The sequence below is a fragment of the Pseudomonas paraglycinae genome (assembly GCF_021601625.1).
Lineage (GTDB): Bacteria > Pseudomonadota > Gammaproteobacteria > Pseudomonadales > Pseudomonadaceae > Aquipseudomonas > Aquipseudomonas paraglycinae.
Genome location: NZ_BQHR01000012.1, coordinates 1 through 115,343 on the forward strand (window position 1 = coordinate 1; position 115,343 = coordinate 115,343).

At 60.5% G+C, this 115,343-nt stretch carries 102 protein-coding genes, 9 tRNA genes and 1 pseudogene; 27 read left to right on the top strand and 85 right to left on the bottom strand.

Annotation, left to right across the window (positions count from 1 at the left end; translation table 11 throughout):
* A pseudogene (locus tag L6D82_RS18440) lies at positions 1-388 on the top strand (hypothetical protein); the annotation flags it as partial.
* A gap of 148 nt (positions 389-536) precedes the next feature.
* Here the strand turns inward: L6D82_RS18440 and L6D82_RS18445 are convergent.
* Entirely contained in the window at positions 537-1,436 is a 900-nt protein-coding gene (locus L6D82_RS18445) for a LysR family transcriptional regulator (RefSeq protein WP_102688417.1), read from the bottom strand.
* Between the two features lie 162 nt (positions 1,437-1,598).
* Between L6D82_RS18445 and L6D82_RS18450 the strand changes: the two genes are divergently transcribed.
* Both L6D82_RS18450 and L6D82_RS18455 read left to right on the top strand, forming a co-directional pair.
* Positions 1,599-2,615: an alpha/beta hydrolase gene (locus L6D82_RS18450; RefSeq protein ID WP_236190857.1), complete on the top strand. Its 1,017-nt coding sequence runs from the start codon at positions 1,599-1,601 to the stop codon at positions 2,613-2,615.
* A 63-nt stretch (positions 2,616-2,678) separates the two neighbouring features.
* On the top strand, positions 2,679-4,106 hold the full coding sequence (locus tag L6D82_RS18455; RefSeq protein ID WP_102688416.1) for a mechanosensitive ion channel family protein: 1,428 nt from the start codon (positions 2,679-2,681) through the stop codon (positions 4,104-4,106).
* 281 nt (positions 4,107-4,387) lie between these two features.
* Here L6D82_RS18455 and ycaC read toward each other — a convergent pair whose 3' ends face one another.
* The 7 genes from ycaC to L6D82_RS18490 all read right to left on the bottom strand — a co-directional run bounded on the left by ycaC (position 4,388) and on the right by L6D82_RS18490 (position 11,897).
* Positions 4,388-5,014 (bottom strand): isochorismate family cysteine hydrolase YcaC, encoded by a 627-nt coding sequence (ycaC, locus tag L6D82_RS18460; protein WP_039771508.1) that lies wholly within the window; start codon positions 5,012-5,014, stop codon positions 4,388-4,390.
* 68 nt (positions 5,015-5,082) lie between these two features.
* Positions 5,083-6,921, bottom strand: coding sequence for an amidohydrolase (locus tag L6D82_RS18465; protein WP_085747770.1), 1,839 nt, complete (start codon positions 6,919-6,921; stop codon positions 5,083-5,085).
* Between the two features lie 45 nt (positions 6,922-6,966).
* A complete protein-coding gene (locus tag L6D82_RS18470) occupies positions 6,967-7,593 on the bottom strand; it encodes an antibiotic biosynthesis monooxygenase (RefSeq protein ID WP_102688414.1) in 627 nt (208 codons plus the stop codon).
* Positions 7,586-8,002, bottom strand: a complete 417-nt coding sequence (locus L6D82_RS18475) for a DoxX family protein (protein ID WP_085698570.1) — start codon at positions 8,000-8,002, stop codon at positions 7,586-7,588. The genes L6D82_RS18470 and L6D82_RS18475 overlap by 8 nt, the downstream gene beginning before the upstream one ends.
* Before the next feature lie 96 nt (positions 8,003-8,098).
* Complete coding sequence (locus tag L6D82_RS18480) at positions 8,099-9,829, bottom strand: hypothetical protein (RefSeq protein ID WP_236190866.1); 1,731 nt, start codon at positions 9,827-9,829, stop codon at positions 8,099-8,101.
* 115 nt (positions 9,830-9,944) lie between these two features.
* Positions 9,945-10,868: a LysR family transcriptional regulator gene (locus tag L6D82_RS18485; RefSeq protein WP_007956084.1), complete on the bottom strand. Its 924-nt coding sequence runs from the start codon at positions 10,866-10,868 to the stop codon at positions 9,945-9,947.
* A gap of 45 nt (positions 10,869-10,913) precedes the next feature.
* On the bottom strand, positions 10,914-11,897 hold the full coding sequence (locus L6D82_RS18490) for an MBL fold metallo-hydrolase (RefSeq protein WP_236190868.1): 984 nt from the start codon (positions 11,895-11,897) through the stop codon (positions 10,914-10,916).
* Between the two features lie 248 nt (positions 11,898-12,145).
* On the opposite strand from L6D82_RS18490, the gene L6D82_RS18495 reads away from it, so the two are divergent.
* A complete protein-coding gene (locus tag L6D82_RS18495; protein WP_085747774.1) occupies positions 12,146-12,547 on the top strand; it encodes a helix-turn-helix domain-containing protein in 402 nt (133 codons plus the stop codon).
* A gap of 7 nt (positions 12,548-12,554) precedes the next feature.
* Here L6D82_RS18495 and L6D82_RS18500 read toward each other — a convergent pair whose 3' ends face one another.
* Positions 12,555-13,124 carry a flavodoxin family protein gene (locus tag L6D82_RS18500; RefSeq protein ID WP_236190877.1) on the bottom strand — a complete coding sequence of 190 codons (570 nt, stop codon included), beginning with the start codon at positions 13,122-13,124 and terminating at the stop codon, positions 12,555-12,557.
* Positions 13,125-13,457: 333 nt separating this feature from the next.
* On the opposite strand from L6D82_RS18500, the gene L6D82_RS18505 reads away from it, so the two are divergent.
* Positions 13,458-16,244, top strand: a complete 2,787-nt coding sequence (locus tag L6D82_RS18505; protein ID WP_236190880.1) for an ATP-binding protein — start codon at positions 13,458-13,460, stop codon at positions 16,242-16,244.
* Here the strand turns inward: L6D82_RS18505 and L6D82_RS18510 are convergent.
* Together L6D82_RS18510 and L6D82_RS18515 are read right to left on the bottom strand one after the other, a co-directional pair.
* The gene (locus tag L6D82_RS18510) at positions 16,206-17,678 is read right to left on the bottom strand and encodes an ATP-binding protein (protein ID WP_236190882.1); all 1,473 of its coding nucleotides are present in this window, start codon (positions 17,676-17,678) and stop codon (positions 16,206-16,208) included. The genes L6D82_RS18505 and L6D82_RS18510 overlap by 39 nt on opposite strands.
* A 90-nt stretch (positions 17,679-17,768) precedes the next feature.
* Entirely contained in the window at positions 17,769-18,719 is a 951-nt protein-coding gene (locus L6D82_RS18515; RefSeq protein WP_236190884.1) for a GlxA family transcriptional regulator, read from the bottom strand.
* A 211-nt stretch (positions 18,720-18,930) separates the two neighbouring features.
* Here L6D82_RS18515 and L6D82_RS18520 point away from each other — a divergent pair, with 211 nt between their 5' ends.
* On the top strand, positions 18,931-19,653 hold the full coding sequence (locus L6D82_RS18520; protein WP_085689135.1) for a pirin family protein: 723 nt from the start codon (positions 18,931-18,933) through the stop codon (positions 19,651-19,653).
* Positions 19,654-19,704: 51 nt separating this feature from the next.
* On the opposite strand, the gene L6D82_RS18525 is transcribed toward L6D82_RS18520, so the two are convergent.
* Positions 19,705-20,466, bottom strand: a complete 762-nt coding sequence (locus L6D82_RS18525; protein ID WP_139832929.1) for a hypothetical protein — start codon at positions 20,464-20,466, stop codon at positions 19,705-19,707.
* Between the two features lie 327 nt (positions 20,467-20,793).
* Positions 20,794-21,669, bottom strand: coding sequence for a LysR family transcriptional regulator (locus tag L6D82_RS18530; RefSeq protein WP_102688406.1), 876 nt, complete (start codon positions 21,667-21,669; stop codon positions 20,794-20,796).
* A 111-nt stretch (positions 21,670-21,780) separates the two neighbouring features.
* Here L6D82_RS18530 and L6D82_RS18535 point away from each other — a divergent pair, with 111 nt between their 5' ends.
* The 4 genes from L6D82_RS18535 (at position 21,781) to L6D82_RS18550 (ending at position 25,694) form a co-directional block, all read left to right on the top strand.
* A complete protein-coding gene (locus L6D82_RS18535; protein ID WP_236190892.1) occupies positions 21,781-23,001 on the top strand; it encodes a YbfB/YjiJ family MFS transporter in 1,221 nt (406 codons plus the stop codon).
* 63 nt (positions 23,002-23,064) lie between these two features.
* On the top strand, positions 23,065-24,063 hold the full coding sequence (locus L6D82_RS18540) for an NAD(P)H-quinone oxidoreductase (RefSeq protein ID WP_236190894.1): 999 nt from the start codon (positions 23,065-23,067) through the stop codon (positions 24,061-24,063).
* Positions 24,064-24,175: 112 nt separating this feature from the next.
* The gene (locus tag L6D82_RS18545) at positions 24,176-25,120 is read left to right on the top strand and encodes an alpha/beta hydrolase (RefSeq protein ID WP_236190896.1); all 945 of its coding nucleotides are present in this window, start codon (positions 24,176-24,178) and stop codon (positions 25,118-25,120) included.
* 160 nt (positions 25,121-25,280) lie between these two features.
* Positions 25,281-25,694: a VOC family protein gene (locus tag L6D82_RS18550; RefSeq protein ID WP_085747784.1), complete on the top strand. Its 414-nt coding sequence runs from the start codon at positions 25,281-25,283 to the stop codon at positions 25,692-25,694.
* Positions 25,695-25,751: 57 nt separating this feature from the next.
* Here the strand turns inward: L6D82_RS18550 and L6D82_RS18555 are convergent, their stop codons facing one another.
* Positions 25,752-26,081: a hypothetical protein gene (locus L6D82_RS18555; protein ID WP_085747785.1), complete on the bottom strand. Its 330-nt coding sequence runs from the start codon at positions 26,079-26,081 to the stop codon at positions 25,752-25,754.
* Between the two features lie 225 nt (positions 26,082-26,306).
* Between L6D82_RS18555 and L6D82_RS18560 the strand changes: the two genes are divergently transcribed.
* The gene (locus tag L6D82_RS18560; protein WP_236190898.1) at positions 26,307-26,564 is read left to right on the top strand and encodes a hypothetical protein; all 258 of its coding nucleotides are present in this window, start codon (positions 26,307-26,309) and stop codon (positions 26,562-26,564) included.
* Positions 26,565-26,663: 99 nt separating this feature from the next.
* Here L6D82_RS18560 and L6D82_RS18565 read toward each other — a convergent pair whose 3' ends face one another.
* From L6D82_RS18565 to L6D82_RS18615, 11 genes are all read right to left on the bottom strand, one after another.
* Positions 26,664-27,686, bottom strand: a complete 1,023-nt coding sequence (locus L6D82_RS18565; RefSeq protein WP_007956055.1) for an ABC transporter permease — start codon at positions 27,684-27,686, stop codon at positions 26,664-26,666.
* Positions 27,687-27,743: 57 nt separating this feature from the next.
* Positions 27,744-29,309, bottom strand: a complete 1,566-nt coding sequence (locus L6D82_RS18570) for a sugar ABC transporter ATP-binding protein (protein ID WP_102688418.1) — start codon at positions 29,307-29,309, stop codon at positions 27,744-27,746.
* A 70-nt stretch (positions 29,310-29,379) separates the two neighbouring features.
* On the bottom strand, positions 29,380-30,306 hold the full coding sequence (locus L6D82_RS18575; RefSeq protein WP_007956051.1) for a sugar ABC transporter substrate-binding protein: 927 nt from the start codon (positions 30,304-30,306) through the stop codon (positions 29,380-29,382).
* Between the two features lie 160 nt (positions 30,307-30,466).
* Positions 30,467-31,516 carry a Gfo/Idh/MocA family protein gene (locus L6D82_RS18580; RefSeq protein WP_102688402.1) on the bottom strand — a complete coding sequence of 350 codons (1,050 nt, stop codon included), beginning with the start codon at positions 31,514-31,516 and terminating at the stop codon, positions 30,467-30,469.
* 131 nt (positions 31,517-31,647) lie between these two features.
* Complete coding sequence (iolG, locus tag L6D82_RS18585; protein ID WP_085747788.1) at positions 31,648-32,673, bottom strand: bifunctional inositol 2-dehydrogenase/D-chiro-inositol 1-dehydrogenase; 1,026 nt, start codon at positions 32,671-32,673, stop codon at positions 31,648-31,650.
* A 35-nt stretch (positions 32,674-32,708) separates the two neighbouring features.
* Positions 32,709-34,640 (bottom strand): 3D-(3,5/4)-trihydroxycyclohexane-1,2-dione acylhydrolase (decyclizing), encoded by a 1,932-nt coding sequence (gene iolD / locus L6D82_RS18590; RefSeq protein ID WP_236190913.1) that lies wholly within the window; start codon positions 34,638-34,640, stop codon positions 32,709-32,711.
* Between the two features lie 45 nt (positions 34,641-34,685).
* The gene (locus L6D82_RS18595; protein WP_236190915.1) at positions 34,686-35,507 is read right to left on the bottom strand and encodes a TIM barrel protein; all 822 of its coding nucleotides are present in this window, start codon (positions 35,505-35,507) and stop codon (positions 34,686-34,688) included.
* 25 nt (positions 35,508-35,532) lie between these two features.
* Positions 35,533-37,035 carry a CoA-acylating methylmalonate-semialdehyde dehydrogenase gene (locus L6D82_RS18600; protein WP_236190918.1) on the bottom strand — a complete coding sequence of 501 codons (1,503 nt, stop codon included), beginning with the start codon at positions 37,033-37,035 and terminating at the stop codon, positions 35,533-35,535.
* A gap of 30 nt (positions 37,036-37,065) precedes the next feature.
* A complete protein-coding gene (iolB, locus tag L6D82_RS18605) occupies positions 37,066-37,875 on the bottom strand; it encodes a 5-deoxy-glucuronate isomerase (protein WP_085747792.1) in 810 nt (269 codons plus the stop codon).
* Entirely contained in the window at positions 37,872-38,765 is an 894-nt protein-coding gene (iolE, locus tag L6D82_RS18610; protein WP_134020751.1) for a myo-inosose-2 dehydratase, read from the bottom strand. The genes iolB and iolE overlap by 4 nt, the downstream gene beginning before the upstream one ends.
* A gap of 43 nt (positions 38,766-38,808) precedes the next feature.
* Positions 38,809-40,746 (bottom strand): bifunctional 5-dehydro-2-deoxygluconokinase/5-dehydro-2-deoxyphosphogluconate aldolase, encoded by a 1,938-nt coding sequence (locus tag L6D82_RS18615; protein ID WP_236190928.1) that lies wholly within the window; start codon positions 40,744-40,746, stop codon positions 38,809-38,811.
* A gap of 308 nt (positions 40,747-41,054) precedes the next feature.
* Between L6D82_RS18615 and L6D82_RS18620 the strand changes: the two genes are divergently transcribed.
* Together L6D82_RS18620 and L6D82_RS18625 are read left to right on the top strand one after the other, a co-directional pair.
* Complete coding sequence (locus tag L6D82_RS18620; RefSeq protein WP_085747795.1) at positions 41,055-41,975, top strand: MurR/RpiR family transcriptional regulator; 921 nt, start codon at positions 41,055-41,057, stop codon at positions 41,973-41,975.
* Between the two features lie 120 nt (positions 41,976-42,095).
* Positions 42,096-43,217, top strand: coding sequence for a Gfo/Idh/MocA family protein (locus tag L6D82_RS18625; RefSeq protein ID WP_236190930.1), 1,122 nt, complete (start codon positions 42,096-42,098; stop codon positions 43,215-43,217).
* Between the two features lie 142 nt (positions 43,218-43,359).
* Here L6D82_RS18625 and L6D82_RS18630 read toward each other — a convergent pair.
* The 9 genes from L6D82_RS18630 to thrS all read right to left on the bottom strand — a co-directional run bounded on the left by L6D82_RS18630 (position 43,360) and on the right by thrS (position 50,815).
* Positions 43,360-43,436 (bottom strand) — tRNA-Pro (locus L6D82_RS18630).
* Between the two features lie 89 nt (positions 43,437-43,525).
* Complete coding sequence (locus tag L6D82_RS18635; RefSeq protein WP_003179985.1) at positions 43,526-43,882, bottom strand: MerR family transcriptional regulator; 357 nt, start codon at positions 43,880-43,882, stop codon at positions 43,526-43,528.
* On the bottom strand, positions 43,863-44,165 hold the full coding sequence (gene ihfA, locus L6D82_RS18640; RefSeq protein ID WP_002553164.1) for an integration host factor subunit alpha: 303 nt from the start codon (positions 44,163-44,165) through the stop codon (positions 43,863-43,865). Before ihfA ends, L6D82_RS18635 begins: the two co-directional genes overlap by 20 nt.
* A 3-nt stretch (positions 44,166-44,168) precedes the next feature.
* Positions 44,169-46,547, bottom strand: a complete 2,379-nt coding sequence (pheT, locus tag L6D82_RS18645; protein ID WP_085607825.1) for a phenylalanine--tRNA ligase subunit beta — start codon at positions 46,545-46,547, stop codon at positions 44,169-44,171.
* 26 nt (positions 46,548-46,573) lie between these two features.
* On the bottom strand, positions 46,574-47,590 hold the full coding sequence (pheS, locus tag L6D82_RS18650) for a phenylalanine--tRNA ligase subunit alpha (protein WP_011333387.1): 1,017 nt from the start codon (positions 47,588-47,590) through the stop codon (positions 46,574-46,576).
* A 109-nt stretch (positions 47,591-47,699) separates the two neighbouring features.
* Positions 47,700-48,056, bottom strand: a complete 357-nt coding sequence (gene rplT, locus L6D82_RS18655) for a 50S ribosomal protein L20 (RefSeq protein ID WP_002553161.1) — start codon at positions 48,054-48,056, stop codon at positions 47,700-47,702.
* A gap of 30 nt (positions 48,057-48,086) precedes the next feature.
* Positions 48,087-48,281, bottom strand: coding sequence for a 50S ribosomal protein L35 (rpmI, locus tag L6D82_RS18660; RefSeq protein WP_002553160.1), 195 nt, complete (start codon positions 48,279-48,281; stop codon positions 48,087-48,089).
* Between the two features lie 60 nt (positions 48,282-48,341).
* Complete coding sequence (infC, locus tag L6D82_RS18665; RefSeq protein ID WP_169432615.1) at positions 48,342-48,893, bottom strand: translation initiation factor IF-3; 552 nt, start codon at positions 48,891-48,893, stop codon at positions 48,342-48,344.
* On the bottom strand, positions 48,893-50,815 hold the full coding sequence (thrS, locus tag L6D82_RS18670; protein WP_085747798.1) for a threonine--tRNA ligase: 1,923 nt from the start codon (positions 50,813-50,815) through the stop codon (positions 48,893-48,895). The genes infC and thrS overlap by 1 nt, the downstream gene beginning before the upstream one ends.
* Before the next feature lie 371 nt (positions 50,816-51,186).
* Between thrS and L6D82_RS18675 the strand changes: the two genes are divergently transcribed.
* Positions 51,187-51,489, top strand: a complete 303-nt coding sequence (locus tag L6D82_RS18675; protein WP_085747799.1) for a hypothetical protein — start codon at positions 51,187-51,189, stop codon at positions 51,487-51,489.
* A 290-nt stretch (positions 51,490-51,779) separates the two neighbouring features.
* On the top strand, positions 51,780-51,992 hold the full coding sequence (locus L6D82_RS18680) for a cold-shock protein (RefSeq protein WP_003179963.1): 213 nt from the start codon (positions 51,780-51,782) through the stop codon (positions 51,990-51,992).
* Positions 51,993-52,064: 72 nt separating this feature from the next.
* Here L6D82_RS18680 and L6D82_RS18685 read toward each other — a convergent pair whose 3' ends face one another.
* Both L6D82_RS18685 and L6D82_RS18690 read right to left on the bottom strand, forming a co-directional pair.
* Complete coding sequence (locus tag L6D82_RS18685) at positions 52,065-52,382, bottom strand: I78 family peptidase inhibitor (RefSeq protein ID WP_085747800.1); 318 nt, start codon at positions 52,380-52,382, stop codon at positions 52,065-52,067.
* A 167-nt stretch (positions 52,383-52,549) separates the two neighbouring features.
* Positions 52,550-52,855 carry a hypothetical protein gene (locus tag L6D82_RS18690; protein ID WP_102688394.1) on the bottom strand — a complete coding sequence of 102 codons (306 nt, stop codon included), beginning with the start codon at positions 52,853-52,855 and terminating at the stop codon, positions 52,550-52,552.
* A 129-nt stretch (positions 52,856-52,984) separates the two neighbouring features.
* On the opposite strand from L6D82_RS18690, the gene L6D82_RS18695 reads away from it, so the two are divergent.
* Entirely contained in the window at positions 52,985-53,194 is a 210-nt protein-coding gene (locus tag L6D82_RS18695) for a hypothetical protein (RefSeq protein ID WP_236190932.1), read from the top strand.
* A gap of 33 nt (positions 53,195-53,227) precedes the next feature.
* Here L6D82_RS18695 and L6D82_RS18700 read toward each other — a convergent pair whose 3' ends face one another.
* The 8 genes from L6D82_RS18700 to L6D82_RS18735 form a co-directional block, all read right to left on the bottom strand.
* Positions 53,228-54,256 carry a nucleoside hydrolase gene (locus L6D82_RS18700; protein ID WP_102688392.1) on the bottom strand — a complete coding sequence of 343 codons (1,029 nt, stop codon included), beginning with the start codon at positions 54,254-54,256 and terminating at the stop codon, positions 53,228-53,230.
* A gap of 44 nt (positions 54,257-54,300) precedes the next feature.
* Positions 54,301-54,705: a D-ribose pyranase gene (gene rbsD / locus L6D82_RS18705; RefSeq protein WP_007956017.1), complete on the bottom strand. Its 405-nt coding sequence runs from the start codon at positions 54,703-54,705 to the stop codon at positions 54,301-54,303.
* Positions 54,702-55,619: a ribokinase gene (gene rbsK / locus L6D82_RS18710; RefSeq protein WP_236190934.1), complete on the bottom strand. Its 918-nt coding sequence runs from the start codon at positions 55,617-55,619 to the stop codon at positions 54,702-54,704. The genes rbsD and rbsK overlap by 4 nt, the downstream gene beginning before the upstream one ends.
* A gap of 24 nt (positions 55,620-55,643) precedes the next feature.
* Complete coding sequence (locus L6D82_RS18715; RefSeq protein ID WP_102688390.1) at positions 55,644-56,663, bottom strand: LacI family DNA-binding transcriptional regulator; 1,020 nt, start codon at positions 56,661-56,663, stop codon at positions 55,644-55,646.
* Between the two features lie 3 nt (positions 56,664-56,666).
* Positions 56,667-57,644: an ABC transporter permease gene (locus L6D82_RS18720; RefSeq protein ID WP_064594871.1), complete on the bottom strand. Its 978-nt coding sequence runs from the start codon at positions 57,642-57,644 to the stop codon at positions 56,667-56,669.
* A complete protein-coding gene (locus L6D82_RS18725) occupies positions 57,641-59,194 on the bottom strand; it encodes a sugar ABC transporter ATP-binding protein (protein ID WP_236190936.1) in 1,554 nt (517 codons plus the stop codon). The genes L6D82_RS18720 and L6D82_RS18725 overlap by 4 nt, the downstream gene beginning before the upstream one ends.
* Positions 59,195-59,249: 55 nt before the next feature.
* Positions 59,250-60,206 (bottom strand): sugar ABC transporter substrate-binding protein, encoded by a 957-nt coding sequence (locus tag L6D82_RS18730; protein WP_007956008.1) that lies wholly within the window; start codon positions 60,204-60,206, stop codon positions 59,250-59,252.
* Between the two features lie 200 nt (positions 60,207-60,406).
* Positions 60,407-60,859 carry a hypothetical protein gene (locus L6D82_RS18735; protein WP_085747807.1) on the bottom strand — a complete coding sequence of 151 codons (453 nt, stop codon included), beginning with the start codon at positions 60,857-60,859 and terminating at the stop codon, positions 60,407-60,409.
* A 349-nt stretch (positions 60,860-61,208) separates the two neighbouring features.
* Between L6D82_RS18735 and L6D82_RS18740 the strand changes: the two genes are divergently transcribed.
* The 3 genes from L6D82_RS18740 (at position 61,209) to L6D82_RS18750 (ending at position 63,447) form a co-directional block, all read left to right on the top strand.
* Positions 61,209-62,297: an asparaginase gene (locus L6D82_RS18740; RefSeq protein ID WP_007956004.1), complete on the top strand. Its 1,089-nt coding sequence runs from the start codon at positions 61,209-61,211 to the stop codon at positions 62,295-62,297.
* A gap of 186 nt (positions 62,298-62,483) precedes the next feature.
* A complete protein-coding gene (locus tag L6D82_RS18745; RefSeq protein WP_371857356.1) occupies positions 62,484-62,753 on the top strand; it encodes a DUF1654 domain-containing protein in 270 nt (89 codons plus the stop codon).
* Positions 62,754-62,757: 4 nt separating this feature from the next.
* Positions 62,758-63,447 (top strand): endonuclease, encoded by a 690-nt coding sequence (locus L6D82_RS18750; RefSeq protein ID WP_085612799.1) that lies wholly within the window; start codon positions 62,758-62,760, stop codon positions 63,445-63,447.
* A gap of 54 nt (positions 63,448-63,501) precedes the next feature.
* Here L6D82_RS18750 and L6D82_RS18755 read toward each other — a convergent pair whose 3' ends face one another.
* Together L6D82_RS18755 and L6D82_RS18760 are read right to left on the bottom strand one after the other, a co-directional pair.
* Complete coding sequence (locus L6D82_RS18755) at positions 63,502-64,404, bottom strand: siderophore-interacting protein (RefSeq protein WP_085747808.1); 903 nt, start codon at positions 64,402-64,404, stop codon at positions 63,502-63,504.
* 86 nt (positions 64,405-64,490) lie between these two features.
* Positions 64,491-64,856: an SPOR domain-containing protein gene (locus L6D82_RS18760; protein ID WP_102688387.1), complete on the bottom strand. Its 366-nt coding sequence runs from the start codon at positions 64,854-64,856 to the stop codon at positions 64,491-64,493.
* Between the two features lie 251 nt (positions 64,857-65,107).
* Here L6D82_RS18760 and csrA point away from each other — a divergent pair, with 251 nt between their 5' ends.
* The gene (gene csrA / locus L6D82_RS18765; protein WP_003179932.1) at positions 65,108-65,302 is read left to right on the top strand and encodes a carbon storage regulator CsrA; all 195 of its coding nucleotides are present in this window, start codon (positions 65,108-65,110) and stop codon (positions 65,300-65,302) included.
* A 205-nt stretch (positions 65,303-65,507) separates the two neighbouring features.
* Here csrA and L6D82_RS18770 read toward each other — a convergent pair whose 3' ends face one another.
* From L6D82_RS18770 to L6D82_RS18780, 3 genes are all read right to left on the bottom strand, one after another.
* Positions 65,508-65,963: a DUF2214 family protein gene (locus L6D82_RS18770; RefSeq protein ID WP_102688386.1), complete on the bottom strand. Its 456-nt coding sequence runs from the start codon at positions 65,961-65,963 to the stop codon at positions 65,508-65,510.
* 347 nt (positions 65,964-66,310) lie between these two features.
* Positions 66,311-66,766 (bottom strand): GNAT family N-acetyltransferase, encoded by a 456-nt coding sequence (locus L6D82_RS18775; RefSeq protein ID WP_236190937.1) that lies wholly within the window; start codon positions 66,764-66,766, stop codon positions 66,311-66,313.
* Positions 66,767-66,908: 142 nt separating this feature from the next.
* A tRNA-Val gene (locus tag L6D82_RS18780) sits at positions 66,909-66,985 on the bottom strand.
* Between the two features lie 184 nt (positions 66,986-67,169).
* On the opposite strand from L6D82_RS18780, the gene L6D82_RS18785 reads away from it, so the two are divergent.
* Positions 67,170-68,453: an NAD(P)/FAD-dependent oxidoreductase gene (locus L6D82_RS18785; RefSeq protein ID WP_236190940.1), complete on the top strand. Its 1,284-nt coding sequence runs from the start codon at positions 67,170-67,172 to the stop codon at positions 68,451-68,453.
* A gap of 52 nt (positions 68,454-68,505) precedes the next feature.
* Here L6D82_RS18785 and L6D82_RS18790 read toward each other — a convergent pair whose 3' ends face one another.
* From L6D82_RS18790 to leuC, 23 genes are all read right to left on the bottom strand, one after another.
* A complete protein-coding gene (locus L6D82_RS18790) occupies positions 68,506-69,477 on the bottom strand; it encodes an XdhC family protein (RefSeq protein ID WP_102717967.1) in 972 nt (323 codons plus the stop codon).
* 2 nt (positions 69,478-69,479) lie between these two features.
* Positions 69,480-70,715, bottom strand: coding sequence for a c-type cytochrome (locus L6D82_RS18795; RefSeq protein ID WP_102717966.1), 1,236 nt, complete (start codon positions 70,713-70,715; stop codon positions 69,480-69,482).
* A 2-nt stretch (positions 70,716-70,717) separates the two neighbouring features.
* A complete protein-coding gene (locus tag L6D82_RS18800; protein WP_007956473.1) occupies positions 70,718-71,257 on the bottom strand; it encodes a (2Fe-2S)-binding protein in 540 nt (179 codons plus the stop codon).
* Entirely contained in the window at positions 71,250-74,081 is a 2,832-nt protein-coding gene (locus tag L6D82_RS18805; RefSeq protein WP_236190943.1) for a xanthine dehydrogenase family protein molybdopterin-binding subunit, read from the bottom strand. Before L6D82_RS18805 ends, L6D82_RS18800 begins: the two co-directional genes overlap by 8 nt.
* Before the next feature lie 421 nt (positions 74,082-74,502).
* Positions 74,503-74,579: transfer RNA gene (locus L6D82_RS18810), tRNA-Asp, on the bottom strand.
* Positions 74,580-74,672: 93 nt separating this feature from the next.
* Positions 74,673-74,749, bottom strand: a tRNA-Asp gene (locus L6D82_RS18815).
* A 55-nt stretch (positions 74,750-74,804) separates the two neighbouring features.
* Positions 74,805-74,880, bottom strand: a tRNA-Val gene (locus tag L6D82_RS18820).
* Between the two features lie 90 nt (positions 74,881-74,970).
* Positions 74,971-75,747, bottom strand: coding sequence for an SDR family oxidoreductase (locus tag L6D82_RS18825; protein WP_115077215.1), 777 nt, complete (start codon positions 75,745-75,747; stop codon positions 74,971-74,973).
* Positions 75,744-76,955: an O-succinylhomoserine sulfhydrylase gene (locus L6D82_RS18830; RefSeq protein WP_085747827.1), complete on the bottom strand. Its 1,212-nt coding sequence runs from the start codon at positions 76,953-76,955 to the stop codon at positions 75,744-75,746. Before L6D82_RS18830 ends, L6D82_RS18825 begins: the two co-directional genes overlap by 4 nt.
* Positions 76,956-77,035: 80 nt before the next feature.
* Positions 77,036-78,541: an amidophosphoribosyltransferase gene (purF, locus tag L6D82_RS18835; RefSeq protein WP_007956466.1), complete on the bottom strand. Its 1,506-nt coding sequence runs from the start codon at positions 78,539-78,541 to the stop codon at positions 77,036-77,038.
* Between the two features lie 41 nt (positions 78,542-78,582).
* Positions 78,583-79,143: a CvpA family protein gene (locus tag L6D82_RS18840; RefSeq protein WP_007956464.1), complete on the bottom strand. Its 561-nt coding sequence runs from the start codon at positions 79,141-79,143 to the stop codon at positions 78,583-78,585.
* Between the two features lie 98 nt (positions 79,144-79,241).
* A complete protein-coding gene (locus L6D82_RS18845) occupies positions 79,242-79,910 on the bottom strand; it encodes an SPOR domain-containing protein (RefSeq protein ID WP_102687011.1) in 669 nt (222 codons plus the stop codon).
* A complete protein-coding gene (gene folC / locus L6D82_RS18850; RefSeq protein ID WP_236190945.1) occupies positions 79,894-81,201 on the bottom strand; it encodes a bifunctional tetrahydrofolate synthase/dihydrofolate synthase in 1,308 nt (435 codons plus the stop codon). Before folC ends, L6D82_RS18845 begins: the two co-directional genes overlap by 17 nt.
* Positions 81,198-82,118: an acetyl-CoA carboxylase, carboxyltransferase subunit beta gene (accD, locus tag L6D82_RS18855; RefSeq protein WP_064378840.1), complete on the bottom strand. Its 921-nt coding sequence runs from the start codon at positions 82,116-82,118 to the stop codon at positions 81,198-81,200. Before accD ends, folC begins: the two co-directional genes overlap by 4 nt.
* A gap of 192 nt (positions 82,119-82,310) precedes the next feature.
* Positions 82,311-82,925, bottom strand: coding sequence for a phosphoribosylanthranilate isomerase (locus L6D82_RS18860; RefSeq protein WP_085712003.1), 615 nt, complete (start codon positions 82,923-82,925; stop codon positions 82,311-82,313).
* A gap of 64 nt (positions 82,926-82,989) precedes the next feature.
* Positions 82,990-83,814: a tRNA pseudouridine(38-40) synthase TruA gene (gene truA, locus L6D82_RS18865; RefSeq protein ID WP_085607862.1), complete on the bottom strand. Its 825-nt coding sequence runs from the start codon at positions 83,812-83,814 to the stop codon at positions 82,990-82,992.
* A 150-nt stretch (positions 83,815-83,964) separates the two neighbouring features.
* Complete coding sequence (locus L6D82_RS18870) at positions 83,965-86,601, bottom strand: motility hub landmark protein FimV (RefSeq protein ID WP_236190948.1); 2,637 nt, start codon at positions 86,599-86,601, stop codon at positions 83,965-83,967.
* A 209-nt stretch (positions 86,602-86,810) separates the two neighbouring features.
* Positions 86,811-87,821, bottom strand: coding sequence for an aspartate-semialdehyde dehydrogenase (locus L6D82_RS18875; RefSeq protein WP_102687006.1), 1,011 nt, complete (start codon positions 87,819-87,821; stop codon positions 86,811-86,813).
* A 193-nt stretch (positions 87,822-88,014) separates the two neighbouring features.
* Entirely contained in the window at positions 88,015-89,127 is a 1,113-nt protein-coding gene (gene asd, locus L6D82_RS18880; RefSeq protein WP_003226428.1) for an aspartate-semialdehyde dehydrogenase, read from the bottom strand.
* Positions 89,128-89,193: 66 nt separating this feature from the next.
* Positions 89,194-90,276: a 3-isopropylmalate dehydrogenase gene (gene leuB, locus L6D82_RS18885; protein ID WP_085655206.1), complete on the bottom strand. Its 1,083-nt coding sequence runs from the start codon at positions 90,274-90,276 to the stop codon at positions 89,194-89,196.
* A gap of 69 nt (positions 90,277-90,345) precedes the next feature.
* Positions 90,346-91,110, bottom strand: coding sequence for a class I SAM-dependent methyltransferase (locus tag L6D82_RS18890; RefSeq protein ID WP_085747833.1), 765 nt, complete (start codon positions 91,108-91,110; stop codon positions 90,346-90,348).
* A gap of 35 nt (positions 91,111-91,145) precedes the next feature.
* The gene (gene leuD / locus L6D82_RS18895; RefSeq protein ID WP_007956446.1) at positions 91,146-91,790 is read right to left on the bottom strand and encodes a 3-isopropylmalate dehydratase small subunit; all 645 of its coding nucleotides are present in this window, start codon (positions 91,788-91,790) and stop codon (positions 91,146-91,148) included.
* Between the two features lie 11 nt (positions 91,791-91,801).
* Positions 91,802-93,220 (bottom strand): 3-isopropylmalate dehydratase large subunit, encoded by a 1,419-nt coding sequence (leuC, locus tag L6D82_RS18900; RefSeq protein ID WP_011333350.1) that lies wholly within the window; start codon positions 93,218-93,220, stop codon positions 91,802-91,804.
* Between the two features lie 140 nt (positions 93,221-93,360).
* Here leuC and L6D82_RS18905 point away from each other — a divergent pair, with 140 nt between their 5' ends.
* From L6D82_RS18905 to L6D82_RS18915, 3 genes are all read left to right on the top strand, one after another.
* Positions 93,361-94,251: a LysR family transcriptional regulator gene (locus L6D82_RS18905; RefSeq protein ID WP_007956444.1), complete on the top strand. Its 891-nt coding sequence runs from the start codon at positions 93,361-93,363 to the stop codon at positions 94,249-94,251.
* Positions 94,252-94,319: 68 nt separating this feature from the next.
* The gene (locus tag L6D82_RS18910) at positions 94,320-97,598 is read left to right on the top strand and encodes a bifunctional diguanylate cyclase/phosphodiesterase (RefSeq protein WP_085747835.1); all 3,279 of its coding nucleotides are present in this window, start codon (positions 94,320-94,322) and stop codon (positions 97,596-97,598) included.
* 107 nt (positions 97,599-97,705) lie between these two features.
* Positions 97,706-99,397: a molecular chaperone HscC gene (locus tag L6D82_RS18915; protein ID WP_236190950.1), complete on the top strand. Its 1,692-nt coding sequence runs from the start codon at positions 97,706-97,708 to the stop codon at positions 99,395-99,397.
* On the opposite strand, the gene L6D82_RS18920 is transcribed toward L6D82_RS18915, so the two are convergent.
* From L6D82_RS18920 to gltX, 12 genes are all read right to left on the bottom strand, one after another.
* Positions 99,394-102,072, bottom strand: a complete 2,679-nt coding sequence (locus L6D82_RS18920; RefSeq protein ID WP_236190952.1) for a DUF805 domain-containing protein — start codon at positions 102,070-102,072, stop codon at positions 99,394-99,396. The two genes, L6D82_RS18915 and L6D82_RS18920, sit on opposite strands and share 4 nt — an antisense overlap.
* Complete coding sequence (locus tag L6D82_RS18925) at positions 102,069-102,764, bottom strand: DUF1266 domain-containing protein (protein WP_236190954.1); 696 nt, start codon at positions 102,762-102,764, stop codon at positions 102,069-102,071. The genes L6D82_RS18920 and L6D82_RS18925 overlap by 4 nt, the downstream gene beginning before the upstream one ends.
* 186 nt (positions 102,765-102,950) lie before the next feature.
* Positions 102,951-103,394 carry an Hsp20 family protein gene (locus L6D82_RS18930; protein WP_011333344.1) on the bottom strand — a complete coding sequence of 148 codons (444 nt, stop codon included), beginning with the start codon at positions 103,392-103,394 and terminating at the stop codon, positions 102,951-102,953.
* 121 nt (positions 103,395-103,515) lie between these two features.
* Complete coding sequence (locus tag L6D82_RS18935) at positions 103,516-104,475, bottom strand: tRNA dihydrouridine synthase (RefSeq protein WP_236190961.1); 960 nt, start codon at positions 104,473-104,475, stop codon at positions 103,516-103,518.
* A gap of 35 nt (positions 104,476-104,510) precedes the next feature.
* Complete coding sequence (locus L6D82_RS18940; protein WP_011333342.1) at positions 104,511-104,972, bottom strand: acyl-CoA thioesterase; 462 nt, start codon at positions 104,970-104,972, stop codon at positions 104,511-104,513.
* A gap of 47 nt (positions 104,973-105,019) precedes the next feature.
* On the bottom strand, positions 105,020-105,853 hold the full coding sequence (locus L6D82_RS18945) for an alpha/beta fold hydrolase (RefSeq protein ID WP_115077202.1): 834 nt from the start codon (positions 105,851-105,853) through the stop codon (positions 105,020-105,022).
* Positions 105,854-105,883: 30 nt separating this feature from the next.
* Positions 105,884-106,423, bottom strand: a complete 540-nt coding sequence (locus L6D82_RS18950) for a TetR/AcrR family transcriptional regulator (protein WP_007956432.1) — start codon at positions 106,421-106,423, stop codon at positions 105,884-105,886.
* A 183-nt stretch (positions 106,424-106,606) separates the two neighbouring features.
* Positions 106,607-106,682 (bottom strand) — tRNA-Glu (locus tag L6D82_RS18955).
* A gap of 78 nt (positions 106,683-106,760) precedes the next feature.
* Positions 106,761-106,836 (bottom strand) — tRNA-Ala (locus L6D82_RS18960).
* 53 nt (positions 106,837-106,889) lie between these two features.
* Positions 106,890-106,965 (bottom strand) — tRNA-Glu (locus tag L6D82_RS18965).
* Between the two features lie 79 nt (positions 106,966-107,044).
* Positions 107,045-107,120 (bottom strand) — tRNA-Ala (locus tag L6D82_RS18970).
* A 202-nt stretch (positions 107,121-107,322) separates the two neighbouring features.
* Positions 107,323-108,804, bottom strand: coding sequence for a glutamate--tRNA ligase (gene gltX, locus L6D82_RS18975; RefSeq protein WP_007956429.1), 1,482 nt, complete (start codon positions 108,802-108,804; stop codon positions 107,323-107,325).
* A 230-nt stretch (positions 108,805-109,034) separates the two neighbouring features.
* Here gltX and L6D82_RS18980 point away from each other — a divergent pair, with 230 nt between their 5' ends.
* Positions 109,035-110,084, top strand: a complete 1,050-nt coding sequence (locus L6D82_RS18980) for an HlyD family secretion protein (RefSeq protein ID WP_236190964.1) — start codon at positions 109,035-109,037, stop codon at positions 110,082-110,084.
* Entirely contained in the window at positions 110,074-111,624 is a 1,551-nt protein-coding gene (locus L6D82_RS18985; protein WP_479685116.1) for an MDR family MFS transporter, read from the top strand. The genes L6D82_RS18980 and L6D82_RS18985 overlap by 11 nt, the downstream gene beginning before the upstream one ends.
* A 60-nt stretch (positions 111,625-111,684) precedes the next feature.
* Here the strand turns inward: L6D82_RS18985 and uvrB are convergent, their stop codons facing one another.
* A complete protein-coding gene (gene uvrB, locus L6D82_RS18990) occupies positions 111,685-113,700 on the bottom strand; it encodes an excinuclease ABC subunit UvrB (protein ID WP_129973129.1) in 2,016 nt (671 codons plus the stop codon).
* A gap of 335 nt (positions 113,701-114,035) precedes the next feature.
* Between uvrB and L6D82_RS18995 the strand changes: the two genes are divergently transcribed.
* Positions 114,036-115,232, top strand: a complete 1,197-nt coding sequence (locus L6D82_RS18995; protein ID WP_129973128.1) for an amino acid aminotransferase — start codon at positions 114,036-114,038, stop codon at positions 115,230-115,232.
* The last annotated feature ends 111 nt before the right edge of the window (positions 115,233-115,343 follow it).

Genomic DNA, 115,343 nt, shown 5'->3' on the forward strand with positions numbered 1-115,343 from the left:
TGGCGGCGGTAATGGAGGTGGCGGCGGCAGCGGTGGCAATGGTGGTGGTCACGGCGGCAGCGGCAGTGGCGGCAACAGTGGCAGTGGCGGCGGTGGCAACAGTGGCCACAGCGGCAGTGACCACGGCTCGGGCCACTCCGGCAACACGGCGTCATCCGGTCGCAGCGGCACGCATTCTGAACCCGGCGACGACCATGGTGTGCATCGGTCCGGAGAGGTCGGCGATGACCACGGTGTACATCGCGCTGGTGAAATCGGTGACGACCATGGCGTACATCGTGCCGGCGAAATCGGTGATGACCGAGGCCTGCATGCCGCGGGCGAACCCGGTGATGATCGCGGTGTTCACGTCGGCGGCGAGCCTGGCGATGACAAGCGCGCCAACTGACCCGAACTGAAAACACCGCAATCCCTGTGGGAGCTGGCTTGCCAGCGATGAGGCCTGGTCAGTTAAAGCATTACTAACTGACCCACCGCTATCGCGGCAAGCCCGACTCCCACAGGGCTCATCGGCGCCCACCAGCTCACCGCAAAACCTAGAGAGCGACATGATTCTGATCCAGCCGCTCCCGCAAAAACTCGATCAACGCCTGCACCGGCCGCGACGCCTGGCGATGCTGCGGATACACCGCCGACAACGTCAGCGGTTCCGGCCGAAACTCATCCAGCACCGGCACCAGCCGCCCATCCTTCAGCGCCGCGCCGACAATGAACGTCGGCAGATAGGTAATCCCCATCCCCGCCACCGCCGCATCCCGCAGCAACTCACCGTTGTTGACGCGCATCCGCCCGGTGACATTCACCAGCAGCGGCTTGCCCTGCCCCGCGTTGAACCGCCACTGCACCGAACGCCCGTGGCCGTAAGGCAGACAGTCGTGGCCCAGCAGATCTTCCGGTCTGACCGGCGTACCGCGTTCGGCCAGATACGCCGGACTGGCGCAATACACTCGCTCGATTGACGCGATGCGTCGGGCGATCAGGGTCGAGTCCTCCAGTACGCCAATGCGCAGCGCCAGGTCGTAACCCTCGCCCAGCAGATCCACCGGCCGGTCGCTCAAGTCCACCTCCACCGTGACCTCGCGATAACGCTGCAGAAACGGCGGCAGCAAGCAGCCCAGATGCGCCAGCGCGAACGACAGCGGCGCACTCACGCGAATCGCCCCGCGCGGCTCAGCAGTCTGCCCGGCGATGCCCTGCTCCACCGACTCCACTTCACCGAGCAAACGCAGCGCCGACTCGTAATAGCTCTGGCCCAGCGGCGTCACGTCCAGGCGCCGGGTCGAACGGTTGAGCAATCGCACGCCCAGGCGTTCCTCCAACTGCATCAGGCGACGGCTGACGAACTGCTTGGACAAGCCCAATTGATCGGCCGCCGCCGTGAAGCTGCCGGAGTCCATCACCTGGCAAAAAATACGCATGTCTTCGAACGGGTTCATTGTCACTCTCTGGTTGACAGTTAAACGCTTTATAGCCGCTTTTTCACTTTCCGGCACCTCATTAATCTGTGCTCACGGTGTTGCTGAGGCCTGAAGCCCAGCGCCACAGCAGCCCGATCCCAAGGCATACAAAAACTCAAACGACTTAAAAAGGAATTGCACATGAACATCAAGAAAACCCTCGCCGCTTCCCTCCTCGCCCTGTCCATCGGCAACGCCTTCGCCGCCGAAAGCACTGGCGTCGAACACTACACCCAGGCCTTCCTCGACGCCCTCGCCGCCGGCGGTGGAAAACCGCTCGAGCAACTGAGCCCGAAAGACGCCCGTGCGGTGCTGACCGGCGCCCAGGCTTCGGTGAAGGTTGACCTGTCCGGCGTTGAAGTCAGCGACAAGGCGATCAAGGTCGACGGCCAGACGATCAACCTGAAAGTGGTGCGTCCGGCCAAGGTCAAGGGCGAGTTGCCGGTGTTCATGTTCTTCCACGGTGGCGGCTGGGTGCTGGGCGACTTCCCGACGCACCAACGCTTGATCCGTGATCTGGTGGTGGGTTCCGGCGCGGTCGCGGTGTACGTCGACTACACGCCGTCGCCGGAAGCGCAGTACCCGACCGCGATCAATCAGGCTTACGCGGCAACCAAATGGGTGGCCGAGCACGGCAAGGACATCGGAGTCGACGGCAAGCGTCTGGCGGTGGCCGGCAACAGCGTCGGCGGCAACATGGCGGCAGTCGTGGCGCTGATGGCCAAGGAACAGAAAACCCCGGCCCTGCGCTTCCAGTTGCTGATGTGGCCGGTGACCAACGCCGGGTTTGATAACGGCTCGTACCAGCAATTCGCCGAGGGCCATTTCCTGACCAAGGGCATGATGCAGTGGTTCTGGGACAACTACACCACCAACCCGGCCGAGCGTGCGCAGATCCATGCCTCGCCGCTCAACGCCAGCGCCGAACAGCTCAAGGGCCTACCCGCCGCGCTGGTGCAGACCGCCGAGTTCGACGTGCTGCGTGACGAAGGCGAAGGCTACGCCCGCCACCTCGACGCGGCCGGTGTAGCGGTGACCTCGGTGCGTTACAACGGGATGATTCACGACTTCGGCCTGCTCAACCCGCTGAACGGGATTCCTGAAGTGAAAGCCGCCGTGCGCCAGGCCGCAGCGGAACTCAAGACCCATCTGAACTGAGTGCAACTCCTCGCCACACCTTCGGGTGTGGCGTTTTCTTTTGTGCCCGCCGGAGTTCACCTCATGAGCCTTTTTTCTGCCCACCTGCTGTCCTGGAGCGCCCTGCTGCTGGTGCTCGACACCTTGCTCTGGCATCTCGTGCCGTTCAAGCATCGTGCGCAACGGGTCGCTGTGCGACTGGTGCTGTTTCTGGGCTTCAACGCACTGGCCATCAACGCCGGTGTCAGCCCGTTGCAGGCGCCGTTGTTCGCCGATGACCCGGTGGCGCAACTCGGGGCGACAGCGCTGGGGATTCTCTGGTGGCTGTACGCGGCGCGGGTGCTGACCGAAGTCATCGGCTTGATCCTGATGCGCCGCATCGGCCACAGCGGCCGGCTGTTGCAGGACGTGATCGGAGCGCTGGTGTTTCTGGCGGCCATCGTCGCGGCGGCCGGTTATGTGCTGGATCTGCCAGTCAAAGGCCTGCTCGCGACTTCCGGCGTGGTGGCGATCGTCATCGGTCTCGCGCTGCAAAGCACCTTGGCCGACGTGTTTTCCGGCATCGTGCTTAACACCACCAAGCCGTATCAGGTGGATGATCTGGTGGTCATCGACGGCGTCGAAGGCAAGGTGCTCGACATCAACTGGCGCGCCACGCATCTGCTGACCAGCACCGGCACCCTGGCCGTGGTGCCGAACTCGGTGGCGGCCAAGGCCAAGATCGTCAACCTCAGCCGCCCGAACAACCTGCACGGCGTGTCGATCAGCATCAAGGTGCCGAACCACATCCGCCCGCGCCGGGTGCTCGATGCCCTCGACCGCACGCTGCAAGGCAGCAGCAGCCTGTTGCTGTCGCCTGCACCGAAAGCCGTGTTGAAAGAGGCCGGCGACGAAATGTCGGAATACGTGGCCAGCGGTTTCATCGCCGAACTGGGCAAGAAAAGCGACGTGCGCAATCAACTGTTCGACCTCGCCCACCGCCATCTTGAAGCCGCCGGCATCTCGCGGCATCCGGACGGCGTGATCGAACCGTCGACCCGCGCCCGCGCCCTGCTCGATGAAGTGAAGATCTTCCGCTCGCTGAGCCACGAGGAACGCGATCGCCTCGCCGAATCGATGGTCGCGCAGCAGTACAGCGCCGGGCAGGTGGTGCTCAATCTGGAGGAGGTCCCGGACAGCCTGTTCGTCATCGCCACCGGCGTGGTCAGCGCCAGCGTACCGGACGGCAACGGCTTCACCGAGGCCGGGCGCATGGGGCCGAGTGAGGTCATGGGTGAGCAAAGCATCCTCGCGGACACGCCTTCGCAAGCGACGTTTACCGCGCTGACGTCTTCGATCATTTATCGCCTCGACAAGAACCTGACTCGCCAGTGCATGGAACAGCGCAGTGAAGTGGGTCGGGCGTTGAACAAGTTGCAGGCAGTGCGGCAGCAGAACAGTCGGCTGGCGTTGATGGCCAAGCCTGTGCCGGTTCGCAAGGGTGGATTTTTGGGATGGTTGCAGAAGCGATAATTCACCGGGCTTTCAATCTTCTTTAACTTCGAAATCCAACCCCCTCACCCCAGCCCTCTCCCCCAGGGGGGCGAGGGGGAAAGGGAGCCGATCTCGGTGCTTTTCAAAACCTGAGTTCGACTCGATTTTTCAGGTCGATGTACCTCGAAAGAACAACTCGGTCAGCTCCCTCTCCCTCCGGGAGAGGGCTGGGGTGAGGGCTCGTTTTCGAAGTGAAAATACACACTCACCAACACCGCAAAAAAAATGCCCGCTCTTCAGCGGGCATTTTGTTCAGCCAATTACTGGGCCGTGAACTTGGTATAGCTGTTGATCAGGTTGCGATAGTTAGGCAGACGCTGCGACAGCAGATTCGCCAGGCCTTCCATATCGTTGCGCCAGTCGACTTGCAGCTCGCAGGCCACAGCAAACCAGTTCAACAGGTGCGCGCCGGCAGCCGACATCCGCGCCCAGGCAGCCTGCTGCACGGTGGTGTTGAAAGTGCCGGAAGCGTCAGTCACCACGAACACTTCAAAACCTTCAGCGATGGCCGACAGGGTCGGGAACGCTACGCACACGTCAGTCACCACACCGGCGATGATCAGTTGCTTGCGGCCGGTGGCCTTGATGGCCTTGACGAAATCTTCGTTGTCCCAGGCGTTGATCTGGCCAGGGCGGGCAATGAACGGTGCGTCCGGGAATTGCTCTTTCAGCTCAGGCACGATCGGGCCGTTCGGGCCGGAATCGAAGCTGGTGGTGAGGATGGTCGGCAGGTTGAAGAACTTGGCGATGTCGCCCAGCGCCAGCACGTTGTTCTTGAACTCGTTCGGCGAGAAATCCTGTACCAGCGAGATCAGACCGGTCTGGTGGTCGACCAACAGTACAACGGCATCGTCTTTGTTCAGGCGGCTGTAAGGAACGTTGCTCATGTGAAACTCCTCGATGGATGGTTGTTGCGGGGAGCGCCGCTCACACAGAGCGGCGCTTTTCAAAAGGATCAGAACGCGAAGCAGGAGCAACCGAACGCGCCCCAGAAACCGGCGAAGTCGCTGACCGGCGCATTCGACATCCGCGCTTTTTCATGGCTGTGGGTATGCACTGCGCACGGGCCGCTGCACTGATGAACCTGGGCCTGCAAGGGCGAATTCGGACGCCAGTGGCCAGGGACTTTCACGACCGGCGACCAGTCCGGCAGCACCGGCAATGCACGTGGGCCGAGGTCTTCGAAGTCTCCGGCGGAATAAACGATTTTGCCGCCGACCACGGTCAGCACCGACTCGATCCACTTGATCGCTTCTTCCTCGACATGGAAGAAGTCCGCGCTCAGCGCTGCCAGGTCCGCCAGTTGCCCGACCTTGATCTGGCCCTTCTTGCCCTGCTCGGACGAGAACCAGGCGCTGCCATGGGTGAACAGCTCCAGCGCGGTGGTGCGTGGCAAACCTTCTTCGTACAGCGCCAGACCGCCGACGGTGCGACCGCTGACCATCCAGTACAGCGAAGTCCACGGGTTGTAGCTCGATACTCGCGTGGCATCGGTGCCCGCGCCGACCGGCACGCCTTCGGCGAGCATGCGCTTGATCGGTGGCGTGGCTTCGGCGGCTTGCTTGCCGTAGCGGTCGACGAAGTATTCACCCTGGAACGCCATGCGATCCTGAATCGCGATGCCGCCGCCCAGCGCTTTCACCCGCTCGATGTTCTGCGGAGTGATGGTTTCGGCGTGGTCGAAGAACCACGGCAAACCGTTGAACGGAATGTCGCGGTTGACCTTCTCGAACACATCCAGCATGCGGCTGATCGATTCGTTGTAGGTGGCGTGCAGACGGAACGGCCAGCGCTGTTCGACCAGGTGACGCACCACCGGCTCCAGTTCCTGTTCCATGGTCTGCGGCAGGTCCGGGCGCGGTTCGAGGAAGTCTTCGAAATCCGCTGCCGAGAACACCAGCATCTCGCCGGCGCCGTTGTGACGCAGGAAGTCATCGCCCTGATGCAACTTGACGCTGCCGGTCCAGTTCTGGAAATCGGTCAGCTCTTCTTTCGGCTTCTGGGTGAACAGGTTGTAGGCGATGCGCACGGTCAACTGGTCGTCTTTGGCCAGTTGTTCGATCACCTGATAATCGTCCGGATAGTTCTGGAAACCGCCGCCGGCATCGATGGCGCTGGTCAGGCCGAGGCGATTGAGTTCGCGCATGAATTGGCGGGTCGAGTTGACCTGATATTCCAGCGGCAGCTTCGGCCCCTTGGCCAGCGTCGAGTACAGGATCATCGCGTTCGGCCGCGCCACCAGCATGCCGGTCGGGTTGCCGTTGGCATCGCGCACGATCTCGCCGCCCGGCGGGTTCGGCGTGTCGCGGGTGTAGCCGGCGACGCGCAACGCGGCGCGGTTGAGCAACGCACGATCATACAGGTGCAGGATGAACACCGGGGTGTCCGGCGCTGCCTGGTTGATTTCCTCGAGGGTCGGCATGCGTTTTTCGGCGAACTGGAATTCGTTCCAGCCACCGACCACGCGCACCCATTGCGGGGTCGGCGTGCGGTCGGCCTGATCTTTGAGCATGCGCAGCGCATCGGCCAGCGACGGCACACCTTCCCAGCGCAGTTCGAGGTTGTAGTTCAAGCCGCCACGGATCAGGTGCAAGTGCGAGTCGTTGAGGCCGGGAATCACGCAGCGGCCCTTGAGGTCGACCACTTGCGTACCGGCGCCGCGCAGGGCCATGGCTTGCGTATCGTTACCGACGACGACAAAGCGGCCGTCCTTGATCGCCACGGCACTGGCGAGGGGTTTTTCGCGGTCTACCGTATGAAATTGGCCATTGAACAGAATCAGATCGGCGTTCATCGCAGTTCCTTCGAGATAAGTGAAACGGAGCCCGGACCCGCCGCTTCAGCGCAGCGGATTGGCATTGGATTCGGTTTTTTTGCGTGACTGACCGGCTTCCAGCCACGGCGCGAACAGACGGGTCACCGGCGGCATGAACACGTAAACCACCGACACCACGATGGTCAGGGTGATCAGGAACGTGGCGACCACGTAGTTGGAGAGAAAGGCATTGAGTTGCAGCAACGGCCCCCAGATCAGCGGCACCAGCAAGGTGTGCGGCAGAATCACCAGCAGCGTGACCACGGCCTGCTTCCAGCGCGGTGGCGGTGAGCCGGCCTCGGCCGTCGGCGTGAACCAGAATTCGTTGGCTGCGTTGACTTCGGTCTGGTCGCCGTCGGCTAGCATCGGCGCCGCTTCATCGATCAGCTTCTGACGCTGCGGCGAATCGAGCCAGCGCTGCATCGCCTCGGTCGAGCAATAACGCAGCACGCAGGTGAACAGTGCGAGCCCGCCCTGCTGGCTGCGCATCACGTCCACGCCCAGATGCCCTTCTTCGCGCCCCGCCACGCTGACGATATTGCGCAGCCAGGCTTCGTAAGGCGCTTCAAAACCGGCCTTGACCCGGTGCTTGACGATCAGCGTCACGGTTTCTTCGGGTCCCGGTTTTTTCAGGGTCTGGGCATCAGGCATAACGGAGCACTCCGGGCAAACGAACATTGAGCGCCAGCCGTCCCGGCCCGGCGATCAGAACAGTGGTGAAGAGGATCAACAGCAACCAGCCGAATTGCCCTTCGGCCACACTCCATTGCGGATGCACGAGCAGCAACGCCACCAGCAGCACAAAGAGAATAGGCAAGCACGCCAGACGCGCCAGCACCCCGGCGACGATCAGCAGCGGGCAGAGGACTTCGGCGAAGATCGCCAGAATCAAAGTGAGGTGGGCACCGAGGTGGAACGGGTCTTCGATCAGTTGCAGCTGCGCGGTGAAGTCCAGCAGCTTGGGCAAGCCGTGGACGAACAGCAGAAACAACCCGCCGGTCACCCGCAGGAACAGCAGGCCGAGGTTTTGCGCCTGGTCATTGCGTTGTACAGCGTTCATGGGCCCACCCCCGATCAATCATTGCAGGGAATAGTGCAATGATTGATCGGGGGGGAAATTGGATGGGTGTGCTCTCTTTGCTCTTGATCGCCCGCTCTATCGAATCGTGTACTGACGCAGGACAAAAGCCTGAGCCGTTGACGAATTCGCGACGGTGTCCAGATTGACCCTGAAACGCAGGGTCAACGTGCTGCCGGGGCGCAGATCCTTCAAGTAACTGAACAAAACAATGACGCTGTAACCGTTATTGAAGACCCAGCTCTGGTTGACGGTGACGTTGCCCGTCCACATCGCGAGATTATGGGGGGCACCGTTGATGTCTTCGCCCTCCAGATCCAGCCAGAGTGACTGCAATCTCGCAATATGCGGCCATACACCAAAGCGCAAGGTTGCGCCGCCCTGCACGCTGGCCAAGAACAGGTCCGACGTACCATTGGCCTCGAGAAAAACGGGAGGAATGAACCGGTCCGCCGGGATCATCCCCACATTCAGATGAATAGGCCCCAAAGGCACGGGCTGAGCCGTGCCGCGATCATATTCGGCGCTGACCGTGACCCGCTTGCCCAGGCTGAACGCCACGAGCGTTAGCGGCAAAGGGATTCTCCTGGGACGCGTGGGGCCGGCTGTGAGGGTATTGGTGGTGTGTGAGCCCGCCGCCGGAGTCCCCGGCGCAGCAGTCCAGCGGACTCTGATCCGGTCGTTGGGCTGCATGTCGTAATTCACGACAGCCGTCAGATTCATCTCTACCGCCAACGGATCAACATTGCCATTATCGGGCGCCTCGGCAATCGTCACCTCGAGGTTCTGAATGACGACCTTGATTCGCCTCGGACTGGACGTTCCCCCGCTGCCATCTGCCAAACGAACCGTGAACGAATGCAGGCCTCCGGTCAGTGCCTTTGCCAAATAGGTCCAGATACCGCCCACTGCGTTTACGGTGTCCAGAAAAGTTTGACCATCAAAGACGTCTATCGCGCCAAAACCACTACCGCTCAGGGTAACGCTGGTGTAGCGGGTGTCTGCGCCATCGGGGATTTCACCCTCGGCATCGGTGACCGACGATATGCCGGGCGTATTGGTTGCAACTGTTTTGACGATGTAGTTCCGATGGGCAAATGCCTGGGACTCGGAAAGATCCGGACTGTTTTGCAGCCCGGCCCAGAATCTCATCGTCAGCACGCTGCCATTTTGCAGACCTTGCAGCGGTGCAGCAGGGACTCTTTCCTCTTTATATCCCAGACTGAATCCATTACCGACGACATTCTCCGGTGCTTTCCAATACCAGGCCTCCCAGACACTGCCGTCGGGCTTCACACCTGTAAGCCGGAGCCAGAAGAACTGCTCGCGCCTGCTCAGCAGCCATGACCTGATACGCAATGTAACCTCAGCCAGTTCGCTCACATCCAGGTGAGTGCCCTCACCTTCGTCGCTTGCCTCCTTGATCACCGGCAGGGGCAGATCAAGTTGGTCGATGAGCGGTATGTAAAGCGGCAAAGTTTGTGATTCCACAGACGGTTCAGTGCCACGGTGAAGCGTGTAAAAGGCTCTGACAGTTAGCCCGAGATTAAATGCTACCAATGTGGTGTCAATGTGGGTCGTAAAAGGGCGTTTGAATCCGCCGATCGGGATTCGCGGCGACGTATAGGAACCGGGACCTGGAGTTCCTGCCACCTTGATCGTAATAAAGTCCCCTGGCAACCAAGGGAAGTCGATTGTTACCGTCAGGTTGTACCGGGCGGCCGCTGGCACCAGGAAACCCTTCGAACTTTCTTCAATTGCCAGTGGTGGCAGATCGTCACGGGTGAGCGCAGGAATCGGCGTGTCCATATTCACTTCCCTTGATAGCTGGCCGCTTCGGCATTGGCCCATCAAACACGGGAAGACGAGCACGCACCACTGTCAGAACTAACAGGTTGCGGGTTGATTCAGACGAACGGCACGCTTAAACCACCGGAATATCCAGCGTCACCGACATGAACTGACTGATCCGCGACCGCAGCCATTTCTCCGCCGGGTCGTTGTCATGCACCCCGCTCCACGCCATCGACAGTTGCGCCGCATCGATGGGAAACGGCGGATCTTCAGCCCGCAACGCACAGCCTTCGACCAACGCACACGCCGCGTAATCCGGCACGGTCGCGATCATCTCGGTGCCCGCCAACAGCGCGCGCAAGCCACTGAATTGCGGAACGCCAAGCACCACCCGGCGGCTGCGACCGACCTTGGCCAGGTCCACGTCGATGTTGCCGCTCAGATCGCCGGAGAACGACACCATCGCATGGGGTCGCTCGCAGTATTCGTCGAGGGTCAGCGGGCCTGGCCGGTTGTCGCCGCGCAAGACCTTGCAGGGAATGTCGCGCAGTTTCTTGCGCTTGGCGTTGGCCGGCAGATCGGTGGTGTAACTCACGCCGACGGAGATTTCCCCGGAGGCCAGCAACGTCGGCATCAGCAGGTAGTTGGCGCGGCGCACCACGACCACGATCCCCGGCGCCTCTTCCTGCAACTGGCGCAATAGCGGCGGGAACAGGCCGAACTCCGCGTCATCCGACAGACCGATGCGGAACACGTCGCAACTGGTCGCCGGATCGAATTCCTTGGCCCGGCTGACCGCGCCGGAAATCACGTCCATCGCCGGTTGCAGTTCCCGAAGAATCGCCAGCGCCCGCGCCGTCGGTTCCATGCCCCGGCCATTGCGCAGCAACAACGGATCGTCGAACAGATCGCGCAAGCGGCCCAGCGCCGCGCTCACCGCCGGTTGGCCCATGAACAGTTTTTCGGCGACGCGGGTCAGGTTCTTTTCGAACATCAGTGCCTCGAAAATCACCAGCAGGTTCATGTCGACGCGGCGCAGATCGTTTCGGTTCATGGAGCACGTTTTCCTTGTTTGAGCCTGACGTGAAAGATGGGCACTTTACTCGATGAGCGGTACTTTGGCCGCGCGTTTGTAGGGACCGTATTCGACCGGCACCCACTGGAAGTGTTTGTCGACCGCGGTGATATGGCCGATGCCCGGGAACGGCAAGTGCGCAGCCGTTACCCAGGTCTTGCTGGCCGCCGCTGCACTGAACACAGCGTTACGACTCTTGATCGCCTGCTGACCGTTGACGTCGAAGCGGATCGACACCTCCGGATGATCGAACTGCACAGCCAGGTTGTGCACCAGGTCGCCCATGAACACGATGCTCTGGTTCTGCGAAGTGAAACGGTAGGTGGTGCTGCCCGGCGTGTGCCCGGCTTCCAGTGTCGCTTCGACCACACCCGGCAAAGGCGACTGGCCCTCTGCGAATGTCTTGAAGCGCCCGGCCGCCACGTAAGGCGCAGTGGAATCCTGGGCGATCTTGAAAAACTCCCGGGCACCGGCTGGCGCCTTCGCCTCGGCCTGCGGATCGAGCCAGTAATCGGCTTCGGCCTTGGCGGCGTAAACCGTCGCATTGGCGAAGATCGGTTGTTGCTGGCCGTCGACCAGTCCACAGACGTGATCCAGGTGCAGGTGAGTCAGCAGAATCGCGTCGACCTGTTCCGGCTTGTAGCCCGCTGCCTGCATATTCGCCGAGAGCTGGCCGGCAGTGGCGCCGATGCACTGGCCCGCGCCGGTATCCACCAGAATCAGTTGTTTGCCGGTGTTGACCAGGAACGCATTGAACGCGGTCTGCACGCCCGGCGTTTCAATCGAGCGGCGGGCCAGCAAGGCGCGAATCTGGCTCTGGCTCATGCCCTGCAGCAGCTTCGGCGACAAATCGTTGTAGCCGTCGAACAGCGCTGTCACTTCGTAATCGCCCAGCGCCAGCCGGAAATAACCCGGCGCCTGTGTGCCGACCTGCGGTGCCTGCGCCATGGCGGTCGACATCACACCGACCAACGCCACGCCGATTACGCCGTTGAACAAACCTTTCATATGCATCCTCTCGCCCGAGCCCGATTCTGCGGCCCCTTATGGCCCGCCCCCAATCGTCGCCATCCTGCCCGGTTCCCGTCATGGGGACTTGCAGCGGTGTGCTGAGTTGCAGCCGACGGTGGAATTAACAACGTTTAACTCGTCAGCCTTCGCCCCTCGCCAAACAATGAATCCCTCTGCGCAGCGTTGTTTTATTGACCTGAGGGAAAGCGCTGACCGTGCGTTCCCCACCGACACGGACCTTGGCCATGGCTCACTTACAGCAAACCGTCGCCCGCGCCCCTGCCAGCGAACCCCGCAAGACCAGCACCGGCGGCCTCAGCCCGCAGCGCGAGCGGCTGGTGAAACAACTGATCCTCGAACGCCTCGGCGACAGCCTTGAAGTCACCGAGCTGGCCAACGCCTGCTCACTGTCACGCAGCCATTTTTCCCGGGCGTTCAAGTGCAGCACCGGGTACTCGCCGCAAGACTGGATCCGCACCCAGCGCATTGCCCGGGCCAAGCTGTTGATCCAGCAGACCAACCACAGCCTCACGCAAATCAGCCTGGAATGCGGCTTCTGCGATCAGGCGCACTTCTGCCACATCTTCACCCGCAGCGAAGGCATCAATCCGTTTGCGTGGCGTTGTCAGGTCATGAAAAACCGCTGAGGCGGTTTCACTCCCCAGCCATCCGCTGAGCCAGTCGCGCCACCCGCTCGCCCAGATGCGCGGCGGTTTGTTGGTCTTCCAGAGGAGGTGCCTGTTCGGGCGGTTGCTCGACGCAGGATTGAGACATCGCGCCGAGGGAGCTGCCGAGGCGATTCAACTGGCCATCGAACACACCTCCGCACGCACGCGCCGGCAGCAGATCGAGCCCGACCCAGATCATCGAATGCTGAGCGGCGAACACCGCCATTTGCAGCAAGGTATTGAGTTTGTCGCCACACAGGCTGCCGGAATTGGTGAAGCCCGCCGCGAGTTTGTCGCGCCACGGCCGGGCGAGGTAGAACGGGGCCGTGGCCTCCATGAACTGCTTGAACGCCGCCGAGGCGCTGCCCATGTAGGTCGGTGCACCGAAGATGATGGCGTCGGCGCGGTGCAGGTCATCCCAGTGGGCTTCCACGTCTTCCACCGCCAGCAACAGGCAAGTGCTGCCCACGTGGCGCTCCACACCTTGGGCCACTGCCTGCGCAATGACGCGGGTGTGCCCGTAGCCACTGTGATAGACCACCACTACCTTGCTCATCGCAGCGTCCTCCGGACGTATGCATTCCATTGCCCCGGAGTTTTGGCTTTGAAGCGGGCGCGGACGAGTTAATCGTTGTTAATTTTTCCCGGCTGTCGGGTGAGCCGGCACAGGTTCCGGCCTTTAAATACAGTGGTGACGGCACTGGATGCCGAGCGATGCCGGGGCGCGTGCGTTGCGCGCACGTTGCACTGGCGACAAATCCTGAGGAATATGCCCGGATACTGCGGATTAGACGGCTTGCGTGACCCTCGAGTCGATCTCCGCCCTGCCCGTCACGGACTCTTCACCGAGGCGGACCAGGATCATAAAAAACGTCGAAGGAGTGAGCGGTTGAGTCTTTCCCCGAATCAGGCCATCGGTTTCGGCCCCTATCGGATCCACCCCGGCCAGCGGCTGGTGCTTGAAGGCGACCAGCCTTTGCGCCTGGGCCGTCGCGCCATGGACATTCTGCTGATCCTGCTGGCCAACGCCGGTGAGGTGGTGAGCAAGCAGCAGCTGATCGCCGGGGTCTGGCCGGACAGCGTGGTGGAAGACATCAATCTGCGGGTACACATGGCCGCTCTGCGCAAGGCCCTCGGCGACGGTCAGGCCGGGCAGCGCTACATCGTCACGGTGGCGCAGCGCGGTTACAGTTTCGTCGCGCCGGTCGTGCTGCAATCCATCGAACAACGCCCCGCCGCCGCCAACCTTGGCCGGCATAACCTGCCATTGCGGCGCACGCGGATGATCGGTCGCCAGTCGGTGGTCGACAGCCTGATGACACAACTGCCGCGCCAGCGCTGCATCACCCTGGTCGGCCCCGGCGGCATCGGCAAGACCACCGTTGCCCTGCGCGTCGCCGAGCAACTGATCGGCCGTTATCGCGACGGTATTCGGCTGCTGGATCTGGCACCGCTCAACGATCCCGGCTCAATCTTCTCGCACCTCGCCGCCCTGCTGGACCTTTCGCTGCATGCCAGTGAACCGATGGCTTGCCTGATCAACAGCCTGCGCGAGCGGCAGATGCTGCTGGTGATCGATAACTGCGAGCACTTGATCGACGCCGTGGCATTGCTGAGTGAAAGCATTCTGCGTGGCGCGCCGCAGGTGCATATTCTGGCCACCAGCCGCGAAAGCCTGCGCGCCGAGGGCGAGTACGTTCAGCGTCTGGAATCCCTCGATTGCCCGCCGCCGATTGCAGTACTCGACCGCGATCAGGCGATGGGATTTTCTGCGCTGCAACTGTTCGTCGAACGGGCAATGGCGGCCCACGAACACTTTGAGCCGGGTAACGCTGATCTGCCCTTGATCATCGACATCTGTCGACGGCTCGATGGCATCCCACTGGCGCTTGAACTGGCCGCCGCGCAGGTGGCGGGCCTCGGGCTGGACGGTTTGCTGAGTCAGCTTCAGGGGCGTTTGCCGGCAGGCAATCAGACGCGCCTCGGTCGGCACGAAACCCTGCGCGCTACGCTGGACTGGAGTTTCAATCTGCTCAACAGCTGCGAACAGACCGGCCTGCGCCGACTGGGTGTGTTTCGTGGCGCGTTCACGCTGGAATCGGCGGCGGCGGTTATCGTCGGTCAGCACATCGAGTCGAACGAAGTGTTTGCGTCGATCACGCAACTGGTCGCCAAGTCGCTGCTCAACGTCGAGGTCGGCGATGAAGAAGTGTTCTATCGCCTGCTCGACACCACCCGCCGCTATGCATTGGAAAAACTCGATCAGGCTGACGAACTCGGCGAAACCCGCGAGCGTCATGCCGAACGCAGCCTGGCGCTGATGCATCAGGCCCAGGCCGATTGGGAAAACACGGCGACCGAAGTCTGGATCGAGCGCTACGCCCGTGGCCTCGAAGACCTGCGGGCGGCGCTTGAGTGGACGCTGAACGATGAAGGCTCGCGCGCGCTCGGCGTTCGACTGACGGCGACGTCGGCGCCGTTGTGGCAGGAGTTGTCCCTGCTCAAGGAGTACGGCGTGCATGTGCGTCGGGCACTCGCATTGCTGGCGTCATCCGACGAGCCCTGCCCGCGACTGGAAATCGCCTTGAAACTGGCCTTGGGCAGCGCCTGTTACCACACCTGGGGTGGCACACCGGAAACCATCGAAGCCTTCGTCAGCGCTCGCCAATTGGCGCAACGGCACGACGACATGGCCGGCCAGTTGCGCGCAGTGTCGGGACACATGGCGGTCAACCTCAGTTGCGGGCATTACCAGATGGCGCTGGAGCAGAGCGAGCAATTCGAAAGCCTCGGTGTGCACGGCGATGCGCAGTTGTCCCTGAGTACCCATCGCTTGCGGGTACTCGCGCTGCATTACGCCGGCGATCAGCATCAGGCGCGAATCCACGCCGAACAGGTCATTCAGCGCATGGCCCACAGCGGCCACCTCAACCGTTTCACTCACGGTTTCGGCGTGCAATACGACCAGAGCGTCGCTTCGCTGACCGTCCTCGCCCGGGTGTTGTGGTTGCAAGGTTTTCCCGAGCAGGCCTGGCGCACGGCGCGGCAGGCGCTGGACATCGCGGTGCAGATCAACCACGGCACTTCGATCTGCTACACCCTGGCACTCGCCTCGTGCCTGATCGCCCATTACAACGGCGACGTACAGAACGCCCGCGCACTGCTGCAACTGTTGCTCGAACAGGCGCAGAAGCATTCGGTGCTGCTGTTCTACACGTGGGCGCGGCACTACGCGCAAGTAATCGACGCCGACAAGGCCCCCGCCATCCCGCCCGCCGACAGCGGTCTGGTCAGGGAAATCATGGTCACGCTGGATCCGGGTTTCGTTGATGATGCGTTGCTCGAACGAGCACAAAGTGGCGCAGCCGGCTGGAGCACGGCAGAGATCTTGCGGGCCCGGGCCGAGCGATTGCTGGCGGCTGATTCGCCCTGCCATCACACGGTCGAAAGCGCCTTGCAGCAATCGCTCGAGATTGCACGGACGCAAGGCGCGCTGGCCTGGGAACTGCGCAGCGCGACGTCGCTGGCGCAGTTGTGGCAGCGTCAGTCGCGCTACCGTGAGGCACTCGAATTGCTGACACCGATCTACCAGCGCTTCACCGAAGGCTATGCCACCCCGGATTTGCGCAAAGTGCGTTTACTGCTCGACGAACTGCGCGGTCAGTCGGCCGCTTGAAGCTGGCCGGGTGCGACCCAGGTAGCGCGCGTGCCGACGCTCGACATCACTCAGTTCGCCGCCCTGCTCCAGCTGTTCGCGGGCGTAGCGGCGCGTGGTGTTGAACATTCGATAGCGCAGCGTCCCGCTGGACCGATCTGTGGTCAGCAACGACTTGGCCGCCAGCTGCTCGACCACTGCCACCAGTGTCGAGGGTGGCAATTGCGCGCAACTGATCACGCCGATGGCGGCATCCAGGGTGAATGCCATCTTGAACACCGACAAGCGTTGCAGCACGCGTTGTTCCTGCTCGCTCAAGCGCTGATAGCTCCAGTCCAGCGCAGCCTTCATCGACTGGTGGCGTGGCACGGCGGTGCGGCGACCGTGACTCAGAACTTGCAGGCCTTGATCCAGTTGGGTCTGAAGGCCGACCAGCGCCAGCGCATCGATCTGCGCCGCCGCGAGTTCGATCGCCAATGGCAGACCGTCGAGCCGCCGACAGATATCGCGCACCGTTTCCAGATCCTGCTCACGCAGACTGAAGCCGTGTTGACGCGCACGGGCACGACTGACAAACAGCTGCACCGCCGAATAGCCCATGACCTCGGCGACACTGTTGAGGGCCGAGGCTTTGGGAAGGGTCAGGGGCGGCAGCGGCTGGAGGACTTCCAGACCGAGACGCAACGGTTCGCGGCTGGTGGCCAGGATCGACAGACGAGGCGCGGCGTCGAGCAGTTTTTGCAGCAGGTGCCGACAGGCTTCGTGCAGATGCTCGCAGTTGTCCAGCACCAACAAGGCGTGGCGCGCGGCCAGGGTGGGGAAGTCGATATCGAGGGTTTTCAGCAGGTGATCGAGGAGCGAAGTGTCTTCGTCGGTCTGCGACAGATCCACCTGCCACACGCCGTCACGAAAATGCTGCAGCAGCAGTTCCGCTGCACGCAATGCCACGGTGCTCTTACCGACACCGGCAGGTCCCGTCACCGTCAGGAGCCGGGTCAACGGCAGTTGCCGGACCAGACCACCGACCAGTGAATCACGACCGGTGACCGGCGTCAGCCGTGCGGGCAAGTTGTGTTGGGGTGCTTGCAGGCTTTCGAACACCACTTGGGCGACGCTGTCGCCCTGCACCGGTGCCACGAAGCTGTACCCGCATTGCGGCACATTGACGATGTAGCGCTGACCGTTTTCACCATCACCGAGAGCCCGGCGCAACGCGGCGATGTGCACTCGCAGGTTGATCTCCTCGACCACCGACGTCGGCCACACCAGCGAAATCAGTTGCTCTTTACTGACCACCCGTCCGGCGCGCTCGACCAGCACTTGCAGAATGTCCAGCGCACGACCGCCCATGCGCAATTGCCGATCCCCTTCGAGGATCAGCCGTTGGCGCAAATGGAACGCGTACGGCCCGAAACGCAGGACCGACGCCGAGTTCAATTCGTTGAGGCTGTTCATGTCCGTTATCTTCGCAGGCCTCGATGACGGTACAACCACCACGCGGGGTCCAGCACGGACATCCGGATGCCCGTAACGGACAGAACCGCTCTAGCTGAACTGTTCGCGATATTGCGTCGGGGTCAGCCCGAGCTTTTCGCCGAACAGAAAACGCATGTGCCGCACGCTGCCGAAACCGCTTTTGTAGGCCACGGTTTTCAATGGCAGATCGCTGGTCTCCAGCAGATTTCGCGCGCAATCGATGCGCGCACTTTGCAGGAATTCCATGGGTGTCATATTGACCTCGCGGGCGAATAACCGAGCGAAGTGTCGTGCACTCATGTTCGCAAGACTTGCCATGCGCTCGACGGTGAAGGCTTCCTCAAGATGCTCCAGCACATGGTTCTGCACCCGGGTGATCGGCGTTTCCTGGGGGGCCACCGCGGCCATCAGCGGACTGAACTGCGCTTGCCCGCCCTGACGTTTCATCACCACTAGCAGCACTTTGGCCACGTCCTGGGCAATCTTTTTGCCATGATCGCGGGCGACCACCGCCAACGCCATATCGATCCCGGCCGTGACGCCCCCGGAGGTGATCAGGTTGCGATCCTCAATAAAAATCTGGTCGGTCGCGACGTTTGCCTTCGGAAAGCCCTTGATCAGGCGTTCGGTGTAATTCCAGTGAGTGGTCACACGATAGCCGTCGAGCAAACCGGCGTGACCCAGCACGAAGGCGCCTGTACAGATTGAGCCATATTGCCCGGCGCGCGTCACCGCGCCCTGCAGCCAGTCGAGCAACGGCGGGTGTTTTTCGTTGTAGGCGCCAGGGCCACCCGGCACCAGCAGCAAGTCGTAGCGCTCATCGGCTTCGTCGATATGCCGATCGGTGTGCACGAGCACACCATTGGACGCACGCAACGGCCCGCGCTCGGTGCCCAGGGTGGTCAGGTGATAGTGGTCTTGCGGTTTCAGGTAGCGGTTGGCAACCGAAAAGACTTCCAGCGGCCCAGCCATGTCGAGCAGCAGAAAATCCGGAAACAGCACCATTGCCACGGTCTTCATGGGGGTATCACCAAAATCCATGTGGAATCATAAGTCTGCGCATTATGGCCAGATACGGTGGAAACGTTGGAAAAGAATGCGTGATCCAGTACTCACAACTGTCAACTCATACGGGACAGTATTTCAATTTTCATCTACTTATTGCATCGCGGGGTAACCAGTAACCTTCTCCTCACTCGGACGAATCAACGTCCTGAAAGGAGATTTCATCATGCTGACCCTTCGTAAAGCTTCCGACCGTGGTCTGGCCAATCATGGCTGGTTGAAGTCGTTCCACACCTTTTCCTTCGCCAGCTACCGTGACCCGCGTGAACAGGGTTTCTCCGACCTGCTGGTAATCAACGATGACCGCGTTGCCGCCGGCAAGGGCTTCGGCCAGCACCCGCACCGTGACATGGAGATTTTCTCCTATGTGCTCGAAGGTGCGCTGGAACACAAGGACACCCTCGGCACCGGTTCGGTAATCCGCCCCGGCGATGTGCAACTGATGAGCGCCGGCAGCGGCGTGGCCCACAGTGAGTTCAACCATTCGGCGACCAAGCCTGTGCACTTCCTGCAGATCTGGATCGTACCGGACGTCAGCGGCGCGAAACCGCGTTACCAGCAAGAGCACTTCAGCGAACAGAAAAAACGCGGTCGCCTGCAACTGATCATTTCGCCCGAAGGCAGCCACGGCTCGCTGAAAGTGCGCCAGGATGCACGGGTGTATGCCGGGCTGTTCGATGGCGAGGAAAGCGCCACCCTCAAGCTGCCTGCCAACCGCTATGCCTATGTGCACGTCGCTCGCGGTAGTGTTGAACTGAACGGCGTGCAGTTGAAGGAAGGCGACGGCGTGCGGGTTCGTGAAGAACAGGCACTGACCCTGAGCAATGGCCAGGATGCCGAAGTCCTGGTGTTTGACCTGCGCCCGCAGGAACTGCCGGAAATGCCATAAGCCCGTGGTTTTCATCGCTCGAAAAAAACGGCCTTCGTTGAAGGCCGTTTTTCATTCTGCTGGCAAGCTCATCAGCACTGCCGGCGCAGGGTTTCCAGCCTCTTTCACCGATTGAATCATGGCCAGGGTGGTCTGCATCGTGACGAGCACGTTTGCCTGATTGGCGTAGTAAGAACCCGCGAGTATGGCAACCATTCCGAGAAAATGTACGGCCGTTGCCGCCCAGTAATTCGCCTTGATCGTCGAGACCTGCCTGACGGCTTCGTCAATTCGCTCCAGAGACCTGTCAATGCGAGCCGAGACGATCGCGTAACGCTGGTCGCGCTCCAGATGAGCCTTTTCTTGTTCCAGTCTGACCTTTTCGTAGACTTTCTCTCGCTCGACCCGGGCGGTCTCCCGCTCCTGTCGGGCCGTCTCCAAGACCTTTTCATGCCCCAGCCGAGCCTTCAAGCGCTCCTGCCGCAGGTTTTCGAGATTCTTCTCGTGCGCCAGCTGGATTCTTTCCTGAGCCTGCTCCCGCTCAAGGCGCACTTTCTCCTGGGCCTCTTCCCGCTCAAGGCGCGACTTTTCCTGAGACTTCTCCCACTCCCGCCGTGCTGCCTCCTGCTCTCGTTTCTGCTCCAGGCGCGCCGCGTCTTGGGACCGCTCACGCTCCACCCGAGCCGCCTCCTGAGATCGCTCCCACTCGAACCGTGCCTCCTCCATAGAGCGTTTTTGCTCCAGCCGGCCCTGCTCCTGACTTTTTTCGAGCTCCAACCGTGCCTGATCCCGCTCAGCCTGTTGGGTCAGAAAGCCATCGATCTTGGCGGACATGGACTCGATCCGTGCATCGATTCTAGTCTCGATGACTTCGATCCTGGCGCTGAATTCGTCTCGCGTTATGTAGTTCATACACTCACTACTATCCGTTTGCCCGGCCATGTCGCTTGCTTGAAATTGGCTGAATTCCCTTGCAATCAATTCCGCACCTCTGACGTTTATCAATACTTCCCTGGATTGATCACCGCGGAGCGTTGCACCTGCTCACTCCGGGTGTGAGAAACGATAGGGCCCGGCCAAAAAACTCACAAGCCAGCGGATTCTGGCGCTGTTGTAGGCAAGATCGTCAGCTGATGTAGCCGTCCTACACGGCATCAAGGACTACTCATTCTCCAGCGCAAACGCTTCGACAATCTGCTCGATCACCGCCCTGACCCGCGCGGTATGGCGCAGATCCGCGTGGGTCACCAGCCACACTTCATAAGGCAACGGCCGCGTACGCTCCGGCCACAGCCTGACCAGACCGTCGCGCTCGCCCATGTAGACCGGGATTTCTCCTACACCCAGCCCGGCGGCAATCGAGCGGCGTACCAGCAGGCTGGAGCTCAGACCGGCGACGATCCGCCCGCGAGTCACGGGTTCAGTCACCAGGGTCAGGTCCTTGTTGCCTTGCAGATACGGCTGGTACACCACCAGATCATGGCCCTCGAACGTACTGCCCGGCGTCGGCACGCCATGGCTGTCGACGTAGGCCTGCGAGGCAAACAGCCCCACCGGCCAACGCGCGATGCGCCGGGCGATCAGGTCCGGATTGTCCGGGCGGGTGTTGCGCACGGCGATGTCCGCTTCACGCTTGGCCAGGCTGAGGATCTGCGTGGAGGCGTCCAGTTGCACGCGCACGTCCGGATGCCGTTCGTGCAACTGCGCAATGGCCGGGATCAGGAAATCGATGGCCAGCGAATCGGTGGTGCTGACCCGCACACTGCCGGTCAGGCGATCGTCCAGGCCTTGGATACGCCGTTCCAGCTCCAGCGCCGAATGCTCCATTTTTTCTACCGACTTGAGCGCCGCTTCGCCGACGGCCGTCAGTGCATAGCCCTCGGAGGTGCGCAGAAACAAGGTCGCGCCCAGCGACTTTTCCAGCGCCGTGATGCGTCGCCCTACTGTCGCCTGATCCACGCCCAGCACGCGCGCGGCACCGCGCAATGTCGACTCGCGACAGACCGCAAGAAACACCCGTGCATCATCCCAGTTCATATCGTTCTCCATTGATGCATAAACGCATCACTATCACGCAAACTCGCTGCATTAACGCAGCAACGATAGCCGATATGCTGGGCGCCATAAACCTTTCAAAGGATTGCCGTCATGCACACTTCAACTGCTTCGCCCGAACGTCCGGACACAAGTGTCTGGCTGGCGATCTTCGCCGGACTTTGCGCCAGCCTGGTCAGCATCGGTCTGGCGCGTTTCGCCTACACGCCGCTGATCCCTTCGCTGATTCAGGCGCAATGGTTTTCCGCCCATGATGTGGTCTATCTGGGTGCGGCCAACCTGGTCGGTTACCTGATCGGCGCCCTCCTTGGCCGACCGCTGGCACGCCGGCTCACCCAGAGAAATGCCTTGCGACTGATGATGCTGGCGGTGACCGTGGCGTTCTTTGCCTGTGCGTATCCCGTGTCGGTGAGCTGGTATTTCGGCTGGCGCCTGCTGTCCGGGATCGCGGGCGGCGCGATCATGGTGCTGGTGGCCGCGACCGTGCTGCCCCATGTACCGGCCGCGCGCAAGGGCCTGGCCAGCGGCGCGATTTTCCTCGGCATCGGTCTGGGCATCGCCGGATCGGGCACGATTGTTCCGCTGCTGTTGAGCCTTGGCCTGCAAGCGACGTGGCGGGGATTGGGCGTTTTGTCGCTGGCACTGACGGCATTGAGCTGGTTCGGCTGGCCCTCGGAGCAGCCCCATGCAATCACCACCACCGCTGAAGTGGAACCGGTCGCTCCGACACCGCCTGCTGTTTATCTGTTGTTTGCCCAGTACGCATTCATGGCCGCCGGGCTGGTACCGGCCATGGTCTTCCTGGTGGATTACGTCGCCCGGGGTCTGGGCGCCGGGTCGCACGTCGGCGCTCTGATCTGGGTCATGTACGGTCTGGGCGCCATCGTCGGCCCGGTGAGTTATGGCTTCCTCGCCGATCATCTTGGCGCGCGCACCGGCATTCGTCTGGTGTTGGTGGTGCAGGCGATCACCCTGGGTTTGCTGGCGGTTTCGCATTCGTTCCTGGCGTTGGCGCTGCTGGCGGTGGTCCTTGGTTCATTTCCGCCGGGTATTGTGCCGCTGGCATTGGCCCGGGTGCATGAGCTGGTGCCGGATCATCATCGCCAACAGGTGGCGTGGAGCCGGGCCACGGTGTCGTTCGCCACGTTTCAGGCGCTGGCGGGCTTCGCCTATTCGGCGCTGTTCAACGCCACGGGCGGACAACATGCGCTGCTCTTCGTGATTGCCGGCGGTGCCATCGTGATCGCGCTGATACTTGAGCACGCCATGAAACTGCTGCCCTCCTCCGTAGAACAACGCTGCTGCGCCGAATGACGGGAATCATTGCGCCCTGACTGTGCTCCCATCTACTGATCACTTTTTCAAGAGGAATCGAAAATGACGTTGCCCAATGAAATGACCCGAATCGAAATCACCGAACCGGGCGGGCCCGAGGTTCTGCAATCCCGGCGCGTCCCGCTGCCGGTCGCCGCAGAAGGCGAAATACTGATCCGCGTGCATGCCGCCGGCATCAATCGCCCCGACGCCCTGCAACGTGCCGGCAAATACCCGATGAAGCCCGGCATGAACCCGATTCCTGGCCTTGAAGTAGCCGGCGAAGTCGTGGCGATTGGCAACGGCGTCAGCACATTCGCGGTCGGTGACCGGGTCTGCGCGCTGACCAATGGCGGAGGTTACGCCGAATACTGCACGGTCCCGGCCGGCCAGGCCCTGCCGATTCCCGATGGGCTGGACTGGATTCAGGCAGCTGCAATTCCGGAAACCTTTTTCACGGTGTGGGCCAATCTGTTCGGCCTCGGCGGCGCCAGCCGTGGCCAGCGCGCCTTGATCCACGGCGGCACCAGCGGCATCGGCACCACCGCGTTGATGCTGTGCCGCGAGTTTGGCATCGAGGCCTTTGCCACCGCCGGAAGCGCCGATAAATGCGCAGCGATCCACAATCTGGGCGGCGAAGCGATCAACTACCGGGAACAGGATTTCGCCGCTGTCATCGCTGAAAAAACCGCCGGCCAGGGCGTCAATGTGATCCTCGACATCATGGGCGGCTCGTACCTCAACGGGAACATCAGCGCCTTGGGGATGGATGGGCGGTTGGTGATGCTCGGTTTCCTCGGTGGCGCGCGGGCCAATGACATCGATCTGCTGGCGATCCTCGGCAAACGTGCGGTGGTCACCGGTTCCCTGCTTCGCGCACGTACCTCGGCGGAAAAGGCCGCCATCGCCGATCAATTGCGCGAACACGTCTGGCCGGCGCTGGCCGCCGGGCGCTGCCTGCCGATGATCGACAAGGTCTATCCGCTCACCGACGCAGCCAAGGCCCATGCCCACATGGAAGCGGGCGACCACATCGGCAAGATCGTGCTGAAGATCGACTGAGTCGTTGCAGCATTTTGTAATCGTTGCAGGCGTGCGGTGGTCGAAAATGTCACGCGCGGGTCAAGGCATCTGGTAAAAAGCGTTCTTTGCCCGCGCTCTGGTGAAACGTTTAATGTTCTTTGCCTTCATGACCCGACTTCGACGCCGCCGTCTGGCGTTCGCCTGCATGGCCGCCCTGATCATCGGCGTGCCGGCTAGTTGTGCCGTGCTGGAACACACCGAACGCAAGCTGTTGTTCCGCATCGAACCGGGCACCGCCGGCTGGTATCACGGATTGCCCGGCAGCGTGCAGGAACTCGATCTGCAACCGAAGAGCTTCAAGGCCGGGCAAAACATTCACGCCTGGTGGTGGCCGGCGGAGCGCGCCAATGCTCCGGCCATCCTTTATCTGCATGGCGTGCGCTGGAACCTCACCGGGCAACTGTTTCGTATCGAACAATTGCGCGCGGCAGGTTATTCGGTATTGGCCATCGACTATCGCGGTTTCGGCCAGAGCCGTGGCGATCTGCCGTCGGAAAGCACGGTGTACGAAGATGCCCGGGTAGCCTGGGAACGCTTCCAGCTGTTGCAACCCGATCCGAACAAACGCCTGATCTACGGGCATTCATTGGGTGGCGCGGTCGCCATCGATCTGGCTGCCGAACTCGGCCGCGATGCCGCCAGAAATCACACCCCACTGCCGGTGCGCGGGCTGGTCATCGAATCCACATTCACCTCATTGGCAGATGTTGCGGCTGCCGTGGCCAACACCTCTCTTCCGGTGCGTTGGTTGCTGTCGCAGAAATTCGACTCCATCGACAAGATCGCCGAGATCCACATGCCCTTGCTGGTGGTGCACGGCTTGGCCGACGCCTTCGTGCCGTCGCGCTTCAGCGAGCAACTGTTCGCCGCCGCCCGGCAACCGAAACGCCTGCTGCTGGTGCCCGGCGCAACGCACAACAACAGCATGGCGCTGGGCGGACAGAACTATCGCAAGGCGATCGATGCGCTGATGCAAACCCGACCTGCCGCCCGAGTGGCGGGCGCTGCGGTACAGAAGAACCCGCGCGATTCCTGACGCCTCTTCCCCGCAGACCATCGGTCACCCCGAAAGGAAACTCTTGCAGCATCGGTTGGCAATCCGGCGTTCTAACGCTTTGCTGGATAGAGTCAATCCATGACGCTGCTTCGGCACACCCGGCCGCGCTGCGTTCCACTGCCTATTCGGGAGCACCCCCATGAAAATCAACCCGTACCTGATCTTCAACGGCGACTGCCGCGAAGCCTTCACGTTTTACGAGCAATGCCTGCAAGGCAAGCTCGAAGCGATGATGACCTTCGGCGAAACGCCAGCCGCCGAACATGTCCCCAAAGAGCACCACAACCTGATCATCCACACCTGCCTGAAAGTCGGGGATCAGATGCTCATGGCTTCGGACACCACACCCGACCGCCCCACCCAAGGCATGAGCGGTTGCTCGATTTCCCTGAATGTCGACAGCATCGCCGAGGCCGAACGGGTGTTTAATGCCCTGGCCAAGGATGGTCGCGTCGACATGCCGCTGGAAGCCACCTTCTGGGCCGCGCGTTTCGGCATGCTGGTGGATCGTTTTGGCGTGTCGTGGATGGTCAATTGCGAAAGTGACAAGTGACGCTGTCATTGCACCGGACATGAACAAGCCCGACCTATTCAGGTCGGGCTTTTGCGTTCAACGCTGTGCAAGCTCATGCCGAACGCACTGTTCGTAGTACGTCTGCTTGACGGCCGCCGGCTTCAGCCGCGACGCGCTGTCGTAGGTCTGCTCAGTGATGCCCATGGCGGTCATGCGCATCCACGGTTGCTGGAACTTGCGCGCCTGCAGGCGCTTGCGCGCGCCATACAGGGAAATCCCTGACAGCTTCGACTGTTGCGCACCGGCGGCGATGTCCGAACCCCAGGTACACGCAAAACGATGGCTCTTGCTCAGTTCCCTGGCCTGGGCCTCCACCGCGAGCAGAGCGAGGGAAAGCGTTGCTACAGTGATGACAATCGTCCGCATATAGCCCACCTAACCTTTTGAAAAAAGGCGAGTTTGCCGGGACTTGAAACATTCGGGGGCCAGCAATTTGCCGCCTTTTTTCAGCCAATCTCGGCCGAAGGATGGCCATAAAGATGCGCAGCTCCACCGCCACCCGTCTCCCACCTCTCCCGCCCGTCAGCCGCCCGGCACTTTGCTTCGCCTCTGATTTTCCAAGATACATCCACCCGACGCGGAAGCCCGACGATGAACAGAACCATTGCAGCCTTCATGCTTGGAAGTCTTTTATCCGCCACCGCACCGCTGGCGATGGCGGGAAGCAGCGTCCCCCCTACCGGCATTCCCGGAGTCAATCAGGGAGGCACCGAATCCAAAGAAGACAAGGCCGACAAAAAGGGTGAAGAAGCCTCGGGGTCGAACTCCGGTGCAGAGTCCCACGAGACAGAGAAGGATGCGCAAACTTCCAGTGGCTCAAAGGATGGGATGGAAGAAAAGAAACCCTGAACCACTTAGCCAGTTTTCGCAGGCATAAAAAAGCCGATCTCTCCGATCGGCTTTTGTATATGACGCTGATCCCGCCTTGGCAGGCCAGGACGATTAATTTCAGCGCTTGAGCTTGCGCTTGTTGCGGTACTGGTCGATCACCACCGCGACCACGATGATTAGTCCCTTGATGATGTCCTGTATGTAAGCATCGACCCCGACAAACGTGAACCCGCTGGCCATCACCCCAAGGATCAAAGCGCCGATTACCGTGCCGGTGATGCGCCCCACTCCACCCGCCAGACTGGTACCACCGATAACTGCCGCGGCAATCGCGTCCAGCTCATAGGACATGCCCATCCCGGCCTGCCCGGTAGCGGCGCGGGCCGAAGCCACTACGCCGGCCAGCCCCGCCAGCAGTCCGGCGATGCTGTAGACGATGACCAGATGGCGTTTGACGTTGATGCCTGAGGTGCGCGCCGCCTGCATGTTGCCGCCGATGGCGTAGGTGTATTTGCCGTACTTGGTGTAGCGCAGCGCGATGTGGAAGATCACCGCCACCACCAGAAAAATGATCACCGGCATCGCGCCGTGGCCGATGGCCGTGTAGGAGTCCGAGAGCATGCTCACTGGCTGGCCTTCGGTGTAGTAACGCGCCAGGCCACGGGCCGAAACCATCATGCCCAGTGTGGCAATGAACGGCGGAATCCCGGTGATGGCGATGATGCTGCCGTTGATCGCCCCCGCCAGCAGCCCGACACCGAGCCCGGCAATCACCGGAATCCAGACCGGCAAATCGGTCAGTGACGGGAACACCGCCCGGGCGAAATCCGAGGTCTGCGCCAGACTGGCCGCGATCATCGCCGACAACGCGAGCACCGAGCCCGACGACAGGTCGATACCGGTGGTGATGATCACCTGGGTCACGCCAATCGCCAGCAGGCCGATGATCGACACTTGCAGGATCATCAACACCAGCCGCTGGGAGTTCATCAGGAAGCTCTGGTCGCGCACGATCCAGCCGAACAGTTCGAACACCAGGCCGATGCCGATCAGCACCAGGAAAATGCTCAGCTCCGTCGGAAAGCGCCGGCGACTCTTGACCGGTGCCGTGGCCGGTTTGTTTTCCAGTATCGCGTTCATAACCACTCACCTTTCTATCGCATCATCGACGGCGGCCTCGGCCACCAGCGGTATCCATTAATGAACCGAGGACAGGCCCGAGGCCAGTTGCATCACCCGCTCCTGAGTCGCCTCGCTGCGGTCGAGGGTGCCCATCAGGTCGCCCTCGTGCATGACCATCACCCGGTCACTCATGCCGAGCACTTCCGGCAGTTCCGAAGAAATCATGATCACCGCCATGCCTTCGCTGGCGAGGTAGGCGATGAGCCGGTAGATCTCGGCCTTGGCGCCTACATCGATGCCACGGGTCGGCTCGTCGAGAATCAGGATGCGCGGGTTGGTCATCAGCCAGCGGGCCAGCAAGGCCTTCTGCTGATTGCCACCCGACAGTGTGTCGATGCATTGCTCCAGCGACGGGGTTTTCACCCGCAGCTTCTTGCACATGTCTTCGCACAAGGCGCGCAAGGCTTTTTGCTGGATGAACCCGTGGCCGGCGTAGTGCGGCAGGACGGCCATTTCCATGTTTTCCAGCACCGAGAGGCACGGGAACAGACCGCTGAGTTTGCGATCCTCGGTCAACAGCGCGAAGCCCTTCTCGATCGCCATGTGCGGATCGCTGATGCGCACCACTTCGCCATCGAGACGGATCTCGCCACCGTCGCTGGGCGTGATGCCGAAGATCGCTTCGGCCACGTTGGTCCGGCCGGAGCCCATCAAACCGGCGATGCCGAGGATTTCCCCGGCATGCAGGTCGAAGGAGACGCCCTTGAAAATGCCATCGAGCTTGAGGTCGCGCACCGACAGCAACAGATCGCCGATCGGCTTTTCGCGCACCGGAAACAACTGGCTCAATTCGCGACCGACCATCATCGAGATCAGGCTGTCGCTGTCCATGGAATCGGCCCGCTGCAGGCCGATGTAGGCGCCGTCGCGGAACACCGCCACTTCATCGGCAATCGCGAACACTTCGTTCATTTTGTGGGTGATGTAGATGATGCCTTTGCCCTGGTTTTTCAGGTCGGCAATGATCGAGAACAGATGGGCGACTTCCTTGTCGGTGATGGCCGATGTCGGTTCGTCCATGATCAGGATGTCGGAGTCGTAAGACACGGCTTTGGCGATCTCGACCATCTGCCGCTCGGCGATACTCAGATTGCCGACCTGCTCTTCGGGATCAAGGTTGATCCGCAGGCGCTCCAGCAGTTTCGCCGTGCAGCGGTGCATTTCCCGATGGTCGATCATGTGAAAGCCGTTGAGCTGCTCGCGACCGATCCAGATGTTTTCGGCGATGCTCATGTGCGGCATCAGGTTGAGTTCCTGGTGGATCATCGCGATCCCGGCCTGAAGCGCTGCCAGTGGCGTTTCGAACACCACCGGTTTGCCCCGCAGGCGCAGCTCGCCGGCGTCTGGCTGGTAGATGCCGGCGATGATTTTCATCAGGGTGGATTTGCCCGCGCCATTCTCGCCCATGAGCGCCAGCACGGAACCGGGGCGTACCCGCAGTTGCACATCGGACAACGCCACCACACCGGGGAAACCCTTGCTGACGTTGAGGATCTCCAGCAGGTACGGCTCTTCGACAGGTATTGCAGTGGGCGGGCTCCCCGTCAAAGGGGTGCTCGAAGCAGTCGCTGAAGCGAACATGATCAGGTACTCCATCAGCAAGGTCGCGATCGCCACCTTGCGGGCTTATTGTTGTTATTGAACGGACGGACTATTTGAACTGGTCAACGTTTTGCGGCGTGATCAGGCGGAATGGCACCCAGACCGCCGGCTCGACCGGCTCATTCTTCGCCATTCTCACCGCGGTATCGATGGAGCCGTCGGCCTGACCCTTGGCGTCCTGGAACACGGAAGCGGCCAGCGAACCCTTCTTCACGGCGTTCAAGCCGTCCGGCGTACCGTCGACTCCCGCAATCAGCACGCTGCCTTTGGCGACGCCGGCCTGTTGCAGGGCCATGGCGGCACCGATGGCCATTTCGTCATTGTTGGAGACCACCGCGTCGAACTTGCGGCCCTGGGTCAGCCAGTCGTTGACCAGGGTCATGCCCTTGTCCCGTAGCCATACGCCGCTCTGCTCCTGCTCGACCTTGATGTCCGGGTATTTGGCCAGCACCTCTTTAACGCCCTTGGTGCGGTTGGTGGTGGAGTTGTTCGCCAGGTCCCCCAGCAGAATCACGATATCGCCCTTGCCGCCCATCTTGTCGGCCAGGTACTGCATCTGCATCTCGCCGGCCTCCAGGTCGTTGGAAGCAACGGTTACCACGCCTTTGGGCAGGTTCAGGTCATCGGGGCGGCGGTTGACGTAGACCAGCGGAATGCCGGCCTTCACTGCCGCTTCAGTAATCTTTTTGGTGGCGGCGGTATCCACCGGATTGACCACGATGGCGTCGACTTTCTGGCTGATGAAGCTCTCGACCTGGCTCAGTTGCTTGACCACATCGCTGCGGGCGTCTTCGAACTGCAGCTTGACGCCGTCGGGATAGGACTTGGCTTTCTTGTCCATGGATTCGCGCAGGTAGGTCAGCCAGGTGTCATCGAACTGGGACATGCTGACGCCGATCTTCATATCGGCCAGCGCAGCGCCGCTGGCGAACATCAGGGACAAGGCCAGTGAGGCAAAACGGGTCTTGGTCTTCATGAAAAGTCTTTCTCCACATTCTTGTTGGTTTTATGGATGAGGCATGACGATTTCAGTAAGCGGACAAGCAGTCGAAGCGTTGGAACGTATCCCGAGACAGTGAATCTGGAATCGACTTTATTGGAAAATATTTTCCATATCAACCTGTTTTAGAATTTTATTATGATTTTATTCCATGGCTTGCAAACTCACTCAGTTCCACTACCTGACGACGTTTGAAACTCAGGCGCGCAGCGTCTAGCACGCGGGTTGTCGCCAGTGCATCACGGGCGTCCACGGGCAGTGGGCCACCGTTTTGCAACGCGATTTGTAGCTGCAAATAGAACTGACTCCAGCAGCCGCGCTCAGACGGAACCCGCTCACGCTCGTCTCCGTGTTCGAACCAGCCCCAACGGCGGTGCTCTTCGACGCCCCAGCGCTCGCCTTCGGTTTTCGGCGAGAGCCCGGCCAGTGCCTGGGCCTCTTGCCCGTCCAGACCCTCGACGCTGTAACAGCCCAGCGTGCCGCTCACCCGAAAGCGCGGGCCAGGGCTGTTTTGCAGGCAACTGCCACCCAGATGCGAGGTCACGCCGTCGACGTGGGTCAGGGACATGAAGAAGCCGTGATCGAAGGCCTGGTCTTTTTCCAGGTAGTCCAGTTCCGCGTAGACCCGTGTCACCGGACCGAACAGCAACAGCGCCTGATCGACCAGATGACTGCCAAGGTCGCGCAGGAAACCACCGCCGCTGCCGTTGTGAACCGACGACGGCGAGTAACGCTCGATACGCGACTCGAACCGGCTGACCTGGCCCAACGCGCCGGATTCGATGAGTTTGCGCACGGTTAAAAAGTCCGAATCCCAGCGCCGGTTCTGATAGACGCTGAGCGGTACATTCTGGCGCTCGGCCATGGTGATCAGGGTTTGCGCCTGCTGCCAGTCGGCGGCGAACGGCTTGTCGCTGACCACCGCCACGCCGTGTTCGATGCCGTCGAGCACCAGTGCCGGCCGGCCCTTGAGGGGCGTCGATACCACCAGCACATCAATCCCGGCTTCCACCAACTGGCCGATGCTGTCGAAGGCCGGCACACCCGGATGCTCCGCCGCCAGCAACTGTCGGCGCTCCGCTGAACGGGTGACCACGCCGACGAACGTCGCCGCCGGCAGACTGCTGATCAGCGGAGCATGAAAAAACCGGCCGCCATGGCCGTAACCGACAAGTCCGATGCGCATACAAGTATTTCCCTGAATAAAACGCGGACCCTGTGGGAGCGGGCTTGCCCGCGATGGCGGCGGCACATTCCACATTGATGTGCCCTGATAGACCGCAATCGCGAGCAAGCTCGGTCCCACAGAGATTTGCGTCAGCTGTAGAAATGGGGACGGTCCGGCAGTGCAACGTTGACGATCGCCCCGCTGTTCTGCGCTTCGATGCACGCATCGGCGGCAACCGCGGCGGCGAAGCCATCCCACGCCGACGGTCCACCCACCTGCCCCGCCCGCACGCCATCGATGAACGCCTGCAACTCGACGTCATAGGCCGCGATGAAGCGATCCTTCCAGTCCATCAGAATCGCGTTGGACAGCTTGGCCCCGCTGCGCAATTGAACCTGGGACGGCTCCGGCAATTTGGCGATGCCGGTCTCCCCCACCACTTCGCACTGGATGTCGTAGCCGTACTGGCAATTGACGAAGACTTCCACGTCGATGCGCGTGCCCTTGGCGGTTTCCAGCAGCACGATCTGCGGATCTTTCAAATGCGCGAGGGCTTTGCTGCTCTTGCGCGGGAACACCACCTGCACCGAGACGTAATCGTCATCGAGCAACCAGCGCAGTACGTCCAGCTCATGGATCAACGTGTCGGTGATCGCCATGTCGGTCTTGTAGTTTTCACCCACGCTCGGGTTGCGGTGCGCGCAATGCAGCATCAACGGTTCGCCGATCTGGCCGCTGTCGATCACCGACTTCAACGCGCGATAACCTTCATCGTACGGACGCATGAAACCGACCTGCACCAGCCGTTTGCCGTGGGCGACTTCGGCCTCGACGATCTTGCGGCAGCCTTCGGCGGTGACCGCCAGTGGTTTCTCGCAGAACACCGGTTTGCCCGCCGCAATCGCGGCCAGCACGAACTCTTCGTGGCTCGGGCCCCAGGAGGTGACGAGGATCGCCTCGACGTCCGGCGCCTGGATCAGCGCATGGCCGTCGGGATAAACCTCGGCGGTCAGCTTCAGGTCAGCGACGACCTTGGCCGCCTGCTGCAGATTGATGTCGGTGACCGCCACGACCTGGCTGTTGAGCAAGGTCTGGCTGCAACGACGGATGTGGTCCTGGCCGATGGCCCCGGTGCCGATGACGCCTAGCCGCAACGCTTGGGAAAGCAATGACATGAAAGGATTCCTTGTGGTTGTTCGATTCAGGGCAATCAGTACTGACGGGCCTTGGCCAGTCGTTCGTTCAGGGTTTTGGCTACCGCGTCGGTGCGGGCGCTGGTGGAGACTTGCGCCACGCCGACCCGCCACCACGACAGATAACCGTGAATCATGGTCTTGGGCAGAACCTTGATGTCGATCAGGGTCGAGACCGTCTGCAAGCGCGCATCGGCCAGCGCCGCCTGCAGTTCTTCAACGGTATTCACCTTGTAGGTCTTGCAGCCGTAGGCCGCCGCGCTCATGGCGAAATCCACCGGCACGAAAGCACCGTCGAGCTTGCCGCTCTGCGGGTTGCGGAAGCGGAACTCGGTGGCAAAGCTGTCCATGCCGTTGCCCATCTGCAGGTTGTTGATGCAACCGAAGGTCATGTTGTCGAACAGCACCACGTTGATCTTGCGTCGCTCCTGGATCGAGGTGGCGAGCTCCGAGTGCAGCATCATGTAAGAGCCGTCGCCCACCAGCGCATAAACCTCGCGCTCAGGCTCGGCGAGCTTCACGCCCAGCGCCGCGTTCACCTCATAGCCCATGCACGAATATCCGTATTCGACGTGATAGGTGTTCACCCCTTTGCTGCGCCAGCTGCGCTGCAAGTCGCCGGGCAGGCTGCCGGCGGCGGCGACGATGACCGCGTCATCGGCGAGGGTTTCATTGAGCACGCCTAGCACGCGGCTCTGGGTCAGGCAGGAACCGGTCAGCTCGATGAATTCGCGCAACACCGCCGGATCGAGGTGGTCGTTGATTTCCGGGATGAAATCCCGCGCCTGATAGTCAATCTGATGCAGGCGATCCACTTCCTCATCCAGTTGCGCCCGGGCCTGACGGGGTTGATCGCCCCAAGCGGAACGGTAGTCGCCCAGCGCTTCGGCCAGCGTCGACAAACCCGTCCGTGCATCCGCCAACAGTTGCACACCGTCGAGTTTCAGCGCGTCGCACGGGCTGATATTGAGGTTGAGAAATTGCACGTCAGGGTGCTGGAACAAGGATTTCGACGCGGTGGTGAAATCGCTGTAGCGGGTGCCGACCCCGATGATCAGATCCGCTTCCCTGGCCAGCAGGTTTGCCGCCAGGCAACCGGTTTCGCCAATGCCGCCGACGTTCAGCGGATGGCTGGACACCAGCGCGCTTTTGCCGGCCTGGGTTTCGGCGAAGGGAATATCGAAGCGCTCGGCAAACGCCTGCAACGCCGCATTGGCGCCCGAGTATTTGACGCCGCCACCACAGATGATCAGCGGTTTGCGCTTGCCTTTGAACAGTGCCACGGCATCGCCGAGCATCGCTTCAGTGGCCGGACGACGCTCGATGCGATGCACGCGTTTTTGCAGGAAATAATCGGGATAGTCGTAGGCCTCGGCCTGCACGTCCTGCGGCAGGGCCAGGGTCACGGCGCCGGTTTCGGCGGGATCCGTGAGCACACGCATGGCGTGGATTGCTGCGGTCATCAATTGTTCGGGACGGTTGATGCGATCCCAGTATTTGCTCACGGCCTTGAACGCATCGTTGGTGCTGATGCTCAGGTCGTGGAACTGCTCGATCTGTTGCAACACCGGGTCCGGTTGACGGCAGGCATAGACATCACCCGGCAACAGCAGCAAGGGAATCCGGTTGGCAGTCGCGGTCGCGGCAGCGGTCAGCATGTTCGCCGCGCCCGGCCCCACGGACGAGGTACAGGCGTAGATCTTGCGCCGCAGATGCTGCTTGGCGAAACCGATCGCCGCATGGGCCATGCCTTGTTCGTTGCGGCCCTGATGGACGATCAGGTCACCGCTGTCCTGCTCCAGCGCCTGCCCCAGACCCAGCACGTTGCCGTGGCCGAAAATGGTAAAGATCCCGGCGACGAACTTGCTCTGAACGCCATCGACCTCGATGTACTGGTTGTCGAGGAATTTCACCAGGGCCTGGGCCATGGTCAGTTTTGTTGTGGTCATAACCGCACCTTTCAAATTCAGATCCGATCCCTGCGAGGGGCACTGTCAACCCAGGGATTTGCTCAGGTGTTCCATGCTCGCGCCGATCGCCGTCTGGATATCCGCCAGGCCATGGACGCTGTCTGCAAACGGTTCAAACGACAGGTAGCCGCTGTAGCCGCCAGCAAGCAGGCTGTTGATTTGTGCCGCGTTACCGAGAATGTCGTCCGCGCCCACCAGCACCCGGTGACCATCGCCAAGGGTCGCCAGCGGCGCCTCGGTTTCCTCGACACCGGAGATGTGCACCAGCCCGGTCAGCTCAGGGAAAAACTCCTGCTCACCGGCCAAATGGTGATGAAAGGTGTCGTGAACCAGACGGAACACATCCAGCCCGCCGACTGCCTTGATCGCTTCCACCGCCGTGCGTTTGCGGCGCAGCGAGCAGGCTTTGAAACCCAGCGGTTCGATGTATCCCAGCAGGCCGTGATCGCGCAGGATCGGCGCCAGCTCGCTCAACGCGGTGCGCAGGCCCGACGCACGTTCGGCGACGCTGCGCGGATCGGCGCGGTCGTTCAACGGGCACATCACCAGCCCCCGCGCACCACAATCGCGGGCATAGCCAGCCAGCTTCAAGGCCTGCGCGCGGCGCTCGTCATTCCACACGTCAAACGGATACAACGCGTTGATCGACAGCACGCTGATGCCATGTGCCGTGCACAACTCACGCACGTGTCCGGGCGCGGTGCCGTCCTCGATCTCGATGCCTTTGAGGTCGTTGCGGATCTCGATGGCGTCGGCCTTGAGGGTCACCGCCAATTCGATGAACGCCGGCAGTGACAAACGTGGAGCGACCATTCGGTTCAGGGCAAAACGCAGTGGAGTACTCATTCTTGTTGTTCTCCGCGCAGATGATTTATTTGGCCGTCGGCATGCTGAACTCCGGGCCCTTGGCAATGCTGTCGGGCCAGCGCTGCATCACGCTTTTGTAGCGACTGTAGAAACGAATGCCTTCCTCCCCGTAGGCATGGTGATCGCCGAACAGCGAGCGCTTCCAGCCACCGAACGAATGCCAGGCCATGGGCACCGGAATCGGCACGTTGATGCCAACCATCCCGACCTTGATGCTGCGGGCGAAGGCGCGGGCGATCCCGCCATCGCTGGTGAAGCACGACACGCCATTGCCGAATTCGTGGGCGTTGATCAGCGCCACGGCACTGGCGAAATCCGGCACGCGCACGACGCCCAGCACCGGGCCGAAGATTTCCTGCTGATAAATGCTCATGTCGGTGGTGACGTGATCGAACAGCGTCGCGCCGACGAAAAAGCCCGCCTCGGCGCCCGGCACCTTGAAGTGCCGGCCGTCGACAATCAGCTGCGCACCCTGAGCCACGCCCTGATCGATAAAACCCTCCACCCTGGCCTTGTGTTCGGCGGTGACCAGCGGGCCCATGTCGTTGTCGCCTTGCAGACCGTTGCCGACTTTCAACTGATCGATCCGCGGCAGCAGTTTGGCGATCAGTTGATCGCCGACTTCGCCGACCGCGACCGCAATCGAAATCGCCATGCAGCGCTCACCGGCCGATCCGTAAGCGGCGCCGACCAAGGCATCCGCGGCTTGATCCAGATCCGCGTCGGGCATGACGATCATGTGATTCTTCGCGCCGCCCAGCGCCTGCACCCGCTTGCCGCGCGCGGTGGCCTGCTGGTGGATGTACTCGGCAATCGGCGTCGATCCGACAAACGAAATCGCCTCGATGTCCGGGTGCTGCAGCAAGGCGTCGACCGCCGTCTTGTCGCCCTGAACCACGTTGAACACGCCGTCCGGCAAACCGGCTTCGGTCAACAGGCGAGCCATCAGCAAACTGGCGGACGGATCGCGCTCGGACGGTTTGAGGATGAAGCAGTTGCCGGTGACCAGCGCCAGCGGAATCATCCACAGCGGCACCATCACCGGGAAGTTGAACGGCGTGACCCCGGCGCAGACGCCGAGTGGCTGACGCAGGTTCCAGTTGTCGATGCCGCCGCCGATGTTGTCGCTGAACTCGGTCTTCAACAGGTTCGGCGCACCGCAGGCGTATTCGACGATTTCAATGCCTCGGGTGACTTCGCCCTTGGCATCGGAAAACACCTTGCCGTGTTCGCGGCTGATGATTTCGGCCAGTTCGTCGTGATGACGATCGAGCAATTCCTTGAACTTGAACATCACCCGCGAACGGCGCAGGGACGATTGCTCGGACCAGGCCGGGAATGCCTTGAGCGCCGAAGCGACAGCAGCGTCCACGGTCTCCTGACTGGCCAGCCCGACTCGCGCCTGAACGGCACCGGTGGCCGGATTGAAGACATTGCTGAATCGTTCGCTACCGCTGTCCTGCACCTGACCATCGATGTAGTGGCCTATGACCGGGGCGTCGCTCATTGTTCTTGTTCTCCGTGCGAAAGTTGGAATTCAGAGATCCAGCAGCCAGCTGTGCTGCGGGTCGTTATGGAACTGCCAGACGCGTTTCGGCCCGGCCATCACGTTCAAGTAATAGGACTCGTAGCCATACGGCACGCTGACCGGGTGATAGCCCTTGGGCACGACCACGAGGTCGCTGTTTTCCACGGCCATGGCCTGATCGATGCTGCGGTCGTCGGTGTAGACCCGCTGGAACACGAAGCCCTGGGGCGGGTTGATCTGGTGGTAATAGGTTTCTTCGAGAAAGCTCTGGTGCGGCAGGTCGTCGGTGTCGTGCTTGTGCGGCGGATAGCTCGACGAGTGTCCCGACGGCGTGCGCACTTCCACCACCAGCAGCGAATGGGCCGGCTCGCTGTCCGGCAGGATGTCGCAGACATAACGGGTGTTGGCGCCCTTGCCGCGCACGCTGCGCTTCATGGTTTCAGGCCTGATCAGGCGCGGGCCGAGGCCCGTGGTGGTCGAACCGGGAGCGGCGCAAACCGCCACTTGCGCATCACTCAATGCCACCACCTGCGCCTGACTGCCGAGTGGCAGGTACGCGGCGAACGGGGATTTGTCTTCGAACACCGACTGGCGATCACCGAGGTTGTCCCAGTTGAAGGCGCCTTGCCCCGGCGCTTCGCCGTGGATGCCGACCCGGCCGCTGAGCAGCACCAGGCACAGCTCCTTGTCGCCCGCTGCGACAGGCAAGGTTTCACCCAGGCTCAAGCGATAGGCGGCGAAACCGACGTATTGCAGCTCACCTTCAGCCAGCTCGACCATGGTCCGGCCACGGGCATTGCTTTTGACCAGCAGGCTCATCGTGCAGTCCTCGCGTCGAGCAACGCACGCAAGGTGTCGAAGCCTTTTTTCGCGTAGACATAACTCGGCGCCACTGCCGGATCCTGCTCGGCCTCGACCACCAGCCAACCGTGGTAATCGGCCGCCAGCAGCACGTCCAGCAACTCGGAGAAGTCGATGTCACCATCCCCTGGCACGGTGAAGGTGCCGTTGATGATGCAGTCGGGGAAGCTCCACAGGTTGTTGCGCGCCAGTTGTACCACCGGTTTGCGCACGTCCTTGAAGTGCACGTGGCAGATGCGCGACAGGTGTTTGCGCAGCACCTGCAAGGGTTCACCACCGCCCATGTAGCAATGGCCCGAATCGAACAGCAGCCCGACTTCATTACCGGTCAACGCCATCAGGGTGTCGATGTCCGACGGCGATTCGACGTAGGCACCCATATGGTGGTGATACGCCAGACGCACGCCCTGGGACAGGGTGAAGCGCGCCAGCTCGGTCAGCTTGTCGGCGTATTGTTGCCACGCCTGTTCGGTATGAAAACGCGGGCGCTCGACCAGCGGAATTCGCTGGCCCTGAATGGAGTCGGCGACTTCACCGTAAACCAGCACGTTCGCGCCGTTCTTCGCCAGCAGCTCGACATGGCTGGCAATCGCGTCGATTTCCTCTGCCACCGAACGCCGCGCCAGACGACTGGAATACCAGCCGGACACCAGCGCCAGGTCATACGGACGCAGCACGTCGCCAACACCTTTGGCGTCCTTGGGAAACTTGCCGTTGAGTTCGAAGCCTTCATAACCGATGGCCTTGCCTTCGCTGAGGGCGGTGCTCAGCGGCGTTTCACCGCCGAGGGACGGCAGGTCGTCGTTGCTCCAGGAAATCGGGTTGATGCCAATTCGGATAGCGGGCATGGCTGCACCTTTTATTGTTATTTCTAGAATGTTCAACCGCGGCTCAGGCCCGGGCCGTACGCCAGGCATCGATCAGCTCGACGAAGGTGCCCTGCACCTGACGGATCAGCGTCTCGTCGTCGATTTCGCCGGCCAGCCAGGCGCGGCTCGGTTCCTGGAAAATCGTACGGCCCACGGCGAACCCGCGGCAGGTCTGGCTCTGACTGGCCTGCTGGAAGCCTTCGGCCAATGCGGATGCCGGGGCATTCAGGCCCAGCAGCACCACGCCTCGGCAATAGGGATCGCGCGCCTGGATCAGTTCGTCGAGCTGTTGCCATTCCTCGGCGCTCTGCGTTTCGATCTTCCACCACGCCGGGTAGATGCCCAGGTTGTAGAGGCGCTTGAGCGCGCGATACAACACGTCGGGATGCGGTGAGGGGTGATCCTTGGGCGGGATGATTTCCAGCAGCAGTTCGTGACCGCTGACTTGCGATGCCTGATATAGCGCCTTGATTTGCGCTTCCTGCTCCAGCCGCAGCATCGGTTCGTCGTCCGGGTGGAATTGCACCAGGCATTTGATGATTTGTTCCTGCGGCCAGGCGATCAGGTTGCTGCCGATCGAGCGCCCGTGCTCGAAGGCCAGCGGCCGCGAGCCCTGCACCTCGACCGGCCGCGCCACCCACCAGCCTCGACCGGTGGCGGCGTTCAGCGAGTCCTGACCGAAACGCTGATCCGCCAACAGCCCGACATCGGCTTCGATGCTCTGCTCGCGCAAATCGTTTTCGACCCGCTCCACGGCCTTGATAAACAGTTGCTTGAGTTCGCCGATGGCGCCGAGGTCGCGTCCGCCCTTCTGGGCCAGTTCCACCAGTTGTCCGCGATGGTCGAAGGCAAAGATGAACAGTTGCTTCCACTGCTTGCGCGGCACACTGACCTGATGCAGGCGTTGCAGGGTGACGTCCTGATCCGGCCGGGTAATCGGTACCGGGCTGCTGAAGAGGTAATCGAGTTCGGCACGGGTCGGCATCGCCGGCGCGCAGGCATGGCGCGACACCACCAGACCACCGCAGGCGTTGGCCAACTTGCAGCAACGCTCGTCGCTGGCATCCTCCAGCCAACCGCTGAGGAAACCCGACATGAACGCATCGCCGGCGCCCAGTACGTTCAGCACCTCGACCCGCACGCCGGGATAAATCGCGCCGTCTTCAAGACGTTGTGGAATCTCCCCGTGGATCACCGTGCAACCTTGCGGACCGAGCTTGACCACCAAGGTCGCTGCGCTCAAGCGCCGGACATTGCGCAGGGCGGTGAGCAAATCCTCGGAACCGCCGGCCAGCAGAAACTCTTCTTCCGTCCCGACCACAAGGTCGAAGCGCGGGAGGATTTGTTGCACATGTTGAGTGACGTTCTGATCGGCAACGAAACGGGTTTCGCCGTCCGCCTTGCCGGCGAGTCCCCACAGGACCGGGCGGTAGTCGATGTCCAGCACCCGTTTGACGTTGTGCTTTTCGGCGTAGTCCAGCGCCTGGATGCTCGCCTTGTAGACGCCATCGGTGGAGAAATGAGTGCCGGTGATCAGCAAGGCTTTGCTGGAGGCGATAAAGGCTTCGCTGATGTCTTCGGCCCGCAGCGCCATGTCGGCGCAATTCTCACGGTAGAAGACCAGGGGAAAGGTTTCCCGATCCTTGAGACCGAGCAGCACCATGGCGGTCAGACGCTGCGGATCGACCTTGATGCCGCTGACATCGCAGCCTTCACGGGCCAGCGACTCGATCAGGAAACGCCCCATATGATCGTCGCCGGTCCGGCTCAGCATCGCCGATCTGAGCCCCAGCCGGGCGGTGCCGAACGCGATGTTGGCGGACGAGCCGCCGAGGTATTTGGCGAAGCTGCTCACATCCTCCAGCCGTGCCCCGACTTGCTGCGCATAGAGGTCGACGCCGAGGCGTCCGAGGCAAATCAGATCCAATTGACGTCCACTGGCAAAACGAGTCTGGCCCATGCTGGCTCCTGTTATTTTTATCAGCCTGTGCCCAACGCGGTGACCGCGCCGGACACTCTTGGTGGATGCAGACTAAAACGAGCCGGATCGAACAATCAATAAATATTCCAATTATTTTTCACGTGGAATATTTTTTCCAATAAGCTTCAGTGCGGGCGCTCCAGACGCAGTGCATCGTTTCAGCAGGCATCCCGCTGGCGCAAGCCCAAGATTTTGTCCGGGCCGAGCCTGTAGACTGCGCACAGCCAAACTATTGTCAGGGGACGAGACGTAACCGTCCCTATAAGAACAAGCCAAAAGGATTATTTATGTCCAGCACCGATCAGCCGGCTACCGCCGAGAGCACGCCCGAGAGCGATCTTGCCAGCCCCCCGATCAATGCCGAGCGTCTGCTGCAGCTCATCACCACTGAATACGAAAGCCTTCCGCGCCAGCTCAAACGCATCGCCAGTTACATGAGCCAGCAAAGCGACCGGATCATGGTCGACCGTATCAGCGACATCGCCCGCGAGTGCGAAGTGCACCCGTCGGCCATCGTGCGGTTTTCCCAGCGTTTCGGTTTCAGCGGATTCAGTGAAATGCAGGCGCTGTTCCGCGAGGCGTATACCCACAAAGCCACGCCGGTACAGAACTACCAGCAGCGCATTCGCAGCATGATCGCCAACAAGTCGCAGAAAGCCAGCGGCGGCGACCTGGCCCGCGAGTGCATCGACGCCACCCTTTCGGGCATCGAACGCCTGGGCCAGGAACTGGATGACCAGGCCTTTGAAAAGGCCGTGGATCTTGTGGTCAATGCCGACAATATCTACGTGGTCGGGGTGCGCCGCTCGTTCGCCGTGGCCGACTATCTGGTCTACAACCTGCAACACACCAACAAGCGCATTCACCTGGTCTCGGGCCTCGGCGGCAGCTATCGCGAGCAGATGCGCAGCGTGCGCGCCAATGACCTGGTGATCGCCATCAGCTTTACGCCGTATGGTAAGGAAACCCAGCACTGCCTGCGCATCGCCCAGCACCATCAGGCGAAAACCCTGATCATCACTGACAGCAATCTCTCGCCCCTGGCCAAGCGCGCCAATACCCTGCTGCTGGTCAATGAAGGTAGCTCGTTTGCGTTCCGATCCTTGAGTGCGACTTTGTGCCTTTGCCAAGCGCTGTTTATCGCCGTGGCCTATCGACTGGAGTTGAAGGTGGACGAGATTCACGAGCAGGTCGGGTTCGAGGACTGATCGGAGCACCGTAATCTCAACGAATGCGGCAAATCAAAATATTTATTCCATTATTTGAATACAGTGAATATTTATTCTATAAACAGGATCTCTGAAAACAAAAACTCAAAGGATCCTGTCATGCGTGAACTCGGAATCGGCCTGATCGGCACGGGCTTCATGGGGCGCGCCCACGCCCTGGCCTTTCGCAACGTCAGCGGGGCATTCGAACTGCCCTTCACCCTTCGCCTGGCCGGCCTGGCTGACGCCGATCCCGCACGCGCACAAGCCTGCGCCACCGCCTGGGGCTTCGATCAGGCCCATGGCGACTGGCAGCGATTGATCGACGACCCCAAGGTCAACCTGATCGCCATCACCACTCCCAATCACCTGCACTACCCGATGGCCATGGCCGCCCTCGCCGCCGGTAAGCCGGTTTACTGCGAAAAGCCGCTGGCGGTGAATCTTGAGCAAGCTCATGCCATGCACGTGGCGGCGAAGCATGCCGGCGTCGTCGCCCGGGTCGGCTACAACTATCAGCACAACCCGATCATCGGCCTGGCACGCGAGCTGATCCTGAGTGGCGAACTCGGCAAGATCATCAGCTTTCAAGGTGAGTTCAGCGAAGATTTCATGGCCGATCCGGCCTCCCCCTGGTCGTGGCGCTGCGAACCGGAACATGCCGGTGGAGCATTGGCGGATCTGGGCAGCCACCTGCTCGCCATGGCGCGCTACCTGCTGGGCGATGTCGAAGCGGTGTGCGCCGACTCCCAGACAGTCCATGACCAACGCCCGACCACAACCGGCAGCCAGGAACGACGTCGCATTGCGGTCGACGATCAAGCCCATGCCTTGCTGCGTTTCGCCAGTGGCGCGCGGGGTACCTTCAGCAGCAGCTGGCTCAAGCATGGCTACAAGAATCATCTGAGCTTCGAGATCAGCGGCACCCGAGGCACCCTGGCGTTTGATCAGGAGCGCTTGAACGAGCTACGCCTGTGTCGCGCCGGCGAAGGTGGCTTCCAGCGTTTACTCGCCGGACCGGACTTGCCCGGCTACGCCGCGTTCAGCCCGGCGCCGGGGCATCAGCTGGGCTACAACGAGCTGAAGACACTGGAAGTGCATGAGCTGATAATGGCGTTGGCCGGGAGCGGGCAGACCGGGACTGATTTTGAAGAGGCATTTGAAGTTGAGAGGCTGGCGACGGCGATTCGGGTCGCGGCTGAGGAACGACGCTGGGTGTCTGTCAGTGAAATCACTGGGTAGTTTTGTGCGGGCACAAAAAAGCCGATCGGGATGATCGGCTTGTGTGTCTGAATTTACTGAAGAGGAAACTGAATCCCCTGCAAAAGTCACTGCGCATGAAAAAGCCCAACTCGCTAAAGTTGGGCTAAGTCATTGAATTATATGGTCGGGACGGAGTGATTCGAACACTCGACCCCTAGCACCCCATGCTAGTGCGCTACCGGACTGCGCTACGCCCCGACTAGGTTTGAAACTCGTTCTCCATCTCGAAGAACGCTCAAGAATATATCGCAAGCTTTTGAAAACTGGAAGTATTTAAAAGCACGAAATTATTTCTTGAGAACCACCAGAACATCTTCGAGCTCGGCGATCATCTGGCGGATCATTTGCTTGTATTGGGTGGTGTCGTCTTTGGCTTCATCGCCGGACAGACGCAGTCGCGCGCCGCCGATGGTAAACCCCTGATCGTAAAGGAGCGCGCGGATCTGCCGGATCATCAGCACGTCCTGGCGCTGATAATACCGGCGGTTTCCGCGGCGTTTGACGGGGTTGAGCTGAGGAAACTCCTGCTCCCAGTAGCGCAGCACGTGCGGTTTTACCGCACACAGCTCGCTGACTTCACCGATGGTGAAGTAGCGTTTGCCCGGGATGACGGGGAGTTCGTCGTTATGACTTGGTTCCAGCATAAGCCTCAACTCGGGCCTTCAACTTCTGCCCTGGACGAAAGGTGACCACACGGCGAGCCGTGATCGGGATTTCTTCCCCCGTTTTCGGGTTGCGGCCAGGCCGCTGGCGTTTGTCCCGAAGGTCGAAATTGCCGAAACCCGACAATTTGACCTGCTCGTTGTCTTCAAGAGCGTGCCTGATTTCCTCGAAAAACAGTTCAACCAATTCCTTGGCTTCCCGCTTGTTCAGGCCCAGCTCTTCATACAGACGTTCCGCCATCTCAGCTTTCGTCAAAGCCCCCATACGTCACTTCCTTAACGTGGCGTTCAACCTTTGTTCGAGCGAGGTGAGGATATTTTGCGTCGTCGAATTCACCTCATCGTCATTAAGAGTGCGCGATGGATGCTGCCAGGTCAAGCCGACTGCGAGGCTTTTTCTATCAGGATCAATGCCTTTACCCTGATACACGTCAAATAGCCTGAGGTCTGTCAGCCATTCGCCTGCATTTTCACGGATTACGTCCAGTACAGCCGAGGCTGCAACGTCTTTGTGCGCAATCAGTGCCAGGTCACGACGCACTTCAGGAAAGCGCGACAACTCGTGGAATTTCGGCATTTTACCCAGAGCGACTTCAGCCAGAACCAGCTCGAAGACGAAGACCGGACGGTCGAGACCCAGGGACTTCGACAGTTCAGGGTGAATCGCGCCGATAAAGCCGACTTCACGCCCTTCCCGCTCGATGCGTGCGGTCTGGCCCGGATGCAGCGCAGGGTGTTTGCCCGGTGCAAAAGTGAACTGATCCAGCGCACCGGCAAAGCCCAGCACTGCTTCTACGTCAGCCTTGACGTCGAAGAAGTCCACGGTATCGCGACCTTGCGCCCAGCCTTCCGGCAGACGGCTGCCGCATACCACACCGGCGATCATCGGCTCTTGCTTCAGACCTTCCAGCTGACCGACAAAGCGCAGACCGCTCTCGAACAGACGAACACGATCCTGCTGACGGTTGAGGTTGTGCTGCAACGCCTTGACCAGACCCGGCCACAGCGACGAACGCATGGCGGCCATGTCATTGGAGATCGGGTTCGCCAACAGCAGCGGCTCCACGCCCGGGTTGAACAGCTCGAACTGCTTCGGATCGATGAAGCTGTAGGTGATCGCTTCCTGGTAGCCACGGGCAACCAGCAGACGACGCAGCTCCGGCAGATCGCTGCGCGCTTCGGCCTTGGCTTGCGGCGCCAGGCGAGCTTGCGGGTAACGAACCGGCAGGCGGTTGTAACCGTACAGACGAGCCAGCTCTTCGATCAGATCGACTTCCAGGCTGATGTCGAAGCGATGGCTTGGCACTTCTACGCGCCACTGCCCTGCTCCGTCGGCGGAAACCTTCAGACCCAAAGCATTGAGCAGACGCTCGACTTCGGCCGAATCCATTTCCATGCCCAGCATCTGGGTGATGCGCTGAGCGCGCAGGGTGATCGGCGCGATCGACGGCAAGTGCTGCTCGCTGACGGTCTCGATGATCGGGCCGGCTTCACCACCGGTGATTTCCAGCAGCAGGCCGGTGGCGCGCTCCATGGCTTCACGGGCCAGTTGCCAGTCCACACCGCGCTCATAGCGGTGCGAAGCGTCAGTGTGCAGACCATACGAACGAGCCTTGCCCGCGACAGCGATCTGGTCGAAGAACGCACTTTCAAGGAACACGTCGCGAGTGGTCGCGGAAACGCCACTGTGCTCGCCACCCATCACGCCGGCAATCGCCAGAGCGCGAGTGTGGTCGGCGATCACCAGCGTATCGCTGCGCAGGCTGACTTCCTGACCGTCGAGCAGAACGAGCTTCTCGCCCTCTTCCGCCATGCGCACACGGATGCCGCCATTGATTTCGGCGAGATCGAAGGCGTGCAGAGGCTGGCCCAGCTCGAGCATCACGTAGTTAGTGATGTCGACGGCGGCGTCGATGCTGCGGACTTCGGCGCGACGCAGACGCTCAACCATCCACAGCGGCGTCGGCCTGGACAGGTCAACGTTACGGATGACACGGCCCAGGTAACGCGGGCAGGCCGCAGGTGCCAAAACTTCTACCGAGCGCACTTCGTCGTGCACCGCCGGAACGGTCATCACCACCGGGCGAGTGACCGGAGCGTCGTACAGCGCGCCGACTTCACGGGCCAGACCGGCCAGGGACAGGCAGTCGCCACGGTTCGGAGTCAGATCGACTTCGATGCTGGCGTCTTCCAGGTCCAGATAAACACGGAAATCTTCGCCCACCGGCGCATCGGCTGGCAGCTCCATCAGACCGTCATTGCCTTCACCGACCTGCAGCTCGGATTGCGAGCACAGCATGCCGTTGGACTCGACACCGCGCAGCTTGGCCTTCTTGATCTTGAAGTCGCCCGGCAGCTCGGCACCGATCATCGCGAACGGAATCTTCAGGCCTGGACGCACGTTTGGCGCACCGCACACGACCTGGAAAGTTTCCGCGCCATTGCTGACCTGGCACACGCGCAATTTGTCGGCATCGGGGTGCTGCTCGGTGCTCAGCACCTCACCCACCACCACGCCACTGAAAACACCGGCGGCCGGCGTAACGCTATCGACCTCAAGACCGGCCATCGACAGACGGGCAACCAGCGCGTCGCGATCTACCTGCGGGCTGACCCAGCCACGCAGCCATTGTTCACTGAATTTCATCCTGCTCTCCTAAGAATTCGTTACGACTAGCGAAATTGCGCGAGGAACCGCAAGTCGTTGTCGAAGAACAGACGCAAGTCGTTCACGCCGTAACGCAGCATGGCCAGACGCTCAACGCCCATGCCGAAGGCGAAGCCCGAGAACTCTTCCGGATCGATCCCGGACATGCGCAACACGTTCGGGTGAACCATGCCGCAGCCCATCACTTCCAGCCAGCCGGTCTGTTTGCAGACGCGGCAGCCTTTACCACTGCACATCACGCATTCCATGTCGACTTCGGCGGAAGGCTCGGTGAACGGGAAGTACGAAGGACGGAAACGCACCGCCAGCTCTTTCTCGAAGAACACCCGCAAGAACTCTTCGATCGTGCCTTTGAGGTCGGCGAAGTTGATATCGCGATCGACCAGCAGGCCTTCGACCTGGTGGAACATCGGCGAATGGGTGATATCGGAGTCGCTGCGGTACACACGGCCTGGGCAGACAATGCGGATCGGCGGCTTTTTCGATTCCATGGTGCGGACCTGTACCGGCGAGGTATGGGTGCGCAGCAACATGTTGGCGTTGAAATAGAAGGTGTCATGCATCGACCGGGCCGGGTGGTGGCCTGGGATGTTGAGCGCCTCGAAGTTGTGATAGTCGTCTTCAACCTCAGGGCCTTCGGCAATGCCGTAGCCGATATGGGTGAAGAACTGTTCGATACGTTCCAGAGTCCGGGTTACCGGATGCAGACCACCGGAGGTCTGACCGCGGCCCGGCAGGGTCACGTCAATCGATTCGGCAGACAGTTTGGCAGCCAGTTCGGCTTCTTCAAACAGAGCCATGCGCGCATTGAGAACGCCTGTAACACGTTCCTTGGCAACGTTGATCAGGGCGCCGACCTGCGGACGCTCTTCTGCCGGCAAATTCCCCAGGGTCTTCATCACCTGAGTCAATTCACCCTTTTTGCCAAGGTATTGAACCCGGATTTGCTCCAGGGCATTGATATCTTCAGCGCTTTGCACAGCCTCTAGTGCTTGAGAGACCAGCGCATCCAGGTTTTCCATGTACAGACTCCAGATACAAAATAGGGGAAGAGCTTGAAGGCTCTTCCCCTATTTATGACGTTTAACACCTGGCCCCACAGAGGTGTGGCCAAGTGACTGTCGGGGGTACTTAAGCCAAGGTGGCTTTAGCTTTCTCGACAATCGCAGCAAACGCCGCTTTTTCGTTCACTGCCAGATCAGCCAGAACCTTACGGTCGATCTCGATGGACGCTTTTTTCAGGCCAGCGATGAAACGGCTGTAGGACAGACCGTTAACACGAGCACCAGCGTTGATACGAGCGATCCACAGAGCGCGGAACTGACGTTTTTTCTGACGACGGTCACGGTAGGCGTATTGGCCTGCCTTGATTACCGCTTGCTTGGCAACACGGAATACGCGGGAGCGTGCGCCGTAGTAGCCTTTAGCAAGTTTCAGAATTTTTTTGTGACGTTTACGGGCAATGACGCCACGCTTTACACGAGCCATGAGTTACTTCCTCTATTCTTGATCCAAAAATTAACGAAGGCGCAGCATGCGCTCGACTTTTGCCACGTCAGACGGATGCAGCAAGCTGCTACCGCGCAGTTGACGCTTACGCTTGGTCGACATTTTGGTCAGGATGTGGCTCTTGAAAGCGTGCTTGTGCTTGATACCGTTAGCAGTTTTCAGAAACCGCTTAGCAGCACCACTTTTGGTTTTCATCTTTGGCATGTTCGGATACTCCGCATTCAGTTGATAAACATAATCAGAAGGCCTGCCGTGCCCTGTTGATTACTTCTTCTTTTTCGGGGCGATGACCATGATCAGCTGGCGTCCTTCCATCTTAGGATGCTGTTCGACCGAACCGTACTCGAGCAGGTCTTGTTCAACCCGCTTGAGGAGTTCCATCCCCAGCTCCTGGTGGGCCATCTCACGGCCGCGGAATCGCAAGGATACCTTGGCCCTGTCCCCGTCACTCAGGAAACGTACCAGGTTGCGCAGTTTTACCTGGTAATCCCCTTCCTCCGTCCCTGGACGAAACTTGATTTCTTTTACCTGAATCTGCTTCTGGTTCTTCTTCGCCGCAGCAATCTGCTTCTTCTTTTCGAAGATCGATTTGCCGTAGTCCATCACCCGGCAAACCGGCGGGACTGCGTCGGCAGAGATTTCTACCAGATCAAGCTTTGCTTCTTCAGCAATACGAAGCGCTTCATCAATCGAGACGATGCCAATCTGCTCGCCATCAGCGCCAATTAACCGAACCTCGCGTGCCGAGATATTCTCGTTGATCGGGGCTTTCGGTGCAGCTCGTTTATCTTGTCTCATTTCACGCTTAATAATAATTACTCCGAATCTGGGCGACCACGCCGGGAAACCGCTTGCGCGAGAAACTCAGCGAACTGGGCGACGGGCATCGAGCCCAGGTCAGCACCTTCACGAGTACGCACAGCGACAGTCTGCATCTCGACTTCCTTATCCCCAATAACCAAGAGATATGGAACCTTGAGCAAAGTATGCTCGCGGATTTTAAAGCCGATCTTTTCATTTCTCAAGTCGGACTTGGCACGAAACCCGCTTTCGTTGAGAGTTTTTTCGACCTGAGCGACGAAATCTGCCTGTTTATCAGTGATATTCATGATCACTGCCTGGGTTGGCGCCAGCCACGCAGGGAATGCACCTTCGTAGTGCTCGATCAGAATGCCGACGAAACGCTCGAACGAACCGAGGATCGCACGGTGCAACATCACCGGATGCTTGCGGCTGTTGTCTTCGGAGACGTATTCGGCTCCCAGACGCACCGGCAGGTTGAAATCGAGCTGCAAGGTACCACACTGCCACACGCGACCGAGGCAATCTTTCAGCGAGAATTCAATCTTCGGACCGTAGAAAGCGCCCTCACCCGGCTGCAGATCGTACGGCAGACCAGCGCTATCAAGCGCTGCAGCCAGGGCCGCTTCGGCGCGATCCCACAGCTCGTCGGAACCGACGCGTTTTTCCGGACGAGTGGACAGCTTCATCTCGATGTCTTTAAAGCCGAAGTCGGCATAAACATCCATGGTCAGCTTGATGAACGCTGCGGATTCAGCCTGCATCTGTTCTTCGGTGCAGAAGATGTGGGCGTCGTCCTGAGTGAACGCACGCACACGCATGATGCCGTGCAGCGCACCCGACGGCTCGTTGCGATGGCAGGCACCGAACTCGGCCAAGCGCATCGGCAGCTCGCGGTAGCTCTTCAGACCCTGGTTGAACACCTGCACGTGGCAAGGGCAGTTCATCGGCTTGATGGCGTAGTCGCGGCTTTCCGACTCGGTGGTGAACATGTTGTCGGCGTAGTTGGCCCAGTGCCCGGATTTCTCCCACAGGCTGCGGTCAACGACTTGCGGCGTCTTGATCTCGAGATAGCCGTTGTCGCGCTGCACTTTGCGCATGTACTGCTCGAGAACCTGGTAAAGCGTCCAGCCATTCGGGTGCCAGAACACCATGCCCGGCGCTTCTTCCTGGGTGTGGAACAGGCCCAGGCGCTTGCCGATCTTGCGGTGATCGCGCTTTTCAGCTTCTTCGATACGCTGGATGTAAGCAGCCAGTTGCTTCTTGTCAGCCCACGCGGTGCCGTAAACGCGCTGCAATTGCTCGTTCTTGGCATCACCGCGCCAGTAGGCGCCGGACAGCTTGGTCAGCTTGAAGGATTTCAGGAAGCGAGTGTTCGGCACGTGCGGACCGCGGCACATGTCGACGTATTCTTCGTGATAGTACAGGCCCATGGCCTGCTCGTTCGGCATGTCCTCGACCAGACGCAGCTTGTAATCTTCGCCACGAGCCTTGAACACTTCGATCACTTCGGCACGCGGAGTGACTTTCTTGATGACGTCGTATTCAGTGTCGATCAGCTGTTGCATGCGCTGTTCGATGGCCGCCATGTCGTCCGGCGTAAAAGGACGCTCGAAGGCGATGTCGTAATAGAAGCCTTCATCAATGACCGGACCGATGACCATTTTGGCCGTCGGGTACAACTGCTTGACCGCGTGGCCAACCAGGTGGGCGCAAGAGTGGCGAATGATCTCCAGCCCCTCTTCATCCTTTGGCGTGATGATTTGCAGCGTTGCGTCGCTGTCGATGATGTCGCTGGCGTCAACCAGCTTGCCGTTCACCTTGCCGGCCAGGGTGGCCTTGGCCAGGCCTGCACCGATGGATGCGGCGACCTCGGCTACGGAAACCGGGTGATCGAATGAACGTTGACTGCCGTCGGGAAGAGTAATAGTTGGCATGGCGCCTCCTCTCCTAGTGGTGACCCCTACCAAAGGTCACGTGGGTTGGGATGAGCCAGTACAAGATCCGATCCAGGCCATTCAATGACGAACGCCTGCCTTACAGCGGCAGGAGCCTTGCGGCCAACCGGAAAACCGAACCAGAGTGACTGGGATTCAAATCAGAAAATTCGTACGCTGCCACTGCCAGGACTGAAGGTCATCCGGAGCTTGCGAACGCCCGAGCCAGGCATGCTAGCACAGATGAACGGTCACCGATGCACTCTGGTTTTACCGGGAGGCAAATCGTCCGTTTTATGCCAGAGTGCTGAACTTGATCGGCCTTAGGCCCCTCAGATAACAAGACATTGACCCACAAGGAGCATCCTCGCATGCGTCTTAACACCCTGCTTGCTGCAGTCGCCCCCCTCGTTTTGCTGCTGCCGTTGAGCGCCCACGCCGACTGGCCGAAGGGCGAGCGTGAGAAATACATGGCTCAGTGCACCCAGGCGGCCACTCCGCAAATCGGTGCCGCTGCCGCAAAGTCCCACTGCGCGTGCGGTGCCGATGCGATCAAGTCCTACCCGGCCAGCGACATTCAGGCACTGATGGACAACAAGGCCAGCCAGGAACTGCAGCAGAAAGCCCTGGGGCAAATTGCCAAATGCAAGGCCAATACACCGGCGAAAAAATGATGGAACAAGCCTTTTCACTGCCCCCAGCACCGCTGAAAAGCATCTGATTCAGGCCTTTTCGTACGATTTATGCAGGTTTTACAGGTTTTTTTATTGTCTTTATTTTTCGCCAGAAGCCTTTTAAACCGGGGCCTCCAGCCGAAACAGGCAGTAAAGAAAACACGACTGATTGGCAAACAGCACGTCCGGGGGGCTACCAAAGCGAACATTTCGACTATGATACCCCAGTGTGCCCAGTTGGCCTGAGCAGCACAGTACTACTGAAAATATATGTTTCTTGGAGATACACCATGTCTAATCGCCAAACCGGCACCGTTAAATGGTTCAACGATGAAAAAGGCTTCGGCTTCATCACTCCTCAAGGTGGCGGTGACGACCTGTTCGTACACTTCAAAGCTATCGAATCCGACGGTTTCAAAAGCCTGAAAGAAGGCCAGACCGTTTCCTTCGTGGCTGAGAAAGGCCAAAAGGGTATGCAAGCTGCACAAGTTCGCCCAGAGTAATTTCCCGGCGCACTAAAAAAACCCCGTCCATGTGACGGGGTTTTTTATGGGTGAAACAAACGCCCGAAAGGCTCAGCCGCAGTTGACGCGGGTGACTACCAGGTTCTGATCGGTATTCAGGTTGAGGCGATCGGAGCGGTACTCCAAAGTAATCATGTCATTCGGCTTGAGGAATCGGGCGTTCTGCGCACCGGCTTTCTTGCGCGCTTGCTCCAATAGTTCCGGCGAAGCTTTCTTGCCGAGAGCGAACTCCGCAGCCGATGCTTCACAACGACCATGTCCGGCCTCAGTCGCCACGGGATCCTTCTGCGACTCGCTGGAGGTCGTAGAGCAACCAGCCAACAGAGCAACGGCCATCAGTGCACCCAGTGACGCGAACTTCCAAGGCATTGAAGCCTCCTTATTTCAATTTTGAGCAGAGATCGTGCGACCGCCAATACGGCGTTTGGTTTCACGGTGAGTGCTATCACCCTGCCCCACGATCGGAAAAACGCCGAGTGTGCCTGAGCAACGTCTGAAGCTTCACCCCGTAAAACGTCACTGAATATTAATGACGCTCAGTAGACATCTATGTAATCGAAGGGAGGATTTGGCCAGTTGTCCTTGAGCGCGTTGAAGATCTGCATGACCCAGACTTCGTCGTTGGCCGCGACATTTCCCACGTATCCCGAGCCTTTTGCCCAAGTCTCCAGACGAAACAGCAGGCCATCGATGTCCTGGCCGCCAGTGACACCCGAAGAGATATAGGCAATGCCACCCTTGGTCACGCGCAGTTGAGTGTGTTCGTCATCACTGGCTGACGCCAGCATCCGGCGGACAGCATCAAGGGTCAGGCCGTCGGGGCTATTCAAATCGATCTGCACAGCGCAATCCTTGTTTTTTTGCGGAAACGACCAAGTGTCGCATAGCCCTGCGCTCATGCCTAAGTCGCAGTGCCAAACGCTCGGCAAAGTGGTTAACTCAAAACTCCGATCCCGCGACCGAGCCTTGCCATGACCACCGTAAGCACCGCCGACATCAAGGCCGCCTGGCCGCAAGGGCACAGCTCTTACAGTCCGGGCAGTCCGGAGGAATTGGCATTGATCAGCATTGACTTGCTGGTGAAGGCGCTGGGAACGCAAGGCGCGCAGTCGTTCATCGCCCAGTTGTTCGAAAAGTATCCCGATGACTTCAAAGGCACATCGGACACCGAGAGGGAGTAAAAGCCCGCAAGCTGGCACCTGCGGGCGTATCGCTTACTTCAGACGTTTCAGACGCTCGGTCAGCAGATCGAAAAAGCCTTGGGCGTCACCGTTCTCCACCCAGAAGGCGTTCTTCGGCGCCTTGAGGCCGTCATACCAGTCGACAATAGTCTGGCCGAAGGTCGGGCCTTCACGGCTGTCGACCACCACATTCACCGACCGGCCAGTGAACAGCTCAGGCTTGAGCAGATAAGCCACGACGGTGGCGTCATGCACAGGACCACCCGGAATGCCGTAGTGCTCCATATCGCCTTTGATGTACTCGTTGAGGATGTCGCCGACAATCTTGCTCGCATTGTTGTTCAGCGCCGCGATCTGCTTCAGGCGCGCATCGCTGGTCAGGATCTTGTGGGTCACATCCAGTGGCAGGTAAGTCAGTTTCACCCCGCTTTTAAGCACCACTTCCGCTGCTTGCGGGTCGGCGTACAGGTTGAACTCGGCCACCGGCGTGATGTTGCCGCCATTGAAGTGGGCGCCACCCATGATCACCACTTCCTTGATCCCCTGAACAATCTCCGGCTCCTGGATCAGCGCCAGGGCCAGGTTGGTCTGCGGGCCGAGCATCGCGATGGTGATGCTGTGCGGCTTGGCTTTTTTCAGGGTGTCGATCAGGTAGTTGACCGCATTGCCTTCGGCCAGGCCTTTTTTCGGTTCGTGCACGGTGACACCCGACAGGCCTTCCTTGCCATGGATGTTTTCGGCGTAGATCGGCGTGCGCATCAACGGTTTTGGCGCGCCGGCGTACACCGGAATCTCTTCCCGCTCTGCCCACTCACGGGCCAACCGCGCATTGCGCGAAGTCTTGTCCAGACGCACGTTGCCGGCCACGGTGGTGAACGCGCGAATGTTCAGCTCCTCCGGTGAGGCCATGGCTAACAACAGGGCGACCACGTCGTCGGCGCCCGGATCGGTGTCGATGATCAGGTCGATCTTTTCCGCCGCTTGGGCGCCGGTCGCGGTTATCACGGACAAAAGCAGCAGACTCCGAATCAATTGATGCATTTTTTGAGCATAGCGGTGCATGGCGCATTCCTTGTGCAGATGAAATCAAAAGGGGCGAACCCTGTTTAGAACGTAACTCCAGACACCAGCACGATGTTGCAGTACGGCTGGCATTCGCCCGTACGAACGATCGCTCGTGCCTGTCGGCTGAGTACTTTGAATTGCTCGTGACTGAGCAGGTCACGCCGCCCCAGCGAGCCTTCGTCATTCAGCTCGTCCAGCGTGGACAGCGCAGTCGGTTGCTTGTCGAAAATCTCCTTGGCCAGCGCGTGGCTTTCCACCTGCATCTCGCTGAGCACGACTTTCAGGGTGCTGACGAAATCCGGCACGCCATGCGTCAACGCCAGGTCGATCAGTTCGACACCCGGCGGCACCGGCAGGCCGGCATCGCCGATCACGACCATGTCGCCGTGGCCGAGGGAAGCAATCAGCCGCGACAGGGCGACATTGAGCAAAGGAGTCTTTTTCATGCGGGTTTGAATGCCTGTACGTCGGAGGTGGTGGGAATGGACGGCTGGGCACCTGCCCGGGTAACCGACAGGGCCGCAGCGACCTGCCCGAAACGAATGGCCTCGTCCTCGGTTCTGCCGGCCGCCAGTGCCGCCGAAAATCCGCCGACAAACGTATCCCCGGCGGCGGTGGTATCGACCGCCTTCACTTTGGGTGCAGGAAAATGCTGGTAACCCGTGCCGTTGGCGAACAACGAGCCTTGAGCCCCCAGCGTGATGATGACCTTGCCGGCGCCCAGTGACATCAGGTGCGCAGCGGCTTTTTCAGCGGTCGCCAGCGAGTCCACCGGCAAACCGCTGAGGGCGGCGGCCTCGCTCTCGTTGGGAATCAGGTAATCGATGGCGGCAAACCAGTCTGCCGGCAGCGGGCGACTGGCCGGCGCAGGGTTGAGGATGACCGTCTTGCCCAGTTCACGTCCACGTTTCAGCGCATGGCCTACCGTGGCGTCGGGGATTTCCAATTGGCAGATGATCACGTCGGCCGCTTGCAGCACGGCGTCGAACCGGTCGATGACCGCCGGGGTCATCGAACCATTGGCGCCGGCCACGATGACAATCGCGTTCTGACTGTTGTCATCGACCACGATCAGCGCCACGCCACTGGAATCCTCCACCACGCTGACCGCCTGACAATCGATCTGCTCGGCCAGCAACGCGTGGCGCAATTGCACGCCATAGTCATCGTTGCCGACACAGCCGACCATCGACACCTGCGCACCCAGCCGTGCAGCGGCTACCGCCTGATTGGCGCCCTTGCCGCCGGACACAGTCGCGAAAGAATGGCCGATCAGCGTCTCACCGCCCCGGGGCAAGCGCGGCGCCCGAGTGACCAGGTCCATGTTCAGGCTGCCTATTACCACTACATTTGCGGACATACATCATTACTCATCAATTCGGTTTCAGCGGTATTCGGTGAACACCCCGGACAGCGGTGCAGTCGATTCGCGCAGGACAATACTCGGGGTCACGATCCGCTGATCCGTCGCCAGATCCGGGGTGGCAATTCTTCGCAACAACACTTCCGCGGCCATCTCGCCCAGTTGCAGGATCGACTGGCCCACGGTCGTCAGCGCTGGATACACGTAACGACTCATCTGGATATCGTCGAAGCCGATCACCGACAGCTCGGCGGGCACGCGCACGTTACGTTCCGCCGCCGCTCGCAACACGCCAATGCCGATCATGTCGTTACCGGCAAAGATCGCGCTCGGCGGGTTGTGCTCAAGCAGAACCGAAGCCGCGTTGTAACCGCCGGTGCTGGTGAAGTCGCTTTCCAGCATGCGCGACGGGGCCACTTCAACACCCGCCTCTTTCAGCGCTCGAGCAAAACCGGCCTGACGCATTTGCGCGACGCTGGTACTCGTCGGACCACCGATCGTGGCGATATCGCGATGACCGAGCTCAAGCAAATGCCGCGTCGCGAGGTACGCGCCATATTCGTGATCGATGCGCACCAGGTCGGCGTCCACGCCTTCGAGTCCACGGTCGACGATCACCATCGGCGTCTTTACGCCCGCCAGTCCTTGCGCCAGACCACTGTCGCCACCCGCAGAGGCGACGATCAAGCCGTCGATGCGCTTTTCCAACAGGACCCGCAGGTAGCTGCGCTGCTTGTCCGGGTTGTCGTCGGAGTTGCAGAGAATCACGCAGTAGCCGTTACGCTCGCAATAATCCTCGATCCCGCGCGCCAGTTCGGCGAAGTACGGGTTGAGGCTGTTGGGCACCAGCAAACCAATGGTGGCGGTGGTTTTCGCTTTCAGCGAACGGGCCACCGCGCTCGGCACATAGTCGAGACTCTTGATGGCCGCCTCGACCTTGAGCCGCACTTCTTCGCTCACCGGTCGGGTCTTGTTTACTACGTGGGACACGGTCGTGTAGGAAATTCCTGCAAGTGCCGCCACATCCTTGATCGTTGCCATTTATCAGCCCCGTCGGCTTGCGCGTTGACTGCGATAGGTGTCGAGCACCACGGCGATCACGATCACCGCACCGGTGATGATGCGCTTGGTCGGCTCGGTCGCGCCAATCTGCGCCAGACCGGCCGCCAGGACGGAGATGATCAACACACCGAAAAAGGTGCTGATCACCGAACCACGTCCGCCCATCAGGCTGGTGCCGCCGATCACCACGGCAGCGATGACTTGCAGCTCAAGGCCGGAACCAGCGTTCGGGTCGGCCGCTTCCAGCCGGGAAATCTGGAACAGCGCCGCAATGCCGGCGAGCAGCCCCATCAGGCTGAACACCAGAATTTTGTAGGGCTTGGGATTGATCCCCGCCAGACGCACCGCTTCTTCGTTGGTGCCAATGCCGATCAGATAGCGGCCGAACACGGTACGGGTCAGAACGGCCTGGGCAACGAAAATGACCAGCAAGGCGATGATGAACGACGGCGAAATGCCGAAGGCGATCGGGTTCGACAGCCAGGCGAAGGAATCACCGATATAGGCCGTGCGCGAACCGGTCATCTGATAAGCCAGGCCACGGGCCATTTCCAGAACACCGAGCGACACAATGAATGACGGAATTCGCCACGCCACGGTAATCGAGCCGGTCACCGTGCCGGCCAACGCCGCGACGGCCATCCCCAACAAGGCAGCCGGCAATACGCTCCAGCCCCAGCCAAGAATCGCCACGCTGACGGTAGATGCCGCGAGCGCCAGTACCGAGCCTACCGACAGGTCGATCCCGCCGATGATCAGGACGAACGTCATGCCCACCGCCAGAACCATCAGGTCGGGAATCTGGTTGGCCAGGGTGCTGAAGGTGTTGTACGACAGGAAATGGCTGCTCATGACCGAGAACAGCGCAATCATTGCCAGCAACGCGCCGGCCAGGCCCAGGTAAGTGCCGAGGCCGTAGAAGTTGCCACTGGATTTGCCGGCGGAAGATGCAGTTTTCATGGGAGATCCCTAGGCGCTGCTTCGTTGAGCAACGCATCACGTTTCTGGTAGCCGGCGAACGCGGCGGCAAGCAAGTCATCCTGGGTCCAGCTGTCGCGCTCGAACGTGTCGATCAGGCGCCCCGCCGACAGCACTCCGATGCGGTCGCAGATCAGCATCAGCTCGCGCAAATCGCTGGACACCACGACCAGCGCCTTGCCCTGCCGAGTCAGTTCGCCGAGCAGGGCATAAATATCGAACTTGGCGCCGACATCGATACCGCGAGTCGGCTCGTCGAACAGCAGCACCGAACAGTCGCGCTCGAGCCAGCGACCGATCACCACCTTTTGCTGATTACCGCCGGACAGCTCGGACACCAGTTGCGTCGGGCTGGAACTGCGGATGCGCATGGCGTCGATCTGCCGCTGCGCGAGCTTCGTTTCATCGCCGTTGTTGACGAACCCGCCGCTGGAAATCTCCGGCATGTTGCCCAAAGCGATGTTGGCGCTGATCGACTGGCTCAGCAGCAGGCCTTCGCCCTTGCGATCCTCGGTGATCAAGGCGATGCCGTTGCGCACTGCATCGACTGGCGAGCGAATGCTCACCACCTGGGCCGGAGATCCGAGCGCCACCGTGCCGCTGTCCGCGACATCGGCGCCGAAGATCAGCCGCAAAAGCTCGGTGCGCCCTGCTCCGATCAGCCCCGAAATGCCGAAAATCTCACCGGCGCGAACCTCAAAGGACACGTCACGCACCTTGTCGGAGCGGGTCAGACCTTTGACCGTCAGGGCCGGCGCGCCGATGTTGCGAGCCCCCAGATCGATATGCTCGCCCAGCTCGCGACCGACCATCAGGGTGACCAGTTGCTCGCTGCTGTAATTTGCCATCGGCTCGACACAGACCAGGTTTCCGTCGCGCAACACGGCAATGCGCTGTGCTACCCGGGCCAGCTCTTCGAGGCGATGCGAGATGTAGATGATCGAGACGCCGCGCGCCTGCAGCCGAGTGATCTGCTCAAAGAGCATCTCGACTTCGCGTGCGGTCAGCATCGCGGTGGGTTCGTCGAGGATCAGCACGTGACAATCGCCGATCAGGTTACGGGCGATCTCGACCATTTGCTGGTGACCGATGCCCAGCTCGCCGACCAGTGTGTCCGGGTCGATGGCATCGAGGCCGACTTGAGCCATGGCTTCGATGGCGGCCTTGCGCAGCTGCTTGCGACTGATCCAGCCACCGTTACTTGGCAGGTTGTCGAGGAACAGGTTCTCCGCCACCGAAAGCGTCGGCAGCAGATTGAGCTCTTGCATGACCATGCGCACACCCAGCTCTTCAGCCTGCGTGCGACTGCCGGGGCGATAGTCCTTGCCCTGGAACTGCATCTGGCCGGTGGTAGGTGTGACCAGCCCGCCGATGATCTTCGACAGGGTGCTTTTGCCGGCACCGTTCTCACCGGTCAGCGCCAGCACTTCACCGCGCATCAACGTCAGGTCGATGCCGGTCAGAACCGGTTGCGCATAGGTCTTGCCGATACCGCTGACCGAGAGGACAGCGTTCGGAGCGGAAACTGACATAAAAATCTCCATGCGCTCGCCCGGACGGACGAGCGCCGTTGTGTCGCCAGAGGACTTATTTGGTGACCAGCTCGACTGGTGTCTCAATCACACCATTCGCACCACTGTCGACTTTCTCGCCCTTGATGATTTTCAGCGCAGTCTCGATGCCAAATACCGCTTGCTTCGCAGCGTACTGGTCGGCAGTCGCCAGAACGCGGCCGTCCTTCAGCATGGGCTTGATGGCATTGATGTTGTCGTAACCGACAACCTGCACCTGACCGGCCTTGCCGGCAGCGCGCACGGCGGAAACGGCACCCACGGCCATGCTGTCGTTACCGGCCAGCAGCGCCTTGACGTCCGGGTACTCGCTGAGAATCGAAGCGGCCACCTTGTTGCCCTTGTCGATTTCCCAATCGCCGGACTGCAGGGAAACAACCTTGATCTGCGCAGCCTCCATCGCATCCTTGAAGCCAGCGGTACGCTGCTGGGCGTTGGTCGTCGTGGAGACGCCTTCAATGATGCCGACTTCGTCACCGGCCTTCAGTTGCTTGGCCAGGTACTCGCCCACCAGACGCGCGCCTTTGCGGTTGTCCGGGCCTACGAACGGAACGCTGATGTTCTTGCTTTTGATCACAGCCGGATCGAGCTGGTTGTCGATGTTGATCACAGTGATACCGGCATCGACGGCTTTCTTGATCACCGGCACCATCGCCTTGGAATCAGACGGTGCGATGACCAGCGCGTTGACCTTTGCCAGAATCATCTGCTCGACGATGCGCGTCTGCCCCGCCGTGTCGGTTTCGTCCTTGATGCCGTTGGAGATCAGGTCGAAATCGGCGGAGTGTTCTTTCTGGTAGGCCTTGGCGCCGTCTTCCATGGTCAGGAAGAATTCGTTGGCCAGGGATTTCATGACCAGGGCGACTTTGGGTTTTTCAGGGGATTCGGCGAAAGCCGAAGAGACAGGCAGTGCGGCGGATGCGGCAGCCAGCATGGCGACAGCAAGAAGACGTCCAGCGAATGGCAGCTTCATGGGTTCACTCCGATCTTATGATTATTGTGAGCAACGCTTGCGCTGGCGTAAGCTCGCTGCACCCCACGACAATTCAATCCATCGCGAAGGCCGCGCAAACGTTTGCGTAGACCGAACTATGCGAATCACGCCGACATTTGTCAACAATCAGAAATCGGTATCTCATCGCAGGGCGAATCCACGGATTCGCCCTTGAGTGTTCAAGCCGTAGTGTTGACCACATTACCGGCAGAAGAACCCTTCGACATTTCCTTGACCAGTGCAGCCGAGACTTCCAGCAGGGCACCGCTGGTTTGAGCGATCTGCCCCTGGATGGACATCACCGCTTGCGACTTGGCTTCGGGGGTTGGATAACTCGCAGCCTGCGCGGCGGCCAGTTGTTGCTGCTGCTCCTGAAGCTGCTTCTGCAGTTCCTGCATCCGTTTGAGCAGCGTCTTGATAGTGATGCTCAGATTGTCACCGCCTTGAGCCTCGCTCGCGCTTGCTTCCTGGGCAGGACCACCGGTTCTGACCTGATTGGTTTCAACCTTCTCGGTACCCAGTGCCTCGGCTGACGCATCGGCTTCAGCTTCACTCATTGCATTGATCGTCGCAGCAGTTTTACCGCCGATCGTGACCGAACCGGGATTTGAAAAACCGATAGTCAATGACATTTGAACTCCTGAAAAATTGAATCCCTGTCAAGGCGCATCGGCCAGCGCGCCGTTTTCTTTAGCAGAGATCTGGAAAGCAGCCAGTTCAGTCTGAGGACGAGGCTCGTAGTCCTTTTCGGTGAGCCGAACGAGAAAACATCCCGCGTTCGGAAACCCGGATGAGCTAGGCAAGCTCACAACCACTCTTCAAATAAATCTTGATTCAAATCATAAGGTTAAACATTTCTCTCAAGCACAGTACGACTGGTACAGATCCTGCTCCCTCCCTGCACCCCTGGCATTCAGATCGGCCCGGGGCGCATCTAGATGAACCTGCATCAGCACCGTCTCACTACTAGAGAGAAAAATAATGACATCTGCTTTGAAGAGTTTCGTTCCGGGCGCTTTGGCCCTCCTCCTGCTCCTGCCAACTGCCCTCCAGGCAAAAGAAGCTGAAACCCAGGCCAAGCTGGCCAACGTGGTGGTACTGGCCACCGGCGGCACCATCGCCGGCGCGGGCGCCAGTGCAGCCAACAGTGCGACTTATCAGGCCGCGAAAGTGGGCATCGAACAATTGATCGCCGGCATTCCCGAACTGAGCACGCTGGCCAATGTGCGTGGCGAACAGGTCATGCAAATCGCCTCGGAAAGCATCACCAACGAAAACCTCCTGCAACTGGGACGTCGCGTTTCCGAACTGGCCGACAGCAAAGACGTCGATGGCATCGTCATCACCCACGGCACCGATACCCTGGAAGAGACCGCGTACTTCCTGAACCTGGTGGAAAAAACCGACAAGCCGATCATCGTCGTCGGCTCCATGCGCCCGGGCACCGCCATGTCGGCGGACGGCATGCTAAACCTGTACAACGCCGTGGCCGTCGCCAGCAGCAAAGAAGCGCGCGGCAAAGGCGTACTGGTGACCCTGAACGATGAAATCCAGTCAGGTCGCGATGTCAGTAAGATGATCAACATCAAGACCGAAGCGTTCAAAAGCGCCTGGGGTCCGCTCGGCATGGTGGTAGAAGGCAAATCCTACTGGTTCCGCCTGCCAGCCAAGCGCCACACCATGGATTCGGAATTCGACATCAAAAACATCAAGAGCCTTCCTGATGTAGAAATCGCCTATTCCTACGGCAATGTCAGCGACACAGCCTACAAGGCCCTCGCCCAGTCCGGCGCCAAGGCGATCATCCATGCCGGTACCGGCAACGGCTCGGTTTCCTCGCGCGTGGTTCCGACCCTGCAGGCGCTGCGCAAGGACGGCGTGCAGATCATTCGCTCGTCTCACGTCAATGCCGGTGGTTTCGTCCTGCGCAACGCCGAACAGCCTGACGACAAATACGACTGGGTGGTTGCTCACGACCTGAACCCACAGAAAGCCCGCATCCTGGCCATGGTCGCGCTGACCAAGACCAACGACAGCAAAGAGCTGCAACGGATGTTCTGGGAATACTGATTCATCCTCGCCTGATCCTTTCCTGATCGGGCACTGACTTCACCCTTCGTCAACTTGACGGAGGGTGAAGCTTGCGCCTCCTCCAAAGATAAATTTCACCTGAGTGACATCAAACCCGGAAAACCGCTGTCAGAGGATTTTCTTGAATTTTAAGCAGTTGCGAAAATGCCTACAGTTAAATACTGTATGCACGTACAGCTTAATAAGGATAACCTCGTGGCCACTTCCCCTGATGCTCCTGACGCTTACGAACGCATGGGCATGCGCGTTCAAAAAATCATCAATTCCCCCACCGCACAAAAAGCCAAAGCCGCACTGATCTTCCGCCTTCCGGACGAGCCGGTGGATGACTGGGAGCGCTTGCTGGAAGAGATCGACGAGAACGACAACGTCACCCTCGCCTACCGCGACGATGGCGGTGTACAGATTTTCTGGGTTGTGCCGAAGGAAGATTGATTCAATGATTCTGCGTTTTGCTGCTGTGCTGTTGCTGTTCATTTCCCTGGGTGCGCAAGCTGGCGCGCCGCGTACGTTCACCGAAGCCAAGAAGGTCGCCTGGAAGCTGTACGCACCACAATCCACCGAGTTCTATTGCGGGTGCAAATACACCGGCAACAAGGTCGATCTTGCCGCCTGCGGCTACGTCCCGCGCAAGAACGCCAAGCGAGCGTCCCGCATCGAATGGGAGCACATTGTTCCGGCCTGGCAGTTCGGCCATCAGCGTCAATGCTGGCAGGAAGGCGGCCGCAAGAATTGCACCCGCTACGACCCGAGCTATCAGAAAGCCGAAGCCGACCTGCACAACCTGGTGCCGAGCATCGGCGAGGTGAATGGCGACCGCAGCAATTTCAGCTACGGCTGGCTGCCGGTCGAAAAAGGTCAGTACGGCTCCTGCCTGACTCAGGTCGACTTCAAGGCGAAGAAGGTCATGCCCCGCCCTTCGATCCGCGGCATGATCGCCCGCACCTACTTTTACATGAGCAAACAATACGGCTTGCGCTTGTCGAAGCAGGATCGACAACTGTACGAAGCCTGGGACAAGACTTACCCGGTGCAAGACTGGGAGCGCCAGCGTAATCAGAGCGTGGCGTGTGTGATGGGGCGCGGCAACGAATTTGTCGGCCCGGTGAACCTGAAAGCCTGCGGTTGATTGTCTGATCAAAAGAAAAGGCCTTGAGCGATAAACTCAAGGCCTTTTTTGTGCTCAACCGCCGGATTTGTTGTGACGCCAGTAGCCCATCAGATTGAGTGACTCGCGCGGAATGCCGCGCTCCTTGATGAGGTATTTGCGCAGGCTCATGACCGCAGCGGATTCTCCGGCGATCCAACCATAGAAACACTCGCTGGCCGTATCGGCGATCTCCCACAGAATCTCTTCTTCGATGTCGACATCCGCCAGCTCGACCGCTTGCCCAACCGGCGATGCATCGACAGGCAACGTCGCCTGCTGCACGGCTTCCACCATCAACGTGCCGGCAGTTGCGTGATCGCGGATCAGCCATTGCACCGAAAGTCCGGGCCAGTCAGGAACCGCCAACATATCCTCACGACTGTCGACTTCAAAAAACGCCTGGGCCTGCGGCGGTTCAGTAAGTGTCGCCAGTTCTTCCAGGATCCCCATGGCGGCCGGCAACGCTGTGGCGTCGGCGACCAACAGAAGTTGCTTGAGCGTTTGCGGTGGCTTCCATTCAAATCCCCCCGCCTCTTGTGCCGAGAATCGGCTGTCGGGCGCCAGAATCTGCATCGACTCGCCAGGTTGCGCTCGCAACGCCCAACGGGAGGCCGGGCCGGTTTCGCCGTGCAGGACGAAATCGATATCGACTTCACCCGACTCGGCACGCAAATGACGGATGGTGTAAGTGCGCATCGCCGGGCGACGATCAACCAGCATCGAGCGGAAACGGGCGTACCACCCTTCGCCCTGAGAAAGCTTGGCGGGTGAACCGTCGGCTGCCGGGAAAAACAGCTTCACTCGCTGATCCGGCGCCCAGGTCGCCATCTCGGTGACCGTGGGGCTTGCGAGCGTGATCCGCATGAGATGCGGGCTCAATTGCTGCTTGTGACGCAAAACGACGTCGAACAACTTGTAAGGATTGGCGGAGGCCATGCGGAGCTCCTTCTGGGTATCTTCAGTGACTCCTTGAAAAACGAATCACGGGGGACACCCTTTAGTCAGCTCCGTCGAAAGGCCCCTTATTGCGTCGCCGTGCGCTCGATCACCAGCGTTTCGATGTTCTGCTTCTTCGCCTTGATCAATGCGGCGTTCACATCTGCCTGGCGCGCCTCGGCGTCAGCCTTCGAATTGAAAGGGCCGAGCAGGATCCGGGTCTTGCCGCTGGCGTCCTTGATGACACTGGCCACAAAGCCATGCTCGATCAGCCAGCCGCTGAGGTCGCTGACGGCCTGAGGGGTTTCACCGCGCACTTCGAGATCCCACTGCGGGCCCACCGCAGCAGGCGCCGCTACCACCGCCGGTTTCGGCTTTTGCGCATCCACACTCTTGCCTTCGCCACATCCTGCCAATGCCAGTGCCGCGACTACCCAGACCAATTTGCGCACAACGCTTCCCTCTGAATTCTCAAAGCGGCGATCTTAACATTCGAGAATACTTTCCGAGCCCCGCAAATTGCGGCATAAAACTACGAGATTGATGCCGACGGCCCCTGTATAGTTACGCGCTGGGAATTAATGCCGCTGCTGCGCGTCAGAAAGAGGCACCCAAACTGTAAGACTTCGCACTAATCTATACGTACCACCGACCTCTGCACTGTCTGAATCAGGTGCCCTACAAAGCAATCAAGGAGAAGACCATGCTGATACTCACCCGCAAAGTCGGTGAAAGCATAAACATTGGTGATGACATCACGATCACCATTCTCGGCGTCAGCGGCCAGCAAGTTCGAATCGGCATCAATGCTCCGAAGAACGTTGCAGTGCACCGGGAAGAGATCTACCAGCGCATCCAGGCTGGCCTGACCGCACCGGACAAGCCACAAACGCCCTGAGCCCTAAGCAGTCAGTAGCCAGTTCGTTTGCCTGCGCGCAATGACTGGCTAAAGATTCAAGCGCCGTATTGCCATCCCCCACCTCCCTGGTGACGGCGCGTGCCACGCCACTTCCTGCCTCAACCCTTCTCGCAACCGATACTAACCGTCATTCAACGAGCTGGCTGTCGGACATTTCCGAATAGCGGCTGGGAATCTCGCCCGACTAGCCGAATGTAACGCCACGCGCCATTCCGGTGGCCGCCACGACCATCAATACCAACAGAAGCGCTTCGGCATGACTGATCCGCGCGAACATCTTTGCACGCCCCGTGTCAGGGACAGCGCCGCGCGCCTTGGACACGCGCCATTTGATCAGGGTGATCATCGGCATGAGTTCCAGAAGCAGAATCAGCACGAACAGCGTCATCTTCAGATGAAACAGTGGCTGATGCAGGTAATAGTCGGTTCCCTTCTCATAACCTGCGAAGGCGCGCATGCCGCCGGTGACGAGCAACACCAACGCCGAAAGCCCCCAAAGATTGTCGGCTAGCAACACTCGCCCGACATCACCGGAGCCGGACGCCAAACGACTGAAGGCCGTCCCACGCGTCAACACCGCCCAGAAGCCCATGGCAAAAGCCAGTAAATGAATCGCTGCAAGAAACCAATGAACCAGCATCGATGAACTCCTGTCCGGCAGAGCTGAAATCAGCCTGACAGTAGTAGTCGAAAAAATATGGACTTGCCTGTCACCGCTCCCGGAAAACAGGAACGGGCGAGACGAGAGGCTGGGCAGAGGTGCGGGAAAGGCAAATCGCGGGCAAAAAAAATCCCAAGCAGCTGATGGAAGCTTGGGATTTAAAAATGCATAAACCGTGGTGGTGAACGCGGGGCGGATATTACTGATTTTTCCAGTATGTAACAACGTATTTTTGATAACCGGATGGTTAATAAAATCCGTAACCCCTTAAATATCCACACTATTTAAAAGGTCGCTCGCGACGGTCGGCGACGAATGGATCAAAATCAATCACGATCAATACGCGCTTGGCTCAAGAATTTTACAAAAATGAGCTCGGGATCCCCCGGATCCAGATTCTCTACCATTCCGCTGTGCTGATATCCAAGATTTGTAAGCAGCTGTCGCATCGGCGAGTTGGACGTATTGGTCGACGTGAAGATCTTTTCTGCACAAGCATGCTGCTCCAGACCGCTCACGATCTGCCGCCCCACGCCGGAACGCCTGTTCGCACTGGAGACGATCACGAGAGGTATGAACCACTCTCCAAGAAAGCTTCGATCCAGACATCCGTAGCCGACGGGAGCGCCAAGATCGTCCGCCTCGCAGACAACCCAGCACTCCTGCGCCCGTACAGCCCTCGCGATGTACTCGCGACGGCAGCTATCTTTTTCAGCGACAGGATCAATCTTCAACAGGCTTTCGATATCGCCTGGACCGGCGCGCCTGAATTGGCGACTCATGAATACACCTCTGCAAATGTGCCGGAGTGTAGCTGCGGTCGACCAAACCGAAATTTTGCAAAGGTTCTGAAATCGCAGACAACAAAAAAGGGCCCACCTTTCGGTGAGCCCTTCCAGACCGCCCAGCAGAGCGGATTTTGTTTGGTAGGCGCGATTGGACTCGAACCAACGACCCCCACCATGTCAAGGTGGTGCTCTAACCAACTGAGCTACGTGCCTGCTGTGAGGCGGCATTCTACGGAATTCCGAAGGGGTGTCAACACCTTTTTTTCACCTAACCCTATGAATATGCAAAATATTTAATTTCGACCCGCCGCAAGAAGATTTCCCGGTGGCTGGCGGAGGTTTTTCAACTGGGGTAGGATCGCTGCACTCGTAAAATATATTAAACAGAGGCTGCAGGATGGCGAACACCCCTTACCCAGAGTCTTATTACGCTGCGTCGGCCAACGCCGTGCCACCACGCCCTGCCCTGCAGGATGACGTGGAGACGGATGTCTGTGTGATCGGCGCTGGTTATACGGGACTTTCCTCGGCCCTGTTCCTGCTCGAGAACGGTTTTCGCGTGACCGTGCTGGAAGCCGCCAAGGTCGGCTTCGGCGCTTCGGGGCGCAATGGCGGACAAATCGTCAACAGCTACAGCCGTGACATCGATGTGATCGAACGCAGCGTCGGCCCGAAACAGGCACAACTGCTCGGGCAGATGGCGTTCGAGGGCGGCCGGATCATTCGTGAACGCGTCAGCAAGTACAACATCCAGTGCGACCTGAAAGACGGTGGCGTATTCGCCGCCCTCACCGCCAAGCAAATGGGCCACCTCGAATCGCAGAAGCGCCTGTGGGAACGCTTCGGCCATACCCAACTGGAACTGCTCGATCAGCGCCGCATCCGCGAAGTGGTGGCTTGCGATCAATACGTCGGCGGCATGCTCGACATGAGCGGTGGCCATATCCACCCGCTTAACCTGGCATTGGGCGAAGCTGCTGCCGTGGAATCCCTGGGCGGCACCATCTATGAACAGTCGCCGGCCGTACGCATCGAAAGCGGCGCCAATCCGGTCGTGCATACACCGCAGGGCAAGGTCAGAGCCAAATTCATCATCGTGGCCGGCAACGCCTACCTCGGCAATCTGGTGCCGGAACTGGCGGCCAAATCGATGCCGTGCGGCACTCAGGTCATCACCACCGAGCCATTGGGCGATGAGCTGGCGAAATCCCTTCTGCCGCAGGACTACTGCGTCGAAGACTGCAACTACCTGCTCGACTACTACCGCCTCACCGGCGACAAACGTCTGATCTTCGGCGGCGGTGTGGTGTATGGCGCGCGGGATCCGGCAAACATCGAGGCGATCATCCGCCCGAAAATGCTCAAGGCCTTCCCGCAGCTCAAGGACGTGAAGATCGACTACGCCTGGACCGGCAATTTCCTGCTGACCCTGTCGCGTCTGCCTCAGGTTGGGCGCCTGGGCGACAACATCTATTACTCCCAGGGCTGCAGCGGCCACGGCGTGACCTACACGCATCTGGCCGGCAAGGTATTGGCCGAGGCGCTGCGCGGGCAAGCCGAGCGCTTCGATGCGTTTGCCGACTTGCCGCACTACCCGTTCCCCGGCGGGCAACTGCTGCGCACACCGTTTGCCGCGCTGGGCGCGTGGTACTACGGACTGCGCGACAAGCTCGGTTTCTGACGAGCCAAAAAAAGGGCCGCTGAATAGCGGCCCTTTTTACATTCAGCTCAAATCACAACTGATCCCGCGCAATCCCGCTGCGAATCCGCAGGATATCCGCGAGCACCGCCAAAGCGATTTCCGACGGCGTCTTGCTGCCGAGGTTAAGACCGATCGGCGCATGAATCCGCGCCAGTTCGCTTTCCCCCAGACCGCCAATCCGGCGCAATCGCTCGAAGCGCTTCTGCGACGTCTGCTGCGAACCCATTACGCCAATGTAGAACGCTTCGGTACGCACCGCTTCCATCATCGCCAGATCGTCGATACGCGGATCGTGGGTCAACGCCACCACCGCCGTATCCCGGTGACAACCACCATCGGCGATAAACACCGACGGCAATTGCCGGCGGATCTCCACGCCATTGAGCACCACGCCTTCCAGCACCTCATCACGCGGGTCGCAGAGAATCACTTCGAAGCCAAGACCCACCGCGAACTCCGCACACGCCTGCGCCACGCTGGAATACCCCGCCAGCAACAAACGCTGAGCGGCGCCGATGCGGATCCGCACCCGGTCGATTTCACGCTCGATCCGCGCACCTTGTTCGCGATCGGCAAACAGGCTACGCGCGCCCGTGGCCAGATCGACCTCGCGAATCAACCGGCGCTGCCCCAGCAACGCCGATTCGAGTTCACGCAGGTGCGCCTGCACATCGCAGCTCGCGTCAAATTTCTCTACCAGCACATCGAGAATGCCGCCGCACGGCAGGCTGACCCGCGAACGTGGATCGTCACCTTCGCCATAACGGACGACATTGATCGCATCGAGAAACGCACCTTCGGCGACGCGCTCGAGAAAGTCTTCCTCGACGCAACCACCGGACAGCGACCCGATCCACTGCCCGCCATCGTTCACCGCCAGCAGTGAACCCGGCGCGCGCGGCGCCGAACCGTAGGTGGTCAGCACGGTGCAAAGCCAGATGCGCTGCCCCGCCGTCGACCACTCCAGCGCCCGACGCACAACCTGCAGATCGAGATGCTGCATGATCAGTGCGCCTTGTGCTCGATGGACGGGGCGTCAGCCTGAAGCTTCTGCACATCGCTGACCGCCAGCTCGGCCGACTGACCACCCCAACCCTGACGCAGGTAGTTCAGCAGATCGGTCAGTTGATCAGCACTCAGCTTGTCGGCGAAACCCGGCATCGGCTGCATGTGTTCGAATCCGGCGAATTTCTGCTCGCCGATACCATCCTCGATCACTCGCAACAGGTTGCGCGGGTCTTCCAGACGCAGCGTGGTGTTGCCGCGCATGGCCACCGCGATGTGCGGCTTACCCTCGCCACCGGCCGCGTGACAGCCGGCGCAGACGTTCAAGTATTCCTGACGACCGCGTTGAGCGCTGGCACTGAGTTTTTCCAACGGCACGTCGGTCAGCTCTTTCGCCGCCGGAGGCTTGTCGCCCAGCAGGAACGTCGCCATCGCCGCCAGATCCGGATCATTCAGGCCCTGAGTGCTGTTGTGGAACACCGGGAACATCTCGTTGAACATCGTGCCCTGGGCGCTCATGCCGTGCTTGAGGAACGTGCTCAGGTCCTGATGGTTCCAGCCGCGGGCCGCCAGATCAGTGGCCAGCAGGCTCGGTGCCAGATAGCCGTTGAGGATGCCGCCGGTCAGGCGCTTGTCCAGTTGCATCGCGCCCGGCAGGCCGCGTGGCGTATGGCATTCGCCGCAATGGCCGAGCACTTCGACCATGTACTGGCCGCGTTTCCAGGCGTCGCTTTTGCCTTCGGCAGATTCGAGCTTCAAGGCTTTGCCGTACATCATGTTCCAGCCGATCAGGCCCGGACGCACGTTGAACGGAAAGCTAAGGCTGGTCACCGGTGCGGCACGCTCGATTGGCTCGATGGTTTTCAGATACGCGTGAATCGCATCCGAATCCGCACGCGGCATCAAGTGATACGAGGTGTACGGCATCGCCGGATATAGGTTCGCGCCGTCACGGCGCTTGCCTTCAGTCAGCGCAGCGAAAAACTCGTCGTCGTTGTACAAACCGATGCCGTGCTCTTTGCTTGGAGTGATGTTGGTGCCGTAGATCGTGCCGAACGGCGACACGATCGGCAGGCCGCCAGCAAATGGCGCGCCGCCGGGCGCCGTGTGGCACGCCATGCAGTCGGCCGCGCGGGCGAGGTATTCGCCGCGCTTGACCTGATCATCTGCGTGCACCGCCAACACAGGCACAGCCAGCCCGACCGCCAGGGTCAGGCGGGTCAGTAATTGCTTCATGCTTAACCCTCCTTGACCAGGCCGAGATCGGTCAGCACGTTGCGGGTGGCGTTGTAGTAACGCACGTACCCGGTGCAACGGCAGACGTGATGGCCGAGGCTGTCCTCGATGACTTGTTCCAGTTTGCTTTTGACGATTGGCTGGCGTTGCAGCTTTTCCACCAGCACGGTCGCGGCGTTGACGAAGCCCGGCGCGCAATAGCTGCACTGGAAGGCGAATTCGTCGACGAAACGCTGCTGGATCGGGTTCAGTTCGGTGACTTGGCCCTGCTCGTCGCGCTTGGCGTGACCTTCGATGGTGCGGACTTTCTTGCCCTCAAAGTAATGCGCGCCAGTGATGCAGGTGCGCACTTCTTCGCTGGTGCCGTCCGGGTTGTCGACGATCACCACGCAGGCGTGGCAGATGCCCTGGCCGCAGCCCAGGCGCGAACCGGTGAGGTTCTTGTATTCGTGCAGGTAATCGATCATCGGCAGGTCATCAGGGATGTCCACCGGGCCGACGGATTGACCGTTGAGGGTCAGTTGAAGCGGACGGTTAGCCATTGAGGGCCTCCTTGATGCGCGCAGCAGTGATTGGCAGATCGCGAACACGTTTACCGATGGCGTGGGCCACGGCGTTACCGATGGCACCGACCACCGGGATCATCACCACTTCGGCGATGCCTTTGGACGGGTCGCTCGGGGACAGCGGCGGCAGGATTTCCGACGTCTGCTTCCAAACCGCCACATGGCGCGCCATCGGCAGGCGATAACGGTTGAAGTTCCAGTCACCCTCCCCCGGCCCGCCTTCGTACAACGGCATCTCTTCCATCAAGGCGTGACCGATGCCCATGGCGATCCCGCCTTCGAGCTGGCCACGAACCAGTTCTTCGACCAGCACCCGGCCGCATTCCAGCCACGAGTGATGGTTGAGCACTTCGACTTCTGCCGAACCTTTGTTGACCTTCAACTCGACCAGCGTTGCGACTGGGCTGTAGTAGGTCACGGCGGCGTTGTTCAACTGAACCACCGGGTAGGCGATGTTCTGCCGATCCAGCAGGTGGAAACCTGCGCTGGTCATCTGCGCTTTCTTCGCCTTAGGAGCGCCGTCGCCGTACTTCACCGCCAGACCATCGAGCGGCAGACGCTCGCGCACGCCGTCGATGCTGTATTCGGCTTCGGCCCAGCTCCAGCGGTTAAAACCGTGAACCGTGGCGCCGGTGACCAGACCGCGCTCGTGAGCACGCTTGGCCAGCTCTTCGAAGGTCAGCGGCTGCATGCCGTTGGCGGTCAGCTTGCCGTCGACCCAATGCGCATCTTCGCGACGCACCACGTAAGGGTTGGCCTGGCCGCCGTAAGGGCCCTGACGCCAGATCTCCAGCGCCGCCGGCCACAGACCGTGGTTGAACAACACGCGCGCCGCTTCACGGGTGGCGTGGCTGAAGTAGTAGGCGGAGTTGGTCGCGGACGAAGCCGATGCCAGCTTGCCGACCCAGCGCGGATTGCGCAGGAAGTTGTCCTGCTCGGCCTGACTCATGATGTAAGGGTTGCCGGCGGTGACCAACTGCATTTCATCCCACTCGGTTTCACCGGTCTTCACATCGTGAGCCGCGCTGCCGAGGAAATCAGCCACCACCAACGCTTGCGAGGTGGACATGCCGGTGCCGATCTCGATGCCGATGTGACGCAGGGAAATGCGCCCGTCAGCGGTGAACTCGATGCTGGCCATCGACGCTTCGGAACCGGTGCCGAAGTCTTTCTGACAAATGGCGAAACCCACGCCGTACCAGTTGTCCGGGTCTGCCGCTTCGCGCTGCTTTTTGATCGCGTCGCGGTTTTTCCAGACTTCGTGCAGCGAAGCCTTGTCGAGAATCTCGTGCAGGCGCAACGCACCGGCCGGGATCGCGCCCTGAGTGTTTTTCATTCCCGAGCGCAGCGCGTTCTTGCGGCGCAGATCAATGGCATCGACACCAAGGCGATCGGCGATTTCGTCGACCATCATTTCGGTGGAGGCCATGCTCTGCAGCGTGCCGTAGCCGCGCATCGAACCTGCTTCAACGGCGCGGGAATGGTAAGCGGTGACCTGAAGGTCGTTCTGCGGCATGTAGTAGATCGACTGCGCCGCAGTAGCGCCAACGGCGGCCACCGACGGGCTGTAGTTGATCCGGCCGCCACCGTCGACGCTCATCTCGGCACGGAAAATCTTGAAGCTGTGATCGGTCTTGTCCACTGCCAATTGGTAGCGGATGTCGAACGGGTGACGCTTGATGCCGCTCTGGAACTGCTCGTAGCGGTCGTTGGCCAGGCGAATCGGCACACCTGCGCCGTACAACGCCGCCAGGGCCGCGTAGTAGACGAAAATATTGTGGTCTTTGGAGCCGTAACCGACGGTGTAGCCCGGGTGCATGTTCAGGTTCGCCAGGCCGAAACGCGACGGCCCGATCATCTTCGCGGTCTCGGTGGCGGTTTCCAGCGGGCACTGAGTGGCGACGACGAAATGCAGGGTCTTGGTCGCCGGGTCGTACCAGCCGTTGCCGTTGTCCGGCTCCATCGCGGCCGGTTCGATCGACGGGGTTTTGTAGCGTTCGTCGAACACCAGCCAGTTGTCCGGCGGGGTGTCGATCTCTTTTTTCATGCGATCGGCGTAGAACAGGCCGCGCTCGGTCAGGTTGCCGTGCAGGTTCGGCTGGGAATTCCACACCGGACGACGGTTTTTCAGCATCGGGAACAGGATCGAGTCCTTGAGGCTGGCGAACTCGTCTTCGTCCGCCGACGTCGGGCCACCGACGCGCACGTAGCGAAAACTGCCATAGGGATCGCCTTCGTAGAACGGTACTTGCGCACCGTAACGAATCGCTTTGTCATTGAATTTGAGTTTGTTCTTGGCCTGGCGGAAACGCTCGAAGTCGTTCCAGATCAGGATCGCAACCGGGTGGCCGATGAACATCGGCACTTTGCCTTCCGGCAGCAGCGGATCCGGTGCGTGCTCTTCAGGGAACACGATGCCGTCCTTGTCCAGGTCGGCGGCGGTAACGATACGATCAGGCTGCAGATCGGCGCCGAGCCACGACAGGTCGTAACCGTCGTAGATGCGGTCGGCCTTGATGGTTTTTAGCAACATGGCGTGGCCTTGCTGCTGGGGCCAGCCCGGCATGTCCTTGGAACGGATGTCGCGGGCAAACACCTTGCTGCCGCAGACCTTGGACAAGGCATCATTACGCTGGCGCGCCTTGCCGTTGTTGCCGAGCCACTGCTCGGACGGCACGGTCACGCTGTTTTCCATCAAGGCACCGAGCGCCTGACTGCTGAGCGGCGTGAGCGTAACGCTCACACCCGCCACCAGCCCGCCCTGGAGGAACGAGCGCCGGGATATTTCACGGTTGGACATGGATCATCCTCTGGACGGTTATGGATCCGCCCTTCTGGTTATCTACTGGGAATCTCGAGTCTTGCAGAAGCCCTTTTTGACGAAGCAAAGGGCGTGATGACAGTGCAAAGCTGACCGAAAGGTTAACTTTATAGGTTTCTGAGCTCGCAGCAAACAACCAGTTACAAAAATTTGACCAAAGAATCAAAAAATCAATGCGGTATTGCATCGCAGCGACTCAGAGACACAGGTAGATTGCCCGGCGGCATCGAACGAGCCACGGCTAGGCTTCGTCGCCGGCTAGAAGGGAGGAATTTGGGAAAGGTCAAATTTCAGACACAAAAAACCCCGGTCTTTCGACCAGGGTCTTTGCTATCGATGCCGAATCAACCCGAGGTTGCTTTCGGTGTTTCAAGGCGTTCAGTGGTCCTTGAAACAGATATGGCGCAGCGGACGGGACTCGAACCCGCGACCCCCGGCGTGACAGGCCGGTATTCTAACCGACTGAACTACCGCTGCGTATCGCTTTGAGCTGACGCTCAAGTAACTCGTTTGACTGAAAGCTTCGGTGCTTTTCAATCGCGAACCAGACAGTGCCTGACTCGTTAAATATGGCGCAGCGGACGGGACTCGAACCCGCGACCCCCGGCGTGACAGGCCGGTATTCTAACCGACTGAACTACCGCTGCGCGTCGGTGCAGGCACTTTCAGCCTACGCTCTTGCTTACGCAAGTATCTCGGGAGTGGTGGGTGATGACGGGATCGAACCGCCGACATTCTGCTTGTAAGGCAGACGCTCTCCCAGCTGAGCTAATCACCCGTTTGCATCTCCGAGGCCGCGAAATTTACGCAGGTAGCGAACCTAAGTCAATAGCAGGATTGAAGTTTTTCTAAAAAAGACGAAATTGCTTCATTCCGTATAAATCATCTTCTTGGTCATGCCGCCATCGACCACGAATTCCTGCCCCGTCACAAACCCTGCATTCTTCGACAGCAACCACGCCACCATCGCCGCCACATCCTCGACCGTCCCTACCCTGCCCGCCGGATGCTGGGCATGATCGGTATCGGTCAACGGCTCCGCGCGTCGGGCGGAAGGGTCCCGCGCATCGATCCATCCAGGACTGACCGCATTGACGCGAATCTCCGGCCCCAGACTGATCGCCAGTGCGTGAGTCAGCGCCAGCAAACCGCCCTTGCTCGCCGCATAGGCTTCGGTATCAGGTTCCGACTGCGCCGCTCGGGTCGAGGCCAGATTGACGATCGCCCCGTTGTGCGCACGCAGATACGGCGCACAGTGCTTGGCCAGCAACATCGGCCCACCGAGGTTCACCGCCAGCACCCGATTCCAGTAAGCCAGATCAAGGCTTTCCAGCGTGATGTTGTGCGGATCAGCCACGGCAGCATTACACACCAACGCATCCAGACGACCAAACTGCCCCAGCACCTCAGCAACACCCAGCGCCACCTGACTTTCGTCCGCGACGTCCATGGCGATGAACCAGGCGTTCTCACCCAACACCTTCGCCACTTTCGAACCCCGTGTACGATCCAGGTCCGTCAACACCACCTGCCAGCCTTCGCTGATCAGCCACGCAGCGATGCCCAGACCGATCCCGCGCGCGGCACCCGTGACCAATGCAACGCGGCCATGGGTGCCGATCTTTGGCGTAGACAACTCGATCACAACGCCGCCAGACCGCGCGACAGGTCGGCTTGCAGGTCAGCGACATCTTCCAGACCGACCGCGATACGGATCAGGCTGTCACGAATGCCGGCTGCCTCACGCTCCTGCGGCGCCAGACGGCCGTGGGACGTGGTGCTCGGGTGGGTGATGGTGGTTTTGCTGTCACCCAGGTTGGCCGTGATCGAAATCAAACGGGTCGCATCGATGAAGCGCCAGGCGCCCTCTTTGCCGCCCTTGACCTCAAAGCTCACCACCGCACCAAAACCCTTCTGCTGACGCTGGGCCAGCTCGTGCTGCGGATGGCTCTTGAGTCCGGCGTAATGCACCTTCTCGATACCTTCCTGCTGCTCCAGCCATTCGGCCAATTGCTGGGCGTTGGCGCAGTGCGCCTTCATCCGCAGATTCAGGGTTTCCAGACCTTTGAGGAAGATCCAGGCATTGAACGGGCTCAGGGTCGGCCCAGCGGTACGCAGGAAACCGACGATTTCTTTCATCTGCTCGCTGCGACCGGCAACCACACCGCCCATGCAACGGCCCTGGCCATCGATGAACTTGGTGGCCGAGTGCACAACGATGTCTGCGCCCAATTTCAACGGCTGCTGCAACGCCGGCGTGCAGAAGCAGTTGTCGACCACCAGCATCGCACCCTTGGCGTGCGCGATTTCCGACAGCGCGGTGATATCCACCAGCTCAGCCAACGGATTGGACGGCGATTCGACGAACAGCAATTTGGTGTTGGACTTGATCGCTGCGTCCCAGGCCGACAGATCGGCCAGCGGCACGTAATCAACTTCCACACCGAAACGCTTGAAGTACTTCTCGAACAGGCTGATGGTCGAACCGAACACGCTGCGCGACACCAGCACATGGTCGCCGGCGCTGCACAGGCTCATCACCACCGCCATGATCGCAGCCATGCCCGTGGCGGTAGCAACCGCTTGCTCGGCGCTTTCCAGCGCGGCAATACGCTCTTCGAACGCGCGAACGGTCGGGTTGGTGTAACGCGAGTAAACGTTGCCCGGCACTTCCCCGGCAAACCGTGCGGCGGCGTCAGCGGCGGTACGGAACACGTAGCTGGAAGTGAAGAACATCGGATCACCGTGCTCGCCTTCCGGCGTACGGTGCTGACCGGCACGTACGGCCAGGGTATCGAACGCTACGCCTTCGAGGTCGCTGTCCAGCCGACCGGCATCCCATTCCTGACTCATGCTGTCACTCCTTGCCCTGTTCTCGATAAATAAAAGTCTTTTGCCAGATACAAAACCGGCCCCTAAGGGCCGGTTGAAACTCAGTTGTTGTACAGATCGATGATCGCACTGACCGCCTGGGTCTTGACCTTCGAGGCATCGTTACGTGCCTGTTCGATCTTGTTCAGGTAAGCCTCGTCGACATCGCCGGTGACGTACTTGCCGTCAAACACTGCGCAATCGAAGTTTTCGATCTTGATCTTGCCGCCGCCGACCGCTTCGATCAAGTCAGGCAGGTCCTGATAGATCAGCCAGTCAGCGCCGATCAGGTCAGCGACATCCTGAGTCGAACGATTGTGTGCGATCAACTCGTGAGCGCTCGGCATGTCGATGCCGTACACGTTCGGGAAGCGTACAGCCGGAGCGGCCGAGCAGAAGTAGACGTTTTTCGCGCCGGCTTCGCGGGCCATCTGGATGATCTGCTTGCAGGTGGTGCCGCGAACGATCGAGTCGTCCACCAGCATCACGTTCTTGCCGCGAAATTCCAGCTCGATGGCGTTGAGCTTCTGACGTACCGATTTCTTGCGCGCGGCCTGGCCGGGCATGATGAAGGTACGGCCGATGTAACGGTTCTTGACGAAGCCTTCGCGGAATTTCACACCCAGGTGGTTGGCCAGCTCCAGTGCCGCAGTGCGGCTGGTGTCCGGAATCGGGATGACCACGTCGATGTCGTGCTCTGGACGCTCGCGCAGGATCTTCTCGGCCAGCTTTTCACCCATGCGCAGACGGGCCTTGTAGACCGAAACACCGTCGATGATCGAATCCGGACGCGCCAGGTAGACGTGTTCGAAGATGCACGGAGTCAGGGACGGGTTGGTCGCGCACTGACGGGTGTGCAGCTTGCCGTCTTCTGTGATGTAGACCGCTTCGCCCGGCGCCAGGTCGCGAATCAGGGTGAAGCCGAGCACGTCCAGCGAAACACTTTCGGACGCGATCATGTACTCGACGCCTTCGTCGGTGTGACGCTGGCCGAACACGATCGGACGGATGCCGTGCGGGTCACGGAAGCCGACGATACCGTAACCGGTCACCATCGCCACGACAGCGTAGCCGCCGACACAACGGTTGTGCACGTCGGTCACGGCGGCAAACACGTCTTCTTCAGTCGGTTGCAGCTTGCCGCGCTGGGCCAGCTCGTGAGCAAACACGTTCAGCAGCACTTCCGAGTCGGAACTGGTGTTGACGTGACGCAGATCGGATTCGTAGATCTCTTTGGCCAACTGCTCAACGTTGGTCAGGTTGCCGTTGTGCGCCAGGGTGATGCCGTACGGCGAGTTGACGTAGAACGGCTGAGCCTCGGCCGACGTCGAGCTGCCGGCAGTCGGGTAACGGACGTGACCGATACCCATGTGGCCGACCAGACGCTGCATGTGACGCTGCTGGAACACGTCACGCACCAGGCCATTGTCCTTGCGCAAGAACAACCGGCCATCATGGCTGGTCACGATACCGGCAGCGTCCTGGCCGCGGTGCTGGAGCACGGTTAGCGCGTCATACAGCGCCTGATTGACGTTCGACTTACCGACGATACCGACGATGCCACACATGCGACGCAACCCCTACTTAATGGATCTGAACTGAACAACACTCACTGAGGCGTTTTGGCCGACGGCAAGAGTTGCTCCTTGAACGGAATATCAGCGGGTACGCTGATTCCGCTGGCAAGCCACTGACTGCTCCACCCGAGAATCAGGTTCTTGGACCAGTCGGCGACCAATAGAAACTTTGGCACGAGCTGTGATTCTTTCCACCACCCGTCCTGCTGTACCGGCCCCAGGCTCAACAGCCCGACCGCCACGACCACCAGCAACACGCCACGCGCAGCGCCGAAGGCCATGCCGAGGAATCGATCGGTCCCGGACAACCCGGTGACGCGAACCAACTCGCCGATAAGATAATTGATCATTGCGCCCACGATCAGTGTGGCGACAAACATGATGGCACAGCCCGTGATCACACGAGCCGACGGTGTTTGAATGTATCCGGCGAGGTACTCGGACAGTGAGCCACCAAACATCCAGGCAACGGCTCCTGCGATGATCCAGGTCACCAGCGACAATGCTTCTTTGACGAAGCCGCGGCTCAAACTGATCAAAGCGGAGATGGCGATGATTGCAACGATCGCCCAGTCAACCCAGGTAAATGGCACAGTGCAGCCTACAGACGGATAAGGCGGCGCATTTTAGCAGAGCGCATGGCTGTCGGTAAGCTGCGATTTTCAGTGCATTTCTATCGAAGTGATAGATATCAGCCGCGTTCGGGCTGGAAGCGCACCACAAACCCCTTGAGGTTCTGCTGGCGGCTCAACAGATCGCGCAGACGATCGGCTTCGGCACGCTCGATCAGCGGGCCGACGAACACCCGGTTCTTGCCATCGGCGGAACGGATGTAAGCGTTATAGCCCTGGCTGCGCAGGGTTTTCTGCAGGCTTTCGGCGCTGGCGCGGCTCGACAGACTGGCCAGTTGCACCGACCAGCTCACCGACAGGCCATTGGCATCGACGCGGCTTTGAGTGGTATCCGGTTTGGCAGACAGCGCAGCGATCGGCTGGGCCGGGGCTGTGGTTGGCTTGACCACAGGAGCGGGAGCGGGAGCCGGTGCAACCGGTTTGGCTACCGGCGCCGGAGCCGGAGCTGGCGCGGCGGAAGCAATCGGCGCCGCTGGCGCCGCTTGCTCGGCGACCTCGTCATCGCTCGGCACTGGCTCTTGCGGCAGAACCTGCGGCTCGGGCACGGCCACGGTTTCCATCTGGATCTGCGCCACGGCAGGCGCTTGCGGTGCGGCCGGCGCATCGACGGTCACCTGACGCTGCTCATCCTGACGGGAAAACAGCATCGGCAGGAAAATCACCGCCAGCGCCACCAGCACCAAGGCACCGACCATGCGCTGTTTGTACGCTTTATCCAGCAAAGCCATTTGCCGCTTCCTCCGTGGAGCGCCGAGACAGCCATTCGAGGGCCTCGGCGACACAATAAAATGATCCGAACAGCAAGATCTCGTCGTCGCTGGTGGCCACTGCACACTGCCCTTCCAGCGCAGCCGCCACACTGTCATAAGACGTGACCGATGCGCCAAGGTTCTGCAGTGCAACATTCAATTCAGCCACCGGCCGCGCACGCGGCGAATCCAGCGGCGCCACCGCCCAATGCTGGACGCTGGCATTCAGTTCACCGATGACACCGTCCAGATCCTTGTCCGCCAACAAGCCGAACACCGCCAGACGCTTGCCGACCGGTGGACGAGCAGCCAGACGCCGCGCCAGGTACTCCGCCGCATGCGGGTTATGGCCAACGTCCAGCAGCAGGTTCAAGCGCTTGCCGTTCCATTCGAACGAACGACGATCCAGGCGACCGACCACGCGAGTCGCCTGCAACGCCGCAACAATCTGTTTGGCATCCCATGGCAAGCCGAGCAGCAGATAAGCCTGCAACGCCAGCGCGGCGTTCTCCATCGGCAGATCGAGCAGCGGTAAATCGCGCAGCTCGACGACCTGACCGTCAGCATCGGTACCGCGCCACTGCCAGAATTGATCCGTGATACCCAGATCGAAATCGCGCCCGCGCAGGAAGAACGGGCAAGCAAGCTCGCGCGCCTTGTCCAGCAGCGGTTGTGGAGGATTCAGATCGCCGCACAGCGCAGGTTTGCCCTGACGGAAAATCCCGGCCTTCTCGAAGGCCACGGATTCGCGACTGTTGCCCAGGTAGTCGGCGTGATCGACACCGATGCTGGTGACCAGCGCGATATCGGCATCGACCACGTTGACTGTATCCAGACGCCCGCCCAGCCCGACTTCCAGCACCACCGCATCGAGCCCGGCCTGTTGAAACAGCCAGAACGCCGCCAGGGTGCCCATTTCGAAGTAAGTCAGGGAAGTGTCGCCGCGCCCCGCCTCGACCGCCGCGAAGGCTTCGCACAGCTGCGCGTCAGTGGCTTCGACGCCATTGAGCTGCACCCGCTCGTTGTAACGCAGCAGGTGCGGAGAATTGTAGACACCGACGTTCAGGCCCTGCGCCCGCAGCAATGAAGCCACGAAAGCGCAGGTCGAACCCTTGCCGTTGGTGCCGGTGACCGTAATCACCCGTGGCGCCGGCTGGCCCAGCCCCATGCGGGACGCTACCTGTTGCGAACGCTCCAGCCCCATGTCGATGGCCGATGGATGCAACTGCTCAAGGTAGGCGAGCCACTCGCCAAGGGTGCGCTCGGTCATACGTTGGCAGGCACCGGCGGAACGACGATCGGCTCGATCGGCGCAGCAACGAATTTAGGCGTCGGCTTGCCGGTCAGTTGCGCCAGCAGGTTACCCAGACGCGGACGCAGTTCGCGACGGTCGATGATCAGGTCGATTGCACCGTGCTCCAGCAGGAACTCGCTGCGCTGGAAGCCTTCCGGCAGTTTTTCGCGCACGGTCTGCTCGATCACGCGTGGACCGGCGAAGCCGATCAGGGCTTTAGGCTCGCCGACGATCACGTCGCCCAGCATCGCCAGACTGGCGGAAACGCCGCCGTAAACCGGATCGGTCAGCACGGAGATGAACGGAATGCCTTCTTCACGCAGACGCGCCAGCACGGCCGAGGTCTTGGCCATCTGCATCAGCGAGATCAGGGCTTCCTGCATCCGCGCCCCACCGGAGGCGGAGAAGCAGACCATCGGGCAACGGTTTTCCAGCGCGTAGTTGGCGGCGCGCACGAAGCGCTCACCGACGATGGCGCCCATGGAACCGCCCATGAAGCTGAATTCGAACGCCGAAACCACGACCGGCATGCCCAGCAGGGTGCCGCTCATGGAAACCAGTGCGTCTTTCTCGCCGGTCTGCTTCTGGGCAGCAACCAGACGGTCCTTGTACTTCTTGCCGTCGCGGAATTTCAGACGGTCAACCGGCTCCAGGTCGGCGCCCAGTTCGGCACGGCCTTCGGCGTCCAGGAAGATGTCGATGCGCGCACGTGCGCCGATGCGCATGTGGTGGTTGCACTTAGGGCAAACGTCCAGGGTCTTTTCCAGCTCCGGACGATACAGCACAGCCTCGCAGGACGGGCATTTGTGCCACAGACCTTCAGGGACCGAGCTCTTCTTGACCTCGGAACGCATGATCGAAGGGATCAGCTTGTCTACCAACCAGTTGCTCATGCTTTCTTTCTCCAGTACCGGCGGCCCGAACGCTCTGGTTCGCGGCCCCGCGTATGCCCTTCAGCTAAATTCATGTGTGGCGATGATCGTCCGGACTGCCGGGTCAGCGGAACTGACCTGCGTACACCCCGAAAAGACCCTCAGCCTCTTTTCTACAGAGCTGTGGACGGCGGCAGTCTGCCAGCCGTCACATCAGCGTACGGCGTTGATGAATGCACGAATCTTTGCGTGATCCTTGATGCCCTTGCTCGCCTCTACCCCGCCGCTGACATCCACGGCATACGGCCGCACCCGGGCAATCGCATCGGCGACGTTCTCCGGCGTCAGGCCGCCGGCCAGAATCAACGGCTTGCTCAAGCCTTGCGGAATCAATGACCAGTCGAACGCCTCGCCGGTTCCGCCGGGCACGCCTTCGACATAAGTGTCGAGCAGCACGCCGCTGGCGCTTGGGTAGGCATCGCAGGCTGCGGCAATGTCATCGCCTGCCTTGACCCGCAAGGCCTTGATGTACGGCCGGTGCCAGCCTTCACACTCGGCGGCGGTTTCATCGCCGTGGAACTGCAACAGATCCAGCGGCACGGCATCGAGGATTTCCCCGAGCTCGCAGCGGCTGGCATTGACGAACAATCCGACCGTGGTCACGAACGGCGGCAATGCGGCGATGATCGCCCGCGCCTGCTGCACGGTCACGGCCCGGGGACTTTTAGCGTAGAACACAAAACCGATGGCATCGGCCCCGGCCTCGACGGCTGCCAACGCATCTTCCATGCGGGTAATCCCGCAAATCTTGCTGCGAACGGCTGACATGTCGATAAAAACCCCAAGGCAAATCCGAGAAAGTCCCGGATGGTAACAAATGCGTTCGAGGGCGTCAGCCGTCAAGTTCCGAGAAACCCGTAAGGAAATGTGGCCCGATGAAACGCTCGGGCAACGGGAACTCGTCGTGGTACTCGACCTGCACCAGATACAGGCCGAACGGATGCGCCGTGACCCCGCCGGAACGCCGCTCGCGGCTCTCCAGCACTTCTTTCATCCACTCCACGGGCCGCTCGCCGGCGCCAATAGTCATCAGCACCCCGGCAATGTTGCGCACCATGTGGTGCAGGAACGCATTGGCGCGGATGTCCAGAACGATCATTTTGCCGTGACGGGTCACGCGCAGGTGATGCATCTTCTTGATCGGCGACTTGGCCTGGCACTGGCCGGCACGGAACGCGCTGAAATCATGGGTACCGATCAGATACTGCGCGGCTTCGGCCATGCGCTCGACGTCCAGCGGACGGTGATTCCAGGTGATTTCTTCGTTGAGATGCGCCGGGCGGATCTGATCGTTGTAGATCACGTAGCGATAGCGCCGGGCAATCGCCTTGAATCGCGCATGGAAATGCGCCGGCATGACCTTCGCCCAACTGACGCTGATGTCGTGGGGCAGATTGATGTTGGCGCCCATGACCCAGGCTTTCAGCGAACGGTCGACCTGGGTATCGAAATGCACCACTTGCCCGCAGGCATGCACACCGGCGTCGGTGCGCCCGGCACATTGCAGCGAGATCGGCGAGTCGGCGACCTTCGACAGGGCTTTTTCCAGGGTTTCCTGCACGGTGAGCACACCGGTGGACTGGCGCTGCCAGCCGCTGTAGCGCGAGCCCTTGTATTCAACGCCCAGCGCGACGCGGAAAAAGCCTTCGGGTGCCATTTCGGCGGCCGGGTTATCTATGTTTGCCAAGTCGGGACAGCCTGCTGATCTACAAAGGCGGGCATTATAAGGCGGCGGGACGGGGAAACCAGACCCAAACAAAAACGGCAGCCTCATGGGCTGCCGTTTTGTTTACCGCTCAATGCCGACTCAGGCCAGATGCGAAAGCATTTCGCTCGCTTCGCTCTTCTGCTTGTCGTTGCCCTCGCTGATGACCTCATTGAGGATGTCGCGCGCGCCGTCATTGTCACCCATGTCGATGTAGGCCTGAGCCAGATCGAGCTTGGTCGCGGCTTCGTCGGTGCCGGACAGGAAGTCGAAGTCATCCTCGCCCAGATCATCACCCAGCGCGGCATCGGCCTCGGTGAAGCTTGGCTCGTTGATGCTGCTCGACAGACGATCCAGCTCGGCGTTGACGTCGTCCAGTTCGGCGGCGAACGCATCCGGCTCGGCAGGCGCCGCGTCCATTTCGTCGGCCAGTGACAGGTCGAAATCGGCTGGCAGCTCCAGATCGTCCTGCGGCACGTCGGCGACAGTTGGGGTTTCGACCAGCGGCAGATCCTTTACGCCCTCGTCCAGATCCAGCAGGAAATCATCGTCTGCCAGCTCGACCGGCGCAGGCGCAGGATCGGCACCGAGATCCAGATCCAGGTCGAAGTCCGACAGGTCGTCGAGGTTTTCCTTGATATCGGTCTGCTGCTGCAGCACCGATTCGAAGCTCAGGTCGTCGTCAGTCGGGAACGCGTCGAGTTCGACCGGCGCTTCCGGCTCGACAGCCGCCACAGGCTCAACCGGCGTGATGTTGTCGAGATCGTCGAGGCTCAGATCGAAAGCGCTGTCCAGTTCGGCATCTGCCGCAGCAGGCGCTTCAGGCTCGTCGAGCAACAGCTCCTTGACGTAATCCTCGTCAAGCTCGGCGGCAATGGCCGCTGCCGCCAGACCGCTGGCCGCGACGACCGCCATGGCCGGGAAGCGGCTTTTCAGCTCTTCGACCTTGGCGAAGTTGTCGCCATTGGCAACCAGTTGGCGCTCCTGACCGACGAAGGCATCGCGATCACCTTGGCGACCGTAGACTTCCATCAATTTCAGACGCAGATCGCTGCGCTGCGGCTCCAGACTCACGCCCTCCTCCAGCAGCGCGGCCGCTTGATTCAGGCGACCGCCGTCGATGTGCGACTGCGCCTTGTCCAGCACGTCGTCGGAACGCTCGGCGGCAGGTGCCACCAACGGCGCGGCGATCGGCTCGGCCATCACGACTGGAGCAACTACAGCAGCAGCGGCTGGGGCTGGGGCTGGGGCTGGGTTCAGCTTGACGCTGGCGGCTGGCACTTCCAGACCTTCGAAGCTGCTTTCCGGCAGATCGAGGTCCTGGGAAAACGATTGCTCCTCCAGCGCACGGGCCATGCGCAGGTGTTTTTCGGCTTCCTGCTGCGCCTTGCGGCGGCGGGCCAGCAGCAACAGCAGGAGCAGCAGAACCACCGCACCGCCACCGACCAGACCCAGCAGGATCGGATTGGTCAGCAGTTCGTTGAAGGTTTTCTCGTCATTGGCGGCGGGCGTGGTTTCAACCACAGGCTCGACAACCGGCTCGACCGGTGCCGGAGCAGCAGCCTCAGGCGCAGGTGCGGCCGGAGCAGCCTCTGCCGGAGTAGCCGGCGGCGTGGCCGCCAGCTCCGCGGTGATCGCCGGCACCACTGGCGCAGTGGCGGCGGTCTCGGGAGCAGCGCCCGAGCCTTCGGCCTGCATTTTCGCCAGTTGATTGTTCTTCAGCTCGATCAGGCGTTGCAGCTTGTCCAGCTGGCTTTGCAGATCGGCCATGCGGCTTTTCAGTTCTTCGTTGTCACGACGGGTGGTGTCGAGACTTTCCTGGGTCACCGCCAGTTTGTTGCTCAGGGCCTTGGCGTCGCCGGCCGGACCCTTGCCACGCACCTTGGCGCTTTCGGCGGACACCAGGCTCAGGTTGTCCTTGGCGTTTTGCGCAGCACCGGTATTGGCGCGACCACGATTGGTCGCATCGAGCTGCTGCTGACCGGTGCCCGGTTTGGCCACATAACGACGGCCCTGACGCCAGGCTTCGTTCTGCGCAGCCACTTCAGCAATCGCTTTGGACTGAGGCAGCGCGGTGCTTTGCACCTGATCCGGCAGACGCAGCACCTGTCCGGTTTTCAGGCGGTTGATGTTGCCGCCGATGAACGCGTCCGGGTTCAAGGCCTGGATCGCCAGCATGGTCTGCTGCACCGAACCACCGGTGCGCGCCTTGGCGGCGATTTCCCACAGGGTGTCGCGTGGCGTGGTGGTGTGGGTCGAATGCGTGGCGCCGGTGGTCGGTGCGGTGATGGTTTGTGCCGGCGCTGGTTGAGCGGCGGCATCAGCGGTCTGCGGCGAGAACTTCGACGGATCCAGCAGCACGCTGTAATCACGTAGCAGACGGCCGTTCGGCCACATCACCTGCACGAGGAATTTCACCATCGGTTCCGACAGCGGCTTGCTCGACGTTACGCGCAGCACGCTTTTGCCGCTGGCGTTGAGCACCGGGGTGAAGGTCAGATCATTGAGGAAGGCCTGGCGATCGACGCCGGCCTTGGCGAAATCTTCCGGCGAGGCCAGGCTCGGCACCACTTCGGCAGCGGTCAGATCCTTGACATCGAGCAGCTCGATTTCCGCCACCAGCGGCTGGTTCAGGGTCGACTTCAGGGTCAGCTCCCCGAGCCCGAGGGCATGCGCCATACCGGAGGACAGCGCCGAGGCGGCCGCTATTGCTAACACCAGTTTGCGAACTTGAACCATAGCCTCTTCCTTTGTTTGAACGTTCCTCGGCCAGCGAGAAGATGTTGATTGTCGCTGCCGTAAGGCATTGCGCGCGACGACGACAGCATGCCGCGCGCGATCATTTCTTTGATGCCCCGGAAAGTCCCGGAGGGTGACACGTCATCGAGTGCTCCGGCCAAGCATAGCGCTCGCCTAGAATCAGTCGACAAATTGTTGCCAAGTATCTTTTACAGCAGGTCTTTTATCAACAACTCGGCGACCTGCACGGCGTTGAGGGCCGCACCTTTGCGTACGTTATCTGACGTCAACCACAGATTAAGTTCCGACGGTTCGTCGACACCGGCACGCACCCGCCCGACGTAGACCACGTCCTGCCCCACCGCGTCACCGACGGCGGTCGGATAATCGCCGGCCTCGACCAGCTCGATGCCCTCGGCCTCTTCAAGCGCGGCGTTGACCTTTTCCAGGTCGACCGCGCTCGCTGACTGCAAGGTCACGCTAAAGCTATCGCCAAAAAACACCGGGGCTTGAACGCAAGTTGCGGAAATCTTTAATAAAGGCTTGGCCAGCACCTGACGCAGCTCGCGCACCAGACGTTTTTCCAGCAGCGTATGGCCTTGCGCGTCGGGCGTGCCGACCTGAGCCAGCAGGTTGAAAGCCATCTGCCGGTCGAAGAATGTCGGCTCCAGCGGACGCATGTTCAACAACTCGGCGGTCTGGCGCGCCAGCTCGGTCACGGCTTCGCGGCCCTGGGCGGAAACCGCCAGATTGGCGGTGACATGCACGTATTGCAGCTCGATCAGATCGAGCAGCGGCGCCAGCACCACGGCCAATGTGGTGGCCGACGGGCTCGGACTGCTGACCTGGAACGGTACTTTCAAACCGGCCAGCACAGCGGCATTGGCTTCCGGCACCACTTGCGGCGCCTGATCCGCCGGCAAGGCGCCGGACAAGTCGACCAGCGAGCAACCTGCCGCGTGAGCGCGGGCGGCGTAACTCAGAGTAATGGCCGGGCCGGCGGCGAAGAACGCCAGCTTGACCTTGCTGAAATCGAACTCGTCGACTTCACGCACGCGCACGTTCTTGTTGCGAAACAGCACCGAGCTGCCGGCGGATTCGCTGCTGGCCAGCAGGTGCAACGTGCCCACCGGGAAGTCGCGCTCTTCGAGAATCTGCACGAGGGTTTCGCCGACAGTACCGGTGGCGCCGATCACGGCAATATCAAGGGTCTGGGTCATGTTGCTACCTCTGGCGAAACGGGGGGAGCGGCACTTTACCGGGTGAGTCGCACGCAGGCAATTCGCGCCCGCCGCGAAGAGCGGACGCGGAGCGTCCATGGCTGCATTCCCACGCAGAGCATGGGAACGATCAACAGGTACAAAAAAACCCGCGCCTCTTGCGAGGCGCGGGTTCTCTCATTGCATCAAGCGATCAACGCTCAAGCAGGATCCGCAGCATGCGACGCAGCGGTTCGGCCGCGCCCCACAGCAGTTGGTCGCCGACGGTGAAAGCACCGACGAACTGCGAACCCATGTTCAGCTTGCGCAGACGACCAACCGGTACGTTCAGGGTGCCGGTGACTTTCGTCGGGCTCAGCTCCTGCATGCTGATATCGCGGTTGTTCGGCACCAGCTTGACCCAAGGGTTGTGCTGGCTGATCAGCCCTTCGATGTCGGCGATCGGCACGTCTTTGTTCAGCTTGATGGTCAGCGCCTGGCTGTGGCAACGCATGGCGCCGATGCGCACGCAGATGCCGTCGACCGGGATCGGGCTCTTGAAGCGACCGAGGATCTTGTTGGTCTCGGCCTGGGCCTTCCACTCTTCGCGGCTCTGGCCGTTCGGCAGTTCCTTGTCGATCCACGGGATCAGGCTGCCGGCCAGCGGTACGCCGAAGTTTTCGGTCGGGTACGCGTCGCTGCGCATGGCTTCGGCCACACGACGGTCAATGTCGAGGATCGCGCTGGCAGGATCGGCCAATTGATCGGCGACAGCGGCGTGGGTCGCGCCCATCTGCTTGATCAGTTCACGCATGTTCTGCGCGCCGGCACCAGAGGCCGCCTGATAGGTCATGGCGCTCATCCACTCGACCAGACCGGCCTCGAACAGACCGCCCAGGCCCATCAGCATCAGGCTGACGGTGCAGTTGCCGCCGATGTAGTTCTTGGTGCCCGCGTCGAGCTGCTGATCGATGACCTTGCGGTTGACCGGATCGAGGATGATCACGGCGTCGTCGTTCATCCGCAGGCTCGAGGCCGCGTCGATCCAGTAACCCTGCCAGCCGGCTTCGCGCAGCTTCGGGAATACTTCGCTGGTGTAGTCGCCGCCCTGGCAGGTCAGGATCACGTCGAGGGTCTTCAGCTCTTCAATGCTGTAAGCGTCCTTGAGCGGAGCAATGTCCTTGCCCACGGACGGGCCTTGGCCACCGACATTGGAAGTGGTGAAAAACACCGGCTCGATAAGATCGAAATCCTGCTCTTCCAGCATCCGCTGCATGAGCACGGAACCGACCATGCCGCGCCAACCGATCAGACCTACACGTTTCATCGCAACTACACCTTCTTGAAAAGTGGGCCGCTGCTTTGTATTGAATTTCGCAGCGGGCCCGAGAGATTACAGATTCCGCAGCGCGGCGACTACTGCGTCACCCATTTCCTGCGTACCGACTTTAGTGCAACCGGTCGAAAAGATGTCGCCGGTGCGCAGACCCTGATCCAGCACCACGCTGACCGCTTTCTCGATGGCATCCGCCGCTTCGTGCAGATTGAAGCTGTAACGCAGCATCATCGATACCGACAGAATGGTCGCCAGCGGGTTGGCGATGCCTTTGCCCGCGATGTCCGGCGCCGAACCGTGGCAAGGCTCGTACATGCCCTTGTTGTTGGCATCCAGCGAGGCCGACGGCAGCATGCCGATGGAGCCGGTGAGCATCGACGCTTCGTCGGACAGGATGTCGCCGAACATGTTGTCGGTGACGATCACGTCGAACTGCTTCGGTGCACGCACCAGTTGCATCGCGGCGTTGTCGACATACATGTGGCTCAGCTCAACGTCCGGGTAATCCTTGGCGACCTGCTCGACCACTTCACGCCACAGTTGGCTGGACGCCAGTACGTTGGCCTTGTCCACCGAGCACAGTTTCTTGCCACGCACGCGGGCCATGTCGAAACCGACACGGGCGATACGGCGGATTTCGCTTTCGCTGTACGGCAGCGTGTCGTAAGACTGGCGCTCGCCGTTTTCCAGAGTACGGGTACCGCGCGGCGCGCCGAAGTAGATGCCGCCGGTCAGCTCACGGACGATCAGGATGTCCAGGCCGGCAACGATTTCCGGCTTCAGGCTCGAAGCGTCGGCCAGTTGCGGGTACAGGATCGCCGGACGCAGGTTGCCGAACAGGCCCAGTTGCGCGCGGATTTTCAGCAGGCCGCGTTCAGGGCGGATGTCACGTTCGATGGTGTCCCATTTCGGGCCACCCACGGCGCCCAGCAAAACGGCATCGGCAGCGCGAGCGCGGTCGAGGGTTTCGTCGGCCAGCGGCACGCCGTGCTTGTCGATGGCGGCACCACCGATCACGTCATGGCTCAGCTCGAAGCCCAGGCTGTACTTGTCGTTGGCCAGCTCCAGCACCTTGACCGCTTCGGCCATGATTTCCGGACCAATACCGTCGCCTGGGAGAATCAGAATCTGCTTGCTCATGCTTTCCTCGTGTCTTCAGTCGGTGCGCCATCGACGGGCGCGCCCGGAAAAATACTTATCGTTTCAGGATTACTTTTCAGCCCAGAGCACCAGTACATCTGTACTGAACGAACCATCGGCCTCAATCTCAAAATATTCGCGCACTTCGTTGCCCATCGATTGCTGCAACTGGCGGATCGCGGCGCGCATCACTTCGGGTGTGCGCATGCGCTCGACCCAGCTGTTGTACTCCAGACGCAGGCGCTGACGCGTGGTGCTGCGGGTGTGCAGACCAGCCTCGCTGACCTGGCGCAACCACTCACCGGCCGAATAATCGCGGACATGGCTGGTGTCGCGCAGCACTTCGACGCTCTGCAAATAGGTGTCGAACAGCGGACTGCCCGGCGACAGTACATCGATGAACGCCGCCACGCCGCCCGGTTTCAGCACCCGGCGCACTTCGCGCAAGGCCACGCCGAGATCGCTCCAATGGTGCGCCGAATAACGGCTGAACACGAAGTCGAACTCGCCATCGGCGAACGGCAGACGCTCGGCGGCGCCGTTGACCGTGGACACGTTGCTCAAACCGCGATCAACGGCAGCGGCGGCCACCACGTCGAGCATCTGCTGCGACAGGTCATAGGCCACCACTTCTTTCACCAACGGGGCGACGTGAAAACTCACGTGACCGGCGCCGCAACCCAGGTCCAGCACCCGAGCCTCGCCCTGCCCCGTCAGTTCAGCCTGCAGCAGCGCAAATTCAGTGCCTTGAGCGTGAACGGCGCTGCTCAGGTAGGCGGCGGCCTGTTCACCGAATTGCTTTTGTACAACCTGACTGTGGGCGGTGCTGGTCATGGGTACGTCCTTTTCTGGGTTTCAACCTTTCAGATTCACGCGTCGCGGAACAACCAAGGCTGGCTCGCGCGATGCTTGGCTTCAAACGCGGCAATCGCATCGCCGTCCTGCAGGGTCAGGCCGATGTCGTCCAGGCCGTTGAGCAGGCAGTGTTTGCGGAAGGCGTCGATCTCGAAGCGGTAGACCTTGCCGTTCGGGCTGGTGACGGTCTGCTCGTGCAGATCGATCTGCAACTGATAGCCCGGCGCGGCTTCGACCTGCTTGAACAGCTCGTCGACTTCGGCGTCGCTCAGGATGATCGGCAGCAAGCCGTTCTTGAAGCTGTTGTTGAAGAAGATGTCGGCATAGCTCGGCGCGATGATGCTGCGGAAACCGTACTCTTCCAGCGCCCATGGCGCGTGTTCACGGCTGGAGCCGCAACCGAAGTTCTCGCGGGCCAGCAACACGCTGGCGCCTTGATAACGCTCGGCGTTGAGCACGAATTCCTTGTTCAGTGGACGCTTGGAGTTGTCCTGATAGGGCTGACCCACATCGAGGTAACGCCACTCGTCGAACAGGTTCGGACCGAAACCGGTGCGCTTGATCGACTTCAGAAACTGCTTCGGAATGATCTGGTCGGTGTCGACGTTGGCACGATCCAGAGGCGCGACGAGACCAGTGTGCTGGGTAAAAGCTTTCATGCTGCGCTCCTTTAGATCAATTCACGAACGTCGATGAAACGACCGTTCACCGCCGCCGCAGCGGCCATGGCCGGGCTGACGAGGTGGGTACGGCCACCGGCGCCCTGACGGCCTTCGAAGTTACGGTTGGAGGTCGAGGCGCAATGTTCGCCGGACTCCAAACGGTCCGGGTTCATCGCCAGACACATCGAGCAACCCGGCTCGCGCCATTCGAAACCGGCTTCGAGGAAGATCTTGTCCAGACCTTCGGCCTCGGCCTGCGCCTTTACCAGACCCGAGCCCGGCACCACGATGGCCTGTTTGATGGTCGACGCAACCTTGCGGCCCTTGGCGATCACCGCCGCAGCGCGCAAGTCTTCGATCCGCGAGTTGGTGCAGGAGCCGATGAATACGCGGTCGAGCTGAATGTCGGTGATCGCCTGATTGGCGGTCAAACCCATGTATTTCAAGGCGCGGACGATCGAGTCGCGCTTGACCAGATCCATCTCTTTAGCCGGGTCCGGCACGTTCTGATCAACGGCCAAGACCATTTCCGGCGAAGTGCCCCAGCTGACCTGCGGCTTGATCTGCGTGGCGTCGAGCTCGACCACGGTGTCGAAATGCGCGTCGGCGTCGGACACCAGGTCTTTCCAGGATTCGACCGCCAGATCCCACTCGGCACCTTTCGGTGCGAAAGGACGACCCTTGACGTAATCCACGGTCTTCTGGTCCGCCGCTACCAGGCCCACGCGGGCGCCGGCTTCGATGGACATGTTGCAGATGGTCATGCGGCCTTCGATGGACAGGTCGCGAATCGCGCTGCCGGCGAATTCGATGGCATGGCCGTTACCGCCGGCGGTGCCGATCTTGCCAATGACGGCGAGGACGATGTCCTTGGCGGTCACGCCGAACGGCAACTGGCCTTCGACGCGCACCAGCATGTTCTTCATTTTCTTGGCGACCAGGCACTGAGTGGCGAGCACGTGCTCGACCTCGGAGGTGCCGATCCCGTGAGCCAAGGCGCCGAACGCGCCGTGGGTCGAGGTGTGCGAGTCGCCGCAGACCACGGTCATGCCCGGCAAGGTCGCGCCCTGCTCCGGGCTGATCACGTGAACGATGCCCTGGCGCACGTCGTTCATCTTGAATTCGACGATGCCGTATTCATCGCAGTTGTCGTCGAGGGTCTGAACCTGCAAACGCGAGACCTGGTCGGCAATGGCTTCGATGCCGCCCTTGCGCTCCGGGGTGGTCGGTACGTTGTGGTCCGGGGTGGCGATGTTGGCATCGATGCGCCACGGCTTGCGCCCGGCCAGACGCAGGCCTTCGAAGGCTTGCGGCGAGGTCACTTCGTGGATGATGTGACGATCGATATAGATCAGCGCCGAGCCATCGTCGCGCTGCTTGACCAAATGCGAATCCCAGAGCTTGTCGTAGAGCGTTTTGCCGGCCATCAGACGGTTCCTCATCAGCTTGTTTCTATGCCCTGGGCTTATCAATAACCCTTTGGCTTGTGAGGCCGATCCTATGGGGTTAGATTAAATAACTCAAATTCATATTTTTTATGCTTTGGATAACCAACTGGAATACAAACATGGACCTGGCCAACCTCAATGCTTTTATCGCGATTGCCGAGACGGGAAGCTTCTCCGGTGCCGGTGAACGGCTGCACCTGACGCAACCGGCGATCAGCAAACGCATCGCCGGGCTGGAGCAGCAATTGAATGTGCGGCTGTTCGACCGGCTCGGTCGTGAAGTAGGCCTGACCGAGGCGGGCCGGGCCCTGCTGCCAAGGGCTTACCAGATTCTCAACGTGCTCGATGACACCCGTCGCGCCCTGACCAACCTGACCGGTGAAGTCACCGGTCGACTGACTTTGGCCACCAGTCACCACATCGGCCTGCACCGCTTGCCGCCCTTATTGAGGGAATACACCCGCCGCTACCCACAGGTGGCGCTGGATATTCAGTTCCTCGACTCGGAAGTGGCCTACGAAGAAATTCTCCATGGCCGGGCGGAACTGGCGGTCATCACCCTGGCGCCGGAGCCGCATACGCTGGTCAAGGCCACGCCAGTCTGGGATGACCCGCTGGATTTCGTGGTCGCCCCGGAGCATTCATTGATCAGCAACGGCGCCGTCACATTGGCGGACATTGCCGGCCATCCGGCGGTTTTCCCCGGCGGCAACACCTTTACCCACCATATTGTCCAACGGCTGTTCGAGGCTCAGGGGCTGACGCCGAACATCGCCATGAGCACCAACTACCTGGAAACCATCAAGATGATGGTGTCGATCGGCCTGGCCTGGAGCGTTTTGCCGCGCACGATGCTCGATGAACAGGTGGCGCGCATACCTTTACCGGGCATACAGCTCAGTCGCCAGCTAGGCTATATCCTGCACACTGAAAGGACGCTGTCGAATGCTGCACGGGCGTTTATGGCCCTGCTGGACGCTCAAATCGATCTGCCAGGGACTCTCGGCTAACTTGTGCTACTCCTATAGAGCTGCCGTCCCTGTGCCTAACGCCCAAATCAGCTCAAGGCCCCTTAACAATGCCGAAATCTGTTGACCGTATTCCGCCGATGCCGCGTATTCAGGCCATTGATCCACGGCGATCCGAGCAGAGCTGGGAGAGCGCGCCGCAATTGCTCGCGGCGCTCAACGGTGCCCGCCTCGGCGCCTGGTACTGGGACATCGAGCGCGGGCAGATCAGTTGGTCGCGCGGCACTCAGGCCTTGTTCGGCTTCGATCCGCGGCAACCGCTGCCCGAAGACCTGGAATACCTCGACCTGCTGCCACCGGAAGACCGGGCGAAAACCATCCGTGCCTTCCACGCCGTGATTGCCGGTGCGCCGCTGGAACAGGCGATGCACCACCGCATCCGCTGGCCCGACGGCAGCCTGCACTGGCTGGAGATCAACGGAAGCCTGTTGCCGGACAAACACGGTCGCCCCCGAATGATCGGGGTGATCCGCGAAATCACCCACCAGCGGCAACGGGAACAGGCGCTCAGCAGTTCGGAGAAACGTTTTGCGACACTGTTTCACCTGTGCCCGAACATGGTACTGCTGACCCGTCAGGAAGACGGCCTGATCAGCGAGGCCAACCAGTATTTCGAAAGCCTGTTCGGCTGGCCGGTGCAGAGCGCCATCGGTCGCACCACCCTGGAACTGGGCCTGTGGGTGCATCCCGAGCAACGGGCCGAGCTGGTCAAGAAGACCAAGGCCAAGGGCGAACTGATCAGCATGGAGGTGCAGTTCCGCGCCAGCAACGGCCAGATCCACGACGGCATTCTCAGCGCGCAAAAGGTCGAACTCGAAGGCCAGCCGTACTTGCTCAGCACCTTTCTCGACACCACCGAGCGCAAAGCCGCCGAACATGCCCTGAAAGACAGTCAGGAACGCCTCGACCTGGCGCTGGATTCGGCGCAGCTCGGCACCTGGGACTGGCACATTCCCAGCGGCATGCTCTATGGCTCGGCCCGCGCTGCGCAATTACACGGTCTGGAGCCAAAACCGTTCCATGAGTCGTTCGAAGAGTTCTTCGAGGGCGTCCCCGGCGAAGAGCGCGACAGCATGCGCGACGCCTATCGCAGCCTGCGCGAAGGCCCGGCCGGCAATTATCAGCTGACTTACCGCGTGCAATTGCCGGACGGCAGCTCGCGCTATCTGGAAAGCCGCGCCCGCCTCTATCGCGACGACAACGGCGTACCGTTGCGGATGGCCGGCACCCTGCTGGACATCACCGATCAGGTTGAACGCGAGCAACGGCTGGTGGCTTCGGAAGAGAAATTCGCCACACTGTTCCAGGTCAGCCCTGATCCAATCTGCGTGACCCGACAGGAAACCGGGGAATTCATCGAGATCAACTCCAGTTTCTCCCAGACCTTCGGCTGGAGCGCCAGCGATGTGATCGGCCATACCGCCGAAGAAATCGGCCTGTGGGACGCCTCCGCGAAAAGCCTGCAACGCATCGAACGGGTGATCCGCGAACAGGGCCTGAGCAATGTTGCGATCATCGTCCAGCACAAGGACGGTCAGTCGCTGACCTGCGTGATCTCCAGCCGGCAGATCAGCGTCGGCAACCAGCCGTGCATCGTTACCACATTGCGCGACATCACCCAGCAACAGCGCTCGGAAGCGGCGCTCAAGGCCAGCGAAGAGAAATTCGCCAAGGCGTTCCACTCCAGCCCCGACGCCATCACCATCACCGAGCGCGACACCGGACGTTATCTTGAGGTCAACGACGGTTTCTGCCGCCTCACCGGCTACCGCGCCGACGAAGTGGTGGGCAAAACCGTGTATCAGGTCGGTATCTGGGCCGAGGAAAAACAACGCTCGGCACTGCTCGCCGAGCTGCAGATCAAGGGCCGCGTGCACCATCAGGAAATGCTCGGGCGCAACAAGCGCGGCGAGATCCTGACGGTGGAAGTCTCGGTCGAACCGATCACTCTCAACGAAACCGCCTGCCTGCTGCTCACCGCCCGGGACGTCAGCCTGCTGAAGAACGCCGAGGCGCAGATTCGCCACCTGGCCTATCACGATCCGCTGACCAACCTGCCCAACCGCGCACTGCTGATGGATCGCCTGAGCCAGCAGATCGCCCTGCTCAAGCGCCACAACCTGCGCGGGGCGCTGCTGTTTCTCGATCTGGATCACTTCAAGCACATTAATGACTCGCTGGGGCACCCGGTCGGCGACACGGTGCTGAAAATCATCACCGCGCGGCTTGAAGCCAGCGTGCGCATGGAAGACACAGTGGCGCGGCTCGGTGGCGATGAATTCGTGGTGTTGCTCAGTGGGTTGGAAGGCACGCGCAACGAAGTCAGCGCCCAGGTACGCGAGCTGGCCGACACCATTCGCGAACTGCTGTCAGAGCCGATGTTCCTCGACGGCCAGCGCCTGCAAGTGACGCCGAGCATCGGCGTGGCGCTGATTCCCGATCACGGCTCGACCCCGACCGACCTGCTCAAACGCGCCGATATTGCGCTGTACCGGGCCAAGGATTCGGGGCGCAACACCACGCAGATGTACCACAACACCATGCAAAAGGCGGCCAGCGAACGGCTGCGCATGGAGACCGACCTGCGCCTGGCGCTGTCCCGGGGCGAGTTCGACGTGCACTACCAACCGCAAATCGACGCCCGGGACAACCGCATCATCGGCGCCGAAGCCCTGGTACGCTGGAATCACCCGGAACTCGGCGCGCAATCGCCCACCGAATTCATCAAGGTGCTGGAGGACAGCGGGCTGATTCTGGAAGTCGGCACCTGGATCCTCGATGAGGCGTGCGAAGCCTTCAAGCAATTGATCGCCGAAAAACTGATCGACCCTCTGGCCTTCAGCCTGTGCGTGAACATCAGCCCCCGGCAGTTCCGCCAGAACGACTTCGTCGAGCGCATCGAGCGCAGCATGAGCAGCCACGGCCTGCCCTGCTCCTTGCTGAAACTGGAAATCACCGAAGGCATCGTCATTCAGAATCTGGAAGACACCATCAGCAAAATGCGTCGTCTGAAAAAACTCGGCGTGAGTTTCGCTATGGACGATTTCGGCACCGGCTATTCATCGCTGACCTACCTGAAACGATTGCCGGTGGACACGCTGAAGATCGATCAGTCGTTCATCCGCGACGCCACCACCGACCCCAACGACGCCGAAATCATCCGCGCCATCGTCGCCATGGCCCGCAGCCTGGAACTGGAAGTGATCGCCGAAGGCGTGGAAACCCCGGAACAGCTGGCCTTCCTGCAAGGGTTGGGCTGCCATTTGTATCAGGGTTATCTGCACAGCCGGCCGTTGCCGCTGGAAGGGTTGAAGGGATTGCTGAAATGACCCGACACCTGCGATTGCTTGTCGCAAGTATTGACCCAGCCCGGTAATTGCCAGGGTTGGCGGCAACCTGTAGGGTCGCGTTTTTTCGCGCTGTTTCGAGATCGATCATGCAGGATGCAACCCTCCCCCGCCCGGCCCTGCTGGGCATTGACCTTGGCACCACCAACAGTTTGATCGCCGTCTGGCAGGACGGTCAGGCCCGATTGATCCCCAACGCCCTCGGCGAGGTACTGACCCCTTCGGTGGTCAGCCTCGATGAAGACGAGACCATTCTGGTCGGCAAAGCCGCACGCGCACGCCTGACGACCCACCCGGAACGAACAGCCGCCGCGTTCAAGCGATTCATGGGCAGCGACCGGCAGATCGAACTCGGCACCAAAACCTTCAGCCCCGAAGAGTTATCGGCACTGGTGCTGGGCTCACTCAAGCAGGACGCCGAAGCCTTTCTCGGTCATCCGGTTTCTGAAGCGGTGATTTCCGTGCCGGCGTATTTCAGTGACGAGCAACGCAAACGCACGCTGTTCGCCGCCGAACTGGCGGGCCTGAAGGTTTCCCGACTGATCAACGAGCCGACCGCCGCTGCAATGGCGTACGGGCTGCACGAGCAAAAATTCGAACGCACGCTGATCTTCGATCTGGGCGGCGGGACGTTCGATGTCACGGTGCTGGAATATGCGTTGCCGCTGATTGAAGTGCATGCGTCCACCGGTGACAACTTTTTGGGTGGGGAGGACTTTACCGAGGCCTTGCTGCAAGCATGCCTCAAGGCGTGGCAGCTCACCCCGGCGCACATTGAAGCCCAGAATCTCGCCAGCCTTTGCGACAACCTTGAACAGCTCAAGTGCAAGCTCTCTGAAGGCACTCAAAGCCTGAACTGGCGCAATGGGGAGAGTTCGTATGAATGGTCGCTGGACGAAACCGGCGCCGTAAAGATCTGGGAACCACTTCTGGCCCGTTTGCGCGCACCGATCGAGCAAGCCCTGCGTGATGCCCGCCTCAAACCCCGAGATCTCGACAGCCTGGTGTTGGTGGGCGGTGCCACACGGATGCCGGCGGTGCAGCAAATGGTGGCCACGCTGTTCGGACGCCTGCCTTATCGACACCTCGATCCGGACACGATTGTCGCACTGGGTGCGGCGACGCAAGCGGCCTGCAAGGCGCGGGACGGTGCGGTTGAAGAACTGATCCTGACCGATGTCTGCCCTTACACACTGGGAATTTCGACCAACCGTGGTGAAGGTATCAGCGGCGCTTTTTCACCGATCATCGAGCGTAATACCATTATTCCAACATCCAGGGTGCAACGCTTTTACACCACGCATCCACAGCAGGAGACCATTCGCATCGCGGTCTACCAGGGCGAACGCCCTTGGGTGCGCGATAACATTTTCATTGATGCTTTCGACGTACCGGTAACGGCGAGCGAACAGATCCAGGCTCTGGACGTGCGTTTCAGCTACGACATCAACGGATTGCTTGAAGTCGACGTCAACTTGCTGGACAGCGGTGAACGTCACAGCCACAGCATTGATCGAAGCCCGACCGGGCTCGACGAACAATCGCGACAAAACAGTCACGAGCGACTCGCCACCCTGAAAATCCACCCCCGAGACGCCCTTCCAAACCGGACGCTACTGGCCCGGCTGGAGCGTGCGTGGACGCAAAGCCTGGGGGACGAACGCGAACGCATTGCCGATTGGCTGGACACGTTCACCACCGTGCTCGGCAGCCAGCAATCGGAAGAGATTGCCAGCCGCCGGTCACAACTCAACAAGGCTCTGGATCAACTTCGCCTCTAACCGTTCAGCCGTCGCAGCGTGGCCTGCAAACCGCCGGGCAGTGTGTCTTCACCGACGCTGTCCGGTGGCACGCCGTACCGATTGGGCAACGTGTCACCGGGAAATCCGAACAATACCAGCGGCAAGAAAGGCAGTACCGGCGACAACACTGCGATGATCAGCAAGGTGGGAATCCCTCGCCCCATATCATGCAGGCGACGCAAAATCGCGCCAAGCAGGAACGCTGCGCCCAACAACATAACGATGATTCCGGCCAGCGGCGTACCGCTGAGCAACGCCGCCAAAGGCGTGATCAGCATAGCGCCAATCACCTGCCAGATGAATGCGCCTCGGCCCAACCGCGAGCCCAAACGCCAGAACGCTGAAGCCGGCGTCGGGCAGGTGTCGCTTTTGGCCTGCAACAAACGCTCACTCCACGACAACAGCGCGCTGAAGGCAAAACGCAGACCGAGGCCATTCTCGGGATTGTCCTTGGCTCGTTGCATACGCAGCAGCATTTTCTGCCGCGGCACACCGGCACTGCCGTAACGCACCAATCCCTTGAGCACATCCACGGCCAGGCCGAAAGCATCACTGTTGATCCCTTCTTCCTCCAGAAGCGCTGAAGGTGGATGCGGCGGCTCACCCTTGATCAAACCGTGGCGGAAACCATCGAACCAGTCCTGTGGATTGACGACCTCGGTAATCCTGTCGAGCAGGTATTTTCGCTGTTGGGCATCCAGCAGAGGATCGTGATACAGCACGCCCCCCAGCAGCATGCGCCCGAGCAAATCGTCATCGAACGCCTTGATATCGCTGCGCATGCACTCGAACAAGCGGTCATTGCTCAGCAACCGCGCACTGTCGAGCGCCTCCTGAGCGCTCAACAGCTGACGGGCAAGCATGGCATGCACCGGATCTGCCGCTTGCAGCCACCCGAGCAGACCGCTGGCACTGCCCTGTTCGCGATTCAACCGGCAGAGCAACGGTTGCAAACGCGCCAGAGGATGCCCCCGCTCTATATTCATCGAGTCGACGCAGTGAGCCGACTGCGCGCCCAGCCAGCGCACCGGCTGGTCGAGCGTCGCCAGCAGATAAAGGGCCTGACGATGCCATTCCCACACATCGCAACGACCATCGATAGCGGGAAGCAACATGCCCTGCCCGGCGAGTTGTGCCTGCAACTTCAGTCCGTCGAGCAGCGCGCCTTGCTTGCCGAGGCCGAATGCCTCATCCAGTCGGGCCAACGAACGAGCGTCGTAGGCTCGCAGGCGACGCATCCACAGCAGACAAAGCGCCAGCGGTTCGCCCTTCTGCAACACCGGCTCAAGTACCGGTTGCGCTGAATTGCTCGCCAGAAATGCTTTCAGTGCCAGCGGAATCGGTGCCTGGGTCAACCAGCAGATTTGCTGGTCGGCCTGATACTTGAAGCCTTCCAACACCAACTGTTCAAGAATGTCCGAAGCCTGCGGCGCCTCCATGATTCGTTGCAGCAATGGAACGTCACCCCGGTGCAGCGCCCAGGCGTACTGGTACAGCGTCTGCAGTCGCGGGTCATCGCTGGCGACGATCAGAGATGCCAATAACGGTAATTCATCACCACTGATGCGCCATTCGACGAAGGCATCGGCAATGTCATGCAGCTCAAGCTGTCGGGCGCGAAACCAGCGACCCAGTGTTTCCGGACGCTGCGAAGGGCTGCCGTATTCCTGGGTGACATCACCCAGGTCATCGGACCAGTCGCGGAAATTCTCGAGGCGATCAAATGCCTGAATCAACAACGGCAAACGCTGGGGTTGATGACGCGCGCACAGGGCCAGGAGCCAGTCCGCGGCTTTCGGGTGCTGATGCTCTCGCCAGAGACGCACCCAAGCCTGTAAAGCCAATTCTTCCATGCCCAAGGCGCTGCGCTGGCACGCCAGCAGATAGAGCCAGTCAACATCCATCGGCGCAAGCCGATGCTGCTCATTGATGATTTCGAGAAAGCCTTTGCTGGCGATGCCGGCCTGACTGAACTGGATGGCCAGACGCTGCAGCAAACCGTCGTCCGGCGGTAGCGGTACGCAGGTGTGAAGGTTGGCGAAATAACGGTAATCATCCAGTGACGCATTACGGTGGAGATGATTCAGCGTACGCAAAAACCATAGCGTTTCCAGTTGCGCGACGACTGGCCATTCGCTCATCAACGATGTATCGAAAGGATCCGCCGCCTCGATACGCTGCAAAAATTCGTCGACATGCCGGGCATTTTCGAAATCCAGATCGAGCATCCGACTTGCCCAGCCCATGCGTTGAGCGAGCAAGCGTGCGCAGACGTGGGAAATAGGTCCTGCATCGAGCAACTCGCGCAGCAAAGGCCAGCAAACCTCATCCAAAACCTCAAGCGGCACTTGATCCAGCTCAAAAATGAAGACTTGCCACGCCGCAGGAGCGAATCGGCGCGCAGAATCATTGAGCAACGCCTCAAAGCCGCTCAAAAGCTGATCGCTGGCATTCAGCTCGGTGTCAGCCGGTGCATCTGCCTCGGGCTCTTCTTCTCGGGCAAAGCGCAGGGCGATTTCATAGGCTTCACGCAATGCCTGGAAACCTTCAGGGTCCGTTTCCGGATGGTGCTGTGGCAAACGCGCGCGATAGGCGCCACGAATGGCTTCATTGTCTTTGGTGGGCTCGATACCCAAGCGAATCCAGCAGCTCATGACCAGTCGAACTCCCCTAGAGACTCAGGGCGTTCCGGCAGATGCAGGGGCATGTCCCAAGGCAATTGTGCAAAAAGATCGCGAGCGTCGCGATCCAGCTTCCTGATCACCACCGTCGTGCCGACGTAATCACCCTGCCGGTCGTATTCGTGAGCCAGTTCCTCATCCTTGTTGCCGAGGCAATGCCAAAAGGCCTTGCCGATGACAAAACCGTTCAGATAACTGGTCCAACTGTCGTAGTAATACCGCGCACGCGCCGCCATGCGACCGTGCAACCAGAGGCTTTCGGTCAGGTCGATCCAACCGTGCAGCACTGCGGAGCGCAGCAGAAATCCCATACGCCCGATGTCCCAGGCGCGAATACCACCGGAGCCACATTCTCCGAACGTACGGCTGGCCAATTCGTAAAAAGCTCGTTGCCGGCTGTCGAGTGTTTCGATCAGCGCTTGCCACTCGGAAGGCAGGCAGCGTTCCCATTGACGATAGGCTTCGTTCAACTGTGTGGCGTGCCCGTTGTCGGCTGTGCGCAACATGTCTAATAGTTGCGGGCGCGTGGTAATGCCCCACCCTCCTTCGACATCGACGTGCTTGAGGTCGAAGCAATAGGTGGGTGCCGTGTAGTCGGCATCGGGATTTAGGGCAACCAAAGGTGCAGAAAGCGCATACAGCCAGCGCTGCTCCATCTCGTCCATGAAAAAGGCTCCGGGGCCGGTGAAAAATGAGGAGTGCCGGCCTTGTCGGCGCGGATTGTAAAGAGCCGGGAAACCAGCGGCAAACCCCGCGACGATTTTCCTGCGCCCACAAAAAAGGCCCCGACGTATCGGGGCCTTCATTCAGCGGCTTATCGCCCGTTCAGACGATTTGTTTCTGCAAGTGACTCAGTGTTGCAGTGCCGGCTGCGCTCCGTTGATCGGGATGCGCTTGGCTTTCGCCTCTTCCGGAATCACGCGCAACAGGTCGATGCTCAACAGACCGTTGCTCAGGCCGGCGGCCTTGATCTCGATGTGATCGGCCAGGCGGAAGGACAACTTGAATGCACGCTGGGCAATGCCCTGGTGCAGGAACGTGACGCCTTCGTTGGCATCACGCTTGCCGCCACTGATGGTCAGCACGCCTTTCTCGACTTGCAGTTCCAGGTCTTCTTCCTGGAAACCGGCCGCCGCCACGACGATGCGGTATTGATCGTCACCGTGTTTTTCCACGTTGTAAGGCGGATAGGTGCTGCCTGGCTCGTTGCGCAGGGCGGTTTCGAACAGGTCGTTGAAACGGTCGAAACCCACCGAGGAACGGAACAGTGGTGCGAGAGAAAATGCAGTACTCATGATTCAAATCTCCTGAAAACAATCAGCAAGTTTTTTTGTCTCCGCGACCCGAATTCGGCATCGCGTAACCCTTATATAGGGACCTGCGTTTTGTTTTCAAGAGCGTATTTACAGATTTTTTTCAGGCCGCTTCGGCGACCGGCAAACCCAGTAAACGCGAGACTTGATCCGGCTCGGTTTCACGCCGAAGCACGGTAAACAGCTCAACGGCCTCAGGGTAATTGCGGGTCAACATGGCCAACCACTGCTTCAAACGGCCCGGCGATTGGCGCGCGGTCATTTGTGCTTTGGCTTGCAACCAGAAATCCTGGATCAGTGGCATCAGTTCGGCCCAGGTCATCTCGACGACGTCCTCGCCGGCGCGGGCGGCGGCTATCTGCTTGGCCAGATCCGGGCGCGACACCAGACCGCGACCGAGCATGATGTCTTCTACGCCGCTGATTTCCCGGCAGCGGCGCCAGTCTTCGATGCTCCAGATGTCACCGTTGGCAAACACCGGCACCTTGACCACGTCCTGCACGCGCGGGATCCATTCCCAATGCGCTGGCGGCTTGTAGCCGTCGACCTTGGTCCGGGCGTGAACCACGATGTGCTCGGCACCGCCCTCGGCCAGCGCCGTGGCGCAGACCAGCGAGCCGTCCGGACTGTCGAAACCCAGCCGCATCTTGGCGGTAACCGGAATGTGTGCAGGAACGGCGCGACGCACGTGCTCGACGATCTGGTTGAGCAGCTCCGGCTCCTTGAGCAGTACCGCGCCACCACGGGATTTGTTGACCGTTTTTGCCGGACAACCGAAGTTCAGGTCGATCACTTCAGAACCGAGCTCGCAGGCCAGCGCCGCGTTTTCTGCCAGGCACACCGGATCGGAACCCAGCAATTGCACGCGCAGCGGCACGCCGGAAGCGGTGCGCGCACCGTTGAGCAGTTCAGGGCCGAACTTGTGGAAATAGGCCGGGGTCAGCAACTGATCGTTGACCCGAATGAACTCGGTCACGCACCAGTCAATACCGCCGACACGGGTCAGGACATCGCGCAGGATGTCGTCGACCAACCCTTCCATCGGCGCCAGAGCAATTTGCATGGGAAACACACACTCAAGGAAAAACGTGCGGCAGTTTACTGGGTTTCGCGGGTTAAACCCATGTCCGCCGTCTGTATGGCCGGGCCGTAGCCTTCGATGAACTCGGCGGGCATGCGCTTGGGCCTGCCGGTGGACAGTTCGATGCAGACGAAGGTGGTCTGGGCGCGCAGCAGCGTGGCGTTGTCGCTGGGGCGAATCAGCTGGAAGTGACGGGTCATTTTCAGGCGCTGATCCCAATCGACGATCCAGGTCGCCAGTTGCAGCTCGTCGCCTTCGTAGGCGGCGGCCAGGTAATCGATTTCGTGGCGCACAACGGCCATCGCCCGATCCAGACGCCGGTACTCGACCAGATCCAGACCCAGACGCTGTGAGTGGCGCCAGGCGCAGCGCTCGAGCCAGGTCACGTAGACCGCGTTGTTGGCGTGGCCCAGCCCGTCGATGTCCTCGGCGCCCACTTGCAGATCAATGGTAAACGGCGTTGCCCGATCCCAGCCCATGCCCTACTCCCGGTCAAATGATTCAACCGGGGCAGTGTAACGGATGACTAGGCCGATTGCCGCGCCTGAAGGCTGCGCCCGGCCAGCAGTGATAACACGCCATCAATCACCCGAGGGTCGGCCAGTACGCGTTGATGGCCGCCGGCTTCCAGACGCAGCAAGCGACTGTCGAACCAGGATTCGTGGATCAGTTGGGATTCCTTGACCGAGACGAAAGTGTCGTCTTCGGCATGCACGATCAGGCCCGGCATATCCAGTTGATAGTGAGCGACATCGAGCGTGGCGGCGCGCATGCCGACGTCTTGCTCGACCTGGCGAATGAACGCCGAACGAGCTCTGGGTGGCATGCCGACGTAACGGGCAAATCCGCGCAACACCCCGAGAATCCGCGCTGGAGCGGCAATGCTCACCAAGGTCTCGGTACGCAACCCCAGTTGCACAGCGAGCATGGCGCTGGCGCCGCCCATGGAGTGGCCGATGACCGCTTGCAGCGGTGGTAATTCGGCAGCGGCCTCAAGCATCGCACGAGCGAACAGCACGACATTGGCTTCACGCCCCGGTGAGCGGCCGTGGGCCGGACCATCAAGCGCGACTACGGTGTAGCCCGCTTCGACCAGCGCAGTGATCAATGCAGCAAACTGGGTGGGCCGCCCTTCCCAACCGTGCATCAGCAAGACAGTCGGGCCTTGCCCCCAACGCAGGGCCGAGAGACCGAAACGCAAGGTAATGCGCTCGGATTTGGCCAGCAGCGGCAGTTCCCAGTCCCGCGGTGCATTCGCGCGCGGCGTCATGAACGCCAGCCGCATTTTGCTCGCCACCAGTTTCGGTGCGAACCAGCCCAAGGTGCCATTAACGCCGCGAACCCACTTCAACGTGCTCATCGCTCTCTCCTCGGGCTTGTAGCCTTCAGGTCAACGCACCGCCGACTTGGCAGCGCGCAGCAATCGATCGGATAAATCACCAGGTCCCAACGCCCTTGAGAGCGCCAGACCACCTACCATCAGGGCCACGTCGGCCAACGCTTTATCGATGTCTTCAGGGCTTGAAGCCAACTGCGCAATCATCAGTTCCAGGTGCTCGTTCAGCGCTATGCGGAATTCTTCCGGCAGCCGCCCAAGCTCGCCGATGGAGGCCGGAATCGGGCAGGCCGAATCGCTGGAATCGCGATGCTTGCGCGACAGGTAGAACGCCGCCACCAGGGCGCGGCGCTCTTCACCGGTCAGCTCGCTGTCCATGTCGGCAATCAGGTCGCGACGGCGACCGAGCAATTGCTTGAACGCCTCAAGCATCATTGCGTCCTTGCTTTCGAAGTGGGCGTAGAAGCCACCGACGGTCAGGCCGGCTGCACCCATCACTTCGCCCACGCTCGGTTCAGCCGGGCCGCGCTGGATCAGTGCAGCGCTGGCGGCCTTGAGAATGCGTTCGCGGGTTTGAGCTTTCTTGTCGTTCATCGTCGCCTCCGAATATTACGATAGCAATATTATTCTCATAATAATATTCCGCAAGTCACAAGCGTGACCGCTGGTCTGAAGCACAGTGTTAAGGAAAAAGAGGATTTGGCCAAACGCCAGACAAACAAAAGGGCCATTCAATAATTGAATGACCCTTATAAAATCCCGCAGAGCGGGTAATCGTGGCGTCCCCTAGGGGACTCGAACCCCTGTTACCGCCGTGAAAGGGCGGTGTCCTAGGCCACTAGACGAAGGGGACACAAACCTTCTATACAACTGATCAGCGCTGAGTACTGATCGATTCAAGGCCGGTGTGGCCAGACCTTGAACTGTAAATTGGTGGAGCTAAGCGGGATCGAACCGCTGACCTCCTGCATGCCATGCAGGCGCTCTCCCAGCTGAGCTATAGCCCCGGATTTTTCGCCTCTCGGCGGAGCGACATCTTGCAACATCGCTTCTGTAAAACTGGCGTCCCCTAGGGGACTCGAACCCCTGTTACCGCCGTGAAAGGGCGGTGTCCTAGGCCACTAGACGAAGGGGACGCAAACCCTTCTATACAACTGATCAACGCTGAGTGTTGATCGCTTCGAAGCCGGTGTGGCCAGGCTTCGAAGTTTAAATTGGTGGAGCTAGACGGGATCGAACCGTCGACCTCTTGCATGCCATGCAAGCGCTCTCCCAGCTGAGCTATAGCCCCTCATCGTTGATGTCATCGCTGAGGACGGGGCGAATCTTAAGGGCGTATCGAAAGGCTGTCAAACTTATTTTTGAAAAAAATCAAAATTTTTTGTCGGCATTACAATCACTTACCGCCCTCCCCCCGTAAATTCGGGGGAAAACACCGAAGGACAGGATCAAAAGATCCTGACCTTCGGTGCGTCCTGCAGAGTCAAACGCAATCAGGCGATGGCGCCCAACAGCTTTTCCCACTCTTTGTTTTCTTTCTTCGACACACCGCCCAGCAGGTCAATTGCCTGGCGCAGACGGAAACGGGTCAGGTCCGGCCCGAGGATTTCCATCGCATCGAGCACCGACACCGAACTCGCCTGCCCGGTGATCGCGGCAAACATCAGCGGCATTGCATCACGCAGCTTCAGCTCGAGGGATTCGACCACCGCCTGAATCGTCGCGGTGATGCTGTCTTTCTCCCACTGACGCAGGCTTTCCAGCTTCCACAGGATCAACTGCATCAGTTGACGAACCTGATCGCCCGAAAGCTTTTTCGATTCGAACAGCTTGGCATCCGGATTCACGCCACCGGCGAAGAAGAACCCGGCCAGCGGTGCAACCTGGCTGAAGGTTTCGACACGGCCCTGAACGTGCGGCGCGATCTTCATCATGTATTCGGAATTGAACGCCCACTTCTGCACGCGAGCGGCGAACTCTTCCACCGGCAGATCACGCAGCCACTGGCCGTTGAGCCACGACAGTTTCTCGATGTCGAAAATCGGCCCGCCCAGCGACACGCGCTTGAGGTCGAAGTTGTCGACCATTTCCTGCAGCGAGAACTTCTCGCGCTCGTCCGGCATCGACCAGCCCATGCGGCCCAGGTAGTTGAGCATCGCCTCAGGCATGAAGCCCATGCGCTCGTAGAACGTCACCGAAGTCGGGTTTTTGCGTTTGGACAGCTTGCTCTTGTCCGGGTTACGCAGCAGCGGCATGTAGCACAGCTCCGGTTGTTCCCAGCCGAAGTACTCGTAGAGCAGGATCAGTTTCGGCGCCGACGGCAGCCATTCTTCACCGCGCAGCACGTGGGTGATACCCATCAGGTGATCGTCAACCACGTTGGCCAGGAAGTACGTCGGCAGACCGTCGGTCTTCATCAGCACTTGCATGTCCATGCGATCCCACGGGATCTCGACGTCGCCACGCAGCATGTCCGGAACCACGCAGACGCCTTCGCTCGGCACCTTCATGCGGATCACGTGCGGCTCGCCGGCAGCCAGGCGACGGGCGACTTCTTCCTTGGACAGCAACAGCGCACGGCCGTCGTAACGCGGGGTTTCGCCGCGTGCCATTTGCTCGGCGCGCATCTGGTCCAGCTCTTCGGCGGTGCAGAAGCACGGGAAGGCGTGGCCCATGTCGACCAGTTGCTGGCAATACTTCTGGTAGATATCGCCGCGCTCGCTCTGACGGTACGGGCCGTGCGGGCCGCCAACGTCCGGGCCTTCGCTCCAGTCGATGCCCAGCCAGCGCAGGGCGTCGAAGATCTGCTGTTCGGACTCGCGGGTCGAACGCAACTGATCGGTGTCTTCGATCCGCAGGATGAACTCACCGCCGTGCTGCTTGGCAAAGCAGTAGTTGAACAGTGCGATGTAAGCGGTACCTACGTGGGGATCCCCGGTAGGCGATGGCGCGATGCGAGTGCGGACGGTGGTCATGGCATGTCTCGAAAAGAATGAAAAGCAAAGAACGATCAAGCGGCGAATGGTAACAGGCGACACCCGCCCCGCTCCAGCGGGCAGGGCATTTAAGCCAAGGTTGCGTCTGGAACGCCCGTTGGCCGTGGTGAATGGCCGAATATCAACAGACGGCATTTACCGCTCATCGGCTGTGTGCCAGATTCGCCTGCTGATAACTTTCCTTACAATTCCTCGACTACAGTTTGCCCATGCCTGCCCAACTCAAGCGTCGCCTGTTCATTTTCCTGTTGCTGGTCCTGCTGATTGCCGGGGGCTTTTTCGCTCATTGGTTTCTCAAGGGACGCCTTTATGAAAGCACCGACAACGCCTATGTCCAGGGTGAAATCACCCGCGTGTCGAGCCAATTGAGCGCACGCATCGACGAAGTCCTGGTGCAGGACAACCAGCATGTGGAAAAGGGCCAGTTGCTGATCCGTCTCGAACCGAATGATTTCCGCCTCGCCGTCGATCGTGCCAATGCCGCCCTCGCCACCCGCGAAGCCGAGCGCCTACAAGCCCAAAGCAAACTGACCCAGCAAGCCAGCCTGATCGCCGCCAGCGATGCACAAGTGGCAACCACACAAGCCACCCTTGGGCGCTCGCAGATGGACTTGTCGCGGGCAGAAACCCTGCGCAAACCCGGCTACGTTTCCGAGGAGCGGGTCACCACCCTCTCCGCCGACGCCCACATCGCTCGCTCGCAAGTGGCCAAGGCCCAGGCCGATGCCCAAAGCCAGCGCCAGCAGGTCAACGCACTGACCGCCGAAATCAAACGCCTCGACGCGCAGATCGCCAACGCCCGCGCCGACCTCGCCCAGGCCGAACTGAACCTGACCCGCAGCGAAATCCACGCGCCGATCAGCGGCCTGATCGGCCAGCGTGCCGCGCGCAATGGTCAAGTGGTACAGGCCGGCGCGTATCTTTTGTCGATCGTTCCGGACGAGGACATCTGGGTGCAGGCCAACTTCAAGGAAACCCAGATCGGCCACATGCAGCCGGGCCAGAAGGCCGAACTGCTCTTCGACGCCTATGGTGATACGCCGATAGAAGCCCGGGTCGACAGCCTGTTCGCCGCCTCTGGCGCGCAGTTCAGCCTGTTGCCGCCGGACAACGCCACCGGCAACTTCACCAAGGTCGTGCAGCGGATTCCGGTCAAGCTGACCTTCAAGGCCGATAACCCGCTGCACGGCAAGATCCGTCCGGGCATGTCCGTCACCGCCACCGTGAACATCAAAGACGCCCCGGACAATGGCCGGTGATTCACTGATCCGCCCGGTCGGCGAACCGACCCGGCGGGACTGGATCGCGGTGATGAGCGTGATGCTCGGCGCCTTCATGGCGGTGCTCGACATCCAGATCACCAACTCCTCGCTCAAGGACATTCAGGGCGCCCTGTCGGCGACGCTGGAAGAAGGCTCGTGGATCTCGACGTCTTATCTGGTGGCGGAAATCATCATGATTCCGCTGACCGCCTGGCTGGTGCAGTTGTTGTCGGCCCGTCGGCTGGCGGTGTGGGTGTCGCTGGGATTTCTGATTTCGTCGCTGTTGTGCTCGATGGCCTGGAGCCTGGAGAGCATGATCGTGTTTCGCGCCATGCAGGGATTCACCGGCGGCGCGCTGATCCCGCTGGCGTTCACCCTGACTCTGATCAAACTCCCCGAACACCACCGGGCCAAAGGCATGGCGATGTTCGCCATGACCGCCACCTTCGCCCCGTCCATCGGCCCGACCCTCGGCGGCTGGCTCACGGAAAACTGGGGCTGGGAGTACATCTTCTATATCAACATCCCGCCGGGGCTGATCATGATCGCCGGGCTGATGTACGGGCTGGAGAAGAAAGAAGCGCATTGGGAACTGCTGAAAAGCACCGATTACACCGGCATTCTCACGCTGGGCATCGGCCTCGGTTGCCTGCAGGTTTTTCTTGAGGAAGGCCATCGCAAGGACTGGCTGGAATCGAGCCTGATCGTGACGCTGGGCAGCATCGCCCTGCTGAGCCTGATCACCTTCGTGATCGTGCAGATTTCCAAGCCCAACCCGCTGATCAACCTCGGCATCCTGCGCAATCGCAATTTTGGGCTGTCGAGTATTTCCAGCCTCGGCATGGGCGTCGGGCTGTACGGTTCGATCTATCTGCTGCCGCTGTATCTGGCGCAGATCCAGAACTACAACGCCTTGCAGATCGGCGAAGTGATCATGTGGATGGGCGTGCCGCAGCTGTTTCTGATTCCACTGGTGCCGAAGCTGATGAAGTTCGTCTCGCCGAAATGGCTGTGTACGATCGGTTTCGGCCTGTTCGGGCTGGCGAGTTTTTCATCCGGGGTGCTCAACCCTGATTTCGCCGGGCCGCAGTTCAACCAGATCCAGATTATCCGCGCCTTGGGTCAGCCGCTGATCATGGTGACCATTTCGCTGATCGCCACGGCGTACATCCTGCCGCAGGACTCGGGTTCGGCGTCGAGCCTGTTCAACATCCTGCGCAACCTCGGCGGCGCCATCGGCATCGCCCTGCTCGCCACACTGCTGGACGCGCGCACCAAGACCTACTTCGATTACCTGCGCGAAGCGGTGGTGCCGACCAATCCGCAGGTGGCCGAACGCCTGGCGTCGATGACCGATCGGTTCGGCAGTGACACGGCGGCGTTGGGCAAGTTGAGCGAAATTGTCCATCAGCAGGCGCTGATCATGGCCTACAACGATGCGTTTCACTTTGTCGGGATTGCGCTGGGGATCAGCATGCTGGCGATTTTGCTGACCAAGAAACTGCCCGCCGGACTGAAGGCCGGCGAGGCGCATTAACCTTGAGCGGACGCAGAGCGTCCAGGGCTGCATTCCCACGCAGAGCGTGGGAACGATCAGTCAGACAGCCAACAGCCGCTCACGCAGCTTGGCAATTTCGTCGCGCATCTGCGCTGCCGCTTCGAATTCCAGGTCGCGGGCCAGTTGGTACATCTTCTCTTCCAGTTGGCGAATGCGTTTGGTGATCTCGCTCGGCGAGCGCAATTCGGCTTCGTACTTGGCGTTCTCTTCGGCGGCCTTGGCCATGCCCTTGCGCTTCTTGCTGCGCGAACCGGGCACGGTGGCGCCTTCCATGATGTCGGCGACGTCCTTGAACACGCCCTTCGGCGTGATGCCGTTGGCCAGGTTGAAGGCGATCTGCTTGTCGCGACGACGCTCGGTTTCACCAATAGCCCTCTCCATCGAACCAGTAATGCGGTCCGCGTAGAGAATCGCCCGGCCATTGAGGTTCCGCGCCGCGCGGCCGATGGTCTGGATCAGCGAACGCTCGGAACGCAGGAAACCCTCCTTGTCCGCGTCGAGAATCGCCACCAGCGATACTTCGGGCATGTCCAGACCTTCACGCAGCAGGTTGATCCCCACCAGCACATCAAAAGTACCCAGACGCAGGTCGCGGATGATTTCGACCCGCTCGACGGTGTCGATGTCCGAGTGCAGATAACGCACGCGCACGCCGTGATCGGCCAGGTAATCGGTCAAGTCTTCAGCCATGCGTTTGGTCAGCGTGGTGACCAGCACTCGCTCCTCCACCGCAACACGTTTGGTGATTTCCGACAATAGATCGTCGACCTGAGTCAGCGCCGGGCGTACTTCAACCTGCGGGTCGACCAGACCGGTGGGGCGCACCACTTGCTCGATCACCCGACCTGCGTGTTCGGCTTCGTAGTTGCCGGGCGTGGCCGAGACGAAAATCGTCTGTGGGCTCACCGCTTCCCACTCGTCGAAGCGCATCGGCCGGTTGTCCAGCGCCGACGGCAGGCGGAAGCCATACTCCACGAGAGTTTCCTTACGCGAACGGTCGCCCTTATACATCGCGCCGACTTGCGGCACGCTGACGTGGGATTCGTCGATCACCAGCAAGGCGTCGGCCGGCAGGTAATCGTAGAGCGTTGGCGGCGCAGCGCCGGCCGGACGACCCGACAGATAGCGCGAGTAGTTTTCGATGCCGTTGCAGTAGCCGAGCTCGAGGATCATCTCCAGGTCGAACCGGGTGCGCTGCTCAAGACGCTGGGCTTCCACCAATTTGTTGTTGTTGCGCAGATACTCGAGGCGCTCCTGCAACTCGACCTTGATCCCTTCGATGGCGTCGAGCAGGGTTTCCCGCGGCGTCACGTAGTGGCTCTTCGGATAGAAGGTGAAGCGCGGCAGCTTGCGGATGACTTCACCGGTCAGCGGGTCGAACGCGGAAATGCTTTCCACCTCGTCATCGAACAACTCGATGCGGATCGCTTCCAGGTCGGATTCCGCCGGGTAGATGTCGATCACATCGCCGCGCACCCGGAAGGTCGCACGGGCGAAATCCATGTCATTGCGGGTGTATTGCAGGTCGGCCAGGCGCCGCACCAGCGCACGCTGGTCGAGCTTGTCGCCGCGATCGACATGCAAGACCATTTTCAAATAGGTTTCCGGGCTGCCCAGACCGTAGATGCACGACACCGTGGTGACGATGATCGCGTCCTTGCGCTCGAGCAATGCCTTGGTCGCTGACAGACGCATCTGCTCGATGTGGTCGTTGATCGACGCATCCTTCTCGATGAAGGTGTCGGACGACGGCACATAGGCTTCGGGCTGGTAGTAGTCGTAGTAGGAAACGAAGTACTCGACAGCGTTGTTCGGGAAGAACGACTTGAACTCGCCGTACAACTGCGCGGCCAGGGTCTTGTTCGGCGCCAGAACCAGGGTCGGACGCTGCACCTGGGCGATCACGTTGGCGATGCTGAAGGTCTTGCCCGACCCGGTCACCCCGAGCAGCGTCTGGTGCGACAGCCCGGCTTCGATGCCTTCGACCATCAGGCGAATGGCTTCAGGCTGATCGCCGGCAGGGTCGAAACGGGTGACGAGCTGGAATTCAGACATAAACACCTCTGGAATCGCGATGCGGCGGGCAACCGCAGTACCACGAGAAAGACCGCAAACGACCGATGTCGCGCAAGGAAAAACGAAGATTGTGCTGAATGTGGAGCCGATTGCCTCGCCTTTCAAGGCAAACGTCCTACATCCGGTAAAGTCTCTGACAGGTTCATTCGACTAACGGTCGAGAAATAATCGGAAAAACTTACCTTAAAAGCCGATTCGCCTGTCGCCATTGATCGATGATGGCCTCTATACTAGCTCCCCGTTTGTGCACCGCTCTAGTGCATTCGGCTGGAGCGCCACACGTCCCTCCACTCTCCAATAGAGCTGCCGTAAAAATGAGCCTGTTCTCCGCTGTCGAAATGGCACCCCGCGATCCAATCCTGGGCCTCAACGAAGCATTCAACGCCGATACCCGGACCAATAAGGTCAACCTTGGGGTGGGTGTGTACTGCAACGAAGAGGGGCGAATTCCACTCCTGCGCGCCGTCATCGAAGCCGAAACAATTCGCGCCGCTCAGCACGCCTCGCGCGGCTACCTGCCAATCGACGGCATCGCGGCCTACGACCAGGCCGTGCAAAAGCTGCTGTTCGGCAATGATTCGCCACTGCTTGCAGCTGGCCGCGTTGTCACCACTCAGGCCGTCGGCGGGACCGGCGCACTGAAAATCGGTGCCGACTTCCTCAAGCAATTGCTGCCGAATGCCGTTGTAGCGATCAGCGACCCGAGCTGGGAAAACCACCGCGCCCTGTTCGAAACCGCCGGTTTCCCGGTGCAGAACTACCGCTACTACGACGCCGCCACCCACGACGTGAACCGTGCCGGCCTGCTGGAAGACCTCAACGCCCTGCCGAACGGCTCGATCATCGTGCTGCACGCCTGCTGCCACAACCCGACCGGCGTCGACCTGAGCCCGGCGGACTGGAACAACGTGCTGGAAGCGGTCAAGACCAAAGGTCACGTGCCGTTCCTCGATATGGCTTACCAGGGTTTCGGTGACGGCATCGCCGAAGACGCCGCTGCCGTGCGTCTGTTTGCTGAATCCGGCCTGACCTTCTTCGTCTCGAGCTCGTTCTCCAAGTCGTTCTCGCTGTATGGCGAGCGTGTCGGTGCACTGTCGATCATCAGCGAATCGAAAGAAGAAAGCGCCCGCGTCCTGTCGCAAGTCAAACGCGTGATCCGCACCAACTACTCCAACCCGCCGACCCACGGCGCAAGCATCGTTGCCGCTGTGCTGAACAGCCCGGAACTGCGCGCTCAGTGGGAAGCCGAACTGGCTGAAATGCGCCTGCGCATTCGCGGCATGCGCGAGCAGATGGTTGCTCTGCTGGCGAAGAAAGCCCCGCAGCGTGACTTCAGCTTCGTCGGTCGTCAGCGCGGCATGTTCTCCTACTCCGGCCTGACCACCGAACAGGTTCACCGCCTGCGCAATGAGTTCGGCATCTACGCCCTGGACACCGGCCGCATCTGCGTCGCCGCGCTGAACCAGAGCAACATCGAAGCCGTGACGGACGCCATCGTTCAGGTCATCTGACCCGACGCGGCACTAAAAACGGGAAGCTTTCGGGCTTCCCGTTTTTTATTTGTCTAAAGAAAAACCGATACACCCTCTAGACTGCACCCAAACGATATTTCAGAGAACCGA

Coding starts and splice junctions, on each gene's coding strand:
- L6D82_RS18570 (WP_102688418.1), bottom strand. CDS start 29,309: ATGTTCGCTTCAGCGACTGCTTCGAGCACCCCTTTGACGGGGAGCCCG.
- folC (WP_236190945.1), bottom strand. CDS start 81,201: ATGACCGAGCGCACCCTTGGCGAGTGGCTCGCCTACCTTGAGCAGTTG.
- L6D82_RS18905 (WP_007956444.1), top strand. CDS start 93,361: ATGGACCTGGCCAACCTCAATGCTTTTATCGCGATTGCCGAGACGGGA.
- uvrB (WP_129973129.1), bottom strand. CDS start 113,700: ATGTCTGAATTCCAGCTCGTCACCCGTTTCGACCCTGCCGGCGATCAG.
- L6D82_RS18600 (WP_236190918.1), bottom strand. CDS start 37,035: ATGAGCGACGCCCCGGTCATAGGCCACTACATCGATGGTCAGGTGCAG.
- purF (WP_007956466.1), bottom strand. CDS start 78,541: ATGTGTGGCATCGTCGGTATCGTCGGTAAGTCGAACGTCAATCAGGCG.
- iolG (WP_085747788.1), bottom strand. CDS start 32,673: ATGTCATTGCTTTCCCAAGCGTTGCGGCTAGGCGTCATCGGCACCGGG.
- L6D82_RS18550 (WP_085747784.1), top strand. CDS start 25,281: ATGAAAATCAACCCGTACCTGATCTTCAACGGCGACTGCCGCGAAGCC.
- L6D82_RS18700 (WP_102688392.1), bottom strand. CDS start 54,256: ATGCACCGCTATGCTCAAAAAATGCATCAATTGATTCGGAGTCTGCTG.
- L6D82_RS18525 (WP_139832929.1), bottom strand. CDS start 20,466: ATGTCCGCCAAGATCGATGGCTTTCTGACCCAACAGGCTGAGCGGGAT.
- L6D82_RS18730 (WP_007956008.1), bottom strand. CDS start 60,206: ATGAAGCTGCCATTCGCTGGACGTCTTCTTGCTGTCGCCATGCTGGCT.
- L6D82_RS18915 (WP_236190950.1), top strand. CDS start 97,706: ATGCAGGATGCAACCCTCCCCCGCCCGGCCCTGCTGGGCATTGACCTT.
- L6D82_RS18830 (WP_085747827.1), bottom strand. CDS start 76,955: ATGAGTCAGGAATGGGATGCCGGTCGGCTGGACAGCGACCTCGAAGGC.
- iolD (WP_236190913.1), bottom strand. CDS start 34,640: ATGACCACAACAAAACTGACCATGGCCCAGGCCCTGGTGAAATTCCTC.
- rbsK (WP_236190934.1), bottom strand. CDS start 55,619: ATGTCCGCAAATGTAGTGGTAATAGGCAGCCTGAACATGGACCTGGTC.
- L6D82_RS18790 (WP_102717967.1), bottom strand. CDS start 69,477: ATGCAGCATCTCGATCTGCAGGTTGTGCGTCGGGCGCTGGAGTGGTCG.
- L6D82_RS18490 (WP_236190868.1), bottom strand. CDS start 11,897: ATGAAAGGTTTGTTCAACGGCGTAATCGGCGTGGCGTTGGTCGGTGTG.
- iolB (WP_085747792.1), bottom strand. CDS start 37,875: ATGAGCCTGCTGGTCAAAAGCAATGCCCGTGGCCGGACCATGGTCGAG.
- L6D82_RS18540 (WP_236190894.1), top strand. CDS start 23,065: ATGACGTTGCCCAATGAAATGACCCGAATCGAAATCACCGAACCGGGC.
- leuD (WP_007956446.1), bottom strand. CDS start 91,790: ATGAAAGCTTTTACCCAGCACACTGGTCTCGTCGCGCCTCTGGATCGT.
- L6D82_RS18980 (WP_236190964.1), top strand. CDS start 109,035: ATGCCTGCCCAACTCAAGCGTCGCCTGTTCATTTTCCTGTTGCTGGTC.
- L6D82_RS18715 (WP_102688390.1), bottom strand. CDS start 56,663: ATGGCAACGATCAAGGATGTGGCGGCACTTGCAGGAATTTCCTACACG.
- pheT (WP_085607825.1), bottom strand. CDS start 46,547: ATGAAATTCAGTGAACAATGGCTGCGTGGCTGGGTCAGCCCGCAGGTA.
- L6D82_RS18560 (WP_236190898.1), top strand. CDS start 26,307: ATGAACAGAACCATTGCAGCCTTCATGCTTGGAAGTCTTTTATCCGCC.
- L6D82_RS18890 (WP_085747833.1), bottom strand. CDS start 91,110: ATGACCAGCACCGCCCACAGTCAGGTTGTACAAAAGCAATTCGGTGAA.
- ihfA (WP_002553164.1), bottom strand. CDS start 44,165: ATGGGGGCTTTGACGAAAGCTGAGATGGCGGAACGTCTGTATGAAGAG.
- accD (WP_064378840.1), bottom strand. CDS start 82,118: ATGAGCAACTGGTTGGTAGACAAGCTGATCCCTTCGATCATGCGTTCC.
- leuC (WP_011333350.1), bottom strand. CDS start 93,220: ATGGCCGGCAAAACGCTCTACGACAAGCTCTGGGATTCGCATTTGGTC.
- L6D82_RS18555 (WP_085747785.1), bottom strand. CDS start 26,081: ATGCGGACGATTGTCATCACTGTAGCAACGCTTTCCCTCGCTCTGCTC.
- pheS (WP_011333387.1), bottom strand. CDS start 47,590: ATGGAAAACCTGGATGCGCTGGTCTCTCAAGCACTAGAGGCTGTGCAA.
- L6D82_RS18620 (WP_085747795.1), top strand. CDS start 41,055: ATGTCCAGCACCGATCAGCCGGCTACCGCCGAGAGCACGCCCGAGAGC.
- L6D82_RS18575 (WP_007956051.1), bottom strand. CDS start 30,306: ATGAAGACCAAGACCCGTTTTGCCTCACTGGCCTTGTCCCTGATGTTC.
- L6D82_RS18635 (WP_003179985.1), bottom strand. CDS start 43,882: ATGCTGGAACCAAGTCATAACGACGAACTCCCCGTCATCCCGGGCAAA.
- csrA (WP_003179932.1), top strand. CDS start 65,108: ATGCTGATACTCACCCGCAAAGTCGGTGAAAGCATAAACATTGGTGAT.
- L6D82_RS18450 (WP_236190857.1), top strand. CDS start 1,599: ATGAACATCAAGAAAACCCTCGCCGCTTCCCTCCTCGCCCTGTCCATC.
- thrS (WP_085747798.1), bottom strand. CDS start 50,815: ATGCCAACTATTACTCTTCCCGACGGCAGTCAACGTTCATTCGATCAC.
- L6D82_RS18480 (WP_236190866.1), bottom strand. CDS start 9,829: ATGGACACGCCGATTCCTGCGCTCACCCGTGACGATCTGCCACCACTG.
- L6D82_RS18510 (WP_236190882.1), bottom strand. CDS start 17,678: ATGAACAGCCTCAACGAATTGAACTCGGCGTCGGTCCTGCGTTTCGGG.
- L6D82_RS18740 (WP_007956004.1), top strand. CDS start 61,209: ATGACATCTGCTTTGAAGAGTTTCGTTCCGGGCGCTTTGGCCCTCCTC.
- L6D82_RS18515 (WP_236190884.1), bottom strand. CDS start 18,719: ATGAAGACCGTGGCAATGGTGCTGTTTCCGGATTTTCTGCTGCTCGAC.
- L6D82_RS18685 (WP_085747800.1), bottom strand. CDS start 52,382: ATGCCTTGGAAGTTCGCGTCACTGGGTGCACTGATGGCCGTTGCTCTG.
- L6D82_RS18625 (WP_236190930.1), top strand. CDS start 42,096: ATGCGTGAACTCGGAATCGGCCTGATCGGCACGGGCTTCATGGGGCGC.
- L6D82_RS18870 (WP_236190948.1), bottom strand. CDS start 86,601: ATGGTTCAAGTTCGCAAACTGGTGTTAGCAATAGCGGCCGCCTCGGCG.
- iolE (WP_134020751.1), bottom strand. CDS start 38,765: ATGCCCGCTATCCGAATTGGCATCAACCCGATTTCCTGGAGCAACGAC.
- L6D82_RS18755 (WP_085747808.1), bottom strand. CDS start 64,404: ATGGCCTCCGCCAATCCTTACAAGTTGTTCGACGTCGTTTTGCGTCAC.
- rbsD (WP_007956017.1), bottom strand. CDS start 54,705: ATGAAAAAGACTCCTTTGCTCAATGTCGCCCTGTCGCGGCTGATTGCT.
- L6D82_RS18680 (WP_003179963.1), top strand. CDS start 51,780: ATGTCTAATCGCCAAACCGGCACCGTTAAATGGTTCAACGATGAAAAA.
- L6D82_RS18580 (WP_102688402.1), bottom strand. CDS start 31,516: ATGCGCATCGGACTTGTCGGTTACGGCCATGGCGGCCGGTTTTTTCAT.
- L6D82_RS18930 (WP_011333344.1), bottom strand. CDS start 103,394: ATGAGTACTGCATTTTCTCTCGCACCACTGTTCCGTTCCTCGGTGGGT.
- L6D82_RS18785 (WP_236190940.1), top strand. CDS start 67,170: ATGGCGAACACCCCTTACCCAGAGTCTTATTACGCTGCGTCGGCCAAC.
- L6D82_RS18945 (WP_115077202.1), bottom strand. CDS start 105,853: ATGAGCACGTTGAAGTGGGTTCGCGGCGTTAATGGCACCTTGGGCTGG.
- L6D82_RS18725 (WP_236190936.1), bottom strand. CDS start 59,194: ATGTCAGTTTCCGCTCCGAACGCTGTCCTCTCGGTCAGCGGTATCGGC.
- L6D82_RS18535 (WP_236190892.1), top strand. CDS start 21,781: ATGCACACTTCAACTGCTTCGCCCGAACGTCCGGACACAAGTGTCTGG.
- L6D82_RS18800 (WP_007956473.1), bottom strand. CDS start 71,257: ATGGCTAACCGTCCGCTTCAACTGACCCTCAACGGTCAATCCGTCGGC.
- truA (WP_085607862.1), bottom strand. CDS start 83,814: ATGGCACCCGAAGGCTTTTTCCGCGTCGCGCTGGGCGTTGAATACAAG.
- leuB (WP_085655206.1), bottom strand. CDS start 90,276: ATGAGCAAGCAGATTCTGATTCTCCCAGGCGACGGTATTGGTCCGGAA.
- L6D82_RS18795 (WP_102717966.1), bottom strand. CDS start 70,715: ATGAAGCAATTACTGACCCGCCTGACCCTGGCGGTCGGGCTGGCTGTG.
- L6D82_RS18750 (WP_085612799.1), top strand. CDS start 62,758: ATGATTCTGCGTTTTGCTGCTGTGCTGTTGCTGTTCATTTCCCTGGGT.
- gltX (WP_007956429.1), bottom strand. CDS start 108,804: ATGACCACCGTCCGCACTCGCATCGCGCCATCGCCTACCGGGGATCCC.
- L6D82_RS18675 (WP_085747799.1), top strand. CDS start 51,187: ATGCGTCTTAACACCCTGCTTGCTGCAGTCGCCCCCCTCGTTTTGCTG.
- L6D82_RS18695 (WP_236190932.1), top strand. CDS start 52,985: ATGACCACCGTAAGCACCGCCGACATCAAGGCCGCCTGGCCGCAAGGG.
- L6D82_RS18875 (WP_102687006.1), bottom strand. CDS start 87,821: ATGACCCAGACCCTTGATATTGCCGTGATCGGCGCCACCGGTACTGTC.
- L6D82_RS18860 (WP_085712003.1), bottom strand. CDS start 82,925: ATGTCAGCCGTTCGCAGCAAGATTTGCGGGATTACCCGCATGGAAGAT.
- L6D82_RS18445 (WP_102688417.1), bottom strand. CDS start 1,436: ATGAACCCGTTCGAAGACATGCGTATTTTTTGCCAGGTGATGGACTCC.
- L6D82_RS18775 (WP_236190937.1), bottom strand. CDS start 66,766: ATGAGTCGCCAATTCAGGCGCGCCGGTCCAGGCGATATCGAAAGCCTG.
- L6D82_RS18500 (WP_236190877.1), bottom strand. CDS start 13,124: ATGAGCAAGGTAGTGGTGGTCTATCACAGTGGCTACGGGCACACCCGC.
- L6D82_RS18565 (WP_007956055.1), bottom strand. CDS start 27,686: ATGAACGCGATACTGGAAAACAAACCGGCCACGGCACCGGTCAAGAGT.
- L6D82_RS18470 (WP_102688414.1), bottom strand. CDS start 7,593: ATGCCTGATGCCCAGACCCTGAAAAAACCGGGACCCGAAGAAACCGTG.
- L6D82_RS18595 (WP_236190915.1), bottom strand. CDS start 35,507: ATGAGTACTCCACTGCGTTTTGCCCTGAACCGAATGGTCGCTCCACGT.
- L6D82_RS18530 (WP_102688406.1), bottom strand. CDS start 21,669: ATGAACTGGGATGATGCACGGGTGTTTCTTGCGGTCTGTCGCGAGTCG.
- L6D82_RS18920 (WP_236190952.1), bottom strand. CDS start 102,072: ATGAGCTGCTGGATTCGCTTGGGTATCGAGCCCACCAAAGACAATGAA.
- rplT (WP_002553161.1), bottom strand. CDS start 48,056: ATGGCTCGTGTAAAGCGTGGCGTCATTGCCCGTAAACGTCACAAAAAA.
- L6D82_RS18935 (WP_236190961.1), bottom strand. CDS start 104,475: ATGCAAATTGCTCTGGCGCCGATGGAAGGGTTGGTCGACGACATCCTG.
- L6D82_RS18465 (WP_085747770.1), bottom strand. CDS start 6,921: ATGAACGCCGATCTGATTCTGTTCAATGGCCAATTTCATACGGTAGAC.
- L6D82_RS18745 (WP_371857356.1), top strand. CDS start 62,484: ATGCACGTACAGCTTAATAAGGATAACCTCGTGGCCACTTCCCCTGAT.
- L6D82_RS18485 (WP_007956084.1), bottom strand. CDS start 10,868: ATGAACCGAAACGATCTGCGCCGCGTCGACATGAACCTGCTGGTGATT.
- L6D82_RS18455 (WP_102688416.1), top strand. CDS start 2,679: ATGAGCCTTTTTTCTGCCCACCTGCTGTCCTGGAGCGCCCTGCTGCTG.
- L6D82_RS18545 (WP_236190896.1), top strand. CDS start 24,176: ATGTTCTTTGCCTTCATGACCCGACTTCGACGCCGCCGTCTGGCGTTC.
- L6D82_RS18475 (WP_085698570.1), bottom strand. CDS start 8,002: ATGAACGCTGTACAACGCAATGACCAGGCGCAAAACCTCGGCCTGCTG.
- L6D82_RS18770 (WP_102688386.1), bottom strand. CDS start 65,963: ATGCTGGTTCATTGGTTTCTTGCAGCGATTCATTTACTGGCTTTTGCC.
- L6D82_RS18845 (WP_102687011.1), bottom strand. CDS start 79,910: ATGGCTTTGCTGGATAAAGCGTACAAACAGCGCATGGTCGGTGCCTTG.
- L6D82_RS18615 (WP_236190928.1), bottom strand. CDS start 40,746: ATGGGCCAGACTCGTTTTGCCAGTGGACGTCAATTGGATCTGATTTGC.
- L6D82_RS18495 (WP_085747774.1), top strand. CDS start 12,146: ATGGCTCACTTACAGCAAACCGTCGCCCGCGCCCCTGCCAGCGAACCC.
- L6D82_RS18805 (WP_236190943.1), bottom strand. CDS start 74,081: ATGTCCAACCGTGAAATATCCCGGCGCTCGTTCCTCCAGGGCGGGCTG.
- L6D82_RS18910 (WP_085747835.1), top strand. CDS start 94,320: ATGCCGAAATCTGTTGACCGTATTCCGCCGATGCCGCGTATTCAGGCC.
- L6D82_RS18925 (WP_236190954.1), bottom strand. CDS start 102,764: ATGGACGAGATGGAGCAGCGCTGGCTGTATGCGCTTTCTGCACCTTTG.
- L6D82_RS18720 (WP_064594871.1), bottom strand. CDS start 57,644: ATGAAAACTGCATCTTCCGCCGGCAAATCCAGTGGCAACTTCTACGGC.
- L6D82_RS18735 (WP_085747807.1), bottom strand. CDS start 60,859: ATGTCATTGACTATCGGTTTTTCAAATCCCGGTTCGGTCACGATCGGC.
- L6D82_RS18985 (WP_479685116.1), top strand. CDS start 110,074: ATGGCCGGTGATTCACTGATCCGCCCGGTCGGCGAACCGACCCGGCGG.
- L6D82_RS18940 (WP_011333342.1), bottom strand. CDS start 104,972: ATGGGCTGGGATCGGGCAACGCCGTTTACCATTGATCTGCAAGTGGGC.
- rpmI (WP_002553160.1), bottom strand. CDS start 48,281: ATGCCAAAGATGAAAACCAAAAGTGGTGCTGCTAAGCGGTTTCTGAAA.
- L6D82_RS18995 (WP_129973128.1), top strand. CDS start 114,036: ATGAGCCTGTTCTCCGCTGTCGAAATGGCACCCCGCGATCCAATCCTG.
- L6D82_RS18520 (WP_085689135.1), top strand. CDS start 18,931: ATGCTGACCCTTCGTAAAGCTTCCGACCGTGGTCTGGCCAATCATGGC.
- asd (WP_003226428.1), bottom strand. CDS start 89,127: ATGAAACGTGTAGGTCTGATCGGTTGGCGCGGCATGGTCGGTTCCGTG.
- ycaC (WP_039771508.1), bottom strand. CDS start 5,014: ATGAGCAACGTTCCTTACAGCCGCCTGAACAAAGACGATGCCGTTGTA.
- L6D82_RS18950 (WP_007956432.1), bottom strand. CDS start 106,423: ATGAACGACAAGAAAGCTCAAACCCGCGAACGCATTCTCAAGGCCGCC.